The organism is Acidovorax sp. NPDC077693 (assembly GCF_044542805.1).
GTDB lineage: Bacteria > Pseudomonadota > Gammaproteobacteria > Burkholderiales > Burkholderiaceae_C > Acidovorax.
Genome location: NZ_JBITVD010000005.1, coordinates 114,836 through 202,862 on the forward strand (window position 1 = coordinate 114,836; position 88,027 = coordinate 202,862).

General features: G+C 68.0%; 88 protein-coding genes and 1 pseudogene (1 of these 89 only partly in view). 35 read left to right on the forward strand and 54 right to left on the reverse strand.

Annotation, left to right across the window (positions count from 1 at the left end):
* From ribBA to ACIGHN_RS08245, 5 genes are all read right to left on the reverse strand, one after another.
* Positions 1 to 721 carry the 5' portion of a bifunctional 3,4-dihydroxy-2-butanone-4-phosphate synthase/GTP cyclohydrolase II gene (gene ribBA, locus ACIGHN_RS08225; protein WP_396503981.1) on the reverse strand. 401 nt of this gene lie to the left of the window's left edge, so the window shows 721 of its 1,122 coding nt (coding positions 1-721); it begins with the start codon at positions 719 to 721; its stop codon lies beyond the left edge, outside the window.
* 145 nt (positions 722 to 866) lie between these two features.
* On the reverse strand, positions 867 to 2,600 hold the full coding sequence (locus ACIGHN_RS08230; RefSeq protein WP_396503982.1) for a DUF2235 domain-containing protein: 1,734 nt from the start codon (positions 2,598 to 2,600) through the stop codon (positions 867 to 869).
* Positions 2,601 to 2,724: 124 nt separating this feature from the next.
* Positions 2,725 to 3,018 (reverse strand): 2Fe-2S iron-sulfur cluster-binding protein, encoded by a 294-nt coding sequence (locus tag ACIGHN_RS08235; protein ID WP_056418964.1) that lies wholly within the window; start codon positions 3,016 to 3,018, stop codon positions 2,725 to 2,727.
* Positions 3,019 to 3,062: 44 nt separating this feature from the next.
* On the reverse strand, positions 3,063 to 3,713 hold the full coding sequence (locus ACIGHN_RS08240) for a DUF938 domain-containing protein (protein WP_396503983.1): 651 nt from the start codon (positions 3,711 to 3,713) through the stop codon (positions 3,063 to 3,065).
* A 517-nt stretch (positions 3,714 to 4,230) separates the two neighbouring features.
* Positions 4,231 to 4,512, reverse strand: a complete 282-nt coding sequence (locus tag ACIGHN_RS08245; RefSeq protein WP_056418957.1) for a DUF427 domain-containing protein — start codon at positions 4,510 to 4,512, stop codon at positions 4,231 to 4,233.
* A 382-nt stretch (positions 4,513 to 4,894) separates the two neighbouring features.
* Between ACIGHN_RS08245 and ACIGHN_RS08250 the strand changes: the two genes are divergently transcribed.
* Together ACIGHN_RS08250 and gshA are read left to right on the forward strand one after the other, a co-directional pair.
* Positions 4,895 to 5,803 carry an SDR family NAD(P)-dependent oxidoreductase gene (locus ACIGHN_RS08250; RefSeq protein ID WP_396503984.1) on the forward strand — a complete coding sequence of 303 codons (909 nt, stop codon included), beginning with the start codon at positions 4,895 to 4,897 and terminating at the stop codon, positions 5,801 to 5,803.
* A 71-nt stretch (positions 5,804 to 5,874) separates the two neighbouring features.
* Positions 5,875 to 7,401: a glutamate--cysteine ligase gene (gene gshA, locus ACIGHN_RS08255; RefSeq protein WP_396503985.1), complete on the forward strand. Its 1,527-nt coding sequence runs from the start codon at positions 5,875 to 5,877 to the stop codon at positions 7,399 to 7,401.
* Between the two features lie 155 nt (positions 7,402 to 7,556).
* Here the strand turns inward: gshA and ACIGHN_RS08260 are convergent, their stop codons facing one another.
* Positions 7,557 to 7,730, reverse strand: a complete 174-nt coding sequence (locus ACIGHN_RS08260; protein ID WP_056419213.1) for an oxidoreductase-like domain-containing protein — start codon at positions 7,728 to 7,730, stop codon at positions 7,557 to 7,559.
* 65 nt (positions 7,731 to 7,795) lie between these two features.
* Entirely contained in the window at positions 7,796 to 8,047 is a 252-nt protein-coding gene (locus tag ACIGHN_RS08265) for a hypothetical protein (RefSeq protein WP_056419210.1), read from the reverse strand.
* A 179-nt stretch (positions 8,048 to 8,226) separates the two neighbouring features.
* On the opposite strand from ACIGHN_RS08265, the gene ylqF reads away from it, so the two are divergent.
* The 3 genes from ylqF to ACIGHN_RS08280 all read left to right on the forward strand — a co-directional run bounded on the left by ylqF (position 8,227) and on the right by ACIGHN_RS08280 (position 13,063).
* A complete protein-coding gene (gene ylqF, locus ACIGHN_RS08270; protein ID WP_396503986.1) occupies positions 8,227 to 9,195 on the forward strand; it encodes a ribosome biogenesis GTPase YlqF in 969 nt (322 codons plus the stop codon).
* Between the two features lie 363 nt (positions 9,196 to 9,558).
* A complete protein-coding gene (locus ACIGHN_RS08275; protein WP_396503987.1) occupies positions 9,559 to 10,566 on the forward strand; it encodes a Bug family tripartite tricarboxylate transporter substrate binding protein in 1,008 nt (335 codons plus the stop codon).
* A gap of 214 nt (positions 10,567 to 10,780) precedes the next feature.
* Positions 10,781 to 13,063 (forward strand): bifunctional diguanylate cyclase/phosphodiesterase, encoded by a 2,283-nt coding sequence (locus ACIGHN_RS08280; protein WP_056418949.1) that lies wholly within the window; start codon positions 10,781 to 10,783, stop codon positions 13,061 to 13,063.
* A gap of 110 nt (positions 13,064 to 13,173) precedes the next feature.
* Here ACIGHN_RS08280 and ACIGHN_RS08285 read toward each other — a convergent pair whose 3' ends face one another.
* Positions 13,174 to 13,317, reverse strand: coding sequence for a hypothetical protein (locus ACIGHN_RS08285; protein ID WP_200912444.1), 144 nt, complete (start codon positions 13,315 to 13,317; stop codon positions 13,174 to 13,176).
* A gap of 99 nt (positions 13,318 to 13,416) precedes the next feature.
* Positions 13,417 to 13,920: a RidA family protein gene (locus tag ACIGHN_RS08290; protein WP_396503988.1), complete on the reverse strand. Its 504-nt coding sequence runs from the start codon at positions 13,918 to 13,920 to the stop codon at positions 13,417 to 13,419.
* A gap of 85 nt (positions 13,921 to 14,005) precedes the next feature.
* On the opposite strand from ACIGHN_RS08290, the gene soxR reads away from it, so the two are divergent.
* Positions 14,006 to 14,470 (forward strand): redox-sensitive transcriptional activator SoxR, encoded by a 465-nt coding sequence (gene soxR / locus ACIGHN_RS08295; protein ID WP_396503989.1) that lies wholly within the window; start codon positions 14,006 to 14,008, stop codon positions 14,468 to 14,470.
* Between the two features lie 210 nt (positions 14,471 to 14,680).
* The gene (locus tag ACIGHN_RS08300) at positions 14,681 to 15,703 is read left to right on the forward strand and encodes an OmpA family protein (protein ID WP_396503990.1); all 1,023 of its coding nucleotides are present in this window, start codon (positions 14,681 to 14,683) and stop codon (positions 15,701 to 15,703) included.
* A 49-nt stretch (positions 15,704 to 15,752) separates the two neighbouring features.
* On the opposite strand, the gene ACIGHN_RS08305 is transcribed toward ACIGHN_RS08300, so the two are convergent.
* Positions 15,753 to 18,887, reverse strand: coding sequence for a WD40 repeat domain-containing protein (locus ACIGHN_RS08305; RefSeq protein WP_396503991.1), 3,135 nt, complete (start codon positions 18,885 to 18,887; stop codon positions 15,753 to 15,755).
* A 188-nt stretch (positions 18,888 to 19,075) separates the two neighbouring features.
* On the opposite strand from ACIGHN_RS08305, the gene ACIGHN_RS08310 reads away from it, so the two are divergent.
* The 3 genes from ACIGHN_RS08310 to ACIGHN_RS08320 all read left to right on the forward strand — a co-directional run bounded on the left by ACIGHN_RS08310 (position 19,076) and on the right by ACIGHN_RS08320 (position 20,996).
* The gene (locus tag ACIGHN_RS08310) at positions 19,076 to 20,011 is read left to right on the forward strand and encodes a succinylglutamate desuccinylase/aspartoacylase family protein (protein WP_056170101.1); all 936 of its coding nucleotides are present in this window, start codon (positions 19,076 to 19,078) and stop codon (positions 20,009 to 20,011) included.
* Positions 20,012 to 20,327: 316 nt separating this feature from the next.
* The gene (locus ACIGHN_RS08315; protein WP_396503992.1) at positions 20,328 to 20,504 is read left to right on the forward strand and encodes a hypothetical protein; all 177 of its coding nucleotides are present in this window, start codon (positions 20,328 to 20,330) and stop codon (positions 20,502 to 20,504) included.
* Between the two features lie 87 nt (positions 20,505 to 20,591).
* On the forward strand, positions 20,592 to 20,996 hold the full coding sequence (locus tag ACIGHN_RS08320) for a hypothetical protein (protein WP_056418947.1): 405 nt from the start codon (positions 20,592 to 20,594) through the stop codon (positions 20,994 to 20,996).
* 62 nt (positions 20,997 to 21,058) lie between these two features.
* On the opposite strand, the gene ACIGHN_RS08325 is transcribed toward ACIGHN_RS08320, so the two are convergent.
* From ACIGHN_RS08325 to ACIGHN_RS08335, 3 genes are all read right to left on the reverse strand, one after another.
* A complete protein-coding gene (locus ACIGHN_RS08325; protein ID WP_396503993.1) occupies positions 21,059 to 21,943 on the reverse strand; it encodes a LysR substrate-binding domain-containing protein in 885 nt (294 codons plus the stop codon).
* A 109-nt stretch (positions 21,944 to 22,052) separates the two neighbouring features.
* Positions 22,053 to 25,097 carry an FAD-binding and (Fe-S)-binding domain-containing protein gene (locus tag ACIGHN_RS08330; RefSeq protein ID WP_396503994.1) on the reverse strand — a complete coding sequence of 1,015 codons (3,045 nt, stop codon included), beginning with the start codon at positions 25,095 to 25,097 and terminating at the stop codon, positions 22,053 to 22,055.
* Positions 25,098 to 25,109: 12 nt separating this feature from the next.
* Entirely contained in the window at positions 25,110 to 25,805 is a 696-nt protein-coding gene (locus ACIGHN_RS08335; RefSeq protein WP_056170086.1) for a GntR family transcriptional regulator, read from the reverse strand.
* A 122-nt stretch (positions 25,806 to 25,927) separates the two neighbouring features.
* Between ACIGHN_RS08335 and ACIGHN_RS08340 the strand changes: the two genes are divergently transcribed.
* The 3 genes from ACIGHN_RS08340 to ACIGHN_RS08350 all read left to right on the forward strand — a co-directional run bounded on the left by ACIGHN_RS08340 (position 25,928) and on the right by ACIGHN_RS08350 (position 29,286).
* Complete coding sequence (locus ACIGHN_RS08340; protein ID WP_396503995.1) at positions 25,928 to 27,169, forward strand: pyridoxal-phosphate-dependent aminotransferase family protein; 1,242 nt, start codon at positions 25,928 to 25,930, stop codon at positions 27,167 to 27,169.
* A 251-nt stretch (positions 27,170 to 27,420) separates the two neighbouring features.
* Positions 27,421 to 28,398 carry a tripartite tricarboxylate transporter substrate binding protein gene (locus ACIGHN_RS08345; RefSeq protein WP_056170712.1) on the forward strand — a complete coding sequence of 326 codons (978 nt, stop codon included), beginning with the start codon at positions 27,421 to 27,423 and terminating at the stop codon, positions 28,396 to 28,398.
* A gap of 111 nt (positions 28,399 to 28,509) precedes the next feature.
* Positions 28,510 to 29,286, forward strand: coding sequence for a fumarylacetoacetate hydrolase family protein (locus ACIGHN_RS08350; protein WP_396503996.1), 777 nt, complete (start codon positions 28,510 to 28,512; stop codon positions 29,284 to 29,286).
* A gap of 54 nt (positions 29,287 to 29,340) precedes the next feature.
* Here the strand turns inward: ACIGHN_RS08350 and ACIGHN_RS08355 are convergent, their stop codons facing one another.
* The 4 genes from ACIGHN_RS08355 to ACIGHN_RS08370 form a co-directional block, all read right to left on the reverse strand.
* Positions 29,341 to 29,880 carry a DUF924 family protein gene (locus ACIGHN_RS08355; protein WP_056170080.1) on the reverse strand — a complete coding sequence of 180 codons (540 nt, stop codon included), beginning with the start codon at positions 29,878 to 29,880 and terminating at the stop codon, positions 29,341 to 29,343.
* Positions 29,881 to 30,025: 145 nt separating this feature from the next.
* Positions 30,026 to 30,253, reverse strand: coding sequence for a hypothetical protein (locus tag ACIGHN_RS08360; RefSeq protein WP_056170078.1), 228 nt, complete (start codon positions 30,251 to 30,253; stop codon positions 30,026 to 30,028).
* 134 nt (positions 30,254 to 30,387) lie between these two features.
* On the reverse strand, positions 30,388 to 31,332 hold the full coding sequence (locus ACIGHN_RS08365) for a DMT family transporter (RefSeq protein ID WP_396503997.1): 945 nt from the start codon (positions 31,330 to 31,332) through the stop codon (positions 30,388 to 30,390).
* Between the two features lie 257 nt (positions 31,333 to 31,589).
* On the reverse strand, positions 31,590 to 32,102 hold the full coding sequence (locus tag ACIGHN_RS08370) for an MgtC/SapB family protein (RefSeq protein ID WP_056170075.1): 513 nt from the start codon (positions 32,100 to 32,102) through the stop codon (positions 31,590 to 31,592).
* A gap of 509 nt (positions 32,103 to 32,611) precedes the next feature.
* Here ACIGHN_RS08370 and ACIGHN_RS08375 point away from each other — a divergent pair.
* Positions 32,612 to 33,202, forward strand: coding sequence for an NAD(P)H-dependent oxidoreductase (locus tag ACIGHN_RS08375; protein ID WP_396503998.1), 591 nt, complete (start codon positions 32,612 to 32,614; stop codon positions 33,200 to 33,202).
* Between the two features lie 9 nt (positions 33,203 to 33,211).
* Here ACIGHN_RS08375 and ACIGHN_RS08380 read toward each other — a convergent pair whose 3' ends face one another.
* Complete coding sequence (locus ACIGHN_RS08380) at positions 33,212 to 34,069, reverse strand: pseudouridine synthase (RefSeq protein ID WP_396503999.1); 858 nt, start codon at positions 34,067 to 34,069, stop codon at positions 33,212 to 33,214.
* Positions 34,070 to 34,179: 110 nt separating this feature from the next.
* Between ACIGHN_RS08380 and ACIGHN_RS08385 the strand changes: the two genes are divergently transcribed.
* Positions 34,180 to 34,515, forward strand: a complete 336-nt coding sequence (locus ACIGHN_RS08385) for an ankyrin repeat domain-containing protein (protein ID WP_396504000.1) — start codon at positions 34,180 to 34,182, stop codon at positions 34,513 to 34,515.
* A 32-nt stretch (positions 34,516 to 34,547) separates the two neighbouring features.
* Here ACIGHN_RS08385 and ACIGHN_RS08390 read toward each other — a convergent pair whose 3' ends face one another.
* Entirely contained in the window at positions 34,548 to 35,012 is a 465-nt protein-coding gene (locus tag ACIGHN_RS08390; protein WP_056170703.1) for a TerB family tellurite resistance protein, read from the reverse strand.
* Positions 35,013 to 35,140: 128 nt separating this feature from the next.
* Here ACIGHN_RS08390 and ACIGHN_RS08395 point away from each other — a divergent pair, with 128 nt between their 5' ends.
* Positions 35,141 to 36,058: a DHH family phosphoesterase gene (locus tag ACIGHN_RS08395; RefSeq protein WP_396504001.1), complete on the forward strand. Its 918-nt coding sequence runs from the start codon at positions 35,141 to 35,143 to the stop codon at positions 36,056 to 36,058.
* Between the two features lie 85 nt (positions 36,059 to 36,143).
* Here ACIGHN_RS08395 and ACIGHN_RS08400 read toward each other — a convergent pair whose 3' ends face one another.
* From ACIGHN_RS08400 to ACIGHN_RS08415, 4 genes are all read right to left on the reverse strand, one after another.
* Positions 36,144 to 37,352, reverse strand: a complete 1,209-nt coding sequence (locus ACIGHN_RS08400) for a DUF1501 domain-containing protein (protein WP_396504002.1) — start codon at positions 37,350 to 37,352, stop codon at positions 36,144 to 36,146.
* Positions 37,353 to 37,611: 259 nt separating this feature from the next.
* A complete protein-coding gene (locus tag ACIGHN_RS08405; RefSeq protein WP_396504003.1) occupies positions 37,612 to 39,204 on the reverse strand; it encodes a DUF1800 domain-containing protein in 1,593 nt (530 codons plus the stop codon).
* A gap of 176 nt (positions 39,205 to 39,380) precedes the next feature.
* Entirely contained in the window at positions 39,381 to 40,649 is a 1,269-nt protein-coding gene (locus ACIGHN_RS08410) for an MFS transporter (RefSeq protein ID WP_056418927.1), read from the reverse strand.
* A gap of 169 nt (positions 40,650 to 40,818) precedes the next feature.
* Positions 40,819 to 41,256, reverse strand: coding sequence for a thermonuclease family protein (locus tag ACIGHN_RS08415; protein ID WP_056170053.1), 438 nt, complete (start codon positions 41,254 to 41,256; stop codon positions 40,819 to 40,821).
* A gap of 604 nt (positions 41,257 to 41,860) precedes the next feature.
* Between ACIGHN_RS08415 and ACIGHN_RS08420 the strand changes: the two genes are divergently transcribed.
* Positions 41,861 to 42,523 carry a DUF2242 domain-containing protein gene (locus ACIGHN_RS08420; protein WP_396504004.1) on the forward strand — a complete coding sequence of 221 codons (663 nt, stop codon included), beginning with the start codon at positions 41,861 to 41,863 and terminating at the stop codon, positions 42,521 to 42,523.
* A 57-nt stretch (positions 42,524 to 42,580) separates the two neighbouring features.
* Here ACIGHN_RS08420 and ACIGHN_RS08425 read toward each other — a convergent pair whose 3' ends face one another.
* Positions 42,581 to 43,120 (reverse strand): RBBP9/YdeN family alpha/beta hydrolase, encoded by a 540-nt coding sequence (locus ACIGHN_RS08425; RefSeq protein ID WP_396504005.1) that lies wholly within the window; start codon positions 43,118 to 43,120, stop codon positions 42,581 to 42,583.
* 131 nt (positions 43,121 to 43,251) lie between these two features.
* Between ACIGHN_RS08425 and ACIGHN_RS08430 the strand changes: the two genes are divergently transcribed.
* Complete coding sequence (locus tag ACIGHN_RS08430; protein ID WP_056423167.1) at positions 43,252 to 43,689, forward strand: Lrp/AsnC family transcriptional regulator; 438 nt, start codon at positions 43,252 to 43,254, stop codon at positions 43,687 to 43,689.
* Positions 43,690 to 43,774: 85 nt separating this feature from the next.
* Here ACIGHN_RS08430 and ACIGHN_RS08435 read toward each other — a convergent pair whose 3' ends face one another.
* Positions 43,775 to 44,128 (reverse strand): dihydrofolate reductase family protein, encoded by a 354-nt coding sequence (locus ACIGHN_RS08435; RefSeq protein WP_396504006.1) that lies wholly within the window; start codon positions 44,126 to 44,128, stop codon positions 43,775 to 43,777.
* Between the two features lie 431 nt (positions 44,129 to 44,559).
* Between ACIGHN_RS08435 and ACIGHN_RS08440 the strand changes: the two genes are divergently transcribed.
* From ACIGHN_RS08440 to ACIGHN_RS08455, 4 genes are all read left to right on the forward strand, one after another.
* Positions 44,560 to 46,113, forward strand: coding sequence for an acyl-CoA synthetase (locus ACIGHN_RS08440; protein WP_396504007.1), 1,554 nt, complete (start codon positions 44,560 to 44,562; stop codon positions 46,111 to 46,113).
* A 120-nt stretch (positions 46,114 to 46,233) separates the two neighbouring features.
* Entirely contained in the window at positions 46,234 to 47,379 is a 1,146-nt protein-coding gene (locus ACIGHN_RS08445; protein ID WP_396504008.1) for a MaoC family dehydratase N-terminal domain-containing protein, read from the forward strand.
* Positions 47,380 to 47,386: 7 nt separating this feature from the next.
* On the forward strand, positions 47,387 to 48,589 hold the full coding sequence (locus tag ACIGHN_RS08450) for a CaiB/BaiF CoA transferase family protein (RefSeq protein ID WP_396504009.1): 1,203 nt from the start codon (positions 47,387 to 47,389) through the stop codon (positions 48,587 to 48,589).
* Positions 48,590 to 48,622: 33 nt separating this feature from the next.
* Positions 48,623 to 49,597, forward strand: coding sequence for a tripartite tricarboxylate transporter substrate binding protein (locus ACIGHN_RS08455; protein ID WP_056418914.1), 975 nt, complete (start codon positions 48,623 to 48,625; stop codon positions 49,595 to 49,597).
* Between the two features lie 281 nt (positions 49,598 to 49,878).
* Here ACIGHN_RS08455 and ACIGHN_RS08460 read toward each other — a convergent pair whose 3' ends face one another.
* The 4 genes from ACIGHN_RS08460 to ACIGHN_RS08475 all read right to left on the reverse strand — a co-directional run bounded on the left by ACIGHN_RS08460 (position 49,879) and on the right by ACIGHN_RS08475 (position 53,236).
* Complete coding sequence (locus tag ACIGHN_RS08460) at positions 49,879 to 50,850, reverse strand: IclR family transcriptional regulator (protein ID WP_396504010.1); 972 nt, start codon at positions 50,848 to 50,850, stop codon at positions 49,879 to 49,881.
* 176 nt (positions 50,851 to 51,026) lie between these two features.
* Complete coding sequence (locus tag ACIGHN_RS08465) at positions 51,027 to 51,437, reverse strand: PaaI family thioesterase (RefSeq protein ID WP_396504011.1); 411 nt, start codon at positions 51,435 to 51,437, stop codon at positions 51,027 to 51,029.
* Positions 51,438 to 51,637: 200 nt separating this feature from the next.
* On the reverse strand, positions 51,638 to 52,174 hold the full coding sequence (locus tag ACIGHN_RS08470; RefSeq protein ID WP_396504012.1) for a pseudouridine synthase: 537 nt from the start codon (positions 52,172 to 52,174) through the stop codon (positions 51,638 to 51,640).
* Between the two features lie 126 nt (positions 52,175 to 52,300).
* A complete protein-coding gene (locus ACIGHN_RS08475) occupies positions 52,301 to 53,236 on the reverse strand; it encodes a peptidoglycan DD-metalloendopeptidase family protein (RefSeq protein WP_396504013.1) in 936 nt (311 codons plus the stop codon).
* 135 nt (positions 53,237 to 53,371) lie between these two features.
* Between ACIGHN_RS08475 and ACIGHN_RS08480 the strand changes: the two genes are divergently transcribed.
* On the forward strand, positions 53,372 to 54,667 hold the full coding sequence (locus tag ACIGHN_RS08480; RefSeq protein WP_396504014.1) for a phosphatidylserine/phosphatidylglycerophosphate/cardiolipin synthase family protein: 1,296 nt from the start codon (positions 53,372 to 53,374) through the stop codon (positions 54,665 to 54,667).
* A 72-nt stretch (positions 54,668 to 54,739) separates the two neighbouring features.
* Here the strand turns inward: ACIGHN_RS08480 and ACIGHN_RS08485 are convergent, their stop codons facing one another.
* The 3 genes from ACIGHN_RS08485 to ACIGHN_RS08495 all read right to left on the reverse strand — a co-directional run bounded on the left by ACIGHN_RS08485 (position 54,740) and on the right by ACIGHN_RS08495 (position 56,294).
* Entirely contained in the window at positions 54,740 to 55,453 is a 714-nt protein-coding gene (locus tag ACIGHN_RS08485; protein ID WP_396504015.1) for a nucleotidyl transferase AbiEii/AbiGii toxin family protein, read from the reverse strand.
* Positions 55,446 to 55,901, reverse strand: coding sequence for a helix-turn-helix domain-containing protein (locus ACIGHN_RS08490; RefSeq protein ID WP_396504016.1), 456 nt, complete (start codon positions 55,899 to 55,901; stop codon positions 55,446 to 55,448). The genes ACIGHN_RS08485 and ACIGHN_RS08490 overlap by 8 nt, the downstream gene beginning before the upstream one ends.
* A 144-nt stretch (positions 55,902 to 56,045) precedes the next feature.
* Positions 56,046 to 56,294, reverse strand: a complete 249-nt coding sequence (locus ACIGHN_RS08495) for a hypothetical protein (protein ID WP_056170038.1) — start codon at positions 56,292 to 56,294, stop codon at positions 56,046 to 56,048.
* Between the two features lie 291 nt (positions 56,295 to 56,585).
* On the opposite strand from ACIGHN_RS08495, the gene ACIGHN_RS08500 reads away from it, so the two are divergent.
* The gene (locus ACIGHN_RS08500) at positions 56,586 to 57,371 is read left to right on the forward strand and encodes a transporter substrate-binding domain-containing protein (protein ID WP_396504017.1); all 786 of its coding nucleotides are present in this window, start codon (positions 56,586 to 56,588) and stop codon (positions 57,369 to 57,371) included.
* A gap of 100 nt (positions 57,372 to 57,471) precedes the next feature.
* Here the strand turns inward: ACIGHN_RS08500 and ACIGHN_RS08505 are convergent, their stop codons facing one another.
* From ACIGHN_RS08505 to ACIGHN_RS08525, 5 genes are all read right to left on the reverse strand, one after another.
* Positions 57,472 to 57,963, reverse strand: a complete 492-nt coding sequence (locus ACIGHN_RS08505; RefSeq protein WP_396504018.1) for an SRPBCC family protein — start codon at positions 57,961 to 57,963, stop codon at positions 57,472 to 57,474.
* 167 nt (positions 57,964 to 58,130) lie between these two features.
* The gene (locus ACIGHN_RS08510) at positions 58,131 to 58,448 is read right to left on the reverse strand and encodes a DUF2322 family protein (protein ID WP_396504019.1); all 318 of its coding nucleotides are present in this window, start codon (positions 58,446 to 58,448) and stop codon (positions 58,131 to 58,133) included.
* A 126-nt stretch (positions 58,449 to 58,574) separates the two neighbouring features.
* Entirely contained in the window at positions 58,575 to 58,904 is a 330-nt protein-coding gene (locus tag ACIGHN_RS08515) for a hypothetical protein (protein WP_056418882.1), read from the reverse strand.
* Between the two features lie 105 nt (positions 58,905 to 59,009).
* Positions 59,010 to 59,996, reverse strand: a complete 987-nt coding sequence (locus ACIGHN_RS08520) for an FHA domain-containing protein (RefSeq protein WP_396504020.1) — start codon at positions 59,994 to 59,996, stop codon at positions 59,010 to 59,012.
* Entirely contained in the window at positions 59,993 to 61,384 is a 1,392-nt protein-coding gene (locus ACIGHN_RS08525; RefSeq protein WP_396504021.1) for a serine protease, read from the reverse strand. The genes ACIGHN_RS08520 and ACIGHN_RS08525 overlap by 4 nt, the downstream gene beginning before the upstream one ends.
* Before the next feature lie 193 nt (positions 61,385 to 61,577).
* On the opposite strand from ACIGHN_RS08525, the gene ACIGHN_RS08530 reads away from it, so the two are divergent.
* A complete protein-coding gene (locus ACIGHN_RS08530) occupies positions 61,578 to 62,519 on the forward strand; it encodes a M14 family metallocarboxypeptidase (RefSeq protein WP_396504022.1) in 942 nt (313 codons plus the stop codon).
* A 211-nt stretch (positions 62,520 to 62,730) separates the two neighbouring features.
* Entirely contained in the window at positions 62,731 to 63,060 is a 330-nt protein-coding gene (locus ACIGHN_RS08535; RefSeq protein ID WP_396504023.1) for a hypothetical protein, read from the forward strand.
* A gap of 143 nt (positions 63,061 to 63,203) precedes the next feature.
* Here the strand turns inward: ACIGHN_RS08535 and ACIGHN_RS08540 are convergent, their stop codons facing one another.
* The 5 genes from ACIGHN_RS08540 to ACIGHN_RS08560 form a co-directional block, all read right to left on the reverse strand.
* Positions 63,204 to 63,635 carry an SMI1/KNR4 family protein gene (locus ACIGHN_RS08540; RefSeq protein ID WP_396504024.1) on the reverse strand — a complete coding sequence of 144 codons (432 nt, stop codon included), beginning with the start codon at positions 63,633 to 63,635 and terminating at the stop codon, positions 63,204 to 63,206.
* A 179-nt stretch (positions 63,636 to 63,814) separates the two neighbouring features.
* Positions 63,815 to 64,144, reverse strand: coding sequence for a hypothetical protein (locus tag ACIGHN_RS08545; RefSeq protein WP_396504025.1), 330 nt, complete (start codon positions 64,142 to 64,144; stop codon positions 63,815 to 63,817).
* A 73-nt stretch (positions 64,145 to 64,217) separates the two neighbouring features.
* Positions 64,218 to 64,415 (reverse strand): hypothetical protein, encoded by a 198-nt coding sequence (locus ACIGHN_RS08550; RefSeq protein ID WP_396504026.1) that lies wholly within the window; start codon positions 64,413 to 64,415, stop codon positions 64,218 to 64,220.
* 19 nt (positions 64,416 to 64,434) lie between these two features.
* The gene (locus ACIGHN_RS08555; protein WP_396504027.1) at positions 64,435 to 64,818 is read right to left on the reverse strand and encodes a hypothetical protein; all 384 of its coding nucleotides are present in this window, start codon (positions 64,816 to 64,818) and stop codon (positions 64,435 to 64,437) included.
* A gap of 130 nt (positions 64,819 to 64,948) precedes the next feature.
* Positions 64,949 to 66,784 carry a glutamine--tRNA ligase/YqeY domain fusion protein gene (locus tag ACIGHN_RS08560; protein WP_396504028.1) on the reverse strand — a complete coding sequence of 612 codons (1,836 nt, stop codon included), beginning with the start codon at positions 66,782 to 66,784 and terminating at the stop codon, positions 64,949 to 64,951.
* Between the two features lie 174 nt (positions 66,785 to 66,958).
* Between ACIGHN_RS08560 and ACIGHN_RS08565 the strand changes: the two genes are divergently transcribed.
* From ACIGHN_RS08565 to ACIGHN_RS08590, 6 genes are all read left to right on the forward strand, one after another.
* Complete coding sequence (locus tag ACIGHN_RS08565; RefSeq protein ID WP_056418859.1) at positions 66,959 to 67,300, forward strand: hypothetical protein; 342 nt, start codon at positions 66,959 to 66,961, stop codon at positions 67,298 to 67,300.
* Between the two features lie 189 nt (positions 67,301 to 67,489).
* Complete coding sequence (gene aroQ, locus ACIGHN_RS08570; RefSeq protein ID WP_396504029.1) at positions 67,490 to 67,984, forward strand: type II 3-dehydroquinate dehydratase; 495 nt, start codon at positions 67,490 to 67,492, stop codon at positions 67,982 to 67,984.
* A gap of 49 nt (positions 67,985 to 68,033) precedes the next feature.
* A complete protein-coding gene (arfB, locus tag ACIGHN_RS08575) occupies positions 68,034 to 68,456 on the forward strand; it encodes an alternative ribosome rescue aminoacyl-tRNA hydrolase ArfB (RefSeq protein ID WP_396504030.1) in 423 nt (140 codons plus the stop codon).
* Between the two features lie 176 nt (positions 68,457 to 68,632).
* Positions 68,633 to 69,472 (forward strand): DODA-type extradiol aromatic ring-opening family dioxygenase, encoded by an 840-nt coding sequence (locus ACIGHN_RS08580; protein ID WP_396504031.1) that lies wholly within the window; start codon positions 68,633 to 68,635, stop codon positions 69,470 to 69,472.
* A gap of 53 nt (positions 69,473 to 69,525) precedes the next feature.
* A complete protein-coding gene (locus ACIGHN_RS08585; protein WP_396504032.1) occupies positions 69,526 to 70,197 on the forward strand; it encodes an alpha/beta hydrolase in 672 nt (223 codons plus the stop codon).
* A gap of 247 nt (positions 70,198 to 70,444) precedes the next feature.
* Entirely contained in the window at positions 70,445 to 71,347 is a 903-nt protein-coding gene (locus tag ACIGHN_RS08590; RefSeq protein ID WP_396504033.1) for a DUF3014 domain-containing protein, read from the forward strand.
* 75 nt (positions 71,348 to 71,422) lie between these two features.
* Here the strand turns inward: ACIGHN_RS08590 and ACIGHN_RS08595 are convergent, their stop codons facing one another.
* Entirely contained in the window at positions 71,423 to 72,649 is a 1,227-nt protein-coding gene (locus ACIGHN_RS08595) for an MFS transporter (protein ID WP_396504138.1), read from the reverse strand.
* 117 nt (positions 72,650 to 72,766) lie between these two features.
* Between ACIGHN_RS08595 and ACIGHN_RS08600 the strand changes: the two genes are divergently transcribed.
* Positions 72,767 to 73,780 carry an AraC family transcriptional regulator gene (locus ACIGHN_RS08600; protein WP_396504034.1) on the forward strand — a complete coding sequence of 338 codons (1,014 nt, stop codon included), beginning with the start codon at positions 72,767 to 72,769 and terminating at the stop codon, positions 73,778 to 73,780.
* Positions 73,781 to 73,826: 46 nt separating this feature from the next.
* Here the strand turns inward: ACIGHN_RS08600 and ACIGHN_RS08605 are convergent, their stop codons facing one another.
* Positions 73,827 to 74,294, reverse strand: coding sequence for an Lrp/AsnC family transcriptional regulator (locus ACIGHN_RS08605; protein ID WP_396504035.1), 468 nt, complete (start codon positions 74,292 to 74,294; stop codon positions 73,827 to 73,829).
* Positions 74,295 to 74,396: 102 nt separating this feature from the next.
* Here ACIGHN_RS08605 and mdeB point away from each other — a divergent pair, with 102 nt between their 5' ends.
* On the forward strand, positions 74,397 to 77,069 hold the full coding sequence (gene mdeB, locus ACIGHN_RS08610) for an alpha-ketoglutarate dehydrogenase (RefSeq protein WP_396504036.1): 2,673 nt from the start codon (positions 74,397 to 74,399) through the stop codon (positions 77,067 to 77,069).
* Positions 77,070 to 78,126: 1,057 nt separating this feature from the next.
* On the opposite strand, the gene ACIGHN_RS08615 is transcribed toward mdeB, so the two are convergent.
* The 10 genes from ACIGHN_RS08615 to ACIGHN_RS08660 all read right to left on the reverse strand — a co-directional run bounded on the left by ACIGHN_RS08615 (position 78,127) and on the right by ACIGHN_RS08660 (position 87,685).
* Positions 78,127 to 79,299, reverse strand: coding sequence for a DSD1 family PLP-dependent enzyme (locus ACIGHN_RS08615; protein ID WP_396504037.1), 1,173 nt, complete (start codon positions 79,297 to 79,299; stop codon positions 78,127 to 78,129).
* Between the two features lie 28 nt (positions 79,300 to 79,327).
* Entirely contained in the window at positions 79,328 to 80,311 is a 984-nt protein-coding gene (locus ACIGHN_RS08620) for a threo-3-hydroxy-L-aspartate ammonia-lyase (protein ID WP_396504038.1), read from the reverse strand.
* Positions 80,312 to 80,391: 80 nt separating this feature from the next.
* A complete protein-coding gene (locus ACIGHN_RS08625) occupies positions 80,392 to 81,390 on the reverse strand; it encodes an ornithine cyclodeaminase family protein (protein WP_396504039.1) in 999 nt (332 codons plus the stop codon).
* Between the two features lie 9 nt (positions 81,391 to 81,399).
* Positions 81,400 to 82,107: a transcriptional regulator gene (locus tag ACIGHN_RS08630; RefSeq protein ID WP_396504040.1), complete on the reverse strand. Its 708-nt coding sequence runs from the start codon at positions 82,105 to 82,107 to the stop codon at positions 81,400 to 81,402.
* Positions 82,108 to 82,299: 192 nt separating this feature from the next.
* Positions 82,300 to 83,130 carry a zinc-dependent peptidase gene (locus ACIGHN_RS08635; protein WP_396504041.1) on the reverse strand — a complete coding sequence of 277 codons (831 nt, stop codon included), beginning with the start codon at positions 83,128 to 83,130 and terminating at the stop codon, positions 82,300 to 82,302.
* A 49-nt stretch (positions 83,131 to 83,179) separates the two neighbouring features.
* The gene (locus ACIGHN_RS08640) at positions 83,180 to 83,992 is read right to left on the reverse strand and encodes a UDP-2,3-diacylglucosamine diphosphatase (RefSeq protein ID WP_396504042.1); all 813 of its coding nucleotides are present in this window, start codon (positions 83,990 to 83,992) and stop codon (positions 83,180 to 83,182) included.
* A 70-nt stretch (positions 83,993 to 84,062) separates the two neighbouring features.
* Complete coding sequence (locus tag ACIGHN_RS08645) at positions 84,063 to 84,569, reverse strand: peptidylprolyl isomerase (RefSeq protein WP_056418821.1); 507 nt, start codon at positions 84,567 to 84,569, stop codon at positions 84,063 to 84,065.
* A 45-nt stretch (positions 84,570 to 84,614) separates the two neighbouring features.
* Positions 84,615 to 85,196, reverse strand: a complete 582-nt coding sequence (locus ACIGHN_RS08650) for a peptidylprolyl isomerase (RefSeq protein WP_056423139.1) — start codon at positions 85,194 to 85,196, stop codon at positions 84,615 to 84,617.
* The gene (locus tag ACIGHN_RS08655; protein WP_396504043.1) at positions 85,193 to 86,476 is read right to left on the reverse strand and encodes a L,D-transpeptidase family protein; all 1,284 of its coding nucleotides are present in this window, start codon (positions 86,474 to 86,476) and stop codon (positions 85,193 to 85,195) included. Before ACIGHN_RS08655 ends, ACIGHN_RS08650 begins: the two co-directional genes overlap by 4 nt.
* Before the next feature lie 78 nt (positions 86,477 to 86,554).
* Entirely contained in the window at positions 86,555 to 87,685 is a 1,131-nt protein-coding gene (locus ACIGHN_RS08660) for a tetratricopeptide repeat protein (RefSeq protein ID WP_396504044.1), read from the reverse strand.
* 214 nt (positions 87,686 to 87,899) lie between these two features.
* Here ACIGHN_RS08660 and ACIGHN_RS08665 point away from each other — a divergent pair.
* Positions 87,900 to 88,027: pseudogene (locus ACIGHN_RS08665) on the forward strand (hypothetical protein); the annotation flags it as partial.

The window sequence follows — 88,027 nt, forward strand, 5'->3', positions numbered from 1 at the left end:
GCTCCTTGCTGGGCTTGTCGCGGAAGGCGTGGGCGGTGAAGGCGCCGAAGGCGGTCTGCAGCACGCGCGTGCCCACCTTTTCGACCAGCGATTCGTTGCGGCTGCGGTATTCGATGAGGTCGGCGATGGTGCCGATCTTGAGGCCGTGTTCTGCCGCAAAGAGCTGTAGGTCCGGCAGGCGCGCCATGGTGCCGTCGTCCTTCATGATCTCGCAGATCACCGATGCGGGGCTGCAGCCGGCCATCACCGCCAGGTCGCAGCCGGCTTCGGTGTGGCCCGCACGCATGAGCACGCCGCCTTCCACCGCCTGCAGCGGGAAGATGTGGCCGGGCTGCACCAGGTCGGCGGCCACGGCGTTGGGCGCCACGGCGGCCTGCACGGTGCGGGCCCGGTCGGCGGCGGAGATGCCGGTGGTCACGCCTTCGGCGGCTTCGATGGAGACGGTAAAGGCCGTGCCCATCTTGGTGCCGTTGCTCGCCACCATGGGCGGCAGGCGCAGGCGCTCGCAGCGCTCGCGGCTCAGGGTCAGGCAGATCAGGCCGCGGCCGAAGCGGGCCATGAAGTTGATGGCCTCGGGGGTCACGTGGTCGGCGGCCAGGACGAGGTCGCCTTCGTTTTCACGGTCTTCTTCATCCACCAGGATGACGATGCGCCCGGCGCGCATCTCGGCCACGATGTCCTCGACGGGCGAGATCGGCACGGGGGTCAGGGGGGAGGTCATGGAAGGCTGGCTTTCGGTGGGCAGCGCGGGTGGCGGGCACCGCACGCTGATCCGGCCACGGCCCGGTAGGGCCGATTCCAAAGAGCGGGCAGCGCGGCGTTGGCCGCACGGTGCGGGAGCGCTCTGCGCCCCAAAAGCAGCGATTTTAGTGCAGTTGGGGCGCGCGCGACGCGGGCGCGCGGCCGCCCTCGCGCCCGGCCAGGGCTCCGGCCACCATCACCCAGCCCAGCAGCAGCAGGGACAGCAGCTTGCTGCTGGTGGCCACCGTCAGCACCGTGGGCCAGTCCGGGTGATGCGGAGATTGCAGATGCAGCGTGATGCAGTTCTCCACGATGTCCGACACCACCAGAAGGCCCATCACCCAGTGCGCATGCCGATAAAGCCAGCCCAGCGCCCGGCCCGGCGGCACGGCCCGCGCCACCAGCCGCCGCAGGGACCAGGCCACCGGGTAGGCCAGCCACAGGGCGTAGCTGGCGAGCAGGGCCCAGTCCCAGGCGATGGCGCGGCGTACGGCATCGGTGTCGCTGCATGTCACGCCCCATGTGGCATGCCAGTGGGCAGACGCCTGAAAGCCCGACGGCAGGCCCTGCAGCCACCCCGGCGCGGCGCCCAGGTCGCAGGCGGCCCGGCCCGCCAGGGCGGTGATGGTGAACAGCACGGCCGTGGTGATCGCGAGCGCGATGCCCAGCCAGCGCCAGGGCTTTGTGCGCGGCACGGTCTCTGCGGGCACGGCGCCGTCCACCGGGCGGGCGGTGGGGTCGATGAAGTCGCTGGCCTCGCGGTGGCGCGCGTTCAGACCCGTCCAGACCCAGTAGGGGCAGTCGTACGCCTGGTCATGCATGGCGGTGAGCGGGTTGCCGGGCTGCAGGCGGCTTGTGTCCACGCGCAGGCCGTGGGCCAGGGCCTCGTTCACCATCCAGGCGAGCGTGAGGTTGGACAGCCCGTCGCGCGCGTACGAGCCGCCCACGTCGCTGTGCACGCCGCGGAACCAGCGCTGGTCGTAGCTGCGCCAGGGTTGTTCCTCGGCGGTGAAGTGCGGGTCCTCGTAGCGGCGGGGTGCGTATTTGCTGCGCGATTCGAACAGCGACATGGCATGGCGCACGTGGGCGAAGCGCTTGCGGTCGAAGTCGGCGGAGTTGCTGATCTTGATGCCGCCCACCCCGCCCAGCCCGATGGCCTCCACCGTGTCCCACACCCCGACGAAGTGCACCAGCGGCGTGCGGCCCAGCGAGAAGTTGTCGATCACGTCCTGCGCAAAGGCCTTGCGGCTCTTGGTGCCGGCCTGGTTCTTGTGGTCGCTGGGCGCGAAGTAGGTGCGCACCAGGGTTTCTATGAGCGGCAGGCCCTCGGTGTGGATCAGCCCGTACATGTTGAGCATGCCGGCCACCGCCCGCGCGGTGAAGGCGCCGCGCGAAAAGCCGAACAGGTAGATGCGGTCGCCACGCTGGTAGGTGTTGACCAGGAACCGGTAGGCCTCGGCGATGTTGGGGAATACGCCGCTGCCCAGCGCCAGCCCGGCCAGCTGCCGCAGCTGGTTCCTGGCCTTGGACACGATGCCGTCCGCGGGGAATTCGTTGGTGGTGCCTACGCCGGGGTCGTAGTAGACGAGCTGGGTGGGTTCGCTGCCCGCAGGGTCTCGCCCCTTGCCGAGCATGCGCAGCAGCTTGACCACGTTGGTGTCCTGCTGGTTGCCCAGGATGTTGCCGGTGCCGTCGAACAGCAGCACGAGGTTGCGGCCGGGCTTCTCGGCCCATTGCGCGTCTGCGGCGATGCACTGGGCCAGGATGTCCGCTCGGGTGGGGGTCCGGTCGGTGGCGTCCGGTGCGGTGGCGTTGGGTGCGGCGGCGGCAGGCGCTGGCGGCGCGACAGTGGCGGTCATGGTGTCCTCCCTCCCTGGGCAATCGATGTGCACAGGATTCTGGGGAGGACCGCCGGGCGCAGCAAGCGCGAAAGTGCCATGCGTGGCACCGGCCCGGCGTGGGGTCAGGCCTTTGCAGCCGGTATCAGATGCCCGGTGCTTCCAGGCGCACGTCGCTCATCGGGTAGGCCACGCAGGGCAGCACGCAGCCCTCGGCCTTTTCTTCGGCAGTGAGCCCGGGCCACTCGATGGCGTAGCGCACCTCGCCTTCGGCCAGCATGCCGATGCAGGTGCGGCAGGTGCCGTTGCGGCAGGAGCTGGGCCAGTCGATGCCGCCTTGCTCCATGGACAACAGCAGGGGCTGCTCGGGCCAGGCGTCGCATTGTTGGCCGTCGGGATCGATCCTGGCGATGAAGAAGGGGACGGTGGGAGTGTTCATGGGAAGCAGAGGGAGTCGGTCAGTCGGGTCGGTCGGTGGATGGCTCAGGGCGCCGCGGTCCCCGCCGTGGAATCAGCGCGCGCCCACACCAGCAGCAGGTTGTTGGCCGGCAGCGCGTGGCGCGCCTGCAGTGCCAGCCCGGCGTCGGCCGCCGTGGCGGCCACGTCCTTCAGGCGGCGGATGCCCCAGGTGCTGTCCTGGGCGCGCAGGCTGGCGTCGAAAGCCAGGTTGCCGGGGGCCGTGGGCACGTTGTCTTCCAGGTAGGGCCCGTAGGTCACCAGCCGCCCGCCTGCGGCGAGGTGCCGTGCTGCGCCCTGCATCAACCCGGCGCAGCATGCCCATGGGGCAATGTGCAGCATGTTGGCGCAGTAGATCAGGTCGAACTCTGGGCCCCAGGTCTGGCCTTCGTCCGGCCAGTGCGGCTGCAGCACGTCTAGCCGCAGCGCAGGCCGTACCTGCGTGGCGCCCGCTTGCGCGGCCCAGCCTGCGATGGAGTCGAAGTGGGTGCTGTGCAGGTCGGTGGGTTGCCAGCTCCAGCCCGGCAGGGCCGCCGCGAAGTGTGCCGCATGCTGGCCGGTGCCGCTGGCGATTTCCAGTGCCCGGCCCTGCGTGGCCAGCAGGCTGCGCAGGCACTCCAGGATGGGCGCGCGGTTGCGTTCGGCGGCAGGGCTGTGCTGAAGGGCAGGAAGAAGCATTGTGTGAAAGGAAAGAGCCGGCGGGGCAATGCGCAATGCTATCGATCAGGAGGCGGTTCCCGGTGGTCTGTGGCCCCCGAACTGCCTGATTTTTAAGCAATGCAAGGATATGCCTTGTAAATCAATGACTTATATCTGTCATACAAGGGTTGTGCAGACTTATCCACATGATTGTCCAGTGCGGGGCTGGATAACCGGGGCTTTGGGGGCCGGTTGCGCGGGGTGTGCCGGGCGGTCGCAGAACCATGAAAGGCCTGCATCATTTTTAAGCAATGCAAGGATAATCCTTTGAAATCAATGGCTTGGCAATGCCATACAAAGCTTGTCCAAACTTATGCACAGGATTGTCCAGTGCTGGCAGGGATAACCGGGCGGCGTTTTTTCCGGCCTGCTTAAAAATTGTGCAGCGCAGTGGCTTTCGTTATGAATCAAGCACTTGAGGTTGTCATACAGGGCTTGTCCACACTTATCCACATGATTGTCCAGTGCCTGCAGGGATAACCCGCAGGGCGGGTGGTCAGGCCTCGATCTTCACGCCTTTCCAGAAGGCCACGCGGCCGCGGATCTCTTCGGCTTCGGGCTTCGGGTCGGCGTAGAACCACGCGGCATCGGTGTTCATCTCGCCGTCGACCAGCAGGGACAGGTAGCTGGCCTGGCCCTTCCAGTGGCAGGTGGTCTTGTGGTTGCTGAAGGTGAAGAACTCGCGCTTGAGCGCGGCTTCGGGGAAGTAGTGGTTGCCTTCGACCACCACGGTGTCGTCGCTTTCGGCGACGGTGACGCCGTTCCAGGTTGCTTTCATGGGGTTTCCTTGAGTCAAATAGGCCCGCAGCGCTCAACTGACAAGCGGCAGTAGCTATCAAAAAGAGAGCGTTGCGCCATGCTGCGGGTCGGTGCTGAATGCGGTGTTTTGGGGGAGTGCCGGCGCCGCCGGGTTCACGGCCGGGCGCGGGCCTCGGCACGATACCTGATTGGGGCCCACTGCTGTGCGTGTTTTTGTGAGGGGCGGCGCTGCGCCATGCCAGTCGCGTGCGCAACCGTCGCCCACCCGCATCTGGCTTAAAGTCCCACGCGCAGCGCCTGTGGCTCCATCCGGGGCGCGGGCCGTCTTTCCCTGCCTTTCTTTCCTACTTCCCGTCCTTCCTTCCTTCCTTCATCTTTCAGACACCACAGGAGACCCATTCATGGCTATCGACTTCAACGGCCGCGTGGCCATCGTGACCGGCGCGGGCGGCGGCCTGGGCCGCCAGCATGCCTTGGCCCTGGCAGCGCGCGGCGCCAAGGTGCTGGTCAACGACCTGGGCGGCGCGGTGGACGGCAGCGGCAGCACGGTGTCGGCCGCGCAGGCCGTGGTGGACGAGATCCGCGCAGCGGGCGGCCAGGCGCTGGCCAATGGCGCGTCCGTCACCGACTTCGCCGCGGTCGAAGCCATGGTGCAGCAGGCCATCGATGCCTGGGGCCGGGTGGACATCCTGGTCAACAACGCCGGCATCCTGCGCGACAAGTCGTTCTCCAAGATGGGCATGGCCGACTTCCGCCTGGTGGTGGATGTGCACCTGATGGGCGCCGCCCACTGCTGCAAGGCCGTGTGGCCGCACATGGTGGCGCAGCAATACGGCCGCATCGTGATGACGACTTCGTCCACCGGCCTGTACGGCAATTTCGGCCAGGCCAACTACGGCGCGGCCAAGCTCGCCCAGGTGGGGCTGATGCAGACCCTGGCCATCGAAGGCGCCAAGTACGGTATCCGCGTCAACGCCCTGGCTCCCACGGCCGCCACGCGCATGACCGAAGGCCTGATGCCGCAGGAAGTGCTCGACGCCCTGAAACCCGAAGCCGTGGTGCCCGCCATGCTGGTGCTGGCCCACGAGAGCGCGCCCACGCGCACCATCCTGTGCGCCGGTGCGGGCACGTTCGAGGCGGCCCACATCACCCTGACCGAGGGCATCCATGTGGGCATCGGCGCCGACGTGCCCGAGCAGTTGGCGGCCCGCCTGGCCGAGGTGACGGAGCGCGCCGGCGAGCAGGTACCACAAAGCGGAGCAGCACAGGGAACCAACGAAGTAGGAAAGGCTTTGGCCGCAAGGGCTTGAGTTGTGTCCGGGCACGCCAGCCTGCTCCGTGCTAAGTTCCGGGCCGACAGAAGTTGGATCGGTATAAACATATGAGCAAATTGCACGAAAGACTGGCCGCCTATCCGGCGGATGCCCTGGGAGGGATTCGCCGCGGCATCGAAAAGGAAGGCCTTCGGGTGCTGCCCCACGATGGCCTGGCCCTGACGCCGCACCCTGTGGCGCTGGGCTCGGCGCTCACGCACCCGCTGATCACCACCGACTACAGCGAGTCGCAGCTGGAGCTCATCACCAGCGCCCGCAAGGGCGTGGATGAATGCCTGAATGAGCTGACCGAAGTGCACCAGTTCGTGCACCGCACCCTGACCGACAGCGGCGGCGAGCTGCTGTGGGCCTCCAGCATGCCCTGCGGCCTGCCCACCGACGAGACCATCCCCATCGGCCGCTACGGCAGCTCCAACGTGGGCCGGGCCAAGAGCATCTACCGCATGGGCCTGGGCCACCGCTACGGCCGGCGCATGCAGACCATCTCGGGCATCCACTACAACTGGTCTCTGCCGGGGGTGGACAGCGAGCAGTACTTCTCGCTCATCCGCAACTTCCGCCGCCACGCCTTCGTGCTGCTGTATTTGTTCGGCGCGTCACCCGCGCTGTGCCCCTGCTTCGTGGCGGGGCGCGAGCACGGCCTGCAGCAGTTGCCGGGCGGGCAGGCGCTGTACCTGCCGCATGCCACCTCGCTGCGCATGGGTCGCCTGGGCTACCAGAGCGACGCTCAGGCCACGCTGGCCGTGAGCTACAACGGCCTCAAGGGCTACGCCAACTCGCTGCACGAGGCGCTGACCAAGCCCTATCCTGCCTACGAAACCCTGGGCGTGCGCAACCCCGGCGGCGACTACAACCAGCTGGGCACCAGCCTGCTGCAGATCGAGAACGAGTTCTACGGCACCATCCGCCCCAAGCGCACCGTGCGCACCGGCGAACGCCCGCTGCACGCGCTGCGCGAGCGTGGTGTGGAGTACGTGGAAGTGCGCCTGATGGACCTGGACCCGTTCGTGCCCGTGGGCATCACCGCGTCCACCATGCGCCTGCTGGACGTGTTTTTGCTGCACTGCCTGCTGTCCGACAGCCCGCCCGACACACCGGCCGAGATCGCCGAGCTCAAGCACAACCAGCACCTTACGGCCGAGCGGGGCCGCGAGCCGGGCCTGCAACTGGCGCGCAACGGCCAGAGCGTGGCGCTGGCCGACTGGGGTGCCGAGGTGCTGGCCGAGTGCGTGCCGCTGGCCGCCGCGCTCGATGCCACGCATGGCACGGCTGACTACAGCGCCGCTTTGCAGGATGCGCGTGAGCTCATGGCCGCGCCGGCCGACACGCCTTCGGCCCGTGTGCTCGACGCGATCCGCTCGGTGCACCAGAACAGCTTCGAGAACTTTGCGCGCGAGCAGTCCGTGGCCGCCCGCGATGCGCTGCTCAGCCTGCCCTGGACGGCCGAGCAGCAGGCGCGCTACCTGGCGCTGGCCGACGAATCCGTGGCCGCCCAAAAGGCCATCGAGGCAGCCGACACGCTGCCGTTCGAGGCGTGGCGCGAGCAGTACATGGCGGTCAAGGAACTGGGCTGATACGGCGGCAGCGCTGCGCCGCTGCAGCGTGTGCAGCGGCCCGGTCTGGGAATGAATGCTCCTGAATCGATAGCTGCTGGCGCCCGTCCAGCAAGCGGCAGGGGCTCAAAAAACTTGTATCCGCCCCATCGCATCCACCCCACCGGTCCATCGGTTCATCCACCCGGCAGCTGCAGCAGCGCCTCCTGCCGCCAGTACTCGGCGGCTTCCAGAAACCCCTCCCACACGCAACCGTTGCAGCCCCGGCCGCAGCAGGTCGTGGGCTCCGGCGGCGGGTTGCGCAGGGTGATGCCGGCAGACTGGGCCTGCTCCTGCAGCGCCTGGAACATGGCCTGGGCAGAGGCGCCGTCCACCGCACGGGCGGGCAGGGCGGCCGGCGGGGTGATGCGCTGCGTCACGGCCGGTGGCGGCTGGCCTTGGCCCGGCGCAGGCCGTACTGCGCGATGAACGCCAGCCCCAGCACCAAGGCGAACCAGCCCACCAGCGACGCCTGGGACATCAGATCGCGCACGCTGCTGGCGCGGGCCACGTAAGGCGCCAGCAGGATCACCAGGCCGATCAGGGCGCAGGTCACGCCCTTGAACAGCACTTCCTTGTCGGCCTTGCTGACGGGGGCTTTGCGGGGAGCGGGTGTGGGGGCGGACATGGTGGTCAAAAGCGCGGCGGCCAGAAGCAGGAAAGACCGCGATTATCCTTGGCGCCTGGCGCCCGCCGCGTGGGCAGGGCGCAGACCGCCCCGGCGCGGCCCGACAATTCCCCAGTGGCAGCCCCGGGCAATCGCCCCCGCTGCACTGACAGACAACCCCAGAGAAGAAAGAAACCCGCATGGCCATCCAGTGGTTCCCCGGTCACATGCACCTGACCAAGAAAGCCATCACCGAGCGCATCAAGGACATCGATGTGGTGATCGAGGTGCTGGACGCGCGCCTGCCGGGCTCCAGCAGCAACCCGCTGCTGGCCGAGCTCACCGGCCACAAGCCCACGGTCAAGGTGCTCAACAAGCAGGACGTGGCCGACCCGGCGCGCACCCCGCTGTGGGTGGACTGGTACAACGCCCAGAGCGACACGCGCGCCGTGCCGCTCGATGCGTCCGATCCCGCCCCCGCGCGCAAGCTCATCGATGCCTGCCACCTGCTGTCCCCCAACCGCGGCGGCATGGCCAAGCCCATGCGGGTGCTGATCTGCGGCGTGCCGAACGTGGGCAAATCCACGCTCATCAACACGCTGTCCAACAAGCGCCAGGCCAAGACGGGCGACGAGGCCGGCATCACCAAGATCGAGCAGCGCATCACGCTGGCCGACGACTTCTACCTGTGGGACACCCCGGGCATGCTGTGGCCGCGCATCATCGTGCCCGAGAGCGGCTACAACCTGGCCGCCAGCGGCGCCGTGGGCCGCAATGCCTATGACGAGGAACTGGTGGCGCTGGAGCTGCTGCGCCGCCTGCAGACACACTACGCGCCGCTGCTGGAGGCGCGCTACAAGCTCGGGCTGCCCGCCGGCACCATGGCCACGATGCAGGACGACGAGCTGCTCGAAGCCATCGGCCGAAAGCGCGGCGCGATGCTGGGCGGGGGCCGCGTGAACCTGCAAAAGACCGCCGAGATCGTGATGACCGACTTCCGCACCGCCATCCTGGGCCGCATCACGCTGGAGACGCCCGACGAGTTCGAGGCCTGGCGCGCCGCGGGCTTGGCGGAAGATGCCAAGCGCCAGGCCAAGAAGGACGCGCGTGCCAAGGCCAAGGGCAAAGGCTCGGGCGTGCGCGAGCCGTCTTCGGGCGATGCACCTTGAAGCGGTTGCACCGCGCAGAGGCTGCGAAGGCCCTGTAGCGGATGGGGCCGGTCCGCAGGACTTCCACGGGGCAGCTGCCTCAGCCGCCCAAGGCCGGTCAAACCGGTGGTGAGCCAGGGCAGGGCGGTGCTTGTCCTCTCCACCCCTGAACCTCTGCATTCACTCCCGCACCAGCCGATATAGGGAAAACCTGCTGGTCGTTGGTCATGAGATATGACATCGTACATCTGCTCGCCCGCCGCGTGATGCCCTGACTCCTGCGCTGAGGACCAGGGGCGCCACGCGCCGGTGCCGCAGCGGTGTGCACCGCCGACCCGCAGGCCATGCGGCCGCGGTGACGATAACAACAACCGGGATTTTTTCATGCGAACTTCGAGTGCCGTGGCGTGCGTGGCAGCCGCTTTGTCCCTGTGTTTTTCGGCGCCGGCCCTGGCGCAGGAGAACTGGCCCACCAAGCCTTTGCGCCTGATCATTCCCTTTCCGGCCGGCGGCAGCAGCGACCAGCTTGGCCGGTTGATGGCCAAGGAGCTAGGGCAAAAGCTGGGCCAGCCGGTGCAGGTGGAGAACACCGACGCCAAAGGCACCAAGGCCGCCGCCGGCGCCACGCCCGATGGGTACACCCTGGTGTTGTCCGGCGTCGGGACCAATGCCATCAGCCACGCGCTGAACCCGCAGCTCGACTACGACTCCCTCAAGGACTTCGTGCACATCTCCCAGCTGTCCGAAGGCCCCAACGTGCTGGTGGTGGGCGCCGCCTCGCCGCTCAAGTCGCTGCAGGAGCTGATTGCGGTCGGCAAGGCCCAGCCGGGCAAGCTGACCTACGCGCAGGTGCATGCCTCGTCGGGGCACCTGGCGATGGAGCTTCTCAAGCAAACCATCAGCACCTGCGTGGGTGGAGCTTCGGGCAGCCGCAACTGCACGACGCTGGGACTCACCGGGGTGCCGTTCACCGGGGCCAAGCCTGCGCTGGACGCGGTGATGGACAACAAGGCCGGCATGATGTTCACCAACCTCGACGCCGTGGCCCCCCATGTGCGCAGCGGAAAGCTGCGTGCCCTGGCGGTCACCAGCCTGTTCAGGAACCCGCAACTGCCCGACGTGCCCAGCATCTCGGAGGTGGGCTACCCGGGGTTCAAGGCCGTGTCGTGGGTGGGCATCTCGGCCCCCACGGGCACACCTGCCGCCGTGGTGGCGCGGCTCGAGAAAGAAATGGAAAACGCCTTCAAGGCGTCCGAGACCCGCAAGCAACTGGAGGCGCAGGGCCTGGTGGTGGTGGTCTCGCGGTCTGCGGACTACACCGACTTCATCCGCAAGGAAATCGAGCGCTGGCGCCGGGTGGTGAAGGTGGCGGGCGTTCAGACGCCCCCGTAGCGCCCTGGAATGTGTTTCAAGGCCCCGTGGTGCCTGGTGCATCAAGGGTTTTCCCTTGCCGCAGTGCGGCCGTGCCGCACGGGCGCATGACGCGGCGGGGGCGTGCGGGCCCAGGGAGGCCGACGCGGTACCTCTCAAATCTGACGGCGGTGGCTGACTCGTTGCGGCCCATGGATAGCGTTACCATGCCGCACAGGTTGTCACTGTATTGACCATGCCCCCCGCCGCCCATTCCTCCACCCGCGCCCACGACGACGTCACCAGCCAGCAGCTGGTGCGGGCCGGCTCGTGGACGGTCGCCATCACGGGCACCATGATCGCCGCGCTGCTGCTGCTCGACGAGCCCTTGCCCTGGGCCCGCGTGCTGCTGAACCTGGGCGTGGGCGTCATGGGTGCGGTGGCTGTGCTGCTGGGCCATCTGCGGCGCTGGCACCAGGCGGGCCTGGTGCTGGTGTGGGGCGTATGGGCCGTGGTGGCGGCGCTGTCGGCCAGCAACGGCGGCCTGCGCGGGCCCAGCCTGCTGAACTTCCCGGTCATCATCGTGGTCGCCGGTTGGGTGCTGGGGGCGCGCTACACCCTGTGGCTCACGGGGGCCACGGGCCTGCTGTTCATCGTGTTCGTGTGGGCCGACCTCAACAACTACATGCCCCCGGCCCGCTACGGCAACCTGGCCGCTTACGTGGCCTACCTCAGCGGCGTGCTGGCCGTGACGGCCGCCGCCACGCTGCTGTCGCGCCGCAGCTACCTGCGCCGCGTGCGCGAGGCGCAGCAGACGGCCTCCAGCCTGGCCACGCGGGACGCAGAGCTGCGCAAGCTGCTGCGCGCGGTGGAGCAAAGCCCCGAGAGCATCGCCATCACCGACCTCGAAGGCCGCATCGAATACGTCAACGCGGCCTTCCTGGCCCGCACCGGCTACGCGCAGGACGAGGTCATCGGCCAGTCCTCGTCGTACGTGTCGAACAACGGCATGACGCTGGTGCAGTGGGTGAGCCTGCGCGACACCCTGGCGCGCGGCGAGAACTGGGTGGGCGAGCAGGTCAACCGCCGCAAGGACGGCGCCGAAATCGTCGAGGCCGTGGTGGTGGCCCCCATCCGCCAGCCCGACGGCCACATCAGCCACTATGTGGAGATCAAGCAGGACGTCACCGAGCGGCGCCGCGCGGCCGCCGAGATCCACCGCCTGGCGCATTTCGACGCCCTGACCAGCCTGCCCAACCGCACCATGCTGGTCGAGCGCCTCACCGCACTGCGCTGGCGCGGCGGCGTGGGGTCGCAGCCGCTGCATGTGCTGGTGCTGCTGGACCTGGACCGCTTCACCATCTTCAACGACGCGCGCGGCAGCGAAATGGGGGACCGCCTGCTGTGCGCCGTGGCGCTGCGCCTGTCGCAGATGCTGCCCGCGCACGGCCTGCTGGTGCGCGTGGCCGGCGATGAATTCGCCATCGTGCTGCACGACCTGGGCCTGCTGCCGCCACAGGCCAGCCGCCGCGCGCTGGCCTTTGCCGAACAGTTGCAGGCCCTGCTGCTGCAGCCCATGCGGCTCGAAGGCTGCGCCGAAGAGGCGCAGCTCGGGGCCAGCATCGGCATCACCCTGTACCCCCAGAACGCCGCCGACTCGCCCCACGAGGCCATGCGCCGCGCGGGCACGGCGCTGCACCGCGCCAAGCAGGCAGGGGGCGGGCGATCCGCCTTTTTCGAACAAGGCATGGGCGAGGCGGCGGAGCAACGGTTCCAGGTGGAGCGGTCGCTGCGCCAGGCCATTGCGGCCGATGAGCTGCGCCTGTTCCTGCAGTCGCAGGTGGATGCGCAGGGCCGGCTGACCGGGGCCGAGGTGCTGGTGCGCTGGCAGCATCCGCGCGACGGCCTGCTGTCGCCCGCGGCCTTCATCTCCATCGCGGAAGAGTCCGACCTGATCGTGGGGCTGGGCACCTGGGTGCTCACCCACGCCTGCGCGCTGCTGGCACAGCCTGCGATGCAGGAGCGGCGCTTACGCCTGTCGGTGAACCTCAGTGCGCGGCAGTTCCGCCAGGCCGGGTTCATCCCGCAGCTGCGCGACATCCTGGCCACTTCGGGCGCGGACCCGTCGCTGCTCACGCTGGAAGTGACCGAAGGCCTCGTCATCGACGACTTCGACGAGGCCGTGGCCAAGATGCGCGAACTGGCCGCGCTCGGCGTGGAGTTCTCGCTGGACGACTTCGGCACGGGCTACTCGTCGCTGGCCTACCTCAAGCGGCTGCCCATCCAGGAGCTCAAGATCGACCGTTCGTTCGTGCACGAGGCGCCCACTAATGCCGACGATGGCGTGCTCGTCGAGGGTATTTTGTCGGTGGCGCGCCACTTCGGCCTGCGTGTGGTGGCCGAGGGCGTGGAGACCCGCGACCAGGCCGACTTCCTGCGCCAGCGCGCGCCCGACATCGTCTACCAGGGCTACCTGTTTGGCCGGCCCGAGCCGCAGCAAGACTGGCTGGCCCGCCTGCCGCCGGGCAACGCGGCCTGACGACGCCGCATGGCAAACGGCCCCCAGTGCCTTGGAACCTGCTCAAAGGTTCCAAGGCACTGGGGGCCGTCGTGTGTCCGGTCCCGCAGCGCGGGACGGCCGCTTGCTACTTACTTGTTCTTGTCCTTGCCGCGGGGCATCACTGCCGTCACGGGGGGCATCGGGCGGTCGGACCCGTGCGACTCCTTGGGAATCGACGTGTCCTTCTTGGGCTTCTTTGCCATCTTGTTGCTGCGCTGTTCGCCTTTGGCCATGGGTCCTCCTGTTTGGGTCTCGGTATGCGACCACTGCGCGCGATGGTACGCCACAACCGGGGCGGTCTGGAGGCAGTGGGCCGCAATCCTCCACGGACCTCAGTTCTGCCGGGTTGCCGCAGCCGTGGCTGCCATGGCTGCTGTGCCTGTGGTCACAGCCGTCACTGTCACCACGGCAGTCGCTTCCACTTCCACCAGCATGCCGTCGAGCGCAAGGCGCGGCACGGGTATCAGTGTGCAGGCGGGCGTGGGGGCGTCTTTCCACACGCCGCGCGCCGCCCGGGTCCACAGCGCCAGGCGCTCTTCGGTGTGGTCCACCACCAGCAGGGTCAGCCGCACGACGTCGTGTACCGTGGCGCCCGCCGCAGCCAGCGCGGTGCGCATGTTGCGCAGCGCCTGATCCAGCTGCGCCGCGAAACCCGCCGGCAGCTCGCCCGCCGCGTTCTCGCCGCCCTGGCCCGCCAGGTACACCGTGCGGCCGTGCAGCGGCGCCACGACCAGGTGCGAATAGCCGTTGGGCGCGGGGTCGTACAGGCCGTCCGGGTTGATATGGACGAGCTGATCAGCAGGGACTTTGGCGAGGTGCGAGGCGATGGGCGGCATGGCGGGTCCTGAGCGGGAGTGGCAAGAGCTGCTAGTATCAAACCTGAAGTTATGTTGAGGTCAAGCGCCTGCAGAAAGCCATCGCATGAAACACGAAGACGCCCTGGGCGACACACCGCTGGACATGGCGGCCGACCTGTCGGTGGGCGAGGTCGCCCGCCGCAGCGGACTGGCCGTGTCGGCGCTGCATTTCTACGAGTCGCGGGGCCTCATCGCCAGCCTGCGCAGCGCGGGCAACCAGCGGCGCTACCCACGCTCGGTGCTGCGCCGTGTCGCGGTGATCAAGGTGGCCCAGCGCATGGGCGTGCCGCTGGCGGCCATCGGCGAGGCGCTGCAGGCCCTGCCCGCGGGCCGCACGCCTACGGTGGCCGACTGGCGCCGGCTGTCGCAGCGCTGGCGCGAGGACCTGGACGAACGCATCCGCACGCTCACCGCCCTGCGCGACCAGCTGGACGGCTGCATCGGCTGCGGGTGCCTGTCGCTCAAGGTCTGCCCGCTGCGCAATGCGCAGGACACGCTCGCCAAGGAAGGACCGGGCCCGCATTTTTAATGCCGCCGAGCGTGAACTTTTGCGCGCAAACGCCGCTGCCGGGGGGCTCTGCACATTCTCGGCATGGTGCGCTGCGAGGGGCTCCCCTATGATGGCCGGGCCCCGCCGACGCGGCGCAGCACCCCGCCGGGCGCACGAGGGCGCTAGAGGGCGCTAAAGGGCGCAAGAGGGCGCCACAGGGCCCACGCCAGTTCCAACCGGAGAATGTTCATGACCATGCGGCTGTTTCGTCAATGGGGCGCATCGCTGTGCCTTGGGTTCCTGGCCGTGGCCAGCCACCTGCCGGCCAGCGCCCAGGACCTCGCTGGCGCCAAGGACCACCCGGCCGTGAAGCGGTTTGGCGGCAGCACCATCGTCGGCTACGAGGTGCGCAATTTCGAAGCGGTGGAGTTCCAGACCTCCACCTTCAAGGAGTTCGACCTGCAGACCAACAAGCGGCAATACGTGAAGCCGCCGTTGGCGCTGGAGGGCAAACTCACCCGCCTGTGGTACGAGGCGCCGGGCGCCACGCGGTCGCTGGAGCTGTACCGCAACTACGCCAACGACCTCACGGCCAACGGCTTCACCGCGCTGTACGACTCCACGCGCGACAGCGCAGCCGGCAACTACACCAACTTCCTGGCCAACTTCAGCAGCGGGCAGCGCGACTCCATCAAGAACAACCGCAGCGAATACGTGATGTACGCGGCCGATGCCGGGACCGTGCGCACCGGCACCTTCCAGAAAGGCAGCACCACGGTGCGCCTGGTGGCCATCGACTGGCCCAAGGAAGACGCGACGTACAAGTCCAAGCAGGGCGCGTACATCGCGGTGGACATCCTCGAGACCAAGGCCATGGAGCAGAACATGGTGGTGGTCAGCGCGTCCGACATCGGCAAGTCCATCACCGCCAATGGCAAGGTCGCCATCTACGGCATCCTGTTCGATACCGGCAAGGCGGACGTGAAGCCCGAGTCCAAGCCCTCGCTGGACCAGATCGCCGCCTTCTTGAAAGCCGAGCCGGCCGTCAAGCTGCACGTGGTGGGCCACACGGACAGCGTGGGCGGATTCGACAGCAACCTGGCCCTGTCCAAGCGCCGGGCCGACGCGGTGGCCGCCGTGCTGGCCAAGGACTACGGCATTGCCGGCAACCGGCTGGTGGGCAACGGCGTGGCCTCGCTGGCACCCGTGGCCAACAACGCCACCGAAGACGGCCGGGCCAAGAACCGCCGCGTGGAGCTGGTGCTGCAGTGAGGGGCCTGCTCCGGCCCCCACGCCCGCAGCACGCCTTCCTGGGGCCGGGCTACCAGCGCAGGGGCGCGGCCTCGTCGCTCCAGAAGATCCAGCGGCTGGTTTCCACATACCGCGACGTGCCGATGGCGTACGGGTCCATGCCGGCCTCGCTGCGTTCCAGCCTGGCCAGGTAACCGCCGTAGCTGGCGGCCCACAGCGTGTTGCCGTCGGGAGAAATGTCGATGCCGCTGATGGTGCTGCCGATGTGGTGGCGCCACAGCGGGCGGCCGTCGTCGCCGATGGCGTGCAGATAGCCGTCGGCGTCGCCCAGGATCACCAGTCCGGGTTCGGTGACCGAGGCGTACACGCGGCAGCTCTCGTCCAGCGGCGGTGTCTCCGCCTGATCCGGCCCTGAAGCCTGTGGCGACTGCGCAGCCACCGGGGCTATGGGCACCGACAGCGTGCTGCCCCAGTACAGGTGGCAAGAATTGGCGAACAGGCGCGTGCTGTCGTGCGAGAAGCCGGCGTGGTGCGGATAGGACGACAACGTGTCGTATTCCGCCACCACCGTCCCTTGCGCGTCGAGCAGGATGTGGCGGCTGTCCTGGTCGCCCACCGCGATGTGGCGCTCATCGCGCGACAGTGCCATGTGCAGCATGTCCAGCGCCAGCGTGGTGATGGTCTGGCCACCCACCTCGTCGTCCATCTGGTTCTTGGGCCAGGTGTAGGGGCCGTCTTCCTCGAAAGTCTGCGGGTGCAGGCGCCGCACGCCGGCGCCGCTGCCCGCAGCGGTCAGCAGGTACACCCCGGTGGGGTTGAGCAGCAGCACGCGCTGGCCGTCGTTGAAGGGGATGAGCTCATCGCAGCGCTGCCCCAGTGGCCCTGCCGTCACGGCCACTTCGGGCGGCAGCCCCTCGTTGCCACGGGGCAGGTCAAAGCGCGCGATCACCGGGCCTTCGAAGCCGCGATGCGTGGTGACCTGCTGGCCGTCGCTCTGCGCAAAGACCTGCCGGTCATGGGACCGGCCCAGGCCCCGCAGCGACGCCAGCGGCGTGTGGCCCACGCCGTGCAGCGCCACCCAGTGCGCGGCATCGTCATACGCCGGGCCGATGCGCGCCAGCACCCGGCCGTCTTCCAGGGCGATCACCGGTCCGATGAACCGGCCGGCTTTGGCGGCGCGCTGGACGTAGGCGTCCGGCGCAAACGCGAAGCGCTGGCGGAACCGGTCCCCCAGGTCTTCGTCGGCCTGGGCGTGGACCACGCGTGCGAGCTGCAGCACCGTGGGTGCGGCCTCCTTGCGCGGGTCGGAGGGCAGGGCTTCTTCATCGTCCTGCGGTTCTTGTCCACTGGGCTCGCCGTCGCTGCCTGCCACTTCCGCTGTGCCGTCCTCATCGCCAGACCGCTGCGCCTTCGCATCCATGGCCAACTGATGGGCCCGGATCGCCGCCACGTAGGCCTGTCCGTCGGCCTGCCATTGTTCAGACAAAGTCATCAGCTCCACCGGGAACACCCCAGCGTCCGGCACGTCGGGCGCCAGCGGCGGCAGCGCCAGCAAGTACACCGCAGCCTCGATGCGGCGCGCTTCGGCTTCGCGGGCCTGCTCGCGCTCATGCTCTTCGCGCAGCCGGGCCTGCACCAGCCGGTAAAAGCGCAGCAGGCGCGCCAAGTGGTCGGCAGCGCCGCGCGGCAAGGCCACGCGTGCTTCGTTCTGGCGCTGTGCGTGGGTGAACTCGACCAGCGCAGGCCCCTCGCGGGCTTCGTCCACATCGATCTGGTAGACGCTGTGGGCGTTGTCGTCGTCGTCCCCGGGGGCGGGGCTGCCGTTCTCCCAGCTGAACTTGAGCGCCCGTCCCCACGGCTCGCCGTCGTGCATGCAGGGCTGGCGCGCGCCCACCCACACCTCGCCCTGCCAGTGGCCGTTCTTGTCGCTGTCCCACCAGTCGTTGTAGCGCTCGGTGAACACGGGCAGGCTGGTGAATTCCTCGATGTGCCGGGCGGTCAGGTCGGCCTGCAGCCGCTGGTAGAGCGGGTAGCGCGCCCGGTGCTGGCCCACGGCCTTGCGCACGTAGTCGAGCACGCCGCGCCAGGCGGTCTGGCAGGCGGCCCAGGCCTCGGGGGCGGAGTCGGGCGCCAGCGCTTGCCACTCGCCGGGCTCGCCGTCGGTGTAGGGGCGGTACACCAGCGTCAGCACGGGCGTCGTTGTGACGGGCCGGCGCAGCACGGCGGCTGCCAGCCGGGGTAGCAGGCCTTGCGGGCTGCGCACCATGTCTACCGACAGGTAGAAGTCCCAGGTCTTCCAGACGGTGATGAACACGTTGTCGTCACGCTGGTCGCCATCGTCGTCCACATGCCGCTGGCAGACCGAGAAGTCGGTCTGCTGGAACCAGCCGTAGGCCTTGTGCTCCTTGTGCGCAATCACTGGGGTGCGCACCACCGCCAGGATGTTCTCCACGCTGATGGCATCGTCCGCGCACAGGTCCTGGGCCACGGGCCACTGGGCGTTGATCTCCTCGCTCGTGCGGGTGGCGCTGTCGCCCGCGCGCACGGCAGCCAGAACGCGGTCGCGGTCGAGCATGTGGTGCAGGCCGTCTTCGCCGGCGTCGATGCCATCGTGGAACTCGTCGGGGAAGATAGCCCCCACGATCTCGCTGCCAAACTCTGCGCGGTGCGCCACGCTGCGCACTTCGTCCATCAGAAACTCCACCTGCTCGGGGCCCTGCACCTGCACCGTGAAATCGTCGGTGAACAGCGCCACACGCGCCTGCAGGCCACCAGGCGCCTGCAGCGCGCCGCTGCTGCCGTCGCCCCACAGCAGGTCGTCCACCGCCAGGGCGTCACGCACATACAGCAGCGACCCGGCCAGCACCGCGTTGCGCAGGTGCGCGCTGCCCAGGACCACCAGGTGCGCTGCGTCGCCATCGTCCTCGGCCGTGAGGGCGCCGTCGATCCGCAGGCTGCCGTCGATAAGCACGAGGTACGGTGTCTCGCCCCCCGGCGCTGCGCCCGCAACCAGTGCGTGCAGCGGGTGGTTGCCGTCGAGCGCAGCGTTCAGGTGCAGCTCCGATACCGTCACATCGCCCTGCAGATAGAGCACCAGCTCCTGGTCCAGCTCGCCGGGCTCGTGCTGGAGGCGCTCGCTGATAGAGCTGTCGGCGGGCAAATGGGTGGCCACGTCGGCCAGCGGGCAAATTCGGGCAATGGGCATGGGCATAGGCGAGGGAGGGCGTCAGACCGGTACCAGGAACTGGCGGGCATGGTACATCGCTCCATCGCCCGCTGCGGCGGCAGCCGACGGCCGATGCTGGCGCTCTTCGCTCGCGGTCTTTGACGCGGCCGCGTGCGCTGTCCGCCCATTGGGGACACAATCATGTGTCGTCTTAGCATCACCACCCCATGAGCCAAAATCCTCCCGCCTTTGAAGTCCTGCCGCGCGACCTGTCGGCCTATCGCCAGGGCAATGTCGGTATCGACTACGTGCACCGTTTCGAATCCGGCCAGCCCGGCCCCCACGTGCTGATCAACGCACTGACCCACGGCAACGAGATCTGCGGCATGGTGGCGGCCACGCATCTGCTCGACAGCGGCGTGCGCCCCCGCATCGGCACGCTCACCATCAGCTTTGCCAACGTGGCGGCGTACGAGTCGTTCGACCGCGCCCGCCCGTTCGAGAGCCGCCAGCTGGTGCACAACCTCAACCGCATCTGGTCCGCCGCCGAGCTCGACGGCACGGCCGAGAGCCCCGAACTGCTGCGCGCCCGCGCCCTGCGCCCCGTGGTGGCCGCGGCCGACCACATTCTCGACATCCACTCCACCAGCCAGGACGTGGAGCCCTTCTGGGTCTACCCGGCCTACCAGCGCAATGCCGATGTGGCGTTGTCCATCGGCCGCCCGCCGGTGCACCTGGTCATGCCCAGCGGCCTGGGCTCGGGCACGCCACTCATCCAGCATGGCCTCCACGGCCAGGCCGACAGCCAGGGCGTGGCCTTGGTGGTCGAATGCGGACAGCACTTCCTGCAGTCCGCGGCCGACATGGCCACGGCGGTAGCGCTCGATTTCCTGGCCCACTTCGGCCTCATCGATGCGCCTGCGGGACGCCCGGCGCCCGGCCCCCAGCGCCGCTACGAGCTGCTGGAGACCTGCATGGTGCGCACGCCCGACTTTCGCTTTGCGCGTCCCATCCAGGGCTTTGAAGTGTTTGCCAAGGATGAACTCATCGCCACCGACGGCCCGCACGAGATTCGCGCGCTGTGCGACGACTGCACGGTGCTGATGCCCACGCGCGAGCCCATCGTGGGGCGCGAGGCCGTCTACCTGACACGGCCGATCTGAGGGCGCGCTGCCAGCGCTGTCCACGCAGCGGTCTGCCTGTGCCTCCTGTGCTGTGCGGCGTTGGGGCAGCACGGGCATGCAGTGCATCGGAGTGCCGTCTCGCCGGAAGGGGCTTGCGCGCTGGGGCACGGGCCGTGGGCTGCGCGCGGCCACACGGCTCTGCAGGCCGCCTGTGAAGCGCCCGTCGGCGGATGCTGCCAAGTCCGGCATTGAGGTCAGGTTCGGTTCCACCGATGCATGACTCATAAAAAACCTGCTTCTTGAATCGTGCCTGCAGCCGCACATTCAAGCCTTGTTCAACCACGACAAGGTACCCATGAAGCGATTGATGTTCGTCCATTCACTGCTGAATGCGCTGCGCGGCCAGGTGCTGCAACGGGTCTGGCAATGGTCGCAACGGTACGGTGCATTGCGTGCACCGGCACAGGTCCCCCTGCGGGTCCCTGCATCCCAGCGTGACAACACGCGCCGCCGCTACCGCTACCGCGATTGAAGCGGCGGGCCTGCGGCCCGCCTTCGCCATGCCGTCTGGCACGACCCCATGCGTCCTGAACAACCACCACATCGACAAGGAAGAACCATGCGCAGCTATTCCCACAACAGCCCCGAAGCAGCGGCCCGTATCGTCGCCCTGCTGCTGATATCCGACGGCAACGTCAGCCGCCAGGAGCTGGAGGCCCTGTACGGCCAAGACATCGAGCGGCAAATCGGCTTGGCACCCGGCGGATTCGCCCAGGTGCTCAACACCCTGTGCGAAGACCTGCTGATGGCCGCACACGAGCGCCGCGTGCTCACCGGCAGTATCGACCAGGCCACGCTGGACGCCGTCATGGCGGAGGTGACGGAGCCGGACCTCCAGCACAAGGTGCTGTACTTTGCCGACGCCGCCGCCATGGCGGACAGCCACGTGGCCGCAGAAGAAGCCTGGATCATGCGCGCGGCGCTGACGCAGTGGCGTGTCAGCAAGCTGCCAGCGCAGGGCTGAAGCATGCGTGGGGCGGGCTGCAGCGGCCCGTCGATGGCCCCCGTCACCGCCGTCATGCCCCGCTAAGCGCTGCGCGCAGAGTCCACCATCTGCCGAACCAGCGGGTGGTGCTGCCCGCGGCGCGACCAGATGGCATGCACCTCTTCGCTGATGCCGGGGCAGTCGCCCAGCATGCGCAGGCCCCGCACCAGCCCCACATCCTGCGCCCCCAACTGGCTGACCGGAAACACGCCCAGCCCCCGGGCGGCGAACACGGCCAGCAAGGCGCTGTCCTCGAACTCGCCCACGATGCGGGGCCGCACACCGATGTCCTCGAACCAGTGGTCCAGCGTGGCGCGCAGCGGCGAATGGGCGGTGGGCAGCAGCACCGGCAGGTCCTGCAGCGACTGCGGAAAGTGGTCGCGCGCAGATTTGCGCACCAGCGACGCCGGCCCGTACCACTGCAGGGCAGAGCGCGCGATGCGTTCGCTGGACAGGCGCTGGTTCGGGTTGCGCGGCGCCGCCTGCCCGGCCAGCACCACATCGAGCTGGTGCAGGGCCAGCTCCGACAGCAGCTCGTCAAACTCCCCCTCGTGGCACACCAGGCGCAGGTGGGGTGTGCCCAGCACCGGCTCCAGCAAGGCATGCGCCGCCAGCTTGGAGATGCCGTCCGACAGCCCCACTGACAGCCGCGCCACCTTGGCACTGGCGGCTTCGCGCACCTCGTCCGGAATGCTCTGGCCCAGCTGAAAGATTTCTTCGGCCCGCGCATAGGCCGCCTGGCCCGCCTCGGTCAGCGCAACACCGCGCCCGGACGGCTTGAGCAATTGGTGACCCAGTGCCTTTTCAAGATCGCGCACCTGGGCGCTGATGGTCTGCACCGCCATCTCCAGCCGGTCTGCGGCGCGGGCAAAGCCACCCTCCTTGGCAACCATCCAGAAGTAGTAGAGGTGGCGGTAGTTCAGCATGGGGTTCGCGGATCGAAAAAACCGAATACTAGGTTCGACCGGCCCGAATGTCCATGCATTCGCCTTCTGCGGACCACCACGCTCGCAGCCGGGGCTGCGCCACCGCGTTCTACGTCAGCAGCCGGTCCAGCAGCCGCGCCACATGCACCGCATCGCGCTGCGCGCCGTCCGCGATCTGGTGCCGGCAACTGGTACCGTCCGCCACCACGATCGCATCGGGGTTCTTGCGCACGGCGGGCAGCAGCGCGGCTTCGGCCATCTGCATCGAGACCTCGTAGTGCGATGCCTCGTAGCCGAAGCTGCCGGCCATGCCGCAGCAGGAGCTTTCGATGAGCTCGGGCTTGGCGTCAGGGATCAGGCGCAGCACCTCCAGGATGGGGGGCACGGCGCCGAAGGCCTTCTGGTGGCAGTGGCCGTGCAGCAGGATGGGTCGGCCTGCGGGCTGGAGGGATGGGGCGAAGCGCCCTGCCTTGGCTTCGCGGGCGAGGAATTCTTCAAACAGCATGGCCTGTTGGGACACCGTCACGGCCTTGTCGCCCAGGCCCATCACCAGGGCCTCGTCGCGCAGGGTGAGCAGGCATGAGGGCTCCAGGCCCACGATGGCGATGCCGGCCCGGGCCAGGGGCAGCAGGGCGTCGATGAGCGCACCGGCGCGCGCCTTGGCTTCATCGACCATGCCGGTGGCCAGGTACGTGCGGCCGCAGCAGTGGTGGCCGCGGGCCTTCTCCACGGTGTGCAGCACATACCCAGCCGCATGCAGCACGCGCGCGGCGGCCAGAGCGTTCTCGCTCTCGAAAGTGCCGTTGAAGGTGTCCACGAACAGCACGGCTGTTTTGCGGCCAGCCTGGGCGGCGGCGATGGTGTCGGCCCGGCTGCTGAACAGCGCCTTGTCGTGGCTGCGCCAGAAGGTGTCGCTGCGCCATGCGGGCAGCGAGCGTTTGGCGGAAAAGCCCAGCAGCTTTTCGCCCAGCCAGGCGGCACCGGGCACGGTGTTGCGCAGGTTGAGCAGCCAGGCGAAGTGGCTGGCCGTGCGCGCGTAGCCGGGCAGGTGGGCCACCAGCCTGTCCTTCAGGGTGTGGCCGTGGCGGCGCTTGTAGTGGGCCAGGAACTCGACCTTCATCTTGGCCATGTCCACGCCCGTGGGGCAGTCGCGCTTGCAGCCCTTGCACCCCACGCACAGGTCCATGGTGTCGTGCATCGCCTCGCTAGTGAAGGCGTCGGGCCCGAGCTGGCCCGACACGGCCAGGCGCAGGGTGTTGGCGCGGCCGCGGGTCAGGTGCTGCTCGTCGCGTGTCACGCGGTAGCTGGGGCACATGGTGCCGGCGTCGAACTTGCGGCAGTGGCCGTTGTTGTTGCACATCTCCACGGCCTTGGCGAAGCCGCCGGTCACGTCGCCGCCGGTGCCGGGGGCGGTGGTCACCTCGGTCACCGGGTCGGCCTGCACGTTCCAGGCTGACCAGTCGAGCACGGGCGTGAGGGGGATGCGCTTGTACGGCTTGGGCGCCGTGGCGGGCGCGAAGCGGAACAGCGCGCCGTCGTCCATCTTGGGCGGGTCGATGATCTTGCCGGGGTTGTACAGGCCGACCGGGTCCAGGTGGTTCTTGATGGCGCGAAACGCCTCGTTGATCGCGGGGCCGAACTGCCATTCGATCCACTCTCCGCGGCACAGGCCGTCACCATGCTCGCCGCTGAAGGCGCCCTTGTATTGGCGTACCAGGGCGCTGGCCTCTTCGGCAATCGCGCGCATCTTGGCGGCGCCATCGGTGCGCATGTCGAGGATGGGGCGCACGTGCAGCGTGCCCACCGAGGCATGCGCGTACCAGGTGCCGCGGCTGCCGTATTTGGCGAAGACCTCGGTCAGGCCGTCGGTGTACTCGGCCAGGTGTTCGAGCGGCACGGCGCAGTCTTCGATGAAGCTCACGGGCTTGCCGTCGCCCTTCAAGCTCATCATGATGTTCAGACCCGCCTTGCGCACCTCCCACAGGTTCTTCTGCGGGGCTTCATCGGGCATCTTGACCACGCTGCCGGGCATGCCCAGGTCTCCCATCAGCTCCACCAGCTGGCGCAGCTGCGGCAGCAGGGCAGCCTTGTCCGCGCCCGAAAACTCCACCAGCAAGATGGCCTCGGGCTTGCCGATGAGGGCCGTCTCCACCGTGGGCCGAAAGGCCGGGTTGGCCAGCGCCAGTTCGATCATCGTGCGGTCCACCAGCTCCACCGCCGTGGGGCCGAGCTTGACGATGTGCTGCGCCGAGTCCATGGCCTTGTGGAAGCTCGGGAAGTTGACGATGCCCAGCACCTTGGCGCGCGGCAGCTCGCTGAGCTTGAGCGTCAGGCTGCGCGTGTAGGCCAGCGTGCCTTCGGAGCCGATGAGCAGGTGCGCCAGGTTCACGCTCCCATCGGCGGTGTAGGGTTTTTCGCTCTGGTTGTCGAAGATGTCGAGGTTGTAGCCCGCCACGCGGCGCATCACCTTGGGCCAGCGCTCGGCGATCTCGCTGCGGTGCTGCAGGGCCAGGGCGTGCACATGCTGCGCAATGGCGCTGGCGCGCGGGCCCAGTGTGGCCAGCGGGCCGAAGTCCACCAGCTCGCCATCAGACAACCAGGCACTCGCACCCAGCACGTTGTGCACCATGTTGCCGTACGCGATGGAGCGCGAGCCGCAGGAGTTGTTGCCCGCCATGCCGCCCAGCGTGGCCTGGGCGCTGGTGGATACGTCTACGGGGTACCACAGGCCGTGGGGCTTGAGCTGGGCGTTGAGGTGGTCGAGCACGATGCCCGGCTCCACCGTGACGGTGCGGGCCTCGGCATCGAGCGCCAGCACCTTGCGAAAGTGCTTGCTGTTGTCGATCACCAGCGCCGCGCCGGTGGTCTGGCCGCACTGGCTGGTGCCGCCGCCGCGCGGCAGCACGGGGACCTTCAGCTCGCGCGCGATGTCGATGGCCACCGCGATGTCGCGCTCGGTGCGCGGCACCAGCACGCCGGCCGGCATGATCTGGTAGATGGAGGCATCGGTTGCGTAGCGCCCGCGCGAGCCGGCATCGAACAGCACCTCGCCCTCGGTCTCTGCGGCCAGGCGCCGCGCCAGCGCCTCGCAGGTCTCGTTGGGGGGCAGGGTGGTACCGGCTGGCTGCAGGGTGCTGGCGGGTTCGATGCGCATGGGAAGGGGGTCCTAGGTGGGGGCTTGGCGTCTCAATGGATAGATCTCGCCCGCGCGCAGCAGCTCCAGCACGGTGTCGCGCTTGCGCTGCACGTGGGCCACCAGCACGCGGCGCATGGCCTCGGCGTCGTGCGCGGCCAGGGCTTCGATCATCTGTTCGTGCTCGGCCACGGCCAGCTTCCACTTGGCCTCGTTCTGGTTGGTGCGAAAGCGCAGCGACTGCACGCGGGCGTTGATGGAGCGGTAGGTGGCCGTGAGCACCGGGTTGTTCGCCGCCTCGTTGATGGCGGTGTGGATGCTGGCGTTGATGCGGTAGTAGCCCGACAGGTCGCGCCGCGCGAAGCAGGCCATCATTTCGTAGTGCAGTGCACGCAGCTCGGCCAGCTCGGCGTCGCCGATGCGCTGGGCCGCCAGTTCACCCGACATGCCTTCGAGCGTGGCCAGCACCTCGAAGGTGTTGACCACGTCGGCCTCGGTCAGCTTGACCGCCACCGCGCCGCGGTTCGGCAGCAGGTCCACCAGGCCTTCGGCGCCCAAGAGCTTGATGGCCTCGCGCAGCGGGGTCCGCGACACGCGCAACTGCTCGCTCAGCTCGCGCTCGTTGAGCTTGGCGCCGGGCGCAATGTGGCCCTCCACCAGCATGGTGCGCAGGCGCGCGGCGACCTGGTCGTGCAGCGCGAGGCGGGAGATTTCGATGATTTCAGCCATGGTGTGATTGGTGATTTGAATTTTGCATGCAAAAAATTACCCGAACAATCCTGCTGATTAAGGGTATACCCGCATGCAATGGCAGTTTTTGCATGCAAAACTGAAAAAAGAAAGGACGCTCCATGCTGCAACTCGACTTTCACCCTACGGGCCGCCACTTCCTGCAGATCCCGGGCCCGAGCCCGGTGCCAGACCGCATTCTGCGGGCGATGAGCCTGCCCACCATCGACCACCGGGGGCCGGAGTTCGGTGCGTTGGGACTCAAGGTGCTCTCGGGCATCCAGAAGATCTTCCAGACCCGCCACCCGGTGGCGATCTACCCCGCATCGGGCACCGGCGCCTGGGAAGCGGCCCTCGCCAACACCCTGAGCGCGGGCGACCACGTGCTGATGTTCGAGACCGGGCACTTCGCCTCGCTGTGGCAGAAGATGGCCACGCGCCTGGGCATCTCCACCGAGTTCCTGGCCTGGGAGGGCAAGGACGAACACCTGCCCCTGGCCGGCGGCTGGCGCCGGGGTGTGCAGGCCGACCTGATCGAGGCGCGCCTGCGCAAGGACACCGAGCGCAGGATCAAGGCGGTGTGCGTGGTGCACAACGAGACCTCCACGGGCGTGACCTCCGACATCGCTTCGGTGCGCAAGGCCATCGACGCGGCAGGCCACCCCGCGCTCTTGATGGTGGACAGCATCTCGGGCCTGGCCAGCGCCGACTTCCGCCACGACGAGTGGGGCGTGGACGTGACCATCAGCGGGTCGCAAAAGGGCCTGATGCTGCCGCCGGGCATCAGCTTCAACGCGCTGTCGCCGCGTGCGCTCGAAGCCGCAAAGAAGGCCACGCTGCCCCGTGCCTTCTGGGCCTGGGACGAGATCGTGGAGATGAACAAGGACGGCTACTGGCCCTATACGCCCAACACCAACCTGCTGTACGGCCTGTCCGAGGCGCTGGATATGCTGCTGGCCGAGGGCCTGCCCAACGTCTTCGCGCGCCACCAGCGCTGGGGTGCGGGCGTGCGTGCCGCCGTCAACGCCTGGGGCCTGCCCATCCAGTGCGCCGACCCGGCGGTGTATTCGCCGGTGCTCACCGGCGTGATCACGCCCGAGGGCGTGGATGCCGATGCCCTGCGCCGGCTCATCCACCAGCGGTTCGATTTGTCGTTGGGCACGGGCCTGGGCAAGCTCAAGGGCCGCATGTTCCGCATGGGCCACCTGGGCGACAGCAATGACCTCACGCTCATCGCCATGGTGGCGGGCGTGGAGATGGGGCTCAAGCTCTCGGGAGTGGCCTTGGCCGGCAGCGGCGTGCAGGCCAGCATGGACTACTTCGCCAGCCATGCGGCGCCCGCAGCGTTGAAGAAGGCGGCCTGAGCCTGCGGCTTTCGTTCGGCCTTGTTCTGACATATGGACCGGCCGGCGCCCGCGGGAGGTGCCGGCTGCTGAATGTGCGCATTTCCGCTCCCGCTGGCGGCCTGCCGAGGCCGCAGCGCATCGACCGATCCCGTGTTTTCCAGTCCCCACCGCCCGCCGTGCACTGCACGCGCGCCGCAGGGGCCTTGGCTTTGCTGAGTTCATTCAACCCGGCCCGCACCGACCAGGGCCCACGAAGGAGACAAGCGATGATGAAAAGACGTTCCCTGATCCAGTCCGCTGGCGCGGCGGCGGCCTCGCTCGGCGCCCCGCGCCTGTTTGCGCAGGAGTGGCCCACCGGCCCGGTGCGCATCGTGGTGGGCTTTCCGCCCGGCGGCGGCACCGATGCGCTGGCGCGGGTGGTGGCGGTCAAGTTGTCGACCTTGTGGAAGCAGTCGGTCATCGTGGAGAACAAGGCGGGTGTGGCCGGCGTGCTGGCGGCCGAGTACGTGGCGCAGCAGCCCAGCGACGGCAGCACGCTGCTGATGGCGCACATCAACAGCCATGCGCTCGCGCCCAGCCTGCAGCCCAAGCTGCGCTACGACCCGCAAAAGGACTTTGTGCCCATCGTGATGGTGGGTGTCACGCCCAACCTGCTGATCGCGGGCCCGGCGCAAAAGGCGCTCACGGTGAAGGAACTCGTGGCCCTGTGCAAGGCCAACCCGGGCAAGGTGACCTTTGGCTCCGCAGGCCCGGGCTCTGCGCAGCACCTGGCGCTGGAGATGTTCAAGCTGCAGGCGGGTGTGGATGCCTTGCACGTGCCCTACAAGGGCAGCGGCCCCGCGCTGGCCGACCTGATGGGCAACCAGATCCAGTATTGCTTTGAAACCATGACCTCGGCCACGCCGCATGTCAAAAGCGGCAAGGTGGCGGCGGTGGCGCAGACGCGCACCAAGCGCGCCAAGGGCCACCCGGGCGTGCCCACCATGCAGGAACAGGGCTTCGAGGGTTTCGAGGCCACGACCTGGTATGGCCTGGTCGGCCCCGGCAAGCTGGCGCCCGGTATCGCGGACAAGATCAACCACGACGTGAACACCGTGCTGGCCATGCCCGATGTGCAGGAGCGCATGGACACCTACGGCGCCGAGGATGGCGGCGGCACGCGCGACAAGTTCAAGGATTTCATCGCCACCGAGATTGCCAAGTGGGGCAAGGTGGTGAAGGATGGCAATGTGAAGGTGGAGAGTTAAGTTAAGTGACCCCCTGAGTCGCTTCGCGCCTCGGGCCCTTGCACGGTGGCACGGGCCTGGGCTGCGCTTTTTGTAGGCTGCGTGCGATCGCAAAATACTGGGATGAATCAGATGCAGACAGACAAAGACCCGACCCGCGGATTGACCCATGCCCTGGTGGCAGCCTGGCAGGCAGGCCAGACCACCAGCGCCCTGCCGTGGACCGGGGCGCTGGACGATGCGGCTGCGGCCTACGCGGCGCAGGAGGCGGTGGCCCAGGGCATGGGCTGGTTTCCGGCAGGCTCCGCGCAGCACTGGAAGTCCGGCGGGCCCCATCGCCAGGCGGTGCTCACGCATGCGCCGCTGCCGCCCGCGGGCGTGCGCACCAGCCCGGCCGACTATGGGGACATGCGGTTCCACACGCCGGGCATCGAGGCCGAAATCGCGCTGCGCCTGGGCCGGGCCGTGTCGCCCGAACAAGCCGCGGCCATGACGCCGGCCACCGCGGGCCCATGGGTCGATGCGATGGCCGTGTCGATCGAGATCGTGGATTCGCGCTGGCAGGAAGGCGGCGACGCGCCCGCGCTGCTGCGCCTGGCCGACCTGCAGTCGCACGGCGCGCTGGTGCTGGGCGAGTGGGTGCCCTACGCGGCGCGGGACTGGGCCGCGCAGCCGTGCGAGGTGCGCATCGGCTCGCAGGCGCCGGTGGTGCGCCAGGGCACGCACCCGCTGGGCGATCCGGCCTGGCTGCTGCCGGTGTGGCTGCGCCACCTCACACGCAGCGGTGCGACCGTGCCTGCGGGCACGGTGGTGACGACGGGGTCCTGGGTGGGGTTGCTGCAGGCCCAACGGGGCGACAGCGTTGTGGTGTCTTTCGACGGTGTGGGCAGCGCCACGGTCCAGCTGTAGCTGCGCGCCGGCGCTGGCCCGCAGGCTTGGCTGGTGCAGGCCGTGCCGCGGTCCCTAGAACGACGAGCCGGGCTGCGCCAGAAAGGCGGTTTCCTGGGGCGTTGAATTGCGGCCCAGCGCCGCGTTGCGGTGCGGGTAGCGGCCAAAGCGCGCCAGGATTTCCTGGTGGCGCTGCTCGAACTGCAGGTTGTGCTCCAGCCCCGGCTGGCTGAACAAAGCCATGGCCTGCGCGTGGATGGTGAGCGACTCGCTGTGCATGTAGGGCATGTAGGCAAAGGCGCGCTGCTCCACGGGCAGCTCGGCATCGCGCCGGCTGGCCACCAGCTCCTGTGCGAGCGTCAGGGCCTGGGCATCCTGTGCAAACGCCAGGGCCGAGCCGCGGTGGATGTTGCGCGAGAACTGGTCCAGCACCAAGATCTCCGCCAGCCGGCCCCGGGCGCTGTCGCGCCAAGTCCAGAGTTCTCCCAGTCGCGCGGCCTCCCACGTGGCGCCAAAGCGGGTGCGGATCAGGTCGTCGACCTTGTCGTCCTGCGCGAAGTGCTGGGCTGGGCTGAGTTCTTCGAACCAGAACCGCAGGATGTTTTCTGAAGGCATAGGGGGCAAAGGCTAGTCGTTGAAAAGGGCGGTTGGCGCTGTTTCAGCAGACCACCGTGGCTGTGAAAAGCAGCCCACGGCGGCGCGCCTTGGGGCGCCGCCGCAGCGTGAGTGCGGCCTGCCGCAGCCCGCCCTGGTGAGCCTCTTACTTTTGCGCGTCCTTGTCCAGCCGGATCTTGCCGTCGCGCACGTACTGGTTGAACTGGTCGCGCGGGATCGCCGCGGAGCCGACGGCGTCGTTGTCGGCGGTCCAGCTCAGCGTGGTGCTGTCCTTGGCGGGCTCAAGCTCCACAGGGCCCTTGGGGATGGTGAGCGGTGCTCCGTCGCCCGGGGTGTAGGTGACGTGGCCTGCAATGGTGGCGTGTTGTGTCATGCGATCTCCTTGCGCGGCGCGTGCCGCAGTGCTGATCGCCCATTGCACTGCGACGCGGTCTGCGTGGCTGTAAGACCGCGCCCTGCGTGGGCGCGGGCCGCGTTCCAGCGTTGTGCTGTGGGGTGGCTGGCCGGTCAGGGCGGCACCACCGCCTGCGTACGCTCCTGCCGCACCAGGTACAGCCCGCTGCCGATGATGATGGCGCCGCCCAGCAGCGTGGAATAGCCCGGCACCGTCTGCCACAGCACCCAGTCCAGGCCCATGCCCCAGGCCAGGGCCGTGTATTCGAACGGCGCCACCACCGACGCCTGCCCGTGGCGGAAGGCCTCGGTGATCGCCAGCTGCCCCAGAAAGCCTGTGACGGCGAGGCCCGCCACCAGCGGCCAGTGCGCCCGGTCCACACCCACCCAGCCGGGCCAGGCCAGTGCGCCCGCGCCCAGGGCCAGGAGCGTGGTGGTCCAGAACACCAGGCTGGCGCTGGAGTCGGTGCGGGTCAGCACCCGCCCCGTGATGGCCGACACGGCGTACCCGCAGGCGGCGCCCAGCACTGCGAGTGCCCCCAGCGTGAAGAACGCATCCTGGCTGGGCCGCAGCGCCACCAGCACGCCGACCATGCCGAGCGCAATGGCCACCCAGTGAGCGGCGCGCACCTTCTCGCGCAGCACCACGGTGGAGAGCGCGGTGATGAGCAGCGGCGCAATGAAGAACAGCGTGTAGGCCTCGGCCAGGCCCAGCTCCTTGAGCGCGTAGGCGAACAGCCCCAGCATCGAGATGTTGAGCACGCCGCGCAGCAGGTGCAGCGGCCAGCGCACCTTGAGCAGCCCGCGCACCTCGCCGCGCCACAGCACGTACAGGGCGACCAGCGGCAAGGCCGCCCAGCCGCGCAGCGCCGCCACCTGCATGGCGGGGTAGCTGGCCGACAGCGTCTTGAGCAGCGCGTCCATCAACGAAAAGCACCCCACCGCCAACACCATGGCGATGATGCCGCGCAGGTTGCCGGAGGCCTCGGCCTGCGCTGCGGTGGCGTCGTTGTCGGCGGCAGGGGCTTGCAGCGTGCCGGGTTCGCGGGCCTGGCTCATGGGCACAGCGCCCCGTGGCTGCTGGCGGCGCAGGGCGCTTCAGGCGCCCGAGAATCCCGGCGCACAGTGCGCGTGGAATGGGGCATCGCTGCCGTGTGGCTTTGGGGACGTGCGCGCTGCGCTGGTTGGCGGTGCATGGGACTGCCGGCGGCATGCGGGTGCTGTCTGCGCATGCCGAAGGCCCGTGTGGAGGAGGGCCAAAAAGTGTAGCGCACGCGCGGGCCGCTGCAGCCGCCCGCGTGGCGGGTTCCGCGCGCTCAGTCGTCTTCGCGCCGGGGTTGTGTGGAGGTGCGCGCCATCCGGTCGTGCAGCATCGGCATGGCCCACAGCACCAGCAGCGCCAGCAGCGTGCTCAGCACGGCCGTGGTCTCGCGGCCGAGGCCGGCCGCCACGCCGATGGCGGCGGTGAGCCAGATGCCCGCCGCCGTGGTCAGCCCCTTGACCTGGCTTTCGGCATCGCCCTTGAGGATGGTGCCGGCGCCCAGAAAGCCCACGCCCGCGATGATGCCCTGCAGCACCCGGCTGTTGTCGGCCGGCTCGATGCCCGCCTGCTGGGCCACCAGCACGAACAGGGCCGCCCCCATCGACACCAGCATGTGGGTGCGCACGCCGGCCGCCTTGCCCGCGTGTTCGCGTTCCCACCCGAGCAGGCCGCCCAGCACGCCCGCCATTGTCAGGCGCACGACGATGCGTGTGGCCTGGCCCACGTCGGTGACGTCCGAAAACTCGGACGCCACCGTGCTGGTGATTTCGTGCCAGATATCAGCCATGGGAGCGGTCCTTGGATGCGGCGATCAGAGCGGCGGGCGACTGCGTGCACGGGCACGGTGAACGCAGCGACGTCAGTGGACACGGTGGGCTGGCAAGAGCATGCATGGTGCAGGGTTGGGGTAGGTAGGGGTTAGCGATGAGGGGGCCGGCTGGGCCACCGTCCGGGCACTGTGCGCCTTGCCGCGGCAGCCGTCTACAGGCGACCTACCGCCCGGCGGGTAGGACACAGCCGACGCCGCCAGTCACGCAGGCCCCGTGTTGAACAAAAAAATGGCAAAAATATGCCTCTACCGCTCGCCAGTAAAGCGCCAGCAGCTATTAAAAACGGAGCGTTTCAATCACGCTCGGACACTGCGCGCATCAGGTCTTACATCCTTGTTCGCCAGGTCCGGGTCGCACCGCTTGCATGGCACCCTGCTGCGTGCCACGATGCGCGGTGGGCCCCCACGCCGCCGTTTGCCCAGGCCGCCGCCCCTGGGGCCTGGCGCGGCCCGGTGAGGAGTTCACCATGACCCCGCAGCGCATCGTCCTGATCCAGGGACACCCCGACGCCAGCGCGCCCCATCTGTGCCATGCCCTGGCGCAGGCGTACGCCCAAGGCGCCACCAGTGCCGGCCACGCGGTGCGGCACATCGACGTCGCCGCCATCGACTTCGCCCTGCTGCGCAGCCAGCACGAATGGGAGCTGGGCTTGCTGCCGGCCCGGCTCAAGCCTGCGCAAGAAGACATTGGCTGGGCGCAGCACATCGTCCTTTTCTTTCCGCTGTGGCTGGGCGACATGCCGGCCTTGCTCAAGGGCTTTCTGGAGCAAGTGGCGCGGCCCGGCTTTGCTTTCACCACCGAGGGCAGCAACCCGTTCGGCCGCAAGGGGCTGACGGGCCGCAGCGCGCGCGTGGTCGTGACCATGGGCATGCCGGCGCTGGTGTACCGCTGGTACTTCCGGGCGCACAGCGTGAAGTCGCTGGAGCGCAACATCCTGGGCTTTGTGGGCATCGCCCCCGTGCACGAGACCCTGGTGGGCAGCGTGGAGCAACTGGGCGACTCCGGGGTGGCCAAGTGGAAGGCGCGCATGCAGGCGCTGGGTGCGAAGGCCGCGTAGGGCCATCGCCTAGGGCCGGGCTGCTCCCGGCAGGTCTTTTGAAAGGTCTTCCGGAAGCTCGTCGCAGCGCTGCCAGGGCAGCACCGCCAGCAGGCGCTCCCAGTCGGCCGTGGGGGCTGCGCGCAAGGCATTCCCGTTGTGATTGCCGTTGCCTTTGCCGCCATCGTCCACTGCGACGGGGCTGCCGGGCAGGGCCGTCGGCCACTGCAGTCCGCTGTCGAAGGTCATGTGCAGCCCGCTCACCGGGTGCGGCACCGTGAGCTGCCACGCATGCAGCCACAGCCGCTGCTGGCCCAGGCGCTCGGCCCACCAGCGGTTGATGGGGCCCTTGCCATGGGTCGCATCGCCGATGATGGGGTGCGCCAGGTGCTTGAGGTGGCGGCGGATCTGGTGGCGCCGGCCTGTGGTCGGTATGGCCTCGACCAGCGATGCGCGCGTGCTGGCAAAGCGGGCGTCGCTGGGCTCGGGCAGCGTGAGCTGTGCCAGGCGCTTGAAGCGCGTGTGGGCCTCCTGCACCGCGGCATCGGCCGGCGCGTCATCGGGCTTGAGCGCGTGGTCCACCTCGATGGCACCCGGCGCCCAGCCGCGCACCAACGCCAGGTAGCGCTTGTGCGTGGCCTGGTGCTCGAAAGCCTGTGACAGCGCGCGCGCCGCATCGCTGTGCAGCGCCATCACCAGCACGCCGCAGGTGCCCTTGTCCAGCCGGTGCACGGGGAACACGTGCTGGCCCAGTTGGTCCCGCAGGGTCTGCATCACAAAGCGCGTCTCGCCCGCGTCCAGCCCCGTGCGGTGCACCAGCCAGCCAGCGGGCTTGTAGACGGCCACCAGGTGCTCGTCGCGCCAGAGGATGTGCAGGGGAGGGTGCATGAAAGAGGCCGGGCCGGTGGCGCAGGCCGAATGAGGGAAGGCGCGCATTGTGCAGCACGCCGGGCGTACCTACACTGCGGCGATCAAGTGTATGCAAAGGATTGCTGCGTATGTCGGCCGGAGACTGGAAAGACATGTATGCCGCCGCCCTGGCGGGCGACCTGGCGCTGGTGCGCCACCACATCGGCGCGGGCGTGAACCCCAACTACCAGCACCCCGAGATCCTGTGCACCCCGCTGGTGGCGGCCCTCATCCACGGGCACGATGCCATCGCGCACTACCTGCTCGACCACGGTGCAGACCCGCAGCTGCGCTCGGAGTTCGACGGCATGACGCCGCTGCAGGCGGCCCGGCGCCATGGGCGCGCAGAGTTCGTCACGCTGCTGCGCGAGCGCGGTGCGAGGGAGGTCAAGACCCCCTTCTGGTGGCGCTGGCTCCCGGTGTAGACGCCCCCTGAGTCGGATGCGGTGCAGACGATTCAGACGCCAGCCGCTTCCTTCGCGCGCATCTTGGCGGCGATGTATTCGCCGTGCGTCACATGCAGCAGGCCGGCCACCTTGCTGATGGTGTGCATCTCGTTCTCGTCCAGGCGTGCGTCGGCGTACGCCACCTGCCACATGGCTTCGACCAGTTGCACCTTCTGCGGCTGCGTGAAGTGGTCGTTCAGGCTGCCGGTGAAGCGCTGGTAGTCGTAGGCGCTGCGGGAGGTGTCGACGGCCAGCTCCAGCAGGCGGTCCAGCTCATCGCCCGCCAGGTCGAACTTGCTGCGCAGCGCGGTGACCATGGCCGTGCGTTCGGCCGGGTCCATGGCCGCATCGAACCGCACCACCTCCACCAGCAGCACGGCGGCGGCCAGTTGCACGGCGTGGGCCTGGTCTTGCGCTGTGGCGGTGTGGGCCGGTTGCATCAGGCTGTCGAGCAGGTCTTTGAGTGTCTGGAACATGGGGTGTGCTTTCTGTGGAGCCGGGGCGTGCATGTACGCATGGATGGAGGCCGCAGGGCCGCGCTTGGTTCCCTGGCTGGCGATGCAGTGCTCGCCGCCTGCCACCGCCCCGGCGACAATCGGGGGCCATGACGAAGAAAACCATACTCCCACTGCAACTGCTGGTTGCGCCCGACAAGAACGACCCGGCCCCGTTGATCCTGTACCACGGGCGCAACTGCCCCGATGGCTTTGGCGCGGCGCTGGCCGCATGGCTGTACTACGGCGACCGTGCCGAATACGTGGGGCTGGACCACGGCGATATCAACACCGTGGACGACCTGCCGCCGGTGCAGGGCCGGGCGGTCTACATCCTCGACTTCTCGTTCGCCGCCGAGGTGATGACCGCCATCGACGAACGCGCGGCCAAGCTCGTGATGCTGGACCACCACAAGAGCGCGGCCGAAAAGCTCACCGGCTTTGCCTGCCGCTGCGGCGTGGTGCACTTCGACATGAGCAAGTCGGGCGCGCGCCTGGCGTGGGAGTTCTTTCATCCGCACGAGCCCGTGCCCGCGCTGCTGCAGTATGTGGAAGACCGCGACATCTGGAAGTGGGAGTTCCCGGAAAGCGGGGCCTTCCTGTCAGCGCTCGACATGGAAGAGCAGGGCTTTGCGCGCTGGCAGCAGATCGCGGCCTTCACGCCCGACGAACTCACGCAGTTCATGGCCCGTGGCGCGGCCATGGACGAGAAGTACCGCAAGCTGTGCGCGAGCATCGCCGAAGGCGCGCAGCCGCTGGTGTTCAACGGCATCCCTGGCCTGATGGTGAACGCGCCCGGCATGTTCCACAGCCTGGTGGGCGACATCCTCTCGGCCAAGACCGGCACCTTCGCGCTGATGTGGAGCGCGGGTGAAAAGGGTGTGAAGGTGGGCCTGCGTGCACAGCGCAATTTCGACTGCATTGCGCTCGCCGAAAGCATGGGCGGCGGCGGCCACGCGCAGGCGTGTGGTTTCAAGATGAAGATCGAACGCCTGCCGGAACTGCTGACGGGCACCTTCAACGCCTGACCCGGCCGATATCGAGGCTCTGCAGGCCGCTACCGCTCGATAGGTAAGCGCTGGAAGCTATTGAAAATATAGCAATCGATAGCGGCTACACCAGCCGCAGGTCCACGCCCCGCGTGCCCGGGAACACCCGCCCCACGGCCGCAGCGTTGAGCCCGTACATCCGTGCGAACAGTCCGCCCAGCACGGCGCGGTAGTCGTTGAGCACCGGGTAGTCGCGGTTCTGGAACAGCGTGGTGGCCGACAGCGCCTGCTGCTCGCCCGCAATGCGCCCGCCGCCGACGCCGCCGCCCAGCACCCAGAAGACGGTGCCGTGGCCGTGGTCGGTGCCGCGGTTGCCGTTTTCGCGGAAGGTGCGGCCGAACTCGCTGACCACCACCACCACGGTGTTCTTCCAGGCCGCCGTGCCCATCTCGTCGGCAAAGCCCGCCAGGCCGCGGCCCAGTTCTTCGAGGCGGTTGGCCAGCGCGCCCGTGGCGTTGCCCTGGCCCACGTGCGTGTCCCACCCGCCCACGTCGACGAAGCCCAGGTGGTAGCGCGTCTGCATCAGCCGCGCCATGCGGCGCGCCGTGCCTTCAAAGCCCTTGGTGCTGAGCGCATTGCGGCTGGCGGCATCCATCTCGCCCTGCATGCTGCGGGCCACCTCGCCCTGTGTGGCAAAGCCCTCGGCCACGGGCCGGGCCAGGCTGGTGCTGCGGTACATCATGTCGATCAGTCCGGCCTGCCGCTCGTCCACGCCGGGCTTGCCGGCCGCGGCGGCCAGCGCCGTGTTGGGGACATCGACCGTGCCGCGCAGCACCAAGGGGAGGGTGCTGGTGAAGGCCATCGGCGATGCGTCTTGCTGCCGGGCGCCCAGCTCGGCCGCCAGACGGTTGAGAAAGCCCGACCCATAGTCGCGCCGCCCCGCCAGGGGCTGGCCCAGCTCGATGCTGTCCTGCGTGTCGAAGTGGCTGCGCGACAGGTCTTCGGTGCCGGCAAATGGCACGAAGGCCAGCTCGCGCCGCTGGTACAGCGGCAGCATCGACTGCGCCAGCACCGGGTGCAGGCCCCAGTCGCTGGTCAGCTCCAGCGCGCCGCCCTCCTGCCCGGGGCGGGCGATGGCGATGTTGGGACGGCTCTCGTAATAGAAGCTGCTGCTGGTGGGCACCAGCAGGTTCGCGCAGTCGTACCCGCCGCGCAGGAACACGAGCAGCAGGCGCGCGTCGCCTGCGCGCGGGGCAGCGGACACCTGGGCGGAAGCGGTGGCAATGCCCAGGGCGCCGGCGCCCAGAGCCTGGAGATAGTGTCGTCTCAGCATGTGATCTCCTTGAATGACGTCGGCGCATGGCATGCACTGTCGCGCTTGAAATTCGCACTCCCGAAGCGAGGGCAGCCGTGCAAGGGCCGATCCGCCGCACTGGCTGCGTCCCCCTTCCCGAACCGCGCAGCGGGTCGAGAGAAGGGGCTGAAGGCCGCGGCTCCAAGCCTGCCTGCGCAGGCTTGGACGTGCCTGAAGAGCGACAGCCTCCGGCGGACGCACCGAGGCGCGAAGCGACTCAGGGAGATGTACTCCATCTCTAGCCGTGCATGAATTCGGGAGATGAAAGGAACAAAAGGTTCCATTCCCGCGGCGAATTTGCCTGCACCAAAGCGGCGCGTGTGGCAGGCGCCAGGGTGGCGTCGATCTGGCGCAGGTAGGGCGTCTGCGACAGCGCAGGTGGCGGTGTGCGCTGGCCCGGCGCTCCCGCGTTGGCGACGGCGCCGGCACCCAGCGCGCGGGCTGCCTCGAAGCGCGTGCTCATCTGGCCCGAGCCCGACCAGGTGGCGGCGTCGAGCGGGTAACCGTCGGGCGTGGCACGGCCGTACAGGGGCTCGGCCAGGCGCTGCAGCCAGCCCAGCAGGGGCTCGGTGGTGGCCAGCACCGGCTGGTCGCCGTGCACCAGCCGGGCACCGGCCAGCACGTACTGCACCGGGTCGCGAAAGCGCTGGCCCAGCGAGGCCTGGAACTCGCCCGCCTGGAACAGCGCGGCCAGCACCGCGGCGATGTCGCCGTCGGTGCGCTCGAAGGTGCGGGCCAGGGTGTCGAGCAGGGCGGGCGAGGGCGCGTCGCCCACCAGGTAGACGGCCATCTTGCGCGTGATGAAGCGGGCCGTAGCGCTGTGGCGGACCAGCCGATCCAGTGCCTCGTCCAGTTCTGCCAGGCCCTGGGCGCGCAGGGGCTGGCCGAGCAGGGTCTTGGCGTCCCAGTCGTGCCGCGCGGGGTTGAACTCGAACAAACCCTGGCGAACGTAGTGGGCGCGCAGCGCCGGCTTCATGCGCGGCGGCTCGTCGTCCAGCGGGCGCATGCTGACCCCCACGCCCGTGAGCACGCGCGCCAGCTCCTGCACGTCTTGCTGGCTGTAGCCGCCGCCCACGCCCAGGGTGTGCAGCTCCATCAGCTCGCGGGCATAGTTCTCGTTGATGCGGCCTGCGGCGTTCTGCACGTTGTCCAGGTAGTACAGCATGGCCGGGTGGCGCGTGGTGGCGCCCAGCAGGTCGCGAAAGCGGCCCAGCGCATGCGGGCGCACGGCGCGCTCTTCATAGTCGCCCACGGCGGCGCGCAGGTTGGCCTTGCCGGCAAAGATGTTGAAGTGGTTCATCCAGAACCAGGTCATCTTCTCGCGCAGCTGGGCGGGCGAGTACAGCGCGCGCAGCACGAAGCGCTGGCTGGCCTCGCGCTGCAGGTTGCGCATGTCTTTTTGCCAGGCCTCCAGCGCGGTCTTGCGTTCGTCTTCGGTCGGCAGTGCGCGCGCTTCGCGCTGGCGCTCCTGCATCTGCAGGGCCAGCGTTTCGAACGGGGTGCGGGTGATGGCCATGGCGTCGATCTGCGACTGGGCGTCGGCGGGCAGCGGCGCGTCGGCGGGGGCCCGCAGCTGGCTGGCCAGCCAGGCCTGCATGCCCTGCGGCGCCATGGCCTGCGCGCCCTGCGCGGTACTGCCCCAGGTGATGCGGTCCAGCAGCCGCGCGCGCACGGCATCGTCGGCTGCGTCAGCCGTTGCTGCGGGCACGGCGGCCCAGGTGGGCAGGGCCGGCCAAGCACTGGCCGATGCGCCCAGCGCTGCGAGTGCCAGCCACTGGCGGCGGTTGATGGGCGGGGTGGTGCTCAACAAAGCGGGTGGGTCGTGGCGCATGGTGCGGGTATCCTGCAAGCCCATTGATGCCAGGGCTGGAGCGCCATGCTGCGCTTGCCGCGCAGCCAAGGCAAGGCCCCGCAGCGGGTTTTACCCACGCGATACAAACGCGCCGAAGGTTGTGAGCAGCTGTAGCGGTCGGCCATGTCGAGCCCGCACTGCGCGGCCCGGCGGAGCTACCGTGCCTGCGCGGCTTCCTCGAACTTGTCCACCTTGCGCAGCGGCTTGAACACCGTGGCCCAGGTCGCCACCACGCCCAGCGTGCACAGGCCGCCCACGATGGCGGCCGGCACTGCGCCCAGCCACGCCGCACTGGTGCCCGCGCGGAACTCGCCCAGTTCGTTGGACGAGCCGATGAACAGCATGTTCACCGCGTTCACCCGCCCGCGCATGGTGTCGGGGGTCGAGAACTGCACCAGCGCGCCGCGGATGTAGACGCTGACCATGTCGGCCGCACCCGCCACCAGCAGCGCTGCGAACGACAGCCAGAACACCGTGGACAGCGCAAACACCAGGTTGGCCGCGCCGAACACCGCCACGGCGATGAACATGGTGCGCCCCACGTGGCGGTTGAAGGGGCGCATGCTCAGGTACAGCCCCGCGCTCACCTCGCCCACGGCCATGGCGCTGCGCAGCGCCCCCAGGCCCGTGGGGCCCACGTGCAGGACCTCGTGGGCGTAGATGGGCAGCAGCGCGATCACGCCGCCCAGCAGCACGGCAAACAGATCGAGCGAGATCGTGCCCAGGATGATGGGCCGCGTGCGGATGAAGGTGATGCCCGCGCCAAAGCGCTCGAACATCGTGCCCTGCGTGGGGCCGGGCGCGGTGGCGTGCGCCACCACCACGCGCAGCAGCAGCACCACGCCGAGCGCAAAACACGCGCAGCACACGGCGTACGTCAGCTCGCCGCCGCCCAGCGCATACAGCAGCCCGCCCAGCAGCGGCCCGCCGATGCTGGCCACGCGCATGAGCATGCTGTTGGCCGCAATGGCCTGCGCGAGCTGGGCGCGGGGCACGATCTGCGGCAGCAGGCTTTGCATGGCCGGGCCCGAGAAGGCGCGCGAGCAGCCGTACAGCACCAGCACCGCATAAATGCCCGCCACCCCGCTGGCCCCGTGGCCCGACAGCCACCACAGCAGCGCGCTGCACACGCCGCCCACCGACCAGCTGATGGCCAGGATGCGCTTGCGCTCGAACCGGTCGATCAGGTCGCCTGCCGGCAGCAGCAGGCACAGCATGGGCAGGAACTGCGCCAGGCCCACATAGGCCAGCGCCAGCGGCTCGCGCGTCAGGTCGTACACCTGCCAGGCCACCACCACCGCCTGCACCTGCGTGGCCACCACGGCCACCACCCGGGCGATCAGAAACGAGATGAAGCCGGAATGGCGGTAGACGCTGGCCGTCTCGGCATCGGGTGCCGCAAGGGTGGGTTGGGGGGCTGTCATGAAAAGGCGAAAGGCAGGCAGGGCGGCCGGCCGCAGAGCGTGCCGCAGGGGCCGGGGGAAAGACCCTTCGATGCTACTGGCTTAGCCGCGCGTTTGCCGGGCGGCGAGGTAAAGACCCGCAGAAACCGGCCGACGCAAGCCATCAACGCTGCAGGCGTCGCAGCCACCTTCAATGCCGGCTGCGGCGGTGCCGGTAGTCCCACGGTGCCAGCGGGCGTGGCTGCGACCACAGGCCCGTGCTGCTGCTGCGCGCCTGCCGCTGCAGGGGCGCCAGGTGCGGGTGGGCGCTGGCATACGGCGTGTACACCCAGGCCAGGCCCGCACGCACCTGGGCCGTGGCCACGTCGGTGCCGCCGCAGCGCACGTTGGCCACCGTGCGCCCGTAGCTGTCCTCATCCACCGGCTGCAGCGCGGCGCGCTGCTTGAAGCACAGCCGCGCCAGGTTTTGCCGCGACTTCTGGCCGAACGCCTGGCGCGACTCCGGCGCGTCGATGGCGGCCACGCGCACCTTGACCTGCTGGTAGGCCCCGGGCGTGCCGCAGCGGGCCGTGAGTGTGTCGCCGTCGCTGATGGCGACGACCAGGCAGAGCAGGGTGGCAAGGGGCACGGTGGGGGTGGGCAGGTTCGAGCGCTGGCGACACAGCGCAGCGCTTGGGATTCAGGGGTGATTCACGCTCCACCGCAGGATGGGTCAGCGCGATTAGCTATCAATAGTATAGCTGCTGGACGTCTCGGACATGCCGTGTCCTGCCGTAACAAAGGCGTGCAAGGCGCACCTTGCTTGCTGGGGACGCTACGGCTGACCGTTTTTTAGGCAACGCGTCGCGCGTCAGTGCTGGTGCGGGTTCCGGGGCTTGTCCCCGGATTTATCCACAGCTTGTTGCACATCCGACGGGCATAACTCGCCATGGCCCTCCAGGCGCGTGAGTAAGTGGCGCGCACGCTTTTTGGCAAAGGGCCGCAAGCTATCTTTTCAGGAGCGTTGGGGCCGCCCCCGTGGGCCGACGGTGCAAATTGATACGTTCAGTCGCCTTTTCCTGACGGCTGCGTGGCTCCGCTGGCGGCATAGTGCAGTGCAGCATCCCGCGTGCGCCGCAGTCCGGAGTTTCTAGAATCATGGAACCCGGTGTGGCACGCGCCGTCAGAGCAAGCGGGGCGGGCCGCCCTGCTGCGGGCCCCTGCCAGCGCCATACGGAATTGGTGAGAACGACATGACACAGACCCAGATCCAGACACACAACCAGGACCACCTGTTGCCCAGCCTTGCATGCCAACCGGCGCCGTCGCTGACGGCCTCTCCCCTCGACACGGGCTGTTGGGGGCCCGCCGTGCGCAGCGCTGCCGCCGCCGTCTTGGCGGGCGGGGCGCTGCTGCTGGCCGGCTGCGTAGGCACCAACGTGAAGACCTTCGGCGTGCAGGAAAGCTTTGGCTCGGTGAGCACCTACTCGCGCATGTTCGACGCCACGCCCGCCCAGACCTGCGAGGCGTCGCGCCGGGCGCTGCTGAGCCAGGGCTACATCATCTCGTCGAGCAGCGCAGATTTGGTGGAAGGCAAGAAGAGCTTCCAGCCCGAGGCCGAATCGCATTTGCAGATGGTCGTGCGTGTGGTCTGCGTGCCCGAGGCCAGCGACGGGAAGGTGAGCCTGGGCTTCGTCACCGCGCTGCAGGACACCTATGCGCTGCGCAAGACCAACAACTCCGCCAGCCTGGGGGTGGGCGCCATCGGTTCGGTGTCGCTGCCGCTGTCGGCCAGCAGCGAATCGATGGTCAAGGTGGGCAGCGAGACGATCTCCAAGGACACGTTCTACGAAAGCTTCTTCGACCTGGTCAAGCGCTACCTCATCATCGACCAGGCACAGGCGCTGGGCGGCTGAGCCCACTGCGGTGGTTCTGTGCCACCCGCGCCAGCCTTGACTGCGTGCGCTGCGTTCTCAGACTGCCTGCGCGCGCCAGCGCTCCACATGGCCCCACCCTTGCGGCCATGCGCCCACGCCGCTGTCGGCATTGATGTGGCCTGCCGCGCCCAGCACCACATGCTCGGCACCCCATGCCGAGGCGCGCTGCGCTGAAAAATCCGGCGTGGAGTAGGGGTCGTTGGTGCTGCTGATGAGCGTCAGGCGCCGCATCGGCAGCAGGGCGCCCGGCAGCGGCGCAAAGCCTTGCGCATCGGCCGGGAAGTTCGGCCCCAGCGGGTCGGGCACAGCCACCAGCAGCATGGCGTGCACGGGCCTGGTGCTCAAGGCCGCCCAGTGCACTGCCACCAGGCAACCCAGGCTGTGCGCCACCAGGATGGGCGGTTCGCTCGCGCGGGCCACGGCAGCGTCCAGCGCCTGCACCCAGTCGCTGCACACGGGGTGGTCCCAGTCGGCCTGCTGTACGCGCGAGACGCCGGCATGCTGCGCTTGCCACAATGATTGCCAGTGAAGGGGACCGGAGTTGTGGATGCCGGGCATGAGCAGGACAGGGCGCATGGCGTGATGCTTCTTGATGTGTTGAAAGACCGCCTACGATAGGCAACGCGCGCGTCCCCCGCCAGGGGACATCATCGAAAAGCGTGCCCCCAAACCTTGAACTCATCGCCTGCTGGCAAAGGACCTTGCACGTGGAACTGGACAAGAAAGACCGGCAGATCCTCATGGCGCTGCAGCGCGATGCGCGGCAGAGTTTGTCGGCGCTGGGCAAGCAGATCGGCCTGTCGCAGCCCGCGATGAGCGAGCGCGTGAAGAAGCTCGAAGACGCGGGCGTGATCGCCGGCTACGCGGCCCGCATCGACCTGGCGGCGGTGGGCCTGGGCCTGCAGGCCGTGGTGCGGGTGCGCACCACGCACGAACACATCCAGCGCTACGTGCAGCTGTTCCAGTCCATGCCCGAGGTGCTGGACGCCGTGCGCGTCACGGGCGAAGACTGCTTCGTGGTGCGCTGCGCCTTCGGCCAGCCCGCGGACCTGGAGCGCGTGGTGGACGCACTGGCTGCGCACGGCAGCGTGTCCACGTCGCTGGTGCTGTCCCACCCGGTGAGCAAAACGGTGGCGCTGGACTGAGCGTCGTTGGAGCCAAAAAGGCCGCTACCGCTTGCTGATAAAGCGCTACCAGCTATACAAAGCATAGCAATGGGCAGCGCGCGAATCAGGGCCGCTGCACCGCGTAGCGCAGCTCCGCAAAGAGGCCGCCCAGCGTGGCCACCGACTGCAGGCGCAGGGCCGCCGGCTGCGTGATCCGCCGCGGCAGCAGCGGCGCGCCCGCGCCCAGCGTGACCGGTGCGACCTGCACGATCAACTCGTTCAGCAGGCCTGCGCCGATGGCGTGTTGCAGCATCCATTCGCAGGTGTGCGAACCCATGGCGAGCGCGCCCACATCGCGGATGAAAGCGGGGTACCTGGAGCCTTCGATCTCGCCGAACTGCAGCAGCCAGTTCAGGTCGTGGTCGGGCGTGGCGATGAATCCGTCCAGGCTGCACGCGCCGTAGAACTGCGTCGTCATGACGTTCCTGCGTGTCTAGGTCAGCCCGGCACTCCAGGGACCCTCTGCACGAATCATCGCGCCGTGTGCATCGGCAGTCTCGGGCGGCCTGCGGCGTTGCAAATACTCGCAATAGCTACGGCTATGGCTGCGTTTTGCGCCTTGCACTCCATCCCGATCCGCAGTGCACGCTTGGCAGCTCGATGCGTGCAGAGGATCCCTAGGGCGGGCTGGCAGCAATGAAGTGCGATCCATGCAGTGCCGGCCCTGAAGGGCAGCGGGGTGGCAGGCGAAACGCAGCGCCGCAGGGATCGCGCGGGCACGCGGATAAGCGCCATCGGGTGGGTCATCAATGGTTCAAAAAATTGTATTGAGACAATTGATGGTCGTATTTGACAATAAAACCCGAAGAATCGAGACTGCATGCACCGCCACACGGAGCCCCTGCAGCCATGAAACGCCTGACCGAGTACACGACTTTTGCCGACGCCCAGAGCCACTTCGCGGCCGAGCGCCTGTGGGATCTTTTTGACGGGGACCGCAGCGCTTTCAACATCGCCCACGAGTGCGTGGACCGCCACGCCGGCCAGGGCCGCGACGCGGTGATCGTCTGCCGCGCGGACGGCGTGGACGAGACCATCACCTTCGACGAACTCTCGCAGGACTCCGCCCGGTTCGCGCATTACCTGGAAGGCCGCGGCGTGCAGCGCGGCGACCGCGTGGCGATCATGCTGGAGCCCTCGCGGGCCTTCTACACGGCCATGTTCGGCGTGATCAAGCGGGGTGCCATCGCCGTGCCGCTGTTCACCCTGTTCGGGCCCGACGGCGTGCGGTTGCGGGTAGGAGACTGCAAGCCCAGCCTGCTCATCACCAACGAAGAAAAGCGCGAGGTTGTCGCGGGCCTGGGCACCACGACGTTCGAAGTGTTCGACGGCGCCCTGTGGCAACAACTGCAGGCGCTGCCGGCCACCTACACCAGCACATCGCAGGCCGACGACCTGGCCGTGTTCCAGTACACGTCCGGCACCACGCGGGAGCTGCCCGAGGCCGTGAAGCACACGCACAAGGCGCTGGTCACGCTGATGGTGGCCGCGCTCTACGGCACGGGGCTGCGGCCTGGCGACCGGTTCATGTGCCCGTCGTCACCTGCCTGGGGGCACGGCTTGTGGCACGGCACGCTGGCGCCGCTGGCGCTGGGCCTGACCATTGGCAGCTACAGCGGCCGCTTCAGCGCCGAGCGCTTGCTGCAGGCGCTGTCGGTGCATCGCTTCACCAACATGTCGGCCGCCGCCACGCACTACCGCATGATGAAGAACTGCGGCAAGGCGGGCGACCACAGCTACCACTTCGACAAGCTCTCGTTCACCGGCGAGCCCATCGACGACGATACGGCCGACTTCGTGCAGCAGCGTTTCGGTCTCGAAGTCTGCAGCATGTACGGCACCACCGAGATCGGGGTCGTGCTGGCCAGCTATCCGGGTGCAACGGACTTTCCGGTCCAGCGCGGGTCCCTGGGCAAGGCCGTGCCCGGCACGCGTGTCGAGGTGCACGACGCCAACGGCACGGTGTGCCCGCCCGGCACCACGGGCCAGCTCATGGTGCTGCGGCGCGGCCAGTGGATACCGACCAAGGACCTGGGCCGCACCGACGCGGACGGCTATTTCTTTCACGGCGGGCGTGCCGACGACGTGATCATCTCCGCCGGCTGGACCATGAGCGCCGTGGAGATCGAGAACGTGATCCTCATGCACGAGGACGTGCTCGAAGCGGCGGTGATCGGCGTGCCCGACGCACTGCGCGGCCAGGTGGTCAAGGCGTTCGTCGTGTCGCACCGCGCGCGCAGCGACGGCTTCGTCGAAGAGCTGCAGGGCCTCGTCAAGACCAAGCTCAGCCAGCACGAGTACCCGCGCCACATCGCTTTCGTGGCGGAGCTGCCCAAAACCCCTGCGGGCAAGGTGCACCGCAAGGTGCTGCGCGAGCGCGAGGCCGCCGCCGCCGTGGCCTGAGCGGCTGCCCCGCTTCCCCTCTGTGCTTCCCCTCTGTGCTTTCCCTTTTCTTCGCCCCTCCTTTTTCGCTTTCCGTTGCTTCCCCGTTTTCGCCCATCCACAACCCAAGGAGACTTCACCATGTCCACCGCCACCACGCCGCAGCGCAGCTTTCCCAAGATCACCGACAGCGGCCTTGACGAACTGCGCGAACGCATCGGTACCAAGATCGGCCAGACGGCCGAACCCTGGTGCTACGAGGCCACGCGCGACAACATCCGCCACTATGCGCACGGCATCGGCGACGACAACCCGCTGTGGTGCGACCCCGACTACGCGGCCAAGAGCCACTACGGCGGCATCGTGGCGCTGCCCAGCTTCTTGTTCGCCACCAGCCGCATCGTGTCGGGCTATGTGGGCGGGCTGCCGGGCGTGCACGCCATGTGGTCGGGTGCGGACTGGACCTGGCACAAGCCCGTGCGCCGCAACGACGTGATATCCACCGAAGCATCCCTCAAGGACCTGATCGAGCACCAGACCCGCTTTGCCGGCCGCGCCATCCAGCAGATCTACCACGTGGACTTCTTCAACCAGGACGGCGACAAGGTGGCCGAGGCCGACAGCTGGTGCTTTCGCACCGAACGCGACCATGCGCGCGAGCAGGGCAGCAAGTACCAGAATGTGCGCGAACGCGGCCCGCGCCAGTACACCGACGAGGAGCTGGGCGAGGCCTACAAGCTCTACCGCAACGAGGAAGTGCGCGGCGCCACCCCCCGCTACTGGGACGACGTGAACGTGGGCGACGAGTTGCCCACCATGTTCAAGGGCCCGATGACGGTGACGGGCTTCATCGCCTATGCGCAGGGCTGGGGCGGCCTGTACATCCGCGCCAACAAGCTGGCCTGGAAGCTGATCGATGCGCACCCGGGCGTGGGCATCAAGAACCGCTTCGGCATTCCGGACGTGCCAGAGCGCGTGCACTGGGAAGAAGACTTCGCGCTCGAAGTGGGCGCGCCCGGCGCGTACGACTACGGCCCGGAGCGCACATCGTGGCTCACCCACCACCTGACCAACTGGATGGGCGACGCGGGCTTCCTGCACAAGGCCAGCTGCAAGATCCGCCGCCACAACCCTGAGGGCGACATGCTGTTCATCAAGGGCAAGGTCACGCGCAAGTTCGAGGAGGGCGGCAAGCACCTGGTCGAGATCACGCAGGAGGCGCACAACCAGGACGGCGAGCTCTCGGTGCTCGGCAGCGGCGTGGTGGTGTTGCCACGGCGCGGGTAGCTGCAGCATGACAAGCGTCAGCGCCCCGGCGCTGCACGGCCTGCGCGTGGTGGACCTGACCCGTGTGCTCGCCGGCCCGTTGTGCACCCAGATGCTCGCCGACAACGGCGCCCAGGTGGTCAAGATCGAGCCGCCCGGCGGCGACGAGACGCGCCACCTGGGCCCGCCCTACGACGACAGCGGCCACTCGGCCTACTTTGCCGCGCTCAACCGCGGCAAAAAGGCCATCAGCCTGGACCTGAGCCAGCCCGCCGCGCAAGAGGTGCTGCACCGCCTGCTGCAGGATGCCGATGTGCTGGTGGAGAACTTTCTGCCCGGCACCATGGAGAAGTGGGGCCTGGGCTACGAAGCGGCGCTGGCCGCGCGCTACCCGCGCCTCATCTACTGCGCCATCTCGGGCTTTGGCCGTGACGGCCCGCTGGGCGGCCTGCCAGGCTACGACGCGGTGCTGCAGGCGCAGTGCGGCCTGATGAGCATCAACGGAGAGTCGGCCACGGGCGCCACGCGCATGGGCATTCCCATCGTGGACCATCTCACGGGCTATGTGGCGCTCACGGGCATTTTGATGGCCGTGTGCAGCCGGCAGCAGAGCGGCGCGGGGCAGCGGGTGGAAGCCACGCTGTACGACACCGCGCTGAGCCTGCTGCTGCCCCACGCCTCGAACTGGTTCGCGTCGCGCAAGGCGCCGGGGCTGCTGGGCAGCGCGCACCCCAACATCGCCCCGTACGACAAGTTCAGGGCGCGGGACGGGCATGTGTTCATCGGCATCCTCAACGATGGGCAGTTTCGCCGGTTCAGCCAGCACATCGGGCGCCCCGGCCTGCCGGACGATGCGCGGTTCCACGCCAACGCAGACCGCATCGCACACCGCCAGGCGCTCAAGGACATCATCGAGTCCGCGATTGCCGCGCACGACTGCGAGCCGCTGTGCGAGGCGCTGATGCGCGTGGGCGTGCCGGCCGGGGTGGTCAACGACGTGCCGCAGGCGCTGGCCCAGGCGCACTGCGCGCACCGGCAGATGGTCATCCGCCAGGGCACGTTCACGGCGCTGCGCGGCCCGGCGCGGCTGTACGGTACCCCGGCTGTGCCCGGTGCGCCGCCACCGGTTTTCAGCCAACATGCCGACGAGGTGCTGGCCGATCTCGGTTTCAATGAAGCCCAAAGGGGAGAGATGTACCGCCGCGGCGACGCCCGCGCTCCCTCTGCCTGACGGGCAGATCACAAAAAAATACAGGAGACAAGCATGCGAACCATCGCTGCCATCATGACGGCTGCCAGTGTGGTGTGGACGTTCGGAACTGCCCATGCGCAGGCCCCCGCGCCCGGCTACCCCACCAAGCCCATTCGGATCATCGTGGCCTATGCCGCCGGGCAGGGCACGGACGTGGCCACGCGCTTCCTGGGGGAGCAGTTGGGCCGGGAGCTGGGCCAGCCCATCGTCGTCGAGAACAAGGCGGGTGCGGGTGGAAACCTGGGCACCGAGCTCACGGCCCAGGCCGTGCCCGACGGCTACACGCTGACCATGGGTACCAATGCCACGCACGTGCTCAACCAGTTCCTGTACGCCCGGCTGGCGTTCGACCCCGAGAAGGACTTCGAGCCCATCGCCATGGTAGGCACCTTCCCGATGGTGATGGCGGTGGGCGCGGGCGCTCCCCATCACTCGGTGGCGGACCTGCTGGAGTCCGTGAAGCGCGCGCCCCGCTCGGCCGACATCGCCATGCCCAGCACCTCGGCGCGACTGGTGGTCGAGTTCTTGAAGGAGCGCTCTGCAGTGCCCTTGTTCGGCGTACCGTACAAAGGCTCGGGCAATGCGGTGACGGATGTGCTGGGCGGCCAGTTGCCGGCCGTCATCGATACGCCCCTGGCGCTGCGGCCCCACATCGCCGCGGGCAAGCTGCGCGCCCTGGGGGTGACGTCGGCCACGGCCAGCAGCCTGGTGCCGGGCGTCAAGCCGGTGGCCGAGCAAGGCTACGCGGGGTTCGAGTTCATCGCCTGGAACGCGCTGTATGCCCCCAAGGGCACGCCTGCGGCAGTGACAGGCGCCCTGAACGCCGCCGTCAACAGGGTGCTGGCCCGGCCCGAGGTGCGCCAGCGCCTGCTGGAGCTGGGCTTCGAGCCCGCCGGGGGCACGGCGGCGTCGCTGCATGATTTTGCGAAGCGGGAGCGCCAGCGCTGGGCGCCGATCATCAAGGCAGCGGGGATCCGGGCGGATTGAGGTTGCCGCTCGTGGTGGGCATCGCTCCGATCCGTTCGGGCTGAGTCTGTCGAAGCCTGGGCGCCTTCGTGGCAGCCCTTCGACAAGCTGGTGGGGTGAACGGTGGGTATCGCCAGGACGATGGAACGCCCGTGGATTCAGGGTCCCCCTGATGCTTTCAACACCCCCACCCGTTCGGGCTGCGCTTGTCGAAGCCTGGGCACGTCTCGTGACTGCCCTTCGACACGCTCAGGGCAAACGGTGAGACGGCGGAAAGGCGGTAAGGCAGTGTGCAGCGCCCATCAGCCCGCGCCGCCCACCAGGCGCGACAGATCCGCAGCCTCGCGCTGCATCACCTGGGCCAGTTGCTGCACCACGGCGGCGCCCATCTGGCTGCTCAGGCCCACCACCACGAGCGTGTGCACCAGCCGGCCGCCGGGCGCGAACACCGGCACGGCCACCACGGTGATGCCGGCCATGAAGTTGTCGCGGTCCAGGCTCCAGCCGCGCGAGCGGGTCAGCTCGACCTCTTTCTTCCAGGTGGTGTAGGTCGGGGCCTGGTCCCAGACCACGCGGGCGAATTTTTCCTTGAGCGCTGGCCAGGTCTCGCCGCTGTAGGCCGCGATCAGCCGCCCGGTGGCGCTGACCAGTGTCTCGAACTGGCTGCCCACATCGGTATGCACCCGAAACGGCTGGCTGGAGCGCGACAGCGCCAGCACCATCACCGTCTGCCGTGCGGTGATCTCCACGCCCATGGCCGTCACGCCGAATTGCGCAGCCAGGCGGTCGAGCACGGGCTGCACCAGCTGCGTGAAGCCGCCGCCTTCCAGCACGCTGCGGGCCAGGCTGATCATGCCGGTGCCCAGGGCGTAGCGCTTGGTGGCCGGGTCGAGCGTGACCAGGTCTTCCGACACCAGCACCCGCAGGATGTGCAGGCAGGTGCTGGGCACCAGGTCGAGCTCCTGCGCCACGGTCTTGAGCGTGAGCGGCTGCTTGTGCTCGCCCAGCAGCCGCAGGATGGCGATGGAGCGCGTGACGGCCGGGACGGGCCGCACGCGCACACCCTTGGCGGGCGGGGTTGCGGCGGGCGGCAAGGCGGACTGGGAGCGGGTGGCCATGGGGGAGTTCGTGAGCTTCGACCCGGCGAGGGTAAACCCATTTGCGCCCCGGCTTGCCGCACCGCCCGTCGCGCCGTCCGCAGGTGCGTCGGCAGGGCCAGGGTGCAGCGGGGCGCCGAACAGGGCCATCAGGCTGTGGGGGGCGGGAATGTCCATGACGTGCTCCTGGGTCGGGGTTACAGCGGGCTGGCAGACGAAGAGCCGCAGCAGAGGGGCTGCAGGCCACCGCGATCCGCGGCAGGTTGGTTTACTTCAAGGGTGACGCCCCAGCCGTGGCACGGTCAGGGGCTTCACTTCAACGGCTTTACGTCAACGGCTTTGCTTCGGCGCCATCACTTCAACGCCTTCATGAGGGCGTGGGCGGTGAGCACCAGGCTTTCGCCCGCGCGCAGTTCGCCGCGCATGAAGACCAGGCTGCCGGTGCGCTGCAGCACGGCCGCGCGCGCCTCGACGAACTGGCCCGGCCGCACAGGACTTACAAAGTGCGAGTCGAGCTGCAGCGTGACGCAGGCGGTGCGGTCGCACGCCTCCCACGCCACGGTGCTCAGCGTGTGGTCCATCAGGGTCAGCAAGGCGCCGCCATGGGCCGACCTTGCGGGGTTGGTGTGCTGCGGCCCCACGGCCAAGCCGTAGGCCCAGCCGTGCTCTTCACGCAGGGCCCACAGCGGCCCGGCATGCTGGATGAAGCCTGTCAGGCTGCGCGCCTTCCAGCCGGGGCCTGGGGGTGAAGGGTTATCAGGCAATGCGACTCCTCTCGCCTGGTGGCTTGGCAGGCGGCTTGGAAGCAATTGTATGATTGAAATATTATTGTATTAGTACAATAGGCGATGCTGTGCTGTTGCTGTACGAGCCTTCGGGTCGGCGATGGTGGGCAGCGTTTTGCACCCCGTGCAAGCCGTGGCTGCGCCGGGCCGCGGTGACTTTCCCGCGCGGGCCCGGTGCCTCAGTCGGCCCAGGTGCCGGGCTCCAGCCCTTGCAGCGAGTACGGCCCGATGGCTGCGCGGATCAGCCGCAGCGTGGGGTAGCCCACGGCGGCCGTCATGCGCCGCACCTGGCGGTTGCGGCCTTCGCGGATGACGAGTTCGATCCACGCGGTGGGGATGGCCTTGCGCTCGCGGATGGGCGGGTTGCGCGGCCAGACCGTGGGGGCCGGGTCCAGCACGCGCGCGCGGGCGGGCAGGGTGGGGCCGTCGTTCAGCACCACGCCGCTGCACAGCGTGGCGAGCGCGGCGGCATCGGGGATGCCCTCCACCTGCACCCAGTAGGTCTTCTCCATCTTGAAGCGCGGGTCGGCGATGCGGGCCTGCAGCGGGCCGTCGTTGGTGAGCAGCAGCAGCCCTTCGCTGTCCGCATCCAGCCGGCCCGCCACGTACACGCCGGGCAGGTCGATGTAGTCCTTGAGGCCCTGCCACTTGCCCTCGGCCGTGAACTGGCTCAGCACGCCATAGGGTTTGTTGAAGCGGATGAGGCGCGAGGTCATGCGGTGGCAGCGTTCTGAATAAAAAGGTGTCTACCGCGCATTGGGTAAGCGCTGGCAGCTATCAAATCCATAGTGTAGGCAATGGAGTACGGCGACAGATTGACAGGTCGAGAGGTCGAAAGCCGGCTACGCCGGCACGAACAGCGCCGGGTCTACCATCGCGCGGTTGAGCATCACGCCCCAGTGCAGGTGCGGCCCCGTCACGCGGCCTGTGGCACCCACCTTGCAGAATGCCTCTCCGGTTTTCACGATATCGCCCACGCGCACGTCCATGCTGCTCAGGTGGGCGTACACCGTCAGCAGGCCCTGGCCGTGGTCGAGCCAGACGCTGCCGCCGCTGAAGAAGTAGTCGCCTACGTCGATCACCCGGCCTGGAAGGGGCGCGACGATGGGCGTGCCCGTGCCTGCCGCGATGTCCATGCCGCTGTGCGGATTGCGCGATTGGCCGTTGAACACGCGCCGCAGCCCGAACGAGCTGGACCGCCGCCCCGGCACCGGCACGCGCATGCGCAGCGATGCCAGCGCCTGGCCTGCAGGCTGTTCGGTGAAGGCTGCCACGACCACGGCCTGGTGGTCGCGCTCGCGCTCGTAGCGGGCCTGGTCTTCGGGCGACAGGTCCACCTTGCCGGGCGCGACCTTGAGCTGCTGCTCCTTGTACTGTTTGGGCGCAATGCGGTACGGCACCTGGCGCGCACTGCCTTCGCGTTGTTTGCCGCCCGCGGGCTGCACGGTGATGAAGGCATCGCCCGGCTCTGCGGCCAGCGGTATGCCCACCACGGCCGTCCACTCGATGGCATCGCCCAGCACCAGTACCGGCACATCCACATCACCCTGGCGCACATGCGCCACCGGCCGCGTGGCCGCCGGGCCCAGCGACAGCCGCGCCACACCGCCGGGCACTGGCAGTGCGTGGGGCCACACGGCAGGCGCGGGCGGCAGGGGCTTGGCATGCAGCCAGCCGGTGGCGGGCAAGGCCAGCAGGCCGCCTGCGCCGATCAAGGCGCTGCGGCGGGTCAGTGCGGGCAGGGGGCGGGGCGTGAGGAGGCTGTGGGTCTGGGGCACGGTGGGCAATGAAGGCGTTGAGTGGGTCGGTAGTGGGGGCCAGCACGCGCAGGGCGTGTACCGGCGATTGTGCCGCCGCGCCGCTGCGGTGTCGGCCTACATGGTCCGGCACGGCCCCCCGCCACAATCTGTTGCATGCCCCACGCTGGCCCCCGCCGCTTCTCCACCCCCCTCATCGTCTTCCTGACCGCACTGGTCACCGGCGCTGCCGTGCTGTTGGCCCTGAACTTCACCGCCGGTGAAAAGAAGGTGCAGCACGAGTTGCCCCGGCTTTACAGCACCGCCAGCCCGCAGTTCGAGCGCGCCCTGGGCAGCCTGCTGGGCCCCGGCATCGTCGGGGGCAACGAGGTGACCGAGCTGCTCAACGGCGACCAGATCTTTCCGCCCATGCTGGCAGCCATCAAGGCTGCGCAAAAGAGCGTCACCTTCGAAACCTACATCTACTGGTCGGGCGACATCGGCAAGCAGTTCGCCGACGCGCTGAGCGAGCGTGCCCAGGCCGGCGTGCAGGTGCATGTGCTGCTGGACTGGGTGGGCAGCGCCAAGATGGAAGACAGCTACCTGGCCGAGATGGAGCAGGCGGGCGTGCAGATCAAGAAGTTCCACGAGCCGCACTGGTACAACCTGGCGCGCCTGAACAACCGCACCCACCGCAAGCTGCTGGTGGTGGATGGGCAGGTGGGCTTTACCGGTGGCGTGGGCATTGCGCCCGAATGGACCGGCAATGCGCAAAACCCCGACCACTGGCGCGATTCGCACTACCTGGTGCGCGGCCCGGCGGTGGCGCAGATGCAGGCCACGTTCCTCGACAACTGGCTCAAGGTCACGGGCAAGGTGCTGCATGGCGATGCGTACTTTCCGGCCATCGCGCTGGTGGGCACGCAAAAGGCGCAGATGTTCTCCAGCTCGCCGTCGAGCGGCAGCGAGAGCATGCAGCTCATGTACCACCTGGCCATCACCGCGGCCGAGCGCAGCATCGACCTGTCGGTGGCGTACTTCGTGCCCGACGAGCTCACGCAAAACCTGCTGATGGACGCCTTGAAACGCGGCGTGCGCGTGCGCCTGGTCACCCCCGGCGAACACACCGATACCGAAACCGTGAAGGCCGCATCCCGCGCCACCTGGGGCGACCTGTTGCAGGCCGGGGCCGAGATCTACGAGTACCGCCCCACCATGTACCACTGCAAGGTGATGATCGTGGACCAGCTGCTGGTGTCGGTGGGCTCCACCAACTTCGACAACCGGTCGTTTCGCCTGAACGACGAGGCCAACCTGAACGTCTACGACGCGAAGTTCGCGCAGCGGCAGACGCTCGTGTTCGAAGACGACATCAAGCGGTCTCGCCGCGTGACGCACGCAGACTGGCTGGAGCGGCCGCTGCGCGAAAAGCTGCACGAGAAGATGACGGGGCTGCTGCGCTCGCAGTTGTAAGGGATGCGTCGGCGTGGTTGTCGCTCGAGCGCAGTGGACTTTGCGCAGATGCCGTAACCGGCGCATGTGGGGTTACGCCGCTGGCAGAACCCTGCGCAGTGCGCGCACTTTTTTCCAGACCACCGCCTTCGGGCTGCCGTGCATACCCATGGCCTGCATGCAGCGGTCCAGCCAACCCACGCGGTTCTGAAGCCGGTCAATCGCCTTGCCCAGGTCGCGCGCTATCGATGTGCCGTACGCCTCTTCTGCCTTGGCCATTGCCTTGCGCAGTGCGGGCAACCGCAGGTCCATCATCGCCAGGTCGATCACATCGCGGCTGAAGACTCCGTCATCGGCCTGTCCGTCCGAATTGGCCAGGAGTTTGGACGCTGCCAGGTCCAGCGGGGTGAGCGTGCTGACGCCGCAGACCACATCCTCGGGCCCTGGCGGTGCGAGCGTGATGCGGCCTTCGCGCACGATCTCGAACTTGATCGCCTGCCCGTCCATCTGCACCTGCGTGCGGATGCCGTATTGGTCTGCACGTATTTCTCGCTGCGCAACCAGCGGCGTGGCGTGTTCGTGGGTGATAGGTGCCAGCCCGTCTGGGCCTGTGAGCAGTTGCCTCAGCTCGCGATAGCCTGCAAGGTCGGAGACCAGAAAGTCGATGTCCACAGACTCACGGTATTCGCCATACCGCAGTGCGATGCAGGTGCCCCCGCCGAACAGGCAGCCATGCTGACGGAGGACAGCGCCGTTCAGGGATGCCAGCACATGGGCAATGCGCTGGTGGTGCGGCCTGTCAAACATGGGGGATGGCGTTACCGTCGCCAACGGCCGAGAAAGCCAGGCGCAGCGCTTTCAGCAGTGCCTGCTCGTTGTCCGCCATGGCGCTCAAGTCGAGGTGGCGTGCGTTGCGCTCGTAGATATCGAGCGCTTCAGTGGGTGTGAGTGCATCGGTTCCATGCACCTGCCAAGCCAGCGCCTTGAGCTGGGGATAGTCAGCCAGCCGGATGCGAGCGGGAATCCAGCCTGCCAATGTTCCTGGTAGCTGCGCACCCGCAGAGCCGCTGGCAGGGTCCACCAGGGCCGGGACCATGCCGAGCGCGTTCATCACGTTGCACCAGGCGCCCATGGTCGCCGAAGGTTCGCCCTTTTCGATGCGATGCAAGGTAACCCGCGATATACCCGCAGATTCTGCTGTGACCGTGGCGCTCAGGCGCAGGGCCTTGCGCCGGGCGCGCAGTTGCTCGCCCAAGGCTTGCAGATGGGATGCAGTGTGCTCTGAGGCAAGAGGCGCTGGAGATGGCATTTGATTCTCATTATTTGCAAAATGCGATTTTTGTCAACAATGAGAAACGATTTATAAAGCAAAGACGTGCAGTGCCGAAGTGCTGTGGAGTCAGTGCGTCACAAACTCGTACGCCACTTCCTCGCTCTCCACCATGTCGAGCACGTCGTTGAGTTCATCATCGGTCTCGCTGCTGCTCCACATGTCTTCCGGGTCCGATGCGAACAGTGGCTCGATGGCGATGTCCAGGAATTTGCCTTCGGCCATCTGGATCACCGGCGTGCCTTCGGAGGTCTCGACCAGCTGCCAGTCGTCGGGCACGGTCATTTCAAGCTGGATGGTGACGTTGAGTTTTTTCATGGTGTTCCTTGTGTGATGGGGTCGTCTGCGCAGGGCAGGTCGATCGATTCGCAGTGCCATGGTCGACGGTCGATCCATGGATGATGATCCACCGGTGAAACAGCGGATCGGGCTTGCAGGGTAACCCAGCACGGTGGCAGTGCGTGCCCGGTGCCATCATTGGGCGCCTGCACGGCATGGTTGATGCTAGTGGCTGGCGTATTCTTTTTGTGCGTCCTGCCGGTGCAGCGTTTGCCGCGCGGCCCCCAAAGGACGCTGGTCCATCCCCCCTCCTGGAGCGCTTCAAAAATCATGATCACCAAGAAAACACTCGCCGTGGCTGCCACCGTCCTGGTGGCGGGCCTGTCCCTCTTCAGCCAGGCCGCGCAGGCCGGCCCCCGGCTCGACAAGATCCTGGAGACCAAGGTCATCCGCGTGGGCACGCCGGGCGACTACCGGCCCTTTGCCATCAAGACCGACGCGGGCCTTTCGGGCCATGACATCGACGTGATCGAGGCGATGGCCAAGGAGCTGGGTGTGAAGATCGAATACGTGCAGACCTCCTGGCCCAACCTGATGAAGGACCTGCAGGCCGACCAGTTCGACATCGCGGTGGGCGGCATCACGCGCAATGTGGCGCGCATCCGCCTGATCGAGATGCTGCCGGGCTATGCGCCCTTCGGCAAGGTGGCGCTGGTGCGCTCGGCCGAGAAGGCCAAGTACAACACCGTGGACGACTTGAACAAGCCCACGGTGCGCGTGATCAAGAACCCCGGCGGCACCAACGAGACCTTCGTGCTGCAGAACCTCAAGACCGCGCAGGTCAGCACGCACGACAAGAACGCCGAGATCCCTGCGCTGATCGCTGAAGGCAAGGGCGACGTGATGATCACCGAGACCTACGAGGCCGTGGTCTACAGCAAGGCCGACCCGCGCCTTCACGCCGCCTTCATCGACGCACCGCTCACGCCCAAGAGCTACCTGGGCTTCATGCTGCCCAAGGACGATGCGGACTACACCCGGGTGATGAACTTCGTCTGGGGCCAGATGGACAGCCGGGGCGTGCTCAAGCAGGCCGCCGACAAGTGGCTCAAGTGATATTGATGATGACGATGGTGGCGCCCGCCTGACGGCACGAGCCCGCGCCCTGCGCCGGGCGCGGTTGCCGCAGCACCGGCCGGCGTGCGGGTGCTGCAGATCACTCGGCAGGAATGTCGGGCTCGACCAACTGCGCCAGCAGCTGCAGCGACTCCTGCCACCCCAGGTAGCACATCTCGGTCGGGATCACGGCGGGGATGCCTGCCTGCACGATGGACACCTCGGTGCCCACCAGCACCTTCTTGAGCACGATGCTGGTGCGCATCTCGCCGGGCAGGTTGGGGTCGTCGAAGCGGTCGGTGTGCACGATGCGCTCGCCGGGCACCAGCTCCAGGTACTCGCCGCCGAACGCATGCGTCTGGCCGTTGCCGAAGTTGGTGAACTGCATGCGGTAGGTGCCGCCCACGCGGGCATCCAGGCTCAGCACCCGGCCGGTGAACCCGTGGGGCGGCAGCCACTTGCACATCGCGTCTGCGTCCAGAAAGGCGCGGTACACCCGCTCTGGCGGAGCGCGCAGCACGCGGTGCAGGGTGACAGTGCCGCCGGCTGCGGCGCTGTGGCTGCTGTTGTCGGTCGGGTTGCTGGTCGTCATGGGCGGTCTCCTTGGGGTGTCAACTACTCAGGGTGGATGAAGAAGGTGGGCAGCGGCGGGGCCCGCAGCTGTTCACATTCCTACGACGAACGGGGCAGCCCGTTTTCGACAACAGGGGGCCGGCGCCGGCATTTTTTCTGGACGCCTGGCGCTGTCCAGCCCTGGCATCAGGCGGCCACGGTGCGCACGCGGAAACTCTCGCTGCCCTCGGCCCAGGCCAGCAGGCGGTCGATGTTGGGGTGCTTGCCAGGGAAGGCCTTGGCGTCTGCCGTGTGCTCTGCATACCACTCCAGCCCCAGCGCAGCGGCGGCCGGCGTGATGCTGCCGCCGTACAGGGCCGCCAGCGCGGCGTAGACGACCAAGGAGCCCGTCTGGCCGGGCTTGTTCTCAATGGTGGCCACCACCTGGTCGCCGGCATCCAGCAGCTGCAGGGCGGCGAGGTGGGTGGTGGCGGGGAGTTGCTGGAGGCGGGTTGCGAAGTTCATAAAAAATTGGGTTGGAGTGAAAAATGCCGCTACCGCATTACTGGTAAGCGGTGAATGCTATTCAATGAGGAGCATTGATGCTGGCGCATGACGCCGGGTGCACATCGCTCGCTCGGGGTGTTGCCATCACGCCTGCCACACCCCGAACCCCGCCGAGCGCAGGTCGATGCCGATCTCGATCTCCCGGTCCAGCGCATCCTCATAGCTCATGGGGTTGAAGCCTTCGTACAGGTCGGGCAGCAGGCGCAGGCCGTATTGCGTCACGAACCTGTTGGCCTGGATGCCGGCCTTGTGCTTGTCGAACCGCACGTCCGGGTCCAGGCCCGTCATGCCCACGTACACGCAGGGCTTGCCGTCGATGTAGCCAGGATTGCTCTTGCGAAAGCGTGGCTCCAGCAGCACGTCTTTCGATAGCTCGATGACGTAGACGTGGTGATGGAGTTTGCGGCGGCGCATGGGGGTGGTTGCGTGGGCGCTGGTGGGCTGGACGGGGGTAGCCGGTGGTGCGCGGCGCTTCAGGCCTGTGGCCGTGGCGCCGGGCCGATTGTTCACACCGGTTGTTCACTCGTCGTCATCATTCCCCTGGCCGTCGTCGCGCAGGCGGCGCTCGAGCTTGCCGCGCAGCGATTCGGTCTCTTGCAGGAACTGGTCCACCGGCACGGCAGGGGCCACGCGCAGGCTGGGCGGGAACAGGCTGCTCATGTACAGCACAGAAGACAGCCGCATGTTGTTCAGCCACTGCGCCCCCAGCCATGCCGGCACGCCCAGCACGATCGCGGCGGCCACCGTCCAGGCCAGGCCCACACGGCGACGCGGCAGCACGGCGGCCAGGTGGGCATACAGCGCACCTGCCAGCGTCAGCACGAGCAGCAGACTGGCGAACTGCGCAAAAATCTCGAGCGAAAAAGCGAATGCGATCACATGGGCCAGCAGCTGCACTGCGTCCATCGCCAGTGCCGCAGCGCAGGCAATGCGCACATGGCGCCAGAACTGCAGGGAGCCCGCAAACACCTTGTTGGCCACTGCCCACACGCCCGACCACACGACCATCGCCACCAGCAGCGTGAGCAGCACGCCAGGCACATCCTTGAAGTACTGCAAGGTGTCGCGCGCATCCAGCCACGACTCCCCCAGCCCCGCGAACAGCACCAGGGCCGCCAGCGCGGCCGTGGTGCCCACCGTGCGCCACGGAAACTGCGGCAGCGGCTGTTCATCGGCAATGGGCGTGTCGGCCAGGCGCAGAGCGATGTGGGTGTGGCCCAGGTCGACAGGCGTGCCGTGGGGCCAGCCAAAGCGCTCGCCCTGGCGGTAGTGCTTGCGCTGCAGGCGTGCGCCGTTGCGCGTTTCCAGCACCTCGACCTGCACCTCGCGGGAGGCGTCTGCCGCCCGGTCGATGCGCAGGTGCGTGGGGGCGACGAAGGGGTCGTCCAGCACCAGGTCGCAGTCGAGCCCCCGGCCCACGGTCACAGGCCAGCGTGTGATGGGAGCGCGCGCCAACAGGGCGCCGTGACGGTCGAAGGCTTCGATCAGTCCCAGGGTCGGCATCATGGTGCGGCCTCCCAGCGGAACGCCTTGAGGTAGTGGCTTGCCAGCTTCATGCCGTTGTCGAAAGCGATGCCTTGCACGTCCAGGCGGCCCAGCACGCCCTGGGTGGGCTGGTTGGTGCTTGCGGCCAGCACCGTCATGGTGTACAGGCCGGGCAGCTTGCGGTAGGCCGACATGCAGATCACCACCCGCATAGGCAGGCTGCCGGGGTTCACATAACGTTCGGAGCAGTCGACCGCCGTCTGCTGGCGGTTGCCGCGCCGCAGAAACTGCTCGTTGGCAAAGCTGTGCGAGTACATGCGGCCGAACCGGGCGGCACCCAGGGTCGGGGCGTTGTAGGTTTCGTAGGCCAGGCGCACCGCGCCGGTGTTGAAGTCACCCGCCACCACATCGCTGTCGGCCCTGCACTGCGTGCGCTCCAGGTTCAGGCCGGGAAAGGCCGGGTCGCGCCCCGAGCCCCAGCACCGCGCCAGTGCGTCGTCCGGCACCGGCACGCGGTAGTTGCCGTGGCGCTGCTCGCGAAACGGCGCTTTGAGGAACCGGTCCGTCAGCAACTGCTGATGGCCCGTCAGCTGCCGGGTCATCTCGCCGTACGCGGGCTGGGTGATGGGTTCTGCGGCAGCTGCTGCGCGCTGCACCAGCGCCTGCGCGAACTCGGCAGGAATCAGGAAGCTGACCTGCTCCCCGTCGAGCCGCTTGGCCACGTTGATACCCAGCACCCGCCCGGCATCGTCCACCGCCGGGCCGCCGCTCATGCCGGGGTTGAGCGTGCCGCCGAAGAAGATGCGCGGGTAGAAGCTGCGCCGCACCAGCCCGTTGTAGGTGCCCTCGGTCACGGCAAACCCGATGTCCAGCGGGTTGCCCAGCGAATAGATGCGCTCACCCTGCGCCAGGGCCTCGGTGGCGGGCCGAAAGCTCAGCACCGGCGCTGCGGCGGTGCGGGCCTTGGTGCGCAACACGGCCAGGTCGTGCTGCACATCGAACGCCAGCAGCTCCACGTCGCCTTCCTGCCCCTCCATCGTCACGTACACGCCGCGATACCGCTCGGGCTCCAGCGCCAGCTGGCTGGCCACATGGAAGTTGGTGACGATCAGGCCGTCGGCAGACACGAAGAACCCAGAGCCGATCGACGCCTGCGTGTCGGCATTGCGCAGCAGCGTGCGGATCTGCACCAGCTTGTCGCGCGACAGCTCGTAGATGCGCCGTGCGTCGCGCGACAGCGCTGTGGCGGGCACCGGCACGGCCGCACCTGCTGTGGAAGGGTCTGCACTGCCAGTTGCATCGCTGCCAGGCGTTGACGGTGCTGCAGCGCCGGGCGCCACGGGCGGCAGCCCGCCTGCAGGGCGTGCCGCCGATGCGCTGGCAGGGGTGGTGGGGGCAGGCGGTGTCATGGGCGCCTTCTGTGCGTGGGCCGACATGCAGGCCAGCAAGAAAACGACGGGTGTGGCAAGCCGAAGCGGCCAGGGCAGGGGAAGAGGCATCGGGGTATTCTATGAACGCTCTGCACCGTGCTCCGCGCGGGCGGTCTAGCCACCCCACGCCACGCACCCCCATTTCGCTTTTTACACACGCCACACCACCGCCATGCCAGACACCCATTCCTACCCCATCGGCACACCCGGCCAGCCCTGGGGCGCCGCAGAGCGCGACCAATGGCGCGCTCGCCAGGTGCGCCGGCGCAGCTACGCCGACGACGTGCTGACCGCCGTCGAGGCACTGCGCGGCCGATTCGATGTGGAGATGTACGGCGATGTCGTCTATGCCGACGCCCACCATGCGGCAGAGCGGTTTCCCCTGCGGGCCCTGCGCAGCCGCCCATGGAACGAAGGGTTGCCCAGCGTGCTGGTCACCGGCGGCGTGCACGGCTACGAAACCAGCGGCGTGCACGGCGCGCTGCGCTTTGTGGACACGCAGGCCGAGCGCTTTGCAGGCCGCGCCAACCTGCTGGTGGTGCCCTGCGTCAGTCCCTGGGCGTACGAGCGCTTCCAGCGCTGGAACTTCGACGCCATCGACCCCAACCGGTCCTTTCGCGAAGGCTCACCCGCGCAAGAGGCTGCCGCGCTGATCCGCCTGGTGGCCCCGCTGCGCGGCCAGTGGGCGGCCCACGTCGACCTGCACGAAACGACCGACACCGACGAATCCGAATACCGCCCCGCCGTGGCCGCGCGCGACGGCAAGGTGTTCGAGCCCGGCAGCATCCCCGACGGGTTCTATCTGGTGGACGACACCGACAACCCGCAGCCTGCGTTTCAGCAGGCGATCATCGACGCGGTGAGCCGGGTGACGCACATCGCGCCTGCGGATGACCAGGGGGAAATCATCGGTTCACCGATGGTGGCGCATGGCGTGATCCATTACCCGATGAAACAGTGGGGCCTGTGCGCGGGCATCAGCGGGGCGCGCTACACCACGACGACGGAGGTGTACCCGGACAGTGCGCGTGCCACGCCGCAGCAGTGCATCGAGGCGCAGGTGGCGGCGGTGTGTGCGGCGGTGGAGTTTGTGGTGGCCAGCGCGTCGGCGTGAGTGTTTTTTCTCCGGGGCGGCAGGGGCTTGCGCGGCACTGCTGCGCATGCCGTACAAATCTGAGCACTGCGTCCACTTGGATCTAACCAGCTCTGCTGGCAGGGAGGACAGGTCGCCGATACCCGGTCCCATAGCTCTTGTGGGGCAGAATTCGGCCAGGAACTGTCGTTCGATAGTTCACCCACCGTAGTCATAACGTGAGATTTCATCGATGGATCTTGAGCGTGTAGCGTACTTTCGTAACCAGTACTCTCGAATGAGTGATGAGGAGTTGGCAACTCTCATGATCATGCGGCGGGATATGCTGGAAGAAGAAGCCATTGAGGCTCTCCAGCGCGTTCTGGACAAGCGAGACATCTCAGCATTCGTAGGAGAAATGAATGCAAAGATAGGCGACATGAAAGCGCAGAGAGAAGCGCACGATCAGGAGCGTGAACGTCAGAGGGCTACAAACCGTCAAATCCCACGCGCCATGCTAATTGTCGTTGTCGCAGCGATTGCCATTTTTTCTGCTGCTGTAATCACTAGGGCAATGACTTAGACGTCAGGCACTGCAAGACGTGCTTCTGTGGCACACCGCTACTTCCGCTATGGGCCCGAAGCCGACTTTGGTCCTTCCACGAAGCGGACAGTTGAAATGCATCCTGGGGGATGCAACGCTGAGACTACCAGGGGCTGCGGGGACTAAAGCTCATAACTGGCGAAATTCGCCTTGTAGACTTCTAGGATGTTGGTTCCAACCACCTCAAATTCACCCTCCATGTGATGATGGAAAGCGATTACTTGAGTCGGCGCTTTCCAGTTGATTCCCCATACCTCGTCGCTGTTCGAGCACCCAAAAAAGATGTACGGCTTTAGGTCGAACTCCGGGGCAAGGTGCGTCCACTCCTCCCAATGGAACTTGGTCAATGTGACCAACGACCCGATGGAGTCTTCCTCGGTGAGGGAAAGCAGATATTTGGCGTTGCCAACGTTTTCTCTGACTCCATCCGCTTCCAGGTAGAGATTTCTGAGTTCTTCCGGAAATCTCAGCCCCAAGGCGGCCTCTGCTTGCGAAATCGCCTCCGCCGAAGCGGCAGGTGAGTAGCGCCAGTCTGGAAACAGTTCTTTAAGCATAACAAAGCATCGCAGTTACTAAAATGATTGCGCAGGCCAGGCGCGCGTCTGTGCGTCGCGGAACCTAGGCGAGGAGATGAACGGCTGCTCCTGGCCGTTTGCGGCCAATGATTGAGCGCCTGCTGCGGGCGTTCATGGCGCTGGACTGACCGGTCATCATCACCGGAATGCGCAGCTGCTTAAAGAGTGTTGCCTGAGGCGCCCAGCAACCGGGAGCTCACCTCGACCGCATCGGGCGTGGCGAACTGCATGTTGTGCCGATCGGTCAACGGGCCGTGGCCAGGCTCCATGCCCCCGGCAGCGCCGTAGCCCATCGCTTTGAACTTCCAGACACCACCGACCTTTTTGAGTGAGCCGACATGTGCGCCATCGGCGGTGTGGACCGCCACCACTGCTTCGCTGACGGGCAACAACTGCAAGGGGCCTGCTACCGGTCCGGGAGGCATGTGGGCGAAGGTGGGGTTGGCGGTAGGAGGTTGGGTTGCAGGCATGGCGATGTTGGTGTCCACCGTGGCCTTTACGCTATCGAGGCGGCTTGGGGCTGATGGCGTTTGGGATTTCACGGCCAATAGGCAGCCTCGATCAATGGGCGGGCGCCGAGCACAGGGCTTCTTGCTCTTGCGCCTGTTTCGCGGCTTGTGCCACGCGAACAAATTGCGAGCATTGCTCCACCCATTGCAGCCGTTGCAAGACACTCAATTGTCCAAAAGCGCGCAACCGTTCGTCGCTCACGTAGTAACTGTGTTCATCGCGCAGGGCGTTGCGTTCGGTGGGGGTCATGGTTGGATGGGTGGTGCAACTACTCTGGCTTCAGGCGCTGCAGATGTGCAATGTCGGCCAAATCAATGGGGCGACCCGCACTTTGCTTGAGAGCGATGAGATCGTCAATATGGGCCAGCGCCACAGGGACGCCTGCGACGTCGAGGTGCATGGCGCGTTCGCACATGCCTTGCGGGTCGACGGGAGGAAAGAGCAGTACATCCAGGGTGACCCCTGAAAGCGCATCGGTGCGAAGGGCGAAGGCTTGCAGATTGCGCTGCGCGTGCCAGTCCTTGAGGGTGTCGATCTGTGCCAACGTGTTGAGCGGAACTGGAAGAACAGGCCGTAGCTTCAATTCAAGCGCAGCGTTGATCAGATGCTGCATGTTGTCGGGCGACACCACAACGCAGACATCGATGTCCATGGTGTTGCGCTCGACCCATGCAGTGCTACAGCCAGCCCGCCAATCAGTACATATTCAACCCCGTGACGGTGCAATGCGGCAAAGAGGCCGAGGTAGAACATGGCGTTGACTGGCGGTGCTGCGCCGGGACTTACTTGCCCCAGGAGTCCTTCAACCCCACCGCCAAGTTAAACACCGGTTTCCCCGCCCGGTGATCCACCCGGTCTGCCACAAAGTACCCGTGCCGCTCGAACTGGAACTTGTCGTCCGGCTGGGCCTTGGCCAGCGACGGCTCCACGATGGCCGTTGCCACCTTCAGGCTGTTCGGGTTCAGGCTTTCGATGAAGTCCTTGCCGCCCGCATCGGGCTGGGCTTCCAGGAACAGGCGGTCGTACATGCGCACCTCGGCCTTCACGCCGTCGGCCACGCCCACCCAGGTGATGGCGGCCTTGACCTTCACGCTGTCGGCGCCGGGGGTGCCGCTCTTGGTGTCGGGCACCACGGTGGCCAGCACTTCGGTGATGGTGCCGTCGGCGTCCTTTTGGCAGCCGGTGCATTCGATGACGTAGCCGCCCTTCAGGCGCACCTTGTTGCCGGGGAACATACGCTTGTAGCCCTTGGGGGGCACTTCTTCAAAATCTTCGCGTTCGATCCAGACTTCCTTGCCGATGGTGAAGTGGCGCTCGGGGCTTTCCACGCCTTCGGGGGGGTGGGGCAGTGATGGCAGGGTGCAGGGCTCCAGGTGGCCCGCGCCCATGACCTCGTCCCAGTTGGTCAGCACCAGCTTGACGGGGTTGAGCACGGCCATGCCGCGGAAGGCCTTGAGCTCCAGGTCTTCGCGCAGGCAGCCTTCCAGGGTGCTGTAGTCGATCCAGCTGTCGCTCTTAGTCACACCAATGCGCTCGGCAAACACCTGCAGCGATTCGGGCGTGTAGCCGCGGCGGCGCAGGCCGACGATGGTGGGCATGCGCGGGTCGTCCCAGCCGCTGACCTTGTGGTCGTACACCAGCTGGGCGAGCTTGCGCTTGCTGGTGATCACGTAGGTGAGGTTCAGGCGGGCGAATTCGTACTGGCGGGGGGGCGGGTTGCTCAGCAGGCCGCCTTCCGTCAGTCGCTCCAGCAGCCAGTCGTAGAAGGGGCGCTGGTCTTCGAATTCCAGCGTGCACAGGCTGTGGGTGATCTGCTCGAGCGCGTCTTCGATGGGGTGCGCATACGTGTACATCGGGTAGATGCACCAGGTGTCGCCCGTGTTGTGGTGCGTGGCGCGGCGGATGCGGTAGATGGCCGGGTCGCGCATATTGATGTTGGGGCTGGCCATGTCGATCTTGGCGCGCAGCACCATGGAGCCGTCTTCGTGCAGGCCGGCCTTCATCTCGCGGAACTTGGCCAGGTTTTCGGCCGGGGTGCGGCTGCGGAAGGGGCTGTTCACGCCTGGCTTGCCGAAGTCGCCGCGGTTGATACGCATCTGCTCCACGGTTTGCTCATCCACGTAGGCGTGGCCGGCCTCGATCAGGTACTCGGCCGCGCGGTACATGAAGTCGAAGTAGTCGCTGGCCTGGTAGGGCGGGGCGCTGGGGTGGCCGTTCCAGTCGAAACCGAGCCACTTCACCGCGTCGATGATGCTGTCGACGTATTCGGTGTCTTCTTTTTCGGGGTTGGTGTCGTCAAAGCGCAGGTGGCACACGCCGCCGTAGTCGCGGGCCAGGCCGAAGTTGATGCAGATGCTCTTGGCGTGGCCGATGTGCAGGTAGCCGTTGGGCTCGGGCGGGAAGCGGGTGCGGATCTTGGCCGGGTCGGGCTGGCCCGCCGCGTGGTGGGCGGCGTCGCCCGGTGTACCACCCCAGCGGCGGGCGGCGTAGGTGCCTTTTTCCAGGTCGCTTTCAATGATCTGGCGCAGGAAGTTGCTGGGCTTGACGGCTTCCGGGGCTGTCGCGGTGGCGGCAGCCGGTGTGTTGGCGGCTGGATTGACGGGGTTTTGGGTGCTCATCGGGCCATTTTAGGGCCCGGTTTCGTGATGGTTTACGCATGGAAACGGGCGAATGTACTTCCGGACACAACGTAAAGACAAATTTATGCCATCCTTTTGCCTACTTGGTGCGTTATGTACCGGTGAGGCGAGTCCATTTGGCTGGCTACCCTCATTCCAACAGGAGATATCCGTATGACTCAATCCCGTTCTATCTATGCCTTGGCAGCTTCCGCAGGCGTAGCGCTGGCATTGCTGGGTGGCGCGGGCGCCGCCCAGGCCCGCGACGTCAACTGGTCGGTGGGCATTGGCGTGCCGGGTGTGGTGGTGGGGGCCAGCAATGGCTACTACGCACCAGCCCCGGTGTATGTGGCCCCGCCCCCACCGGTGTATTACGCACCCCCACGGCCTGTGTATTACGCGCCCCCTCCAGCGTACTACGCCCCTCCACCCGCCGTGGTGTACTACGGTGACCGTGGCTACCGAGGCCACCGCCACCATCACCACGACCGTGGCTACGGCCGCTGGGACCGCTGATCGGCCCTGCCCCGGCAGCCGGTCCTGACCGGCACGGCTGCCGTACTTTGTAACCAAAACCTCTTGGGCGCCAGTCGCTCACAGGCAGCGTCTTTGCACAGGCTGCCTTTTACAGCGGCCTTCGGGCCGCTTTTTCTTTGGGCGCGCGCAGGTGGCGGCGCAGCATAATTTGGCACCTTTGCCCGCTGCATGGCGGGTGCAACCCCTCGGAGTGCATGCCCTGTGAAAACCGTTTTTGTCCTCAATGGCCCCAATCTGAACCTGCTGGGCACGCGTGAGCCTGCCGTGTACGGCGCACACACCCTGGCCGATGTCGAAAAACTGTGTGCCGACGCCTGCGCGCGCCACGGTTTTGCGCTGCGGTTTCACCAAAGCAACCACGAGGGTGCGCTGATCGACTGGATCCATGAAGCGGGCCGCCTGCATGCGGCGGGTGAGCTGGCCGGCGTGGTGATCAATGCCGGTGCCTACACCCACACGAGCGTGGCGCTGCACGATGCCACCAAGGGTACGGGCATCACACTGATCGAGCTGCACATCAGCAATGTGCACGCCCGCGAATCCTTCCGGCACCATTCGTACATGGCCGCGGCCGCCAAGGCCGTGATGTGCGGGTTTGGCGTGCTGGGCTATGGCCTGGCCATCGACGGGCTGGCGCAGCTGCAGCCCCAGGCGGCCCCCTGAGCGTAGTGGTACCCCCGGGCGCACTTTCGCAAGGCAGACGGGCACACGCATGACCACCGCACCCACCCCGACGCTGGAGGTGCCCGAAGACGAGGTGGAGATCACCGCCATGCGGGCGCAGGGCGCGGGTGGGCAGAACGTCAACAAGGTATCGAGCGCGGTGCACCTGCGCTTCGATGTGGCGGCGTCGTCATTGCCCGACGGGGTCAAGGAGCGCCTTTTGGCACTGCGCGACAGCCGCATCACGCAGGATGGCGTGGTGGTGATCAAGGCGCAGCAGTACCGCAGCCAGGACCAGAACCGGACGGACGCGCTGCAGCGCCTGAACGCGCTGGTCAACACGGTCGCCGTGCCGCCCCGCGTGCGGCGTGCCACGCGGCCGACCTATGGCTCGCAGCAACGGCGGCTGGCGGGCAAAAGCCAGCGCAGCGAAACCAAGGCGCTGCGCGGCCGCGTGAAGGATGGGTCCTGAGGGGCTGTTGCCGGACCCCGGGCAGGTTGCCATTGTTGGGGGTGGCGATGTTTTGTTGCCCGGCGCATTGGCAGTTTTTACCGCCTCATTAGCACCACCCGTGGAACGATCTGTCTGATGCACAGGGCTTGGTATCGCGGGCTGTCGGTCCTACATTCAATGCATCCCCCCACGCAATGAATCCAAAGGACATCGCCGTGTCTGCCAACGCCCCTGCTTCCCCTGTTGTTCCTGCACTGTTCGTCTCGCACGGCGCGCCGCTGTTTGCGCTGGACGCCGGCACCACCGGCCCCGCGCTCACGCAGTGGGGTGACAGCCTGAAGGCACAGTACCCGGGGCTGCGCGGCGTGGTCATCATGTCGCCCCACTGGATGGCACGCTCGCCGCAGGTCATGACCGGCCCGCAGCCGGAGACCTGGCACGACTTTGGCGGGTTTCCGCCCGCGCTGTACCAGCTGCAATACCCGGCCCCGGGCTCGCCCGCGCTGGCGCAGGAGGTGCTGGGCTTGCTGCAAGCCGCCGGCGTGGCGGCGCAGGGTGACGCGGCCCGCCCGTTCGACCATGGTGCCTGGGTGCCGCTGATGCATCTGTTCCCGCAGGCCGATGTGCCGGTGGTGCAGGTGGCCCTGCCCGTGGGCGCTGGGCCGGCCGAGGTGTACGCGCTGGGCGCGGCACTGCGCAGCCTGCGCGACCAGAACGTGCTGGTCATCGGCTCGGGCAGCATGACGCACAACCTGGCCGAGTTCTTTGGCGGCGAGCGCGAGCCCGCGCCCTACGTGCTGGAGTTCAGCCGCTGGATCGAAGCGGCCCTGGCGCGCGGCGACATGAAGGCACTGCTCAACTACCGCAGCGAGGCGCCGCATGCACGCCGTGCACACCCGACCGAGGACCACTTTTTGCCCATCTTCTTTGCGCTGGGCGCAGCGGGCGACGATCTGCAGGCCCACTACCTGAGCCGCGAGGTGATGTACAGCATGCTGTCGATGGATGCTTTCGCCTTGCAGCCCGTGCATTGAGACGGCACGTCCGCCCACCTATCTATCTTCAAATCCGGCCCTGCCGCTCATCCATGCTTGATCTACCGCTCACCTTTTTGCAGCGCCCGGCCGCTGCCACCACGCCCCGGCCCTGGCTGCTGGTGCTCATGCACGGCGTGGGCAGCAACGAGCAGGACCTGTTCGGCCTGGCGCCGCACATTCCGGAGCGTTTTCATGTGCTGAGCCTGCGGGCACCGTTTCGCATGGGGCCGGGCTCGCACGCGTGGTTCGACTTTTCCATCGAGCCCAACGGCGAGCGCACCATCAACGAGGCGCAAGAAGCGCAAAGCCGCGCGCTGGTGGCCCAGGCCATCGCGTCCGCCGCAGAGCAACTGGGCATTCCGCCCGAGCGCGTCGTGGTGGGCGGCTTCAGCCAGGGCGGCATCATGGCGCTGTCGCTGCTGCTGACCCAGCCCGCGCTGATGCAGGCGGCCATGGTGTGGCACAGCCGCCTGCTGTCGCAGGTGCTGCCCCTGGCCGCGCCGCCCGATGCGCTGCGGGGCAAGCAGCTGTGGCTGAGCCACGGCACGCACGACAACGTGATCCCCCTGGCCCACGCGCAGGCCATCGCGCAGCACATGGGCCCGCTGCCCGTGGCGGTCACGTACCGGGAGTTTCCAGGCGCGCACGAGATCCGCCCGGCGGAGCTGTCCGCCACGGTGACCTGGCTGGACTCGCTGGCTGGCCCGCCGGCGGCTTTCTGACCCGGCGGGCGGGGGCATAGGCCAGCACACCCACATCCTCCTGCGCACCGCAGGGCTGCCCGTGCCGCTCGCGCAGCGGTGGCGTGGCGAGGTCTGGCAAGGCACCGGCATCGCCCAGCGGGTACATGGCGTTACGCACCGGGCGCAGGCGCGGTTTCCAATGGTGCATTGCACCCCGCACGGGAACGCATGGCGGCCCACGCCGTCGTACCCAGGGCGTGCCCCATGCACCGCCACAGGAGACCCGATGCCCGATCACGACACCGCCGAGTTTCGCCCCGCACCCGAGGGGGCATCGCCCCTGCCCAAAGTCGCCCTCGCAGCCCTGGGCTGCGCGGCCATCGCGGGCGCTGCGTGGTGGTTCTGGCTGCGCCCCGCAGAGCCTCAGCCCGCGCCACCGCCGCCCCCGGTGGCCAGCGCGCCCGCAGCCCCGGCGGCTGCACCCCCCATGCCCGAAGCCTCGGGTCCGCAGAACCTGGTCGATGGCCTCGCACCCGCCGACACCGCTTTGCCGCCCCTGGCGGAATCGGACACCCGTGTGACGGCCTTGCTCGGCGAACTGCTGGGCAGCGACAAGGTGGCCAGGTTTCTGTGGACCGAAGGCTTTGTGCGCCGCGTGGTCGCCACGGTGGACAACCTGGGCCGCGCCCAGGCGCCATCGCGCATGTGGCCGGTGCAGCCCACGCCCGAGCGCTTCACGGTGGAGGGCGCCGAGGGCGCGCAGACCATCGCCTCCGCCAACGCAGCGCGCTACAGCGCGGTGCTGGCCTTTGCCGAGGCCGTGCCGCTGGACGCCGCGGTGGCGCTGTATGCACGGCTGTACCCGCTGTTCCAGCAGGCGTATGAAGAGGTGGGCTACCCCCGGCGCTACTTTAACGACCGCCTGGTGGCCGTGCTGGACCACCTGCTGCTCGCGCCCGAGCCCAAGGGGCCGCTGCGCGTGAAGCTCCTGCCGGTGAACACCGACGTGCCCGACCTGCGGCCCTGGGTGCGCTACGAGTTTGCCGACCCGGCGCTGCAGGCCCTGTCGAGCGGCCAGAAGATCCTGGTGCGCATGGGGCCCGCCAACGCGGCGCGGGCCAAAGCGCTGATCCGCGAAGTGCGCCAGCGCGTCGCCACCGGAGCGGTGGCCCGCAAGCCCGTGCCGTAGTCCCGCACTGCGTGGGGCCGTGGCGGCAGGCTGTGCGGTGGGGATGGGCTTGGGGGCTCCAACCCCTGCGGCGGGTCAGGCCTGCGCCGGCCGTGGGCCGTGGCGCAGGGTCAGCAAGGTGCCCAGCGTCAGCGCTGCCAGGGCAAACGCCGGCCCGCCCAGGGCGCCCACGTGGTCCACCATCAGCCCGCCAAAGATGGCGCCGCTGGCAATCGCGATCTGAAACGCCGCCACCAGCAGCCCGCCCGCGCCCTCCGCCTGGTCGGGCGCGGCCCGCACGATCCAGGTCTGAAAGCCCACCGGAAACGCGCCGAACGCAAACCCCCACAGCGTGACCGCCACCGCCGTGATGGCCGCCGACTGCCCAGCCACCAGCAGCACGGCGGCCAGCACGGCGATGACGGCCCCACCGGCCACGATGGCCTGACGCTCGCTGCGCCCCGCGATCCATCCCCCCACGAAGTTGCCGAAGAAGCCGCCCACGCCGTAGCCCAGCAGCACGGCCGTGATGGTGGCGACCGACAGGTGCGTGACCTGCTCCATCAGCGGGCGAATGTAAGTAAAGCCTGCGAAGTGGCCTGAGATGACGAGCAGCACCGCCAGCAGCGCCACGCGCACCGGCGGGCGGCGCAGCAGCTCGCCCAGCACCTTGAGGTTGGGGTTGTCGCGCGGGGGCAGGGCGGGCAGGGCCACCAGCTGCACCGCCAGCGTGACGAGGCTGATGCCGCCCGCCGCGATGAAGGCGCTGCGCCAGCCCCACAGGTCGCCCATCCACGCGCCGATGGGCGCCGCGCACACGGTGGCCACCGACACCCCGGTGAGGATGAACGACATGGCCCGCGCAAACAGCGAGGCCGGCACCAGCCGCATGGCCAGCGCGGCCGACATGGACCAGAAGCCGCCCAGCGCCACGCCCAGCAGTACCCGCGCCACCAGCAGCGTGGCCAGGCTCCCGGCCAGGGCGGACATCACGTTGGACAGCACCAGCAGCAGCGTGAAGGCGATCATCACCAGCCGCCGGTCGATGCAGCGCGTGAGCAGCGGCAACGACGGCGCAGCCACGGCGGCCACCAGCGCGGTGACGGTGACCGCCTGGCCCGCGGCCCCATCGCTCACGCGCAGGTCGCTGGCCATGGCGGTCAGCAGGCTGGCGGGCAAGAATTCGGCCGTGACCAGGCCGAACACGCCCAGCGCCATGGACGCCACGGCGGCCCAGCGTGCCTCGGTGGGCTCGGGGGCGGCGTGGGGGGCGGGTTCGAACGCCGATGCAGGTACGGAGTCGGCATCGGCCACGGCGCCCATGGGCGCGTCCAGGCAGGTGGAGCAGGAAGAAGAGGAGGACACGGGCAAAGCCTTGGGTTGGAACGGACGTCCATGCTAGGGATAAGATGTCGGCGTTTCCATGCCGTAAAAGCCGAAATGCTTGACTTTTCATCCAGACCGTTTGACCAGGTGCCGCAGCCGCCGTGGGTGGAGCCGCCGGACCTGCTGACCCAGATCCTGCTCGGCCTGCGCCTGGACGGCGTGGAGTATGGCCGCTGCGTGCTGCACCCGCCCTGGGCCATCGCCTTTCCGGCGCAGCGCTCGGCGCGGTTTCACTTCGTGGGCCACGGCGGCGCCTGGCTGCGCACGCCGGGAACTGAATGGCAGCGCCTGAACATGGGCGATGCGGTGCTGCTGCCGCACGGCAGCTTCCACGTGCTGGCCAGCTCGCCCGACGTGCCGCCGGTGGACATCGACTCGCTGGCGCGCAAGGCCGTGTCTGAAAACATCTACCTGGTGGACGGCCGCGATGCGGGCCGCGCACCCCGGGGGGCCCCGGTCGCGCCGCCCCCGCCGCTGGCGCCCGACGTGCTGTTCAGCGGCGCGCTGCGCTTCAACCTCGACCCGCTGCACCCGCTGATGGCCATGATGCCCGCGGTGATGATGGCCGGCGACCTGGCCCGGCGCGACACCACGGTGCCCGTGCTGCTCGACGCCATGGAGCGCGAGGTGGCGCAGGACCGCATGGGCGCCTGCGCCATCCTGGCGCGCCTGGCCGACGCGCTGGCGGCCAGCATCATCCGCGCCTGGGTGGAATGCAGCTGCAACAGCCCCACGGGCTGGATCGCCGCCGTGCGCTGCCCGCGCATCGGCAAGGTGATCGCGGCCATCCACGCCGAGCCCGAGCGCGACTGGAACGTGCCGCTGCTGGCCGACCTGATGGGTGCCTCGCGCTCGAGCTTTTCGGAATCGTTCACGCGGACCATGGGGGAGAGCCCGGCGCGCTACGTGGCCAAGGTGAAGATGTCGCAGGCGCGCCGCTGGATCGCACGCGACGGCATGCGCGTGGCCGTGGCGGCCCATCGGTTGGGCTACGAGTCCGAAGCCTCCTTCAGCCGCGCATACAAAAGGATCATCGGCCAGCCCCCCAGCACGGCGCGTGCGGAGTGATGGACGATGGACGATGGAGGAAGGGCAGGGCGCTGGAGCCCGAACGCTATGCCCGGGGCAGCGGCAGCGCCGTCTTGTAGCGCACCTGCTTGAGCGCAAAGCTCGACCGGATCTTTTCCACACCGGGCATCGGGGCGAGCTGCTCCACGATGAACCGCTCCAGCGCCGAAATGTCGGCCACGGCGACGCGGATCAGGTAGTCGCTGTCGCCGCTCATCAGGTAGCACTCCATCACCTCGTCGTGCTCCGCGATGCGGCGCTCGAAGTCGGCCAGCGCCTCCTTGCTCTGCGCCTTGAGGCTGATGCTGATGAATACATTGAGCCCCAGCCCCAGCGCCGCCGCGTTGGCCAGCGCCACATAGCGGCTGATGACGCCTGCGGCCTCCAGCGCCTTCACCCGCGCAAGGCACGGCGAGGGCGACAGGTGCACACGCCGCGCCAGCTCCACGTTGGACAGGGAGCCATCGGCCTGCAGCTCGGCCAGAATGCGCAGGTCCAGGGTATCGAGTTTCATATGCTGCAGTTTATTGTTTTTGCGGCATAAGCTGCTGGTATTTCGCTGCATCGGCTGCAAAACGGCAACTCATTCGGGGTGGGCATGGCTACAGTGCTCTGCATGAACGCGCTCACACCCCACAACCTGCTGCTGGCGCCCGGCGCCGTCCCCGACATCGATCCTGAGGAAACCGCCGAGTGGCGCGACGCCTTCCTGGCCCTGGTGGCCACCGAAGGCCCGGAGCGCGCGCGCCACATCCTGCAAGAGCTGGTGCGGCTGGCGCGCACGCAGCGCATTGGTTGGCAGCCGGACCTGAATACCCCGTATGTGAACACGGTGGCCGCGCAGGACCAGCCCGTGTTTCCGGGCGACCTGGCCGTCGAAGAGCGGGTGGCCTCCATCGTGCGCTGGAACGCGCTGGCCATGGTGGTGCGCGCCAACCAGGCGTATGGCGAACTGGGTGGCCACATCGCCAGCTACGCCAGCGCGGCCGACCTGTTCGAGAGCGGCTTCAACCACTTCTTCCGCGCCCGCGAAGGCGTGGGCGAGGGGCAGCACCGGGGCGACCTGGTGTTCTTCCAGCCGCACAGCGCGCCGGGCGTGTATGCGCGGGCGTTCCTCGAAGGCCGCCTGTCCGAGCAGGACCTGATGCACTACCGCCAGGAGCTCACCGCGCCGGGCGCAGGTGCGCAGGGCCTGTCGAGCTACCCGCACCCCTGGCTGATGCCGGACTTCTGGCAGTTCCCCACCGGGTCGATGGGCATCGGCCCCATCAGCAGCATTTACCACGCGCGCTTCATGCGCTACCTCACGCACCGCAACCTGCTCGACTGCAGCCAGCGCAAGGTCTGGGGCGTGTTCGGCGACGGCGAGATGGACGAGCCCGAGAGCATGAGCGCGCTGACCCTGGCCGCGCGCGAGGGCCTCGACAACCTGGTCTGGGTGGTCAACTGCAACCTGCAGCGCCTGGACGGCCCGGTGCGTGGCAACGGCCGCATCATCGACGAGCTGGAGCGGCTGTTCGCCGGCGCGGGCTGGAACGTGGTCAAGCTGGTCTGGGGCAGCGACTGGGACGGCCTGTTCGCCCGCGACCTGACCGGTGCGCTGGTGCGCACGCTCGAAGGCACGGTGGACGGCCAGATGCAGACCTTTGCCGCCAAGGACGGGCGTTTCAACCGCGACAACTTCTTCGGCCAGAACCCCGAGCTCGCGGCCCTGGCCCAGGGCATGACGGACGAGCAGATCGACCGCTTGAAGCGCGGCGGGCACGACCTGGTGAAGATCCACGCCGCGTATGCCGCCGCCGCGCGCCACCAAGGCCAGCCCACCGTGATCCTGGCGCACACCAAGAAGGGCTACGGCATGGGCACGGCCGGCCAGGGCAAGATGACCACGCACAGCCAGAAGAAGCTCGACGAGACCGACCTCATCGAGTTCCGCAACCGCTTCAACCTGCCGCTCACCGACGAGCAGGCCACCAGCCTCGCGTTCTTCAAGCCCGCGGAAGACAGCCCCGAGATGCGCTACCTGCGCACCCACCGCCAGAACCTGGGCGGCTACCTGCCGCGCCGCGAGACGGCCTGCGAGGCGCTGCCCGTGCCGGCCATCGAGGGCTATGCACAGTTCGCGCTGCAGCCGCAGGCCAAGGAAATGAGCACCACCATGGCCTTCGTGCGCATGCTGGGCAGCTTGCTCAAGGACGCCACGCTGGGCCCGCGCATCGTGCCCATCGTGGCCGACGAGGCGCGCACCTTCGGCATGGCCAATTTGTTCAAGCAGGTCGGCATCTACAGCAGCGTGGGCCAGCGCTATGCGCCCGAGGACATCGGCTCGGTGCTGAGCTACCGCGAGGCGCTGGACGGCCAGATCCTGGAAGAAGGCATCAGCGAGGCCGGCGCCATCGCCAGCTGGACGGCCGCGGCCACCAGCTACAGCGTGCACGGCCTGGCGATGCTGCCGTTCTACATCTACTACTCGATGTTCGGCTTCCAGCGCGTGGGCGATGCCATCTGGGCCGCCGCCGACCAGCGTGCGCGCGGCTTTTTGCTGGGCGCCACGTCGGGCCGCACCACGCTGGGCGGCGAGGGCCTGCAGCACCAGGACGGCAGCAGCCACCTGGTGGCCGCCACCATCCCCAACTGCAAGGCCTACGACCCGGCCTACGCGGGCGAGATGGCCGTCATCATCGACGCCGGCATGCGCGAGATGGTGACCGAGCAGCGCGACGTTTTTTACTACGTGACGCTGATGAACGAGAACTACGCGCAGCCTGATCTGCCCGCCGGTGCGGCAGAAGGTGTGCTGCGTGGTTGCTATGTTTTCAGGAGCTACCCGCGCTTGCTGGACGAGCGGCAGGGGGCTTTTTCACCTCAAACCGTGACCCTTCTGGGCTCGGGCGCGATCCTCACCGAAGTGGTCAAGGCGGCAGAGTTGCTGGCCGCCGAGGGCGTGGAGGTGACGGTGATCAGCGTGACCAGCTGGAGCGAGCTGGCACGCGACGGCGTGGCGTGCGAGCAGCGTGCCATCGCGGGAGAAGATGAGCCGGGGACCCCCTGGCTTGCAGCGCAACTGGCCGCCACGAGCGGACCGGTGATCGCTGCGACCGACTATGTGCGTGCCGTGCCCGAGACGGTGCGCGCCTTCGTGCCGCAGGGGCGCAAGTACCTGACGTTGGGGACGGATGGGTTCGGGCGCAGCGATACGCGGGCGGCGTTGCGTGCGTTCTTTGGGGTGGATGCGGATGCGGTGGTGCGGGCTGCGAAGTTTGCGATGGGGGCTACGGCGGATCGGTGAGGGTTTAAGGGTACTGAGAGCGTTGCCGATTGAGGGGGCTGTACCTTGGTGCTCTCCTGCCAGTGTTCTTGCGGGGGGCTGTGCTCGGGCTGAGGGCGGAGGCCGGGGTGTGCGCCCGGCGGCGCACCTTCTTTCTTTTGCGTCGCCAAAAGAAAGAAGGCAAAGAAAAGGCGACCCCCAGTCTGCGTCCCCCATCGCCCGGTGGGCGATGGGGGCAACCTGCGATGCTCGGGCCGGGGGTGGCGTCGCAGAACTCGCTGCGCGGGGCCTGTGGCCCCGCTCCGCTCAAACATCTGCGACGAGCTAGATCACGAAGCGCGTGTGTCCTGCGGCACACACGCCCACCCCCGGCCCTGCGCTTCTCGGCGCAGCCAGCAGGGGGTGAACACCACCCGGCTGCTGCCTGGGCAGCTGCGCCGGGGGTGGGGGACGCGCTGCGCGCTGCCCACAGGGTGGGTGCGGTCGCACTGCCCGAGCCGAAGGGCTGCGGGTTGACCAAGGCTGCGTAAATCCATGCTTGGTCTGGAGATGCCTTCCAGCCGCCACTCCAGCATTTTGGACACGCCAGATCGCGAAGCGAACCCGCCGCATCGCGCACTGCCCACAGCACAAGCGCTGCCCTCCCCACCAGGCCGAAGCGCAGCGAGGCAACCCGGGCCGAGCGAAGCAATGGCCCGTGTGGAGCCCGCTCCCCACCCCTGCTGGCTGCGCCGAGAAGCGCAGGAGCTGGGGTGGGCGTGTGTGCCGCAGGACACACACGCTTCGTGATCTGACTTGCCGCAGCTGTTTGAGCGGAGTTCGAAGAACGCAGCGAGTTCTGCGGCACCACCCCAGTTCCGAGCATCGCAGGTTGCCCCCATCGCCCACCGGGCGAAGGGGGACGCAGCCAGGGGGTCGCCTTCTCTTTGGTGACTTTCTCTTGGCGACGCAAGAGAAAGTTACTGCGCCGCCGGGCGCACACCCCGGCCCCCGCCCCTCGCAAAGCCACACGGTAACCATGCCAACGCAGCCAAACACAGCCACGCACCAGTCGAACACAAGCCCAACTTAGCCCAACTCACCACCCCCCAAACCGCCCCCATTCCCCCACCACCACCCCACCGTCCACCGCCCGATACTCCCCATGCTGCGCCCCGGTGGCACACGCATGGTTCGGCAAGATCCGCAACTGCATCCCCACCGGAAACCGCCGCGCAATATCCCCCACGCCTGGCGCATCAGAACCACCAACGAGCGACAGAATCCCATGCTCCTGGTTCGCACCACTCAGCACATACCCGTCCAGCACAGCCCCATCCACATCGCACACCTGCCCATACCCATAGTCGCGCGACTGCTTGTGCGTCCCCCGGTCGCGGCTCATGGCCATCCAGCCGGCGTCCACGATGGCCCAACCCTTGTCCACCTGGTGGCCGATCACGGTGGTCAGCACGCTCAGCGCGATGTCGTCGGTGCTGCACACCCCCACGTTGTGCATCACCAGGTCGAAGAACACGTACACGCCCGCACGCACCTCCGTCACGCCCGTGAGGTCGCGTGCCGACAGGGCCGTGGGCGTGGAGCCCACGCTCACCACGGCGCAGGGCAGGCCCGCCGCGCGCAGGCGTTCGGCCGCGTGCACACAGCCGGCGCGCTCCTGCTCGGCCAGGGCGGTGAGGGCCTCGGGGGTGTTCAGGTCGTAGCTGCCGCCCGCGTGCGTCATGACGCCGGCCAGGCGCATGCCGCCCGTGTGCAGCACCCGGCCCACGTCGATCAGCGCGGCTTCGTCGGGGCGGATGCCCGATCGGTGGCCGTCGGTGTCCACCTCGATCAGCACCTCGAACACCTCGCCGTGCTCACGGCCAAAGTCCACGATGGCCTGGGCTGCGGCGACGTTGTCGGTGACGATCTTCAGGCTGCAGCCTTGGCGGCGCAGCGCCAGCACCTGGGGCAGTTTGTGCGGCACGGTGCCCACGGCGTACAGGATGTCGGTGATGCCGTGGGCAAAGAACTGCGCGGCCTCCTTGAGGGTGGACACCGTGATGCCCTGCGCGCCGGCTGCGATCTGCGCCTGGGTCACGGCCGGGCACTTGGCGGTCTTGGCGTGCGGGCGAAAGCGCACGCCCAGCGCGTTCATGCGCTCCTGCATGCGCGCGATGTTGCGCTGCATGCGCGGCAGCTCGATCAGCGCAGCGGGCGTGTCGACCTGGGACAGGGGGATCGCAGGGGAGGTGGTGGGTGCTTCTTGCATGGCAAAGGGTCCTCGTTGTGTGGCTGGCTCACCCTGCGAGCAGGCTGCAAAAACGTTCCATGTCCACGTTGCCGCCGCTGATCAGCACGCCCACTTTCTTGCCCTTGAGCTCTGCACCCCGTGCACGCGCCGCCGCAAAGCCCAGGCAGCCCGTAGGCTCCACCACCAGCTTCATGCGGGTCGCGAAAAAGCGCATGGCGTCCACCAGCTGGGCATCGCTCACGGTGAGGATGTCGTCCACGTCGCGGCGGATGATGGGGAAGGTGATGTTGCCCAGGTGCTGCGTCTGCGCGCCATCGGCTATGGTCTGGGGCGTGTCGATGTGCACGATGGAGCCGCTGCGAAACGACTGCTGCCCGTCGTTGCCCGCCTCGGGCTCCACGCCGTAGAGCTTGCAGTTTGGCGACAGTGCGCGTGTGGCCAGGGCCGAGCCCGACAGCAAGCCGCCACCGCCCAGGCAGACGAAGAAGGCGTCGAGCTCGCCCACCTCTTCGAACAGCTCCTTGGCAGCGGTGCCCTGGCCGGCCAGCACGTCGGCATGGTCATACGGCGGGATCATGGTCAGGCCATCGCGCTCGGCCAGGTCGCGGGTGATCTGCTCGCGGTCTTGCGTGTAGCGGTCGTAGAACACCACCTGGGCGCCGTAGCCCTGCGTGGCCGCGACCTTGGCGGCGGGGGCGTCCTGCGGCATGACGATGGTGGCGGGCATGCCCAGCTCGCGCGCGGCCAGGGCGATGCCCTGTGCATGGTTGCCCGACGAGAACGCGATCACCCCGGCCTTGCGCTGCGTGGCGTCGAACTGGGCGAGCGCGTTGTAGGCACCGCGGAACTTGAACGCACCCATGCGCTGCAGGTTCTCGCACTTGAAGAACACCTGGGCGCCCATCTCAGCGTCGAGGATGCGCGAGGTGAGCACGGGCGTGCGGTGCGCAACGCCTGCAATGCGGCCAGCGGCAGCCACGACGTCGTCGTAAGTGGGGAGACTGTTTGCAATGGGGGTGGTAGTGGTCATGGCAACGATGGGTGTTGGTGGTTGAAAGCGGGATGGAAGCGGAAATGAAGAGAGGGGAGGGGGCGGGGGGCCGGTACCTGTCACCACGGCCAGGCCATCGCAGTGCCCACGCCCTGCGTCACGGCGTGCGTGTGCAGCATGCGGGCGACGGTGAGGTCCTGCAGGGCCAGGCCCGTCATGTCGAACACGGTGATGTCCTGCGCGCCGCGCGCCACCTGCACCTGGCCCGTGATCACATCGCCCAGTTCGGTGCAGGGCAGGCCGGGCGGCGCCCATTGCAGCTCGCCCAATTGGCGGGCTTGCGCGGCGTCGTCCACGAACACGCGGGCGCGCTCCAGCAGGACTTCGGGCAGCTCGCGCTTGCCCTGGGTGTCGGTGCCCACGGCGTTGATGTGGGTGCCCGGCTGCACGGCCGCTGCGTCGAACAGCGCGCCGCCGCCCGGCGTGGCGGTGATCACCACGTCGCTCGTGGCCACGGCGGCATTCGCGTCGGTGGCCAGGGCGATGTCGCAGCGGTCGGCCAACGCCGCCTCGAAGCCTTGGTTGCGCTGCCCGCCATGCGCCAGATAGCGCACCCGGCGCAGCGCAGGCAGCACCTGCAGCGCATAGCGCAGCTGCACGCGCGCCTGTACGCCGGTGCCGAAGAGGCACAGCTGCTCGCTGTCAGCCCGTGCGAGGTGCTGCAGCCCCAGTGCGCCGGCCGCGCCCGTGCGCTCGGTGGTGATGGCATTGCCGTCCAGCACGCACAGCGGGCGGCCCGTGGCAGGGTCGATCAGCATCACGGTGGCCTGGTGCGGCTCGCCGCCCTGCGCGCGGTTGGCGGGCCAGAAGCCCGCGGCCTTGAAGCCCAGCAGCCCCTGGGCGGGCACATCGCCCGACTTGATGCCGAACACCCCGCCCGTGGCCAGCGCCTCGCGCACCACGGGGAACACGCGGCCCGCGCGCTGGCTGTGCAGGGTGAAGGCCTCGCGCACAGCGGCCAGCACGTCGTGCGGCTGCAGCAGCGTGTTGACCTGGTGGGTGTCGAGCAGCCGCAGGCCGGCCTGTGCGCGGTCGATGGTGGTGGGGTGGGCGCTCATGCCTTCACCTCACTTGGCCACGTCGCCATACACCGTGGCGCGCGATACGCCCAGGTGCTGCGCCACCACCTCCATGGCGCGGCGCACCTCCAGGCTGCCCGACTCGCGCAGTTCGCGCAGCAGCGCGCGGCGCTCGCTGGCCTTGAGGGCCCGCGGCGCGGTGGACAGGCGTGCAGCGAACTGGTCGATGCGCAGGCGGATCGCATCGGCGCCCGCAGGGTCGAGCGACTCGGTGAGCCCCGTGTCGCCGTCGATCGCGGTGAACTGCCCCACCACGCTCTGCAGGCTGCGAAACAGCGTGAGGTCCACATTCAGGCACAGCGCGGCGATGTACTCGCCCGATGAATCCTTGATGCCCACCGACGTGCTCTTGGCCTGTCGCCCGTCGGCAAACTGGTTGGCGTAGTTGGCGATCACCTGGGGGTAGTCGGGGTCGGCGATGCGCGCCAGGCCCAGCTCGGTCGTCGGCTCGCCCACGGCCCGGCCCGAGAGGTTGTTGTGGATCGCAAGGATGGATTGCCCCGGGTCCAGCAGGTCGTGCACGACCACCTCGCAAAACGGCGCAAAGGTGGCGGCCAGGCCCTGCGCGACCTGCTCGATCTGCGACAGCAGCACCGTGTGTTCGGCGGTGCGGGGGCGCGCTGGCCGTGCAGTCCGTTGACGGGGTGTTGGTGGCGTGGAAGGCGTCGAGGCTGTGGAGGACGTTGGGCGGGTCATGTCGACAATTTATCCAAAAATGGACAAATTGTCAAAAACTGGAATCCAGTCCCCATCGCGAAGGCGAGTCAGCAGGCGCCCGCGCGCAGGCATCAGGACATGCGCCGACGACAGCGCTCCGTCGTATCCACCGCAATGCAACGCTGCGCAGGTCAACGTGCAAAGCGGCACGCCGCTGCGGCAGAGCGCGTGTCAGTCCGTGTGGACAGGGCGCTGAAAGAACGCGTCCAGCACCGGCATCAGCGACGGAAACTCTTGCGCGAAGCGGGGCCGGTTGACGAAGTACGCCTCGCACGCCACAGCAAAGAATTCGGAGGGCGAGGTCGCGCCGTACGCATCCAGCCAGGGCCGCTCGGCGCCGAACCGTTCGGACATGATCACGCGCTCGCGGAACTGCTCGTACGCCGGCTCCCAGGCGGACCACCAGGCCTCGTAGGCGGCGCGGCCGGTGCGCGTGCCCATGAAGCCGGATGGCAATGGCGGGCAGCCATTGGGTTCGCCGCTGCGCATGTCGAGCTTGTGCACGAACTCGTGCACCACCACGTTGTGCCCGCGCTCGGTGTTCTCGGCCGCGTTGGCGACGTGTTGCCAACTGAGCATGATGGGGCCGCGGTCCATCGCCTCGCCCAGCAGCACCTGCGCCTGTTCGTGCACCACGCCGGCTTCATCCACGACCTGGCGACGCGCCACGGCCTCGCCCGGGTGCAGCACGATGGTCACGAAATCGTCGTACCACTTGAGGGCCTTGGCCGGGTCGCCCCAGTGCAGCAGCGGCAGGCAGGCCTGGGCGGCGATGTCGATGGCCATGGCGTCGGTGACCTCGAGGTCGTGCGCGCCGTGGAACCGCTTTTCGTGCAGGAACAGGGCGCTCAGCGCCCGCAGCTTGGACTGGTCGTGCAGTGACAGCGCAGACAGGAAGGGATAACGCTGCAGCGTCTGCAACCACAGTGCGGCCGAGATGTCGGGCACGGGGGCGACGGTGGTGCGCACGTGGCGCCAGAGCCGGTTGAGGATGGGGGGCATGGTGTCAGGGTATGCCGACAAAGGCAGGCCCCGGAAGTCAATACACAGCCTACCTGGGGTCGAGTGCGATGCGTTCCAAGCCCTGTGCCGACAAACGCAGTGTTTCCAGACGGGGGGGCAATGCGGCCGCATCCCAGTCGCTGAGCACCACGCGAGCGAGCCCGGGTGCGAGGGTGTGCTCTGCGGGGCGGTGCGTATGCCCATGCACCATCGTGCTGGCCCCGGCGGCCTGCAGCCAGCCGATGGCGGCAGGGCCGTCCACGTCGGCGTAGGTGACGCCGGACTGCTTCTTGGCTTCGCTCTCCTGGCGGATGCCGCGGGCTTGGGTGCGGCGCGTGGCCAGGGGCTGGGCGAGGAAGGCGTCCTGCCAGGCGCTGCTGCGCGCCTGGATGCGAAAGCGCTGGTAGTCCACATCGTCCAGGCACAGCAGGTCGCCGTGGCTGAGCACGATGCGCTGGTGGCCGAACACAAGGACCGTGGGGTCTGCGAGGCCGGTCATGCCGGTGCGCTGCAGGAATGCGGGTCCCGCCAGGAAGTCGCGGTTGCCGTGCATGAAGTACAGCGGACTGCGCTGCGATGCTGCGCCAAGGGCGGCGCAGCCCCGGGCCTCGAAGCTGCCGGGCTCGTCGATGGCGTCGTCGCCCACCCACACCTCGAACAGGTCACCCAGGATGAACAGCGCGTCGGCCTCTGTGGTGCGCAGGTAGTGCTCGAAGGCCGCCACCGTGGCGGGTTCGCTGGCCTGCAAATGCAGGTCCGAAATGAATTCGACCGTGCGCCAGTGCGAGGGAGCGATGAGCTCCTCGAACCGGGGCACGGTCGTGGTCACAAAAATGCTGGGGCTAGTGCTTGTGTCGGTCATCCCCTGCGCTGCGTGATGTACGCGGGCCCCGCAACCGGGGCCGCCGCAGCGCTCAAGGGGAATGTCGTGCTCAGAGCGCGACGGCCTTTTCGATGATCACGTCTTCCTTCGGCACGTCGTCGTGGAAGCCCTTGCGGCCCGTCTTCACGGCCTTGATCTTGTCGACCACGTCGGCGCCGCCGACCACCTTGCCGAACACGGCATAGCCCCAGCCCTGGGCCGACGGTGCGGTGTGGTTCAGGAAGCCGTTGTCCGCCACGTTGATGAAGAACTGGGCGGTGGCCGAGTGCGGGTCGCTGGTGCGGGCCATGGCCACGGTGTAGTTGGCGTTCTTCAGGCCGTTGTTGGCTTCGTTCTCGATGGGCGCGTCGGTGCCCTTCTGGGTCATGCCGGGTTCAAAGCCGCCGCCTTGCACCATGAAGCCGGGGATCACGCGGTGAAACACGGTGTTGTTGTAGTGGCCCTTGTTCACGTACGACAGGAAGTTGGCCACCGACTTGGGGGCCTTGGCTTCGTCGAGTTCGAGGGTGATGACGCCGTAGCCGGCAATGTGCAGTTCGACTTGGGGGTTGCTCATGGCAAGGTTCTTTCGATCAATGAATCAATGGATCAACAAAAAGGCTCACTTCACCAGCGTGGCGGAGTTGATGGTGACGGGCGTGTTGGGCACGTTCTGGTGCGGGCCCTTGTTGCCCACGGCCACGGCCTTGATCTTGTCGACCACGTCGGTGCCGCTCACCACCTTGCCGAACACGGCGTAGCCGTGGCCGTCAGGGCTGGGGGCGTTGAGCATGGCGTTGTCCTTCACGTTGATGAAGAACTGCGAGGTGGCCGAGTTGGGGTTGGCCGTGCGCGCCATGGCGATGGTGTAGGTGTCGTTCTTGAGGCCGTTGTTGGCTTCCAGCGCGATCGGGGGCTTGGTGGGCTTTTGCTGCATGTCGGCGGTGAAGCCGCCGCCCTGGATCATGAAGCCGTTCATCACGCGGTGGAACACCGTGCCGTCGTAGTGCTTGTCGTTCACGTAGGCCAGGAAGTTCTCGACCGTCTTGGGTGCCTTGGCAGGGTCGAGTTGCACGACGATGTCGCCCATCGAGGTGGCCAGCTTGACCTTGGGGGCCTCTTGCGCCTGCACATTTGCTACTGAAAAAGTAGCTGCCAGCGCAATGCTGGCAAGCGCCAGGGTCGAATTTCTTCTGGAAATCATCCAATCACTCCTTCGAAAAATATCTGCCATTGTTGGCCCCGTCGCGCCCAGTACTGGCGCTTGACCGGGCCCGTGCGGGCGCCTTCGGCGACTTCGCCGAACGTTACCACCATGGTGTCGGCGGAATCTGTCCACCGAAGGTAAGACTTGTCTTTGAGATGGAGTTCCCGGCCCCGCAGCGCGCGGGTCTCGGCCTTGAGGACCTCGGTCCACTCTTCGAGCGGCTTTTTGCGGTAGGTCTGGAAGTCGGGTGCGTAAAAGCCCAGCAGGCGCGTCATGTCGCCCTGGGTCTTGGCACTGCGCCAGGCGTTGAGCACGGCCTCGAACGACTTGCGTTCGGCGCTCACGCTGTGCGGCGCCACCCACTGCAGCTGGCGGGCGATGACGACGGGCGTGGAGCGGGGCTCCACCGTGCGCAGGATGCGTTCGAGGTCGGGGTTGGCCAGCACCAGGCAGCCGTCGGTGGCCAGCGGGGCGCGCGCGAACTGGTCGGGCGGCGTGCCGTGCAGCCAGATGCCGCTGCCGGTCTTGCCGCGGCTCTGGTCCAGCGGGTTGGGGTAGTTGATGGGCAGGGCGCCGGCGCCGTAGAAGTCCTTGAGGGTGGCGGGGTCCAGGCGGCTGGTGATGAAGTACACCCCGAGCGGCGTGCGCTGGTCGCCTTCGGTGGCCTTTTCGGTGCCCAGCTTGCCGACGGACGCATAGTAGTCGGCCACCAGCTGCAGGCCCTTGCCCGTGTTCTCGAACAGGTACAGGCGCGAGCGGAATGCGTCCACGGCGATGGCATGGCGCGAGCGCGGCGACAGCTCCAGGAACTGCGCCGGGATGGTGTTCGCGGGCGGGCGGCTGCGCTGCGCGTCCACACGCTGGCGTGACTCGTTGCGCAGCTCTTCGAGCACGCTGGCGGCCTGGATGCTGCGGGTGGAGTCCGGCTCGGGCACATCGCCCATGCGGCGGATGGGCCGGGTGCGCGACATCATCAGGTCGCCCACGGCCAGTTGCGCCAGCTGGAAGTTGGGGTAGTCACGTGCCAGGCTTTCGGCCTGTGCCAGGGCCTCGCGCTGGCGGCCTTCGCCGATGAGCCTGTACACCGCCAGCAGGCGCGACTCGGCCTGGCCGTCGCGCAGCTCGACCGGCTTGGCCGCCGGTGCGGGCTCGGTGGCGGCCCGACGCGGCTTGTGGCTTTGGGCCAGGGCCGAACCCGGGCCGGCCTGCACCATGGCCACGGCCAGCAAGGTTGCGGCCGCGGCCCGGCGGCGTCGTGCGGTCAGCTCCACCAGCATGCGTGTCTTTGGTTCAGGGGTGGCAGAAATGAAAAAACGCCTGCGCGGCAGGCGCAGGCGCTGTGTGCGGTGCCACGATCAGCCGCCCGTGGCTTCGCGCACGATGGCCCAGCGGCCGTTGTGGTTCACCAGGTCCAGCGTCTTGCGGCTGGTGACGTTGAGCGAGTCGGCGCTGTAGGCCTGGCGAAAGCGTGCCGTGGCCTTGTCGCCGCTGACCGCGACGCTGAGGTCCGACACCCGCACGCTGATCTTGGACTTGCCCACGATGCGCGCTTCGCGCTCTTTCTCCCACGCGGCACGGGTCTGGCGGCCCGGTGGGTCGAAAGACTTGTCGTAGGCGCCCAGGTAGGCGCTCATGTCCTTGGCGGCCCAGGCAGCGGCCCAGGCCTGCACGGCAGCGGTGACGGATTGCACGGAGGCGTCGGACGCACCGGCCTCGGCCGCCGCAGGCGCCGGTGCCGGAGCGGGCGATGCCGCAGCGGCAGCCGGAGCAGCTGCGGGGGGGGCCACGGGCGCAGGGGCTGGCGCGGCCTTGGGCGCGGGCGCTGGCGTGGCTGCAGCCACTGGCGCAGGGGCAGGTGCAGCTGTGGGAGCCGGCGATGGAGCCGGGGCAGGGCGGGGCGCTGCAGCCGCCACGGGGGACGGCGCGGCAGCGGCTGCCGGGCGGCCCGTCTTGCTGGCCGCATCGGCGGAGAACAGCTCCCGGATCAGCGCCAGCTTGGGCTTGACGGAGTTGGCGTTGGTGGCGTCGAGCTGCAGGGCCTTGTTGTAGGCCTGGCTGGCCAGCTTGGCATAGATGTCGCCCAGGTTCTCGTGCGCGGTGGCGTAGCTCGGATTGGTGCGGATCGCCATCTCCAGCGCCGTGCGGGCCTTGTCGAGCTGGTTCTGGTTGGCATAGAGCACCGCCAGGTTGTTGTAGGGCTCGGGCAGCTCCGGGTACTCTTCGGTCAGCTTGGTGAAGGTGGTGATCGCGTCGGCGGGCTTGCCGCTGTCGGCCTGTGCCACACCGCGCAAAAAGCGCAGTTGCGGGTCGCGCGGGTTGGCGGCCAGGCGCTGGTCGGCCTTGGCCAGCGCTTCGGCGGACTTGCCGGTCTTGAGCAACTGCGCGATGTCTGCGTAGTCGTCGGCATGCGCCACACCCGCGCCCAGCAGCGCGGTCAGCGCCGCCAGGCGCAGGAGTCGTGGAAGTGTGCGGAGGACTGGCTTCATGGGGAATTCCGGGAGTTGGGCAGCGGCCCGCAGGAGCGGGGGCTTATACTGCGGCGGATTGTAGCTGAGGGGGTTTGTCATGACGGAACGCTGTTGCCGCGGGTGATTTCGCTGTAGGCCCCCACCGGGCCAACCCCCCCGCCGGGGGCCCTTGCCCCCTGCTGCCGGGTGAATTTCGCTTCACCCACCACCCATCCCCCGTTACTGAAATCCCATGAGTTTGCGCATCTACAACACGCTGTCGCGTGCATTGGAGGACTTTTCCCCGCTCGAAACCGGCCATGTGCGCATGTATGTGTGCGGCATGACCATCTACGACCTGTGCCACATCGGCCACGCCCG

Excerpts from the sequence above, each read along its gene's own strand:
- ACIGHN_RS08525 (WP_396504021.1), bottom strand. The coding sequence starts at position 61,384 with ATGACACCGCCTGCCCCCACCACCCCTGCCAGCGCATCGGCGGCACGC.
- ACIGHN_RS08230 (WP_396503982.1), bottom strand. The coding sequence starts at position 2,600 with ATGACCGCCACTGTCGCGCCGCCAGCGCCTGCCGCCGCCGCACCCAAC.
- ACIGHN_RS08365 (WP_396503997.1), bottom strand. The coding sequence starts at position 31,332 with ATGAGCCAGGCCCGCGAACCCGGCACGCTGCAAGCCCCTGCCGCCGAC.
- ACIGHN_RS08530 (WP_396504022.1), top strand. The coding sequence starts at position 61,578 with ATGCCAGACACCCATTCCTACCCCATCGGCACACCCGGCCAGCCCTGG.
- ACIGHN_RS08625 (WP_396504039.1), bottom strand. The coding sequence starts at position 81,390 with ATGAGCGCCCACCCCACCACCATCGACCGCGCACAGGCCGGCCTGCGG.
- ACIGHN_RS08630 (WP_396504040.1), bottom strand. The coding sequence starts at position 82,107 with ATGACCCGCCCAACGTCCTCCACAGCCTCGACGCCTTCCACGCCACCA.
- ACIGHN_RS08485 (WP_396504015.1), bottom strand. The coding sequence starts at position 55,453 with ATGTTTGACAGGCCGCACCACCAGCGCATTGCCCATGTGCTGGCATCC.
- ACIGHN_RS08405 (WP_396504003.1), bottom strand. The coding sequence starts at position 39,204 with ATGCGCCACGACCCACCCGCTTTGTTGAGCACCACCCCGCCCATCAAC.
- ACIGHN_RS08330 (WP_396503994.1), bottom strand. The coding sequence starts at position 25,097 with ATGCGCATCGAACCCGCCAGCACCCTGCAGCCAGCCGGTACCACCCTG.
- ACIGHN_RS08470 (WP_396504012.1), bottom strand. The coding sequence starts at position 52,174 with ATGACCTCGCGCCTCATCCGCTTCAACAAACCCTATGGCGTGCTGAGC.
- ACIGHN_RS08345 (WP_056170712.1), top strand. The coding sequence starts at position 27,421 with ATGAAAAGACGTTCCCTGATCCAGTCCGCTGGCGCGGCGGCGGCCTCG.
- ACIGHN_RS08240 (WP_396503983.1), bottom strand. The coding sequence starts at position 3,713 with ATGCTTCTTCCTGCCCTTCAGCACAGCCCTGCCGCCGAACGCAACCGC.
- ACIGHN_RS08560 (WP_396504028.1), bottom strand. The coding sequence starts at position 66,784 with ATGAGCACCCAAAACCCCGTCAATCCAGCCGCCAACACACCGGCTGCC.
- ACIGHN_RS08515 (WP_056418882.1), bottom strand. The coding sequence starts at position 58,904 with ATGCGCCGCCGCAAACTCCATCACCACGTCTACGTCATCGAGCTATCG.
- ACIGHN_RS08650 (WP_056423139.1), bottom strand. The coding sequence starts at position 85,196 with ATGATTTCCAGAAGAAATTCGACCCTGGCGCTTGCCAGCATTGCGCTG.
- ACIGHN_RS08300 (WP_396503990.1), top strand. The coding sequence starts at position 14,681 with ATGACCATGCGGCTGTTTCGTCAATGGGGCGCATCGCTGTGCCTTGGG.
- ACIGHN_RS08520 (WP_396504020.1), bottom strand. The coding sequence starts at position 59,996 with ATGATGCCGACCCTGGGACTGATCGAAGCCTTCGACCGTCACGGCGCC.
- ACIGHN_RS08320 (WP_056418947.1), top strand. The coding sequence starts at position 20,592 with ATGCGCAGCTATTCCCACAACAGCCCCGAAGCAGCGGCCCGTATCGTC.
- ACIGHN_RS08595 (WP_396504138.1), bottom strand. The coding sequence starts at position 72,649 with ATGGGCGCCGTGGCCGATGCCGACTCCGTACCTGCATCGGCGTTCGAA.
- ACIGHN_RS08355 (WP_056170080.1), bottom strand. The coding sequence starts at position 29,880 with ATGCCTTCAGAAAACATCCTGCGGTTCTGGTTCGAAGAACTCAGCCCA.
- ACIGHN_RS08335 (WP_056170086.1), bottom strand. The coding sequence starts at position 25,805 with ATGGCTGAAATCATCGAAATCTCCCGCCTCGCGCTGCACGACCAGGTC.
- ACIGHN_RS08495 (WP_056170038.1), bottom strand. The coding sequence starts at position 56,294 with ATGAAAAAACTCAACGTCACCATCCAGCTTGAAATGACCGTGCCCGAC.
- ACIGHN_RS08615 (WP_396504037.1), bottom strand. The coding sequence starts at position 79,299 with ATGCAAGAAGCACCCACCACCTCCCCTGCGATCCCCCTGTCCCAGGTC.
- ACIGHN_RS08590 (WP_396504033.1), top strand. The coding sequence starts at position 70,445 with ATGCCCGATCACGACACCGCCGAGTTTCGCCCCGCACCCGAGGGGGCA.
- ACIGHN_RS08325 (WP_396503993.1), bottom strand. The coding sequence starts at position 21,943 with ATGCTGAACTACCGCCACCTCTACTACTTCTGGATGGTTGCCAAGGAG.
- ACIGHN_RS08400 (WP_396504002.1), bottom strand. The coding sequence starts at position 37,352 with ATGCTGAGACGACACTATCTCCAGGCTCTGGGCGCCGGCGCCCTGGGC.
- arfB (WP_396504030.1), top strand. The coding sequence starts at position 68,034 with ATGACCACCGCACCCACCCCGACGCTGGAGGTGCCCGAAGACGAGGTG.
- ACIGHN_RS08460 (WP_396504010.1), bottom strand. The coding sequence starts at position 50,850 with ATGGACATTCCCGCCCCCCACAGCCTGATGGCCCTGTTCGGCGCCCCG.
- ACIGHN_RS08310 (WP_056170101.1), top strand. The coding sequence starts at position 19,076 with ATGAGCCAAAATCCTCCCGCCTTTGAAGTCCTGCCGCGCGACCTGTCG.
- ACIGHN_RS08315 (WP_396503992.1), top strand. The coding sequence starts at position 20,328 with ATGAAGCGATTGATGTTCGTCCATTCACTGCTGAATGCGCTGCGCGGC.
- ACIGHN_RS08645 (WP_056418821.1), bottom strand. The coding sequence starts at position 84,569 with ATGAGCAACCCCCAAGTCGAACTGCACATTGCCGGCTACGGCGTCATC.
- ACIGHN_RS08620 (WP_396504038.1), bottom strand. The coding sequence starts at position 80,311 with ATGACCACTACCACCCCCATTGCAAACAGTCTCCCCACTTACGACGAC.
- ACIGHN_RS08600 (WP_396504034.1), top strand. The coding sequence starts at position 72,767 with ATGCTTGACTTTTCATCCAGACCGTTTGACCAGGTGCCGCAGCCGCCG.
- ACIGHN_RS08350 (WP_396503996.1), top strand. The coding sequence starts at position 28,510 with ATGCAGACAGACAAAGACCCGACCCGCGGATTGACCCATGCCCTGGTG.
- ACIGHN_RS08275 (WP_396503987.1), top strand. The coding sequence starts at position 9,559 with ATGCGAACTTCGAGTGCCGTGGCGTGCGTGGCAGCCGCTTTGTCCCTG.
- ACIGHN_RS08285 (WP_200912444.1), bottom strand. The coding sequence starts at position 13,317 with ATGGCCAAAGGCGAACAGCGCAGCAACAAGATGGCAAAGAAGCCCAAG.
- ACIGHN_RS08425 (WP_396504005.1), bottom strand. The coding sequence starts at position 43,120 with ATGCGCCCTGTCCTGCTCATGCCCGGCATCCACAACTCCGGTCCCCTT.
- aroQ (WP_396504029.1), top strand. The coding sequence starts at position 67,490 with ATGGCGGGTGCAACCCCTCGGAGTGCATGCCCTGTGAAAACCGTTTTT.
- ACIGHN_RS08605 (WP_396504035.1), bottom strand. The coding sequence starts at position 74,294 with ATGAAACTCGATACCCTGGACCTGCGCATTCTGGCCGAGCTGCAGGCC.
- ACIGHN_RS08370 (WP_056170075.1), bottom strand. The coding sequence starts at position 32,102 with ATGGCTGATATCTGGCACGAAATCACCAGCACGGTGGCGTCCGAGTTT.
- ACIGHN_RS08500 (WP_396504017.1), top strand. The coding sequence starts at position 56,586 with ATGATCACCAAGAAAACACTCGCCGTGGCTGCCACCGTCCTGGTGGCG.
- ACIGHN_RS08380 (WP_396503999.1), bottom strand. The coding sequence starts at position 34,069 with ATGCACCCTCCCCTGCACATCCTCTGGCGCGACGAGCACCTGGTGGCC.
- ACIGHN_RS08655 (WP_396504043.1), bottom strand. The coding sequence starts at position 86,476 with ATGCTGGTGGAGCTGACCGCACGACGCCGCCGGGCCGCGGCCGCAACC.
- ACIGHN_RS08440 (WP_396504007.1), top strand. The coding sequence starts at position 44,560 with ATGAAACGCCTGACCGAGTACACGACTTTTGCCGACGCCCAGAGCCAC.
- ACIGHN_RS08540 (WP_396504024.1), bottom strand. The coding sequence starts at position 63,635 with ATGCTTAAAGAACTGTTTCCAGACTGGCGCTACTCACCTGCCGCTTCG.
- ACIGHN_RS08550 (WP_396504026.1), bottom strand. The coding sequence starts at position 64,415 with ATGACCCCCACCGAACGCAACGCCCTGCGCGATGAACACAGTTACTAC.
- ACIGHN_RS08290 (WP_396503988.1), bottom strand. The coding sequence starts at position 13,920 with ATGCCGCCCATCGCCTCGCACCTCGCCAAAGTCCCTGCTGATCAGCTC.
- ACIGHN_RS08265 (WP_056419210.1), bottom strand. The coding sequence starts at position 8,047 with ATGTCCGCCCCCACACCCGCTCCCCGCAAAGCCCCCGTCAGCAAGGCC.
- ACIGHN_RS08245 (WP_056418957.1), bottom strand. The coding sequence starts at position 4,512 with ATGAAAGCAACCTGGAACGGCGTCACCGTCGCCGAAAGCGACGACACC.
- ACIGHN_RS08535 (WP_396504023.1), top strand. The coding sequence starts at position 62,731 with ATGGATCTTGAGCGTGTAGCGTACTTTCGTAACCAGTACTCTCGAATG.
- ACIGHN_RS08565 (WP_056418859.1), top strand. The coding sequence starts at position 66,959 with ATGACTCAATCCCGTTCTATCTATGCCTTGGCAGCTTCCGCAGGCGTA.
- ACIGHN_RS08505 (WP_396504018.1), bottom strand. The coding sequence starts at position 57,963 with ATGACGACCAGCAACCCGACCGACAACAGCAGCCACAGCGCCGCAGCC.
- ACIGHN_RS08585 (WP_396504032.1), top strand. The coding sequence starts at position 69,526 with ATGCTTGATCTACCGCTCACCTTTTTGCAGCGCCCGGCCGCTGCCACC.
- ACIGHN_RS08455 (WP_056418914.1), top strand. The coding sequence starts at position 48,623 with ATGCGAACCATCGCTGCCATCATGACGGCTGCCAGTGTGGTGTGGACG.
- ACIGHN_RS08660 (WP_396504044.1), bottom strand. The coding sequence starts at position 87,685 with ATGAAGCCAGTCCTCCGCACACTTCCACGACTCCTGCGCCTGGCGGCG.
- mdeB (WP_396504036.1), top strand. The coding sequence starts at position 74,397 with ATGAACGCGCTCACACCCCACAACCTGCTGCTGGCGCCCGGCGCCGTC.
- ACIGHN_RS08450 (WP_396504009.1), top strand. The coding sequence starts at position 47,387 with ATGACAAGCGTCAGCGCCCCGGCGCTGCACGGCCTGCGCGTGGTGGAC.
- ACIGHN_RS08360 (WP_056170078.1), bottom strand. The coding sequence starts at position 30,253 with ATGACACAACACGCCACCATTGCAGGCCACGTCACCTACACCCCGGGC.
- ACIGHN_RS08250 (WP_396503984.1), top strand. The coding sequence starts at position 4,895 with ATGGCTATCGACTTCAACGGCCGCGTGGCCATCGTGACCGGCGCGGGC.
- ACIGHN_RS08340 (WP_396503995.1), top strand. The coding sequence starts at position 25,928 with ATGCTGCAACTCGACTTTCACCCTACGGGCCGCCACTTCCTGCAGATC.
- ACIGHN_RS08235 (WP_056418964.1), bottom strand. The coding sequence starts at position 3,018 with ATGAACACTCCCACCGTCCCCTTCTTCATCGCCAGGATCGATCCCGAC.
- ACIGHN_RS08580 (WP_396504031.1), top strand. The coding sequence starts at position 68,633 with ATGAATCCAAAGGACATCGCCGTGTCTGCCAACGCCCCTGCTTCCCCT.
- ACIGHN_RS08280 (WP_056418949.1), top strand. The coding sequence starts at position 10,781 with ATGCCCCCCGCCGCCCATTCCTCCACCCGCGCCCACGACGACGTCACC.
- ACIGHN_RS08395 (WP_396504001.1), top strand. The coding sequence starts at position 35,141 with ATGACGAAGAAAACCATACTCCCACTGCAACTGCTGGTTGCGCCCGAC.
- ACIGHN_RS08420 (WP_396504004.1), top strand. The coding sequence starts at position 41,861 with ATGACACAGACCCAGATCCAGACACACAACCAGGACCACCTGTTGCCC.
- ACIGHN_RS08390 (WP_056170703.1), bottom strand. The coding sequence starts at position 35,012 with ATGTTCCAGACACTCAAAGACCTGCTCGACAGCCTGATGCAACCGGCC.
- ACIGHN_RS08510 (WP_396504019.1), bottom strand. The coding sequence starts at position 58,448 with ATGAACTTCGCAACCCGCCTCCAGCAACTCCCCGCCACCACCCACCTC.
- ACIGHN_RS08260 (WP_056419213.1), bottom strand. The coding sequence starts at position 7,730 with ATGTTCCAGGCGCTGCAGGAGCAGGCCCAGTCTGCCGGCATCACCCTG.
- ACIGHN_RS08385 (WP_396504000.1), top strand. The coding sequence starts at position 34,180 with ATGTCGGCCGGAGACTGGAAAGACATGTATGCCGCCGCCCTGGCGGGC.
- ylqF (WP_396503986.1), top strand. The coding sequence starts at position 8,227 with ATGGCCATCCAGTGGTTCCCCGGTCACATGCACCTGACCAAGAAAGCC.
- ACIGHN_RS08410 (WP_056418927.1), bottom strand. The coding sequence starts at position 40,649 with ATGACAGCCCCCCAACCCACCCTTGCGGCACCCGATGCCGAGACGGCC.
- ACIGHN_RS08555 (WP_396504027.1), bottom strand. The coding sequence starts at position 64,818 with ATGGACATCGATGTCTGCGTTGTGGTGTCGCCCGACAACATGCAGCAT.
- ACIGHN_RS08635 (WP_396504041.1), bottom strand. The coding sequence starts at position 83,130 with ATGCCCCCCATCCTCAACCGGCTCTGGCGCCACGTGCGCACCACCGTC.
- ACIGHN_RS08445 (WP_396504008.1), top strand. The coding sequence starts at position 46,234 with ATGTCCACCGCCACCACGCCGCAGCGCAGCTTTCCCAAGATCACCGAC.
- ACIGHN_RS08480 (WP_396504014.1), top strand. The coding sequence starts at position 53,372 with ATGCCCCACGCTGGCCCCCGCCGCTTCTCCACCCCCCTCATCGTCTTC.
- gshA (WP_396503985.1), top strand. The coding sequence starts at position 5,875 with ATGAGCAAATTGCACGAAAGACTGGCCGCCTATCCGGCGGATGCCCTG.
- ACIGHN_RS08640 (WP_396504042.1), bottom strand. The coding sequence starts at position 83,992 with ATGACCGACACAAGCACTAGCCCCAGCATTTTTGTGACCACGACCGTG.
- ACIGHN_RS08305 (WP_396503991.1), bottom strand. The coding sequence starts at position 18,887 with ATGCCCATTGCCCGAATTTGCCCGCTGGCCGACGTGGCCACCCATTTG.
- ACIGHN_RS08375 (WP_396503998.1), top strand. The coding sequence starts at position 32,612 with ATGACCCCGCAGCGCATCGTCCTGATCCAGGGACACCCCGACGCCAGC.
- ACIGHN_RS08435 (WP_396504006.1), bottom strand. The coding sequence starts at position 44,128 with ATGACGACGCAGTTCTACGGCGCGTGCAGCCTGGACGGATTCATCGCC.
- soxR (WP_396503989.1), top strand. The coding sequence starts at position 14,006 with ATGAAACACGAAGACGCCCTGGGCGACACACCGCTGGACATGGCGGCC.